Origin of the sequence: Paucisalibacillus globulus DSM 18846 (genome assembly GCF_000482485.1) — a bacterium.
GTDB classification, from domain to species: domain Bacteria; phylum Bacillota; class Bacilli; order Bacillales; family Amphibacillaceae; genus Ornithinibacillus; species Ornithinibacillus globulus.
The window spans coordinates 1-115343 of record NZ_AXVK01000021.1 but is presented as its reverse complement, the minus strand read 5'-3'; the positions used below and the strand labels follow the sequence as shown (position 1 = coordinate 115343).

Annotated in this window: 102 protein-coding genes, 1 pseudogene, 2 riboswitches and 1 other annotated feature (1 of these 106 running past the window's edge); of the genes and pseudogenes, 33 read left to right on the top strand and 70 right to left on the bottom strand. The window is 36.7% G+C overall.

Going from position 1 to position 115343, the window contains the following annotated elements; all coding sequences use genetic code 11:
- Window positions 1-1716: pseudogene (locus K332_RS22030) on the top strand (endonuclease MutS2); it begins 152 nt to the left of the window's first position.
- 13 nt (window positions 1717-1729) lie between these two features.
- Here K332_RS22030 and K332_RS24680 read toward each other — a convergent pair.
- The 4 genes from K332_RS24680 to K332_RS0106755 all read right to left on the bottom strand — a co-directional run bounded on the left by K332_RS24680 (window position 1730) and on the right by K332_RS0106755 (window position 5036).
- Window positions 1730-1852 carry a hypothetical protein gene (locus tag K332_RS24680; protein ID WP_281170906.1) on the bottom strand — a complete coding sequence of 41 codons (123 nt, stop codon included), beginning with the start codon at window positions 1850-1852 and terminating at the stop codon, window positions 1730-1732.
- 296 nt (window positions 1853-2148) lie between these two features.
- The gene (locus K332_RS0106770; RefSeq protein ID WP_026906786.1) at window positions 2149-3828 is read right to left on the bottom strand and encodes a hypothetical protein; all 1680 of its coding nucleotides are present in this window, start codon (window positions 3826-3828) and stop codon (window positions 2149-2151) included.
- A 426-nt stretch (window positions 3829-4254) separates the two neighbouring features.
- Window positions 4255-4845 carry an ATPase gene (locus K332_RS0106760; protein ID WP_026906785.1) on the bottom strand — a complete coding sequence of 197 codons (591 nt, stop codon included), beginning with the start codon at window positions 4843-4845 and terminating at the stop codon, window positions 4255-4257.
- Entirely contained in the window at window positions 4842-5036 is a 195-nt protein-coding gene (locus K332_RS0106755; protein ID WP_026906784.1) for a hypothetical protein, read from the bottom strand. Before K332_RS0106755 ends, K332_RS0106760 begins: the two co-directional genes overlap by 4 nt.
- Before the next feature lie 1005 nt (window positions 5037-6041).
- On the opposite strand from K332_RS0106755, the gene K332_RS0106745 reads away from it, so the two are divergent.
- Window positions 6042-6242 (top strand): YjzC family protein, encoded by a 201-nt coding sequence (locus tag K332_RS0106745; protein WP_026906782.1) that lies wholly within the window; start codon window positions 6042-6044, stop codon window positions 6240-6242.
- 185 nt (window positions 6243-6427) lie between these two features.
- Here the strand turns inward: K332_RS0106745 and K332_RS0106740 are convergent, their stop codons facing one another.
- The 3 genes from K332_RS0106740 to K332_RS22025 form a co-directional block, all read right to left on the bottom strand.
- Window positions 6428-6799 (bottom strand): nucleotide excision repair endonuclease, encoded by a 372-nt coding sequence (locus K332_RS0106740; protein WP_026906781.1) that lies wholly within the window; start codon window positions 6797-6799, stop codon window positions 6428-6430.
- A gap of 47 nt (window positions 6800-6846) precedes the next feature.
- Window positions 6847-7470 (bottom strand): hypothetical protein, encoded by a 624-nt coding sequence (locus K332_RS0106735; protein ID WP_026906780.1) that lies wholly within the window; start codon window positions 7468-7470, stop codon window positions 6847-6849.
- A 91-nt stretch (window positions 7471-7561) separates the two neighbouring features.
- The gene (locus tag K332_RS22025; protein ID WP_036688286.1) at window positions 7562-8863 is read right to left on the bottom strand and encodes a DEAD/DEAH box helicase; all 1302 of its coding nucleotides are present in this window, start codon (window positions 8861-8863) and stop codon (window positions 7562-7564) included.
- A gap of 291 nt (window positions 8864-9154) precedes the next feature.
- Window positions 9155-9264, top strand: a riboswitch (TPP riboswitch).
- 143 nt (window positions 9265-9407) lie between these two features.
- On the opposite strand from K332_RS22025, the gene K332_RS0106725 reads away from it, so the two are divergent.
- The 5 genes from K332_RS0106725 (at window position 9408) to K332_RS0106705 (ending at window position 12877) form a co-directional block, all read left to right on the top strand.
- A complete protein-coding gene (locus K332_RS0106725) occupies window positions 9408-10412 on the top strand; it encodes an ABC transporter substrate-binding protein (protein WP_026906779.1) in 1005 nt (334 codons plus the stop codon).
- Window positions 10413-10445: 33 nt separating this feature from the next.
- Window positions 10446-10733, top strand: coding sequence for a thiamine-binding protein (locus tag K332_RS0106720; RefSeq protein WP_026906778.1), 288 nt, complete (start codon window positions 10446-10448; stop codon window positions 10731-10733).
- Window positions 10730-11497, top strand: coding sequence for an ABC transporter permease (locus tag K332_RS0106715; protein WP_026906777.1), 768 nt, complete (start codon window positions 10730-10732; stop codon window positions 11495-11497). Before K332_RS0106720 ends, K332_RS0106715 begins: the two co-directional genes overlap by 4 nt.
- The gene (locus tag K332_RS0106710; RefSeq protein WP_026906776.1) at window positions 11498-12223 is read left to right on the top strand and encodes an ABC transporter ATP-binding protein; all 726 of its coding nucleotides are present in this window, start codon (window positions 11498-11500) and stop codon (window positions 12221-12223) included.
- Between the two features lie 63 nt (window positions 12224-12286).
- The gene (locus K332_RS0106705) at window positions 12287-12877 is read left to right on the top strand and encodes a YkoF family thiamine/hydroxymethylpyrimidine-binding protein (protein ID WP_036688282.1); all 591 of its coding nucleotides are present in this window, start codon (window positions 12287-12289) and stop codon (window positions 12875-12877) included.
- Between the two features lie 104 nt (window positions 12878-12981).
- On the opposite strand, the gene queF is transcribed toward K332_RS0106705, so the two are convergent.
- From queF to queC, 3 genes are read right to left on the bottom strand one after another with little or no spacing between them, the layout of a single operon-like run.
- Window positions 12982-13470 (bottom strand): preQ(1) synthase, encoded by a 489-nt coding sequence (gene queF / locus K332_RS0106695; protein ID WP_036688279.1) that lies wholly within the window; start codon window positions 13468-13470, stop codon window positions 12982-12984.
- Between the two features lie 38 nt (window positions 13471-13508).
- A complete protein-coding gene (locus K332_RS0106690; RefSeq protein ID WP_026906773.1) occupies window positions 13509-14084 on the bottom strand; it encodes a VUT family protein in 576 nt (191 codons plus the stop codon).
- Entirely contained in the window at window positions 14077-14763 is a 687-nt protein-coding gene (queC, locus tag K332_RS0106685) for a 7-cyano-7-deazaguanine synthase QueC (protein ID WP_281170907.1), read from the bottom strand. Before queC ends, K332_RS0106690 begins: the two co-directional genes overlap by 8 nt.
- Before the next feature lie 620 nt (window positions 14764-15383).
- Between queC and K332_RS0106680 the strand changes: the two genes are divergently transcribed.
- Window positions 15384-15821: a hypothetical protein gene (locus K332_RS0106680; protein WP_026906771.1), complete on the top strand. Its 438-nt coding sequence runs from the start codon at window positions 15384-15386 to the stop codon at window positions 15819-15821.
- Window positions 15822-16182: 361 nt separating this feature from the next.
- Here the strand turns inward: K332_RS0106680 and truA are convergent, their stop codons facing one another.
- The gene (gene truA / locus K332_RS0106675; RefSeq protein WP_026906770.1) at window positions 16183-16920 is read right to left on the bottom strand and encodes a tRNA pseudouridine(38-40) synthase TruA; all 738 of its coding nucleotides are present in this window, start codon (window positions 16918-16920) and stop codon (window positions 16183-16185) included.
- A gap of 193 nt (window positions 16921-17113) precedes the next feature.
- Window positions 17114-17212, top strand: a riboswitch (purine riboswitch).
- 179 nt (window positions 17213-17391) lie between these two features.
- On the opposite strand from truA, the gene K332_RS22020 reads away from it, so the two are divergent.
- Window positions 17392-18471 (top strand): MFS transporter, encoded by a 1080-nt coding sequence (locus K332_RS22020; RefSeq protein ID WP_245604641.1) that lies wholly within the window; start codon window positions 17392-17394, stop codon window positions 18469-18471.
- Window positions 18472-18528: 57 nt separating this feature from the next.
- Here K332_RS22020 and K332_RS0106665 read toward each other — a convergent pair whose 3' ends face one another.
- The 13 genes from K332_RS0106665 to K332_RS22015 all read right to left on the bottom strand — a co-directional run bounded on the left by K332_RS0106665 (window position 18529) and on the right by K332_RS22015 (window position 39081).
- Window positions 18529-22986 carry a coiled-coil domain-containing protein gene (locus K332_RS0106665; RefSeq protein WP_026906769.1) on the bottom strand — a complete coding sequence of 1486 codons (4458 nt, stop codon included), beginning with the start codon at window positions 22984-22986 and terminating at the stop codon, window positions 18529-18531.
- A complete protein-coding gene (locus tag K332_RS0106660; RefSeq protein ID WP_026906768.1) occupies window positions 22964-23710 on the bottom strand; it encodes a DUF6063 family protein in 747 nt (248 codons plus the stop codon). Before K332_RS0106660 ends, K332_RS0106665 begins: the two co-directional genes overlap by 23 nt.
- A complete protein-coding gene (locus tag K332_RS0106655; RefSeq protein WP_026906767.1) occupies window positions 23707-25215 on the bottom strand; it encodes a hypothetical protein in 1509 nt (502 codons plus the stop codon). The genes K332_RS0106660 and K332_RS0106655 overlap by 4 nt, the downstream gene beginning before the upstream one ends.
- Window positions 25212-26285 carry a Wadjet anti-phage system protein JetD domain-containing protein gene (locus K332_RS0106650; protein ID WP_026906766.1) on the bottom strand — a complete coding sequence of 358 codons (1074 nt, stop codon included), beginning with the start codon at window positions 26283-26285 and terminating at the stop codon, window positions 25212-25214. The genes K332_RS0106655 and K332_RS0106650 overlap by 4 nt, the downstream gene beginning before the upstream one ends.
- Before the next feature lie 688 nt (window positions 26286-26973).
- Window positions 26974-28068: a glycerol dehydrogenase gene (locus tag K332_RS0106645; RefSeq protein WP_026906765.1), complete on the bottom strand. Its 1095-nt coding sequence runs from the start codon at window positions 28066-28068 to the stop codon at window positions 26974-26976.
- A 321-nt stretch (window positions 28069-28389) separates the two neighbouring features.
- Window positions 28390-28866 carry a methylated-DNA--[protein]-cysteine S-methyltransferase gene (locus tag K332_RS0106640; RefSeq protein WP_026906764.1) on the bottom strand — a complete coding sequence of 159 codons (477 nt, stop codon included), beginning with the start codon at window positions 28864-28866 and terminating at the stop codon, window positions 28390-28392.
- Window positions 28859-29767, bottom strand: coding sequence for a DNA-3-methyladenine glycosylase 2 (locus K332_RS0106635; RefSeq protein ID WP_026906763.1), 909 nt, complete (start codon window positions 29765-29767; stop codon window positions 28859-28861). Before K332_RS0106635 ends, K332_RS0106640 begins: the two co-directional genes overlap by 8 nt.
- On the bottom strand, window positions 29764-30336 hold the full coding sequence (locus K332_RS0106630; RefSeq protein ID WP_026906762.1) for a bifunctional transcriptional activator/DNA repair enzyme AdaA: 573 nt from the start codon (window positions 30334-30336) through the stop codon (window positions 29764-29766). The genes K332_RS0106635 and K332_RS0106630 overlap by 4 nt, the downstream gene beginning before the upstream one ends.
- Window positions 30337-30648: 312 nt before the next feature.
- A complete protein-coding gene (locus tag K332_RS0106625; RefSeq protein ID WP_026906761.1) occupies window positions 30649-35061 on the bottom strand; it encodes a coiled-coil domain-containing protein in 4413 nt (1470 codons plus the stop codon).
- Window positions 35048-35788 carry a DUF6063 family protein gene (locus K332_RS0106620; protein WP_026906760.1) on the bottom strand — a complete coding sequence of 247 codons (741 nt, stop codon included), beginning with the start codon at window positions 35786-35788 and terminating at the stop codon, window positions 35048-35050. The genes K332_RS0106625 and K332_RS0106620 overlap by 14 nt, the downstream gene beginning before the upstream one ends.
- Window positions 35775-37292 (bottom strand): hypothetical protein, encoded by a 1518-nt coding sequence (locus K332_RS0106615; RefSeq protein ID WP_026906759.1) that lies wholly within the window; start codon window positions 37290-37292, stop codon window positions 35775-35777. Before K332_RS0106615 ends, K332_RS0106620 begins: the two co-directional genes overlap by 14 nt.
- Window positions 37280-38296 (bottom strand): Wadjet anti-phage system protein JetD domain-containing protein, encoded by a 1017-nt coding sequence (locus K332_RS0106610; RefSeq protein WP_026906758.1) that lies wholly within the window; start codon window positions 38294-38296, stop codon window positions 37280-37282. The genes K332_RS0106615 and K332_RS0106610 overlap by 13 nt, the downstream gene beginning before the upstream one ends.
- A 107-nt stretch (window positions 38297-38403) precedes the next feature.
- Window positions 38404-39081, bottom strand: a complete 678-nt coding sequence (locus K332_RS22015) for a CAP domain-containing protein (RefSeq protein ID WP_051359368.1) — start codon at window positions 39079-39081, stop codon at window positions 38404-38406.
- 529 nt (window positions 39082-39610) lie between these two features.
- Between K332_RS22015 and K332_RS0106600 the strand changes: the two genes are divergently transcribed.
- Entirely contained in the window at window positions 39611-39859 is a 249-nt protein-coding gene (locus tag K332_RS0106600) for a hypothetical protein (RefSeq protein ID WP_026906757.1), read from the top strand.
- Window positions 39860-40403: 544 nt separating this feature from the next.
- On the opposite strand, the gene K332_RS0106595 is transcribed toward K332_RS0106600, so the two are convergent.
- Together K332_RS0106595 and K332_RS0106590 are read right to left on the bottom strand one after the other, a co-directional pair.
- Window positions 40404-41522, bottom strand: coding sequence for a DUF4145 domain-containing protein (locus K332_RS0106595; RefSeq protein WP_026906756.1), 1119 nt, complete (start codon window positions 41520-41522; stop codon window positions 40404-40406).
- Between the two features lie 90 nt (window positions 41523-41612).
- Window positions 41613-42242 (bottom strand): hypothetical protein, encoded by a 630-nt coding sequence (locus K332_RS0106590; protein WP_156914155.1) that lies wholly within the window; start codon window positions 42240-42242, stop codon window positions 41613-41615.
- A 217-nt stretch (window positions 42243-42459) separates the two neighbouring features.
- Between K332_RS0106590 and ltaE the strand changes: the two genes are divergently transcribed.
- Window positions 42460-43479 (top strand): low-specificity L-threonine aldolase, encoded by a 1020-nt coding sequence (gene ltaE, locus K332_RS0106585; protein WP_026906754.1) that lies wholly within the window; start codon window positions 42460-42462, stop codon window positions 43477-43479.
- A 205-nt stretch (window positions 43480-43684) separates the two neighbouring features.
- Here the strand turns inward: ltaE and K332_RS0106580 are convergent, their stop codons facing one another.
- A complete protein-coding gene (locus tag K332_RS0106580; protein WP_026906753.1) occupies window positions 43685-44266 on the bottom strand; it encodes a DUF1385 domain-containing protein in 582 nt (193 codons plus the stop codon).
- 127 nt (window positions 44267-44393) lie between these two features.
- On the opposite strand from K332_RS0106580, the gene K332_RS0106575 reads away from it, so the two are divergent.
- On the top strand, window positions 44394-45341 hold the full coding sequence (locus tag K332_RS0106575; RefSeq protein ID WP_026906752.1) for a threonine ammonia-lyase: 948 nt from the start codon (window positions 44394-44396) through the stop codon (window positions 45339-45341).
- A 209-nt stretch (window positions 45342-45550) separates the two neighbouring features.
- Here K332_RS0106575 and K332_RS0106570 read toward each other — a convergent pair whose 3' ends face one another.
- The 7 genes from K332_RS0106570 to K332_RS24675 form a co-directional block, all read right to left on the bottom strand.
- The gene (locus tag K332_RS0106570; RefSeq protein WP_026906751.1) at window positions 45551-45991 is read right to left on the bottom strand and encodes a hypothetical protein; all 441 of its coding nucleotides are present in this window, start codon (window positions 45989-45991) and stop codon (window positions 45551-45553) included.
- A gap of 305 nt (window positions 45992-46296) precedes the next feature.
- A complete protein-coding gene (locus tag K332_RS24170; RefSeq protein ID WP_169727352.1) occupies window positions 46297-46470 on the bottom strand; it encodes a hypothetical protein in 174 nt (57 codons plus the stop codon).
- 49 nt (window positions 46471-46519) lie between these two features.
- Window positions 46520-47227, bottom strand: coding sequence for a Type 1 glutamine amidotransferase-like domain-containing protein (locus K332_RS0106560; protein WP_026906750.1), 708 nt, complete (start codon window positions 47225-47227; stop codon window positions 46520-46522).
- Between the two features lie 75 nt (window positions 47228-47302).
- Window positions 47303-47716 carry a YhfM domain-containing protein gene (locus tag K332_RS0106555; protein ID WP_051359367.1) on the bottom strand — a complete coding sequence of 138 codons (414 nt, stop codon included), beginning with the start codon at window positions 47714-47716 and terminating at the stop codon, window positions 47303-47305.
- A complete protein-coding gene (locus K332_RS0106550; protein WP_026906748.1) occupies window positions 47713-48291 on the bottom strand; it encodes a GNAT family N-acetyltransferase in 579 nt (192 codons plus the stop codon). Before K332_RS0106550 ends, K332_RS0106555 begins: the two co-directional genes overlap by 4 nt.
- A 362-nt stretch (window positions 48292-48653) precedes the next feature.
- Window positions 48654-49121, bottom strand: coding sequence for a hypothetical protein (locus K332_RS0106545; RefSeq protein WP_026906747.1), 468 nt, complete (start codon window positions 49119-49121; stop codon window positions 48654-48656).
- A gap of 187 nt (window positions 49122-49308) precedes the next feature.
- Window positions 49309-49440, bottom strand: coding sequence for a hypothetical protein (locus K332_RS24675; protein ID WP_281170905.1), 132 nt, complete (start codon window positions 49438-49440; stop codon window positions 49309-49311).
- Between the two features lie 417 nt (window positions 49441-49857).
- On the opposite strand from K332_RS24675, the gene K332_RS0106540 reads away from it, so the two are divergent.
- Window positions 49858-50043 carry a hypothetical protein gene (locus tag K332_RS0106540; RefSeq protein WP_026906746.1) on the top strand — a complete coding sequence of 62 codons (186 nt, stop codon included), beginning with the start codon at window positions 49858-49860 and terminating at the stop codon, window positions 50041-50043.
- A gap of 221 nt (window positions 50044-50264) precedes the next feature.
- Window positions 50265-51179, top strand: coding sequence for a class I SAM-dependent methyltransferase (locus tag K332_RS0106535; protein WP_026906745.1), 915 nt, complete (start codon window positions 50265-50267; stop codon window positions 51177-51179).
- A gap of 252 nt (window positions 51180-51431) precedes the next feature.
- Here the strand turns inward: K332_RS0106535 and K332_RS0106530 are convergent, their stop codons facing one another.
- Entirely contained in the window at window positions 51432-51992 is a 561-nt protein-coding gene (locus tag K332_RS0106530; RefSeq protein WP_026906744.1) for a PepSY domain-containing protein, read from the bottom strand.
- 131 nt (window positions 51993-52123) lie between these two features.
- A complete protein-coding gene (locus tag K332_RS0106525; RefSeq protein WP_026906743.1) occupies window positions 52124-52927 on the bottom strand; it encodes a VLRF1 family aeRF1-type release factor in 804 nt (267 codons plus the stop codon).
- Between the two features lie 210 nt (window positions 52928-53137).
- Here K332_RS0106525 and K332_RS0106520 point away from each other — a divergent pair, with 210 nt between their 5' ends.
- A complete protein-coding gene (locus K332_RS0106520) occupies window positions 53138-53923 on the top strand; it encodes a CPBP family intramembrane glutamic endopeptidase (protein WP_036688273.1) in 786 nt (261 codons plus the stop codon).
- A 130-nt stretch (window positions 53924-54053) separates the two neighbouring features.
- On the opposite strand, the gene K332_RS0106515 is transcribed toward K332_RS0106520, so the two are convergent.
- A complete protein-coding gene (locus K332_RS0106515; protein ID WP_026906741.1) occupies window positions 54054-56102 on the bottom strand; it encodes a S9 family peptidase in 2049 nt (682 codons plus the stop codon).
- A gap of 268 nt (window positions 56103-56370) precedes the next feature.
- On the opposite strand from K332_RS0106515, the gene K332_RS22010 reads away from it, so the two are divergent.
- Window positions 56371-57546: an MFS transporter gene (locus K332_RS22010; protein WP_245604637.1), complete on the top strand. Its 1176-nt coding sequence runs from the start codon at window positions 56371-56373 to the stop codon at window positions 57544-57546.
- Window positions 57547-57812: 266 nt separating this feature from the next.
- On the opposite strand, the gene K332_RS22005 is transcribed toward K332_RS22010, so the two are convergent.
- The 6 genes from K332_RS22005 to K332_RS0106480 form a co-directional block, all read right to left on the bottom strand.
- Complete coding sequence (locus K332_RS22005) at window positions 57813-58388, bottom strand: hypothetical protein (protein WP_036688321.1); 576 nt, start codon at window positions 58386-58388, stop codon at window positions 57813-57815.
- Between the two features lie 44 nt (window positions 58389-58432).
- Window positions 58433-58657 carry a helix-turn-helix domain-containing protein gene (locus K332_RS0106500; RefSeq protein WP_026906740.1) on the bottom strand — a complete coding sequence of 75 codons (225 nt, stop codon included), beginning with the start codon at window positions 58655-58657 and terminating at the stop codon, window positions 58433-58435.
- Window positions 58658-58667: 10 nt separating this feature from the next.
- Window positions 58668-59144 carry a DUF2975 domain-containing protein gene (locus tag K332_RS0106495; protein ID WP_026906739.1) on the bottom strand — a complete coding sequence of 159 codons (477 nt, stop codon included), beginning with the start codon at window positions 59142-59144 and terminating at the stop codon, window positions 58668-58670.
- Window positions 59145-59467: 323 nt separating this feature from the next.
- A complete protein-coding gene (locus K332_RS0106490; protein WP_026906738.1) occupies window positions 59468-60088 on the bottom strand; it encodes a hypothetical protein in 621 nt (206 codons plus the stop codon).
- 14 nt (window positions 60089-60102) lie between these two features.
- A complete protein-coding gene (locus K332_RS0106485) occupies window positions 60103-60969 on the bottom strand; it encodes a DUF7587 domain-containing protein (protein WP_026906737.1) in 867 nt (288 codons plus the stop codon).
- A gap of 300 nt (window positions 60970-61269) precedes the next feature.
- Window positions 61270-62007, bottom strand: a complete 738-nt coding sequence (locus K332_RS0106480) for an SDR family NAD(P)-dependent oxidoreductase (RefSeq protein WP_026906736.1) — start codon at window positions 62005-62007, stop codon at window positions 61270-61272.
- 196 nt (window positions 62008-62203) lie between these two features.
- On the opposite strand from K332_RS0106480, the gene K332_RS0106475 reads away from it, so the two are divergent.
- Window positions 62204-62803, top strand: coding sequence for a TetR/AcrR family transcriptional regulator (locus K332_RS0106475; RefSeq protein ID WP_026906735.1), 600 nt, complete (start codon window positions 62204-62206; stop codon window positions 62801-62803).
- Between the two features lie 112 nt (window positions 62804-62915).
- The gene (locus K332_RS0106470; protein ID WP_026906734.1) at window positions 62916-63359 is read left to right on the top strand and encodes a GNAT family N-acetyltransferase; all 444 of its coding nucleotides are present in this window, start codon (window positions 62916-62918) and stop codon (window positions 63357-63359) included.
- A gap of 133 nt (window positions 63360-63492) precedes the next feature.
- Here the strand turns inward: K332_RS0106470 and K332_RS0106465 are convergent, their stop codons facing one another.
- The 10 genes from K332_RS0106465 to K332_RS23205 all read right to left on the bottom strand — a co-directional run bounded on the left by K332_RS0106465 (window position 63493) and on the right by K332_RS23205 (window position 80964).
- Window positions 63493-64578 carry a sugar ABC transporter substrate-binding protein gene (locus tag K332_RS0106465; protein ID WP_026906733.1) on the bottom strand — a complete coding sequence of 362 codons (1086 nt, stop codon included), beginning with the start codon at window positions 64576-64578 and terminating at the stop codon, window positions 63493-63495.
- 13 nt (window positions 64579-64591) lie between these two features.
- Window positions 64592-66142 (bottom strand): response regulator, encoded by a 1551-nt coding sequence (locus K332_RS0106460; RefSeq protein WP_026906732.1) that lies wholly within the window; start codon window positions 66140-66142, stop codon window positions 64592-64594.
- Complete coding sequence (locus tag K332_RS0106455) at window positions 66117-67580, bottom strand: sensor histidine kinase (RefSeq protein ID WP_026906731.1); 1464 nt, start codon at window positions 67578-67580, stop codon at window positions 66117-66119. Before K332_RS0106455 ends, K332_RS0106460 begins: the two co-directional genes overlap by 26 nt.
- Window positions 67577-68554, bottom strand: coding sequence for a sugar ABC transporter substrate-binding protein (locus K332_RS0106450; RefSeq protein ID WP_026906730.1), 978 nt, complete (start codon window positions 68552-68554; stop codon window positions 67577-67579). Before K332_RS0106450 ends, K332_RS0106455 begins: the two co-directional genes overlap by 4 nt.
- A gap of 190 nt (window positions 68555-68744) precedes the next feature.
- Window positions 68745-69920 carry a sugar ABC transporter permease gene (locus K332_RS0106445; RefSeq protein ID WP_026906729.1) on the bottom strand — a complete coding sequence of 392 codons (1176 nt, stop codon included), beginning with the start codon at window positions 69918-69920 and terminating at the stop codon, window positions 68745-68747.
- Between the two features lie 12 nt (window positions 69921-69932).
- A complete protein-coding gene (locus K332_RS0106440) occupies window positions 69933-71456 on the bottom strand; it encodes a sugar ABC transporter ATP-binding protein (RefSeq protein WP_026906728.1) in 1524 nt (507 codons plus the stop codon).
- An 80-nt stretch (window positions 71457-71536) separates the two neighbouring features.
- A complete protein-coding gene (locus K332_RS0106435) occupies window positions 71537-72652 on the bottom strand; it encodes a sugar ABC transporter substrate-binding protein (RefSeq protein WP_026906727.1) in 1116 nt (371 codons plus the stop codon).
- A gap of 180 nt (window positions 72653-72832) precedes the next feature.
- The gene (locus tag K332_RS0106430; RefSeq protein ID WP_026906726.1) at window positions 72833-73594 is read right to left on the bottom strand and encodes a class I SAM-dependent methyltransferase; all 762 of its coding nucleotides are present in this window, start codon (window positions 73592-73594) and stop codon (window positions 72833-72835) included.
- A 253-nt stretch (window positions 73595-73847) separates the two neighbouring features.
- Window positions 73848-76937, bottom strand: a complete 3090-nt coding sequence (gene ileS / locus K332_RS0106425; RefSeq protein WP_026906725.1) for an isoleucine--tRNA ligase — start codon at window positions 76935-76937, stop codon at window positions 73848-73850.
- A 136-nt stretch (window positions 76938-77073) separates the two neighbouring features.
- Window positions 77074-77330, bottom strand: a binding site (T-box leader).
- Between the two features lie 154 nt (window positions 77331-77484).
- Window positions 77485-80964 carry a M20/M25/M40 family metallo-hydrolase gene (locus K332_RS23205; protein ID WP_051359366.1) on the bottom strand — a complete coding sequence of 1160 codons (3480 nt, stop codon included), beginning with the start codon at window positions 80962-80964 and terminating at the stop codon, window positions 77485-77487.
- A 611-nt stretch (window positions 80965-81575) separates the two neighbouring features.
- On the opposite strand from K332_RS23205, the gene K332_RS21995 reads away from it, so the two are divergent.
- The 3 genes from K332_RS21995 to K332_RS0106405 are packed head-to-tail and all read left to right on the top strand — an operon-like array spanning window position 81576 to window position 85234.
- Window positions 81576-82652, top strand: coding sequence for an endospore germination permease (locus tag K332_RS21995; protein ID WP_051359365.1), 1077 nt, complete (start codon window positions 81576-81578; stop codon window positions 82650-82652).
- On the top strand, window positions 82642-84099 hold the full coding sequence (locus K332_RS0106410) for a spore germination protein (protein WP_051359364.1): 1458 nt from the start codon (window positions 82642-82644) through the stop codon (window positions 84097-84099). The genes K332_RS21995 and K332_RS0106410 overlap by 11 nt, the downstream gene beginning before the upstream one ends.
- A gap of 1 nt (window position 84100) precedes the next feature.
- On the top strand, window positions 84101-85234 hold the full coding sequence (locus K332_RS0106405) for a Ger(x)C family spore germination protein (protein WP_026906723.1): 1134 nt from the start codon (window positions 84101-84103) through the stop codon (window positions 85232-85234).
- A gap of 35 nt (window positions 85235-85269) precedes the next feature.
- Here K332_RS0106405 and K332_RS0106400 read toward each other — a convergent pair whose 3' ends face one another.
- Window positions 85270-86148, bottom strand: coding sequence for a metallophosphoesterase (locus K332_RS0106400; RefSeq protein ID WP_245604636.1), 879 nt, complete (start codon window positions 86146-86148; stop codon window positions 85270-85272).
- A 133-nt stretch (window positions 86149-86281) separates the two neighbouring features.
- On the opposite strand from K332_RS0106400, the gene K332_RS0106395 reads away from it, so the two are divergent.
- Both K332_RS0106395 and opuFB read left to right on the top strand, forming a co-directional pair.
- Window positions 86282-87241: an ABC transporter ATP-binding protein gene (locus K332_RS0106395; protein ID WP_026906721.1), complete on the top strand. Its 960-nt coding sequence runs from the start codon at window positions 86282-86284 to the stop codon at window positions 87239-87241.
- Window positions 87234-88751 carry an osmoprotectant update ABC transporter permease/substrate-binding subunit OpuFB gene (gene opuFB, locus K332_RS0106390; RefSeq protein WP_026906720.1) on the top strand — a complete coding sequence of 506 codons (1518 nt, stop codon included), beginning with the start codon at window positions 87234-87236 and terminating at the stop codon, window positions 88749-88751. Before K332_RS0106395 ends, opuFB begins: the two co-directional genes overlap by 8 nt.
- A gap of 137 nt (window positions 88752-88888) precedes the next feature.
- Here opuFB and K332_RS0106385 read toward each other — a convergent pair whose 3' ends face one another.
- The 5 genes from K332_RS0106385 to K332_RS0106360 all read right to left on the bottom strand — a co-directional run bounded on the left by K332_RS0106385 (window position 88889) and on the right by K332_RS0106360 (window position 92990).
- Entirely contained in the window at window positions 88889-89434 is a 546-nt protein-coding gene (locus K332_RS0106385) for an NADPH-dependent FMN reductase (protein ID WP_026906719.1), read from the bottom strand.
- A 229-nt stretch (window positions 89435-89663) separates the two neighbouring features.
- On the bottom strand, window positions 89664-90485 hold the full coding sequence (locus K332_RS0106380) for an LCP family glycopolymer transferase (protein WP_026906718.1): 822 nt from the start codon (window positions 90483-90485) through the stop codon (window positions 89664-89666).
- Between the two features lie 322 nt (window positions 90486-90807).
- On the bottom strand, window positions 90808-91329 hold the full coding sequence (locus K332_RS0106370) for a DinB family protein (protein ID WP_026906717.1): 522 nt from the start codon (window positions 91327-91329) through the stop codon (window positions 90808-90810).
- A gap of 1 nt (window position 91330) precedes the next feature.
- Window positions 91331-92317 (bottom strand): NAD(P)-dependent alcohol dehydrogenase, encoded by a 987-nt coding sequence (locus K332_RS0106365; RefSeq protein WP_026906716.1) that lies wholly within the window; start codon window positions 92315-92317, stop codon window positions 91331-91333.
- A 79-nt stretch (window positions 92318-92396) separates the two neighbouring features.
- Window positions 92397-92990, bottom strand: coding sequence for a Crp/Fnr family transcriptional regulator (locus tag K332_RS0106360; protein ID WP_026906715.1), 594 nt, complete (start codon window positions 92988-92990; stop codon window positions 92397-92399).
- 478 nt (window positions 92991-93468) lie between these two features.
- On the opposite strand from K332_RS0106360, the gene K332_RS0106355 reads away from it, so the two are divergent.
- Window positions 93469-93807: a hypothetical protein gene (locus tag K332_RS0106355; RefSeq protein WP_026906714.1), complete on the top strand. Its 339-nt coding sequence runs from the start codon at window positions 93469-93471 to the stop codon at window positions 93805-93807.
- Between the two features lie 91 nt (window positions 93808-93898).
- Here the strand turns inward: K332_RS0106355 and K332_RS0106350 are convergent, their stop codons facing one another.
- Entirely contained in the window at window positions 93899-95674 is a 1776-nt protein-coding gene (locus K332_RS0106350) for an ABC transporter ATP-binding protein (protein WP_051359363.1), read from the bottom strand.
- A 336-nt stretch (window positions 95675-96010) separates the two neighbouring features.
- On the opposite strand from K332_RS0106350, the gene K332_RS0106345 reads away from it, so the two are divergent.
- The 7 genes from K332_RS0106345 to uvsE all read left to right on the top strand — a co-directional run bounded on the left by K332_RS0106345 (window position 96011) and on the right by uvsE (window position 101840).
- Window positions 96011-96652 carry a trypsin-like serine peptidase gene (locus tag K332_RS0106345; RefSeq protein ID WP_026906712.1) on the top strand — a complete coding sequence of 214 codons (642 nt, stop codon included), beginning with the start codon at window positions 96011-96013 and terminating at the stop codon, window positions 96650-96652.
- Window positions 96653-96706: 54 nt separating this feature from the next.
- Window positions 96707-96841, top strand: a complete 135-nt coding sequence (locus K332_RS24275; protein ID WP_211237406.1) for a class III lanthipeptide — start codon at window positions 96707-96709, stop codon at window positions 96839-96841.
- A gap of 21 nt (window positions 96842-96862) precedes the next feature.
- Complete coding sequence (locus K332_RS23905) at window positions 96863-97000, top strand: hypothetical protein (RefSeq protein WP_156914153.1); 138 nt, start codon at window positions 96863-96865, stop codon at window positions 96998-97000.
- A 53-nt stretch (window positions 97001-97053) separates the two neighbouring features.
- The gene (lanKC, locus tag K332_RS0106330) at window positions 97054-99636 is read left to right on the top strand and encodes a class III lanthionine synthetase LanKC (protein ID WP_026906711.1); all 2583 of its coding nucleotides are present in this window, start codon (window positions 97054-97056) and stop codon (window positions 99634-99636) included.
- 44 nt (window positions 99637-99680) lie between these two features.
- On the top strand, window positions 99681-99800 hold the full coding sequence (locus tag K332_RS23900; protein ID WP_156914152.1) for a class III lanthipeptide: 120 nt from the start codon (window positions 99681-99683) through the stop codon (window positions 99798-99800).
- 116 nt (window positions 99801-99916) lie between these two features.
- Entirely contained in the window at window positions 99917-100336 is a 420-nt protein-coding gene (locus tag K332_RS0106320; protein ID WP_026906710.1) for a DUF5391 family protein, read from the top strand.
- A 550-nt stretch (window positions 100337-100886) separates the two neighbouring features.
- Entirely contained in the window at window positions 100887-101840 is a 954-nt protein-coding gene (uvsE, locus tag K332_RS0106315; RefSeq protein ID WP_026906709.1) for a UV DNA damage repair endonuclease UvsE, read from the top strand.
- Between the two features lie 158 nt (window positions 101841-101998).
- On the opposite strand, the gene K332_RS0106310 is transcribed toward uvsE, so the two are convergent.
- The gene (locus K332_RS0106310; protein WP_026906708.1) at window positions 101999-102964 is read right to left on the bottom strand and encodes a DMT family transporter; all 966 of its coding nucleotides are present in this window, start codon (window positions 102962-102964) and stop codon (window positions 101999-102001) included.
- 145 nt (window positions 102965-103109) lie between these two features.
- Here K332_RS0106310 and K332_RS0106305 point away from each other — a divergent pair, with 145 nt between their 5' ends.
- Window positions 103110-103973, top strand: coding sequence for a LysR family transcriptional regulator (locus tag K332_RS0106305; protein ID WP_026906707.1), 864 nt, complete (start codon window positions 103110-103112; stop codon window positions 103971-103973).
- Window positions 103974-104130: 157 nt separating this feature from the next.
- Here the strand turns inward: K332_RS0106305 and K332_RS0106300 are convergent, their stop codons facing one another.
- Entirely contained in the window at window positions 104131-104985 is an 855-nt protein-coding gene (locus K332_RS0106300) for a hypothetical protein (RefSeq protein WP_026906706.1), read from the bottom strand.
- Window positions 104986-105544: 559 nt separating this feature from the next.
- On the opposite strand from K332_RS0106300, the gene K332_RS0106295 reads away from it, so the two are divergent.
- The gene (locus tag K332_RS0106295; RefSeq protein WP_036688264.1) at window positions 105545-106453 is read left to right on the top strand and encodes an SDR family oxidoreductase; all 909 of its coding nucleotides are present in this window, start codon (window positions 105545-105547) and stop codon (window positions 106451-106453) included.
- Between the two features lie 69 nt (window positions 106454-106522).
- Here K332_RS0106295 and K332_RS0106290 read toward each other — a convergent pair whose 3' ends face one another.
- The 8 genes from K332_RS0106290 to K332_RS0106255 all read right to left on the bottom strand — a co-directional run bounded on the left by K332_RS0106290 (window position 106523) and on the right by K332_RS0106255 (window position 115214).
- Window positions 106523-108619, bottom strand: a complete 2097-nt coding sequence (locus tag K332_RS0106290) for a tetratricopeptide repeat protein (RefSeq protein ID WP_026906704.1) — start codon at window positions 108617-108619, stop codon at window positions 106523-106525.
- 311 nt (window positions 108620-108930) lie between these two features.
- Complete coding sequence (locus tag K332_RS0106285; RefSeq protein WP_026906703.1) at window positions 108931-109125, bottom strand: YwbE family protein; 195 nt, start codon at window positions 109123-109125, stop codon at window positions 108931-108933.
- A gap of 135 nt (window positions 109126-109260) precedes the next feature.
- A complete protein-coding gene (locus K332_RS0106280; RefSeq protein WP_026906702.1) occupies window positions 109261-109875 on the bottom strand; it encodes a response regulator transcription factor in 615 nt (204 codons plus the stop codon).
- 3 nt (window positions 109876-109878) lie between these two features.
- Window positions 109879-110964: a sensor histidine kinase gene (locus tag K332_RS0106275; RefSeq protein ID WP_026906701.1), complete on the bottom strand. Its 1086-nt coding sequence runs from the start codon at window positions 110962-110964 to the stop codon at window positions 109879-109881.
- A gap of 26 nt (window positions 110965-110990) precedes the next feature.
- Window positions 110991-111674: an ABC transporter permease gene (locus K332_RS0106270; RefSeq protein WP_026906700.1), complete on the bottom strand. Its 684-nt coding sequence runs from the start codon at window positions 111672-111674 to the stop codon at window positions 110991-110993.
- Window positions 111671-112402, bottom strand: coding sequence for an ABC transporter permease (locus K332_RS0106265; RefSeq protein ID WP_026906699.1), 732 nt, complete (start codon window positions 112400-112402; stop codon window positions 111671-111673). Before K332_RS0106265 ends, K332_RS0106270 begins: the two co-directional genes overlap by 4 nt.
- The gene (locus tag K332_RS0106260) at window positions 112402-113346 is read right to left on the bottom strand and encodes an ABC transporter ATP-binding protein (protein WP_026906698.1); all 945 of its coding nucleotides are present in this window, start codon (window positions 113344-113346) and stop codon (window positions 112402-112404) included. The genes K332_RS0106265 and K332_RS0106260 overlap by 1 nt, the downstream gene beginning before the upstream one ends.
- 584 nt (window positions 113347-113930) lie before the next feature.
- Window positions 113931-115214, bottom strand: a complete 1284-nt coding sequence (locus K332_RS0106255) for an IS110 family RNA-guided transposase (RefSeq protein WP_026906195.1) — start codon at window positions 115212-115214, stop codon at window positions 113931-113933.
- Window positions 115215-115343 lie beyond the last annotated feature (129 nt).

The following is a 115343-nucleotide window of genomic DNA, read 5'->3' as shown; positions in this document are numbered from 1 at the left end:
GGAAGCACGAGCCATTCTCGATGCAGGAGGAAATATGCCATTCATGGGTGTTTCCAACATGGAACATATCATCTTAAAAGTAGAAAAAGGTATCATTTTAGATCCATCAGAGCTAATTAATATATTGGATTTCTTAAGGGGTTGCCGAAGAATACTAACTTTCATGTCTGGAAAAGAATTTTTTGCGCCGACATTAGCGTCCTATACGAATTCCATGACAGAATTTGCTGGAATTGAGGAGGAAATTAGCTTTTCCATTAAAAATAATCAAATTGACTCTGCCGCAAGTATTGAACTGAAACGTGTTCGTACCCGTATCCAAACCACTGAGCAAAAAATCAAGGAACGATTAAATAAGTTTTTAAACAGCAGCACAAATAGAAACTACATTCAAGAATTCATCATTAGTGTAAAAGATGACCGCTACACAATACCTATCAAAGCATCATACAAAAATCAAGTACAGGGGACCATCGTTGAAACATCTTCCAAAGGTTCAACAGTCTTTGTGGAACCTAGTGTGGTTGGAAAGTTAAGTGATGAATTAGCCGCATTAAAGTCGGAGGAGGCAATATTGGAATACCAGATCCTAGCCACTTTAACGGGGTTAGTAGCAGAAAATATCCAACCTATTAACGTGAACATGGAACTAATTTCCCAGTACGATATGATTTTTGCAAAAGCTAAATATAGTAAACAAGTGGATGGAATTGAGCCGAACATAAATGATCATGGATATATTAAACTAATTAATTGCAAGCATCCATTATTATCTGGCCATGTTGTTCCACTTCAATTTAGTATTGGGGACCTTTATCGTTGCTTAATCATAACTGGCCCTAATGCCGGCGGGAAAACAATTGTACTGAAAACAATTGGCCTTGTTACGCTGGCAACGATATCCGGGTTCCTATTACGGCTTCAAAGGAAACTGAAATTGCAGTATTTAACCATGTTTTTGTCGATATTGGCGACAATCAGAGTTTAGAAAATGCACTTAGCACGTTCTCATCGCACATGAAGAACTTATCGGAGATCCTTCAAAGCGTAAACAACAACACGCTGTTGCTATTCGATGAAATTGGTAGTGGGACAGAACCAAATGAAGGAGCCGCTTTAGCAATCTCGCTTTTAGAAGAGTTTTACCTTAAAGGATGTATTACCGTTGCGACAACACATTATGGAGAAATAAAACGATTCTCAGAAATGCATAGTGATTTTATGAATGCTGCCATGCAATTCAATCAAGAAACATTAGAGCCACTATTTAAGCTTCTTATCGGACAATCCGGAGATAGTAATGCCCTATGGATTTCTAGAAAAGTGAATATACCGGAAAATGTTCTAAATAGAGCAGAAGACTATATGAGAAATAAAGACTATCGTTTAGAAAGCCTACATGAAGGAAAAATCCGAAGACCAAAAGCTACAGTTGAAAAAGTGGAAAATCCTATTGATTATCAAAAAGGAGACCGTGTAAAACTCCTGGATCAGGATGACTTCGGAATTGTATTTAAAGAAAAAGATGAATATCGGAATGTTACGGTGTTTTATCAAAATCAAATGATAGAGGTAAATGAAAAGCGGTTAGTACTTGAGTTAAAGGCTGCGGAGTTATATCCTGAGGGCTATGACTTAGATACTTTATTTATTGATTATAAAACGAGAAAGCTGAATCATGATATAGATAAATTCAATCGGCTTGTACCCATTTAGCCTGTCATTATTTCTATGAATCACGTTCGCTTTCAATTCTTTGATTCATTTCATCTTCAGATAATTTATCAATGAGTTCCCTTAAATAGTTTAATTCAAGCTCCAACAGCCTTACATCTCGTTTATTTTCAATCATTGGGAGGTATCCTTTCCTATTAATAAAAGAATATGAATTAATTCTTAATAGTAAAATGCCAAGTTAGTATTAATCTTATCATAGGATGTTGGGAAATATTGACTAATGGAGAGTGGTCTAAGTATAACTCGGCTACAAGTCTAATATTGTAAGATATTTTTGTAATATGTAGTACACCAGGAGTCAGACCCTTGAAACATGGTCCCTATAATAGCTTGACCTCCAGAATAGCAAACAGTGCCTGCCACCACCCGAATCTAGTCCACTAGGCCGAGTTATGACAGGCACCTCTTATTTTATTCTAGTCCCTCAATAACAATTTCTTTCACAGGTAGAAAGTCTTCACCAGTATCCAGGTATTTTACCGTTACACGATCATCTTCTTGCAAATAAATGACTAACGAATCAGTTTCTGATGAGACGATATAACTTTGTTTGTTATCCAATAAGAACATAACAGTCGTTCCGTTTTCTCCTTGTTCTTTGTAGACCCGGACAACCGTACCGCTTCCTTGTTTTTCCTCAGCATTCGAGCTACCGTCAACAAGACCGCCACCACGTTGAAGCGCTGTTTTGTAAATTCTTAACGCTTCGTTTGGTGTATCTGCATAAGCGGAGACTTCCGGGTTAGCTGCTGAAACGATAAAGTAGTTCTTCAAAAATCCGTTCGAATCCATTACCGGCGTTAACCAACTTGCTTCACCATAGAAATTATACAGAACAGGCATTTCACCAACCCATTCCTTTTCAATGAAATTCTTTTCAATAATTTCCAGTGCACCTTGAGAATCCATGTACGATTCCTCTAAGTTTCCCGTATAATACGTTGATTCTCCTGTGGATGCGTTTGTTAGCGAGTATCCTAGCATGGAATCCACGCCTTCTTTTGGACTCGTAAAGTCCGTAAAGTAATACATTTCTCCAGTTTCATCAAAGATTGGGCTCACATTTGCTTCTGTTCCTTCATCTGAAGGAATTTTCACATCGGATTTACCGAACAGACTATTCCAGAAACCGTTCATATATTTTCCATAATAACTATTTTTTGTACTTACAGCTTCAGGGGAGACCGCCCCATCGATAAAGTCCGGAACCTCATTAAGGTTATATACTTCGGTAGTACCATTTTTCGCATCAACAAGGACAACACCCTTCGCAGCAAAACCATTCCTAGCTGAAATAAAATCACCAAAGGTTCGAATATAGAATGGCTTACCGTCATCGTCAATTTCAAGCTGAACATCCCCATAAAAGATAGTGTTTGGATAATGCGTGCGAATATGACGTTCTATATTTTTATGAAAGTAAGAAGATGGTGTATAAACCATTTCTGCTTCGATAAATTTAGGATTATCAGATGAATCCGTAGCACTTAAGGTGAAATATCCTGGAGTGCTATCGCCGTTCAACCATTTAAAGAATCCAGAAAACTCAACTGGCGCTATATAAACAAATTCGCCATTTACCTTTTGAATTTGTAAATTACCAAGTTCATAATAGCTTGTATTTGGTACTTGTCCAAACGCCTTTCTCATTTTGTTATGTGCAAATTTAGGTGGCACACTTGCTGGTGTCTTCGTTTCATCAAAAGCCTTGATTTCTGTTTGTATATCCATTTCCGCATATTGAAACTTTTCATCCGCATTAAACACAAAGGCTGTTAAGAAATAGATAGCAAGAACAACACTTGCTAGTAATAATATTCCTTTTACCACTCTCTCTTTCCCAGTAGCAGTAAATGTTCCTATTCCAGTAACAATAAGCAATACTGGCCAGATGGACGACAGGTTACGGTCCATGTTAGTAAAATAGTAAAAGCCAAACACAATGACAGTAGTTACTATAATTACTATGATATATGGCCATATGCTAAAGTCCTTCTTTGCTTTCTTATCTTTTTTATCTTTAGCAATTGGTATTACGATGATAGCTGAAGCTAAACCAATGATTAATGAAAATAATAATATACTTCCCATGAAGCAATTCTCCTTTGTGTTATTACAGTCTATCTATACTTACGGATAAGTCTTGTGAAAGGTTTCAATAAAGGACCGCTATTTAGTGCTGGGCATGGACAAAGAAACGGAACAAAAAGGGTCAGACCCTTTTTACCCTATTGAAACGGCTTATAAGCACTATTCTCACGTGATTAAGGAAATGCGGGAGGAAGAGGAGAAACAGACGATAGAAACTTTTGAGAATATGTAGGCTCTGTTGAAATAGAAATTAATGTAGTTTAAGGTGTCGGTGCGCGAACACTGGCATCAGTCTTAGTTATCCACAGTAATGTGGTGGCTAATTAAATACGTATAACAAAAGAGTAACTCACACTACTTAGCGGGCAAGGTGAGTTACTTTATGAACAAATATTATAAAAAAACTGTTTGTTGAATTTGAAATCATTATAATTTGAATTGTTCCCGAACAGGATAAGCCCATATTGGTAAATTACTTGATTCAAAAGTAATCTGACCATCATTTACTTCCAAAACAATTTCCCCATCGTCTTGACTATTGTCGATTAACACAAGGTTATCAATCATAATGGCATTATTATGGAGATGTTCAAAAGAGGTTTTACTTCTTCTAATGATATCCTCAGTTGGAATATCGTGCCCTCCATTTTTTACTCTCATTGCAACTCGTTCAATATTCTGATTCACATTACTAAGAGCAACATAAAACATGGTGATTTTATAACCCATCTCTTTAGCTTTGTGCATTTGTCTAATGGCATTTCCGCCAGCAAGCGTTGTCTCAATAGAGAAATCCTTGCCTTCTTTAATGTATTTATTCACTGATTTTATAACTTCTTTTCCAGCTGTTACCCTTTTTGATTCAGGGTTTTCTGGATCAATTCTTCGTGCGATGGCATCAGGATCAATGTTAATCTCAACACCAATTTTGTCAATAATTAAGTTTCTTATTGTACTTTTTCCGCTTCCATTATTACCAGCAAACACATAGAACATTGGGTTGTGCTTATGCATCATGATTCACCGTCATTATTCAAAGGAACAATTTCGCCATTAGGAAATTCCTTTACCAACTTGCCGTTCTTCTCATACACAATATAAGTGTTATTTACTTTTGCATCTATTCTTGCCCGCTCACCTGTCATCTTAACCCATTTGTCTACCCATGCAAATTTTCGTTTTGGTACATTATTTTGTTCTTCTAACATAAGTAACACCACCTTATTATAAAAATTATATCAGATTACAGCTGCAACTACATCTTTTCAAGTATGACTGTTTCGTTTAAAATTTTTTAACTTCGAATTCCATTATTCCACAAAATCTTGATAACCTTTATCAGTTATAAAATATGGAATTAACAGCTCTCCCCTTAGCTTAAATGGGACAAAAAGAGTCAGAACCTTTTTACCATGCTTTTATTCATCTTTATAGCCCTAATATGGGATTGGATAATTGGATTTTTTACTTTTATAAGTATTGTGTTAAAAATTCTTATAGGCGCATTTGTCCTTTATTGTATAGTTTCATTTATAGCAGGCTTTATTTCAGGAATAAAAGTGAAAAGAGTAAAAGGAAAAAAACAAATAAGATTAGAAAGAAGGAAAAAGAGGAGTAGATGATTATTTTCGATTTCTTGGATGATAAAAATAATAATTCATGAAGCAATAAATTACTCGGGGTCAGACCCAATAGCCCGGAATCTTACCTTCATTCCTTATCATTCTTCCTGCGTATACTTTTTTGACAATTTCATAGGCGCCTTTTGACATTTCTATTGTAATCTTTATTTCTATCCCCTTAAGTATAAAAAGGCAGAAGTCACCCTTCTAAAGTAGTTCTTCTGCCTTTCGTGTTGTTATTCTTATATATTCTATACCACCTATTCATTTTATGAATGTTAATCGGTTCGTTCTTATTTCCTAATCTTTATGAAGATAATAGATATAGACTCTGATGTACTACAAGTGGCACAATTTCTTAGGTGCTTTGACAGAAAGAAACGACAGATAGTCCCTCTTATTTCACATTAACAAACACTGTAATTTCAAATCAGAGTATTCCACCAGTAGGTCTCTCAGTACCAGAATCTATTTAATAACATAGAATTATTATACTTTTATCTACAATCAATTTCTTCCTTCTTGAAAATCTATTATTTATATGATACTCTGAATAGGAACAAATGTTCTTAAGTAAGAGGGGGTGAAAATATGGCTATTGGAGATCGTTATAAAACAGGACAAATTTCTCCTGCAAATGCGTACTATTCTTGGGATGGTTATACAGATGGAACATACTCTCCAAGTCCAACTTATGAAGAGAATAAGATTAAGCTAGAAAATGGAGAGACATTCCCGCCAATCAACTCTTGTGATAAAGGCGCCTATTGGAAAATGACATCATATGCGTAATATTTGTATCTTGAGAGAACAACGAGGATTAAAGGAGACCCCATTGTTACAAACAATTGAGTCTCCCTCCTAACTCTACTTACTAATGATAGGATCATCGAATACCTTGAACGGAAGGAAAAGGGTTCAGACCCCTTCCTATAAAAAGGTCTAAAAAAGCAACAATGTTTACTAAAACGGACTTTTTAATAAAATACTTTGTCAACATTGTATTTCGACCTGAGCTGATTAATGATATATGTTTCGTAAATTTCTCGTTCCATTGGATCTTCTACTAAACAAATATCAATCTTATATACTTCGTCTTTGTGTATTTTAATAGGTGAAAAATTATCCTCAAAATGTTTTTTAATTCTTTGGCGTAGTTTTCGTGCTTTTCCAACAAAAAGAAGCTCTTTATTTATATTAAAAAATAAGAAAATGCCACCTTTATCTCTTGGTATTAGATGAAAATCAATAAACCCATAAATAGGTTTGATTCCTGGTTCATTTTCCTTCAGAGTTTGCTTCCGTTCTGTAATAGTAATATCTGGAGTAGGTATGCTAATTTTTATCAAGTTTAAACATGTCCCTTCTTTGTATAGAAAGAAATACGATATAACAGTTAATTCACGTCCTTGCTTCCTTCTTCTACTCTCTCCACTAGTTTAAAAATGAATCGATAAATTAACCGATAAGCTTGCTCTAATGACATATCCTCATTAAACCCTTGCACATAATTCAAGGCAAAATTTAAGTCCCACATGCCATCCTTTTGATTGAAAATCAATTCAAACCTTGCTTCATCTCCAAGTAATTCTTTACTTAAACTTTCTTTAAGAGATAGCTCAAATTTTTTCTGCAGCTTCAATCCTACCATAACGTCGTATGTACCAAATACATCACTCACTTCAAACGAAACCGCATCGATGCCAGCTAGTTCAAACCAATTCGATTCTAGGTATAGAAATTCATTCTTGTGTTTTTGAAGGTAATCAATCGGTTGTTCTAAAAAAGCGAATGATTCTGTAGAAAGTGTTTCTTCTGTTTCTTTATCACATCTTTCAATGTAAGCATCTAGGAAACGTGTCGTAGGATCTTTTTCTATTAATGTAATGTCATTTGAGATTAATTTATATTTCGTAATAAACTCTTTTTCCTCTTGATATATTTCAACCGAGGTTGCAGCTTGCTGCTCTTCACTCATCAATTCTGATGAAATGTATTGTTTCATTCGTTTATGTAACATTGGTGTGTCCTCCTGAATATGGTGCCTGACCCAGTGCAGTACTGCTATCGTGCATTGTGGGTTAAGCACGCCATTTCGTGTTATTCACTCTTTAGCGAGTACGTTTTCTACCTCTTGTTGTAGTACCTGAATTACCTTTTGGTCGACGATTATTAGGTTTCCTATTTGAAGGAGGCTTCGCCGAATTCCCGCCGGCTTTTCTACGACCTTCAGAGAATTTTGCTTCTTTTGTTTGTTCAGAGCTTACTCTATCATAATCCTCCCGATTGGGAATACTTATTCCTTTAATCACTTGTATGTCAAATTTTTGTTGAATCCCCTTTTCAATCATTCGTAGGAACTCCATATCCTTAGGGGCTACTAAAGTAATGGCCACCCCGTCTCCACCTGCACGCCCGGTACGTCCAATTCGGTGAATATAGCTTTCAACATCATGTGGAATATCATAATTATATACATGTGTTACCCCTTCTACATCAAGGCCTCGTGCAGCAACGTCTGTTGCAACTAAAAATTGCGTTTTCGCATCACGAAATCGTTTCATTGCTTTTTCGCGTTTGGACTGTGTTAAATCACCATGCAATTCGTCTGCTTCATACCCACTCGCAATTAGGACATCGTGTAGTTTTTTAGCACGGACTTTTGTACGACAGAATATAATCGCTAAAAAAGGACGGTGTTCTTGAATTAAATGCAGTAATGTTGCTTGCTTTCTTCTATCCGTTGTTTCAATGACTACTTGTTTAATCACATCAACCGTAACACGTTTTGCTTTCACTTCAATGAATTCTGGCTCTACCATATATTTCTTTGCTAAAGAGCGAATTTCGTTAGGCATTGTTGCAGAGAAAAGCATGGTTTGTCTAGAAGATAGTGTTTCATAAATGATGTCGTCTACCTCTGGAAGAAAACCCATATGTAACATTTCGTCAGCTTCATCTAATACAAGCATCCGAACAGTTGAAAGATTGATTGATCCACGACGAATATGATCTAATAACCGACCGGGTGTTGCAACGACTATATGTGTGGCACCTTTTAACTTTTTTAATTGATGCGCCACATCCTGACCACCGTAGACAGCCAACACATTGATACCTTCTACATTTTCAACCATTCTCTTTATTTCTTTTGAAATTTGCTGCGCTAATTCTCTTGTTGGAGTTAATATAAGTGCTTGAACATCTGATTTTTCCACATCAATTTTTTCAAGAATAGGAAGAACAAAAGCCAACGTCTTTCCTGTTCCCGTTTGTGCTTTTGCAATAACATCCTTCCCCTCTAGTACTGATGGAATCGTCCGTTCTTGGATGGAAGTAGGAGCTACTATTCCTAATGACTGTAATGTATGGTTAATCTCTTTTCGAATTCCAAGTTGTAAAAAGTCAGGCAAGGTTAATCACGTCTCATTTCGTATATTAATGCCAGTTTGTTTTTTTAAAGGCGTGTATACTATAGCATATTGGTTAGTATTTACAGAGAGATTTGGATTATTAAAGGGAATGAAGCATGTAGATGGAGCATGGGGACGGTTCTCATGCTTCACTCAAGCAAATTTTGAAGCACAAGAACCGTCCCTCTGATTCATTATTTTTTCCTAAATTCTTCTCTTCGTAATATTTATTTGCAACCATCTTATAACTGTGGCATACTGTGTGTTGTAATGCCGTATAAAAATTTCATACGTTATATGTGGGGGGGCTAGTGATGCTAGCTGAGATTGTATTCTAGAAATACTGACCCTTTGAACCTGATCTGGTTGGCACCAGCGGAGGGAACATTTCATTAGAATCATTTTTACATAAATGAGATACATTCCTGTGCGCTAAAGAACCAATCTTTAGCGCACTTTTTATTTTGTTTTAGCATGCTGGTGATTCGCCAATCATTTTCAAGGGACCCTACTAATATAGCGAAAAACTAATGGGGGGATTAACTTGAAGAATTTGATTAGTATCATTTTGTTTATCGGTATCATTTTCATAGCAGGCTGTGGTCAAAGCAATGAAAACAAAGGAAATAACAAGGAAAATAACGCTGACCTAACTCCTGTAAAATTTGCACTTGATTGGACACCGAATACGAACCACACTGGGATTTATGTTGCAAAGGAAAAAGGTTATTTTAAAGAACAAGGACTTGATGTTGAAATATTACTACCTGGAGAAGTACGTGTGAATCAACTGCTAGCAGCAGAGAAAGCAGACTTTGGGATTAGTTACCAAGAAGGGCTAACACAGGCACGCTCGGAAGGTCTTCCACTCGTCTCGATCGCTGCAGTGCTGCAACATAATACAGCAGGTTATGCTTCCCCTGTAGGAAAAGGGATTACATCGCCAAAAGACTTTGAAGAGAAAAAGTTTGGTGCCTATGGTTCTGACCTGGAAAAAGCGATGATGAAGACATTGATGGAAAATGACAATGCCAATGTGGAAGAAGTTGATTTCATTACAACTGGGGACTCTGACTTTTTTGTTGCAGTTGAACGAGATGTGGACTTTTCCCTTGTTTTTTACGGGTGGACCGGGATTGAAGCAGAGCTTCGTGGAATTGATTTGAACATGGTGTACCTTGCTGATTTCTCTGATGAACTTGATTATTATACACCGATTATTGCTACAAGTGAAGAAATGATTTCCACCAATCCAGAATTAGTAAAAGCTTTTACACATGCAGCTGTAAAAGGGTATGAATTTGCAATTGAACATCCAGAAGAAGCAGCGCAAATATTAATTGATCAGGTACCAGATCTTGATCCTGGTCTTGTTAAACGCAGTCAAGACTGGCTATCACCTCGGTACCAGGATGATGCAGAACAATTTGGCATCCAAGAACAAGAAAGATGGCAGAAATTTGCTGACTTTCTATTAGAAAATGAAATTATCGATGAAGCAGTAGATGTTGATCATGCATTTACGAATGAGTTTTTGCCAGATAAGTAGGTTAATTGATTACAGAAAAGTAGGAGTGATTGTATGGCAAATGCCTTGCTAAGTATTCAAGTAATTCCCAAGGTCGATGAGAAAGATTTATATTCATTTGTGGACGAAGCAATTGCCGTAATAGAGGCTACAAATGTGAAATACAAAGTACATCCATTGGAAACAACCATGGAGGGAGAATTGTCGGAACTACTACAAATTGTACAGAAAATGAATGAAAAAATGTCAGAGTTAGGTGTACCAAGTGTAATCTCCCAAGTAAAAATTGCTTATCGACAAGAAGGGATCACAATGGATGAGTTAGTGGAGAAATACCAATGAAAACAAGTTTACTGAAAAGAATATGGAGACCATTCCTTGCCATATTAATATTTCTCGGGCTATGGGAAGTAGCGACACGTTTATTTTCCATTGAGGAATGGTTACTCCCAGCCCCTTCCGATATTGTGATGGAGGCTAGAAACGTCATTCCAACATTTTCACCCCATCTAGGGTCAACAGTAACGTTATCTGTTTCTGGTTTTCTAATTGGGACAACAGTTGGTCTAGGAGTGGCAACCATATTACATCTCATGCCAAGAGTTCGAGAAACCTTTTTTCCCTTTATCATTATTTCTCAGAATATGCCCATCATTGTTCTGGCCCCATTACTTGTGATTTGGTTCGGTTTCAATGCTTTACCTAAGTTAATTATCATTACCTTAGCATGTTTCTTTCCGATTGCCGTATCTGCCTTAGGAGGATTTACCCAAACGAATCGGGAGTTAGTCCACTATATGAAAATGATGGGTGCTAATAAAGCTCAGTTATTCTGGAAATTGGAATTGCCACATGCCGTTCCTTCGATATTTTCAGGATTAAAAATAGCAGGAACATACAGCGTAATGGCAGCAGTCGTATCAGAATGGTTGGGTGCACAAAAAGGGATTGGGGTATTTATGACACTTGCTGCCTCTTCTTATCGTACATCACGAGTATTTGTGGCCATTATTGTTGCAATGGTCATAAGTTTAGCCTTTTATGGACTGATTCTATTGTTAGAGAAGTTCTTCATTCGCTGGCAGCAGAAGGGGGAAAATGCGTAGATGTTGGAATTACATAATGTGAGTAAGTCATTTGGACAAAAACAGGTACTTCAGGAAATTTCACTTCACGTAGCGGATGGTGAGTTTGTCTCATTGATTGGTCCCTCTGGAAGTGGAAAAAGTACCCTGTTTAATCTGATTGGAGGCCTTTTAGGACCAGATGCTGGGGACATATATTTGAACGGTGAAGAAATTACAAATAAACGTGGCTTCATTAGTTATATGCCACAGCAGGCTTCCCTTTTTCCATGGAAAACTATTCTAGAAAATGTGTTATTAGGACAGGAATTACAAGGAAAGAAGGATTACACACGGGCTGAAGCTATGTTAGAAAGAGCAGGGCTGGGTGGTGTCATTCATGCGTATCCACATGAGTTATCTGGTGGAATGAAACAACGGGTCGCTTTCATCCGTGCCTTGTTAAGTCCACAATCCCTCATGTTGCTCGATGAACCGTTCTCTGCTCTTGATGAGTTTACTCGAACAGACATGCAAAAGTGGCTCCTGTCCATATGGGAGGATTACGAACAATCGATTCTATTTATTACACATAGCATTGATGAGGCATTATTTTTATCCGACAAAATTATTATCTTATCCGTAAATCCTGCAGAAATTAAAGACGTAATCAAAGTACCATTTAAAAGACCAAGGGATGGCGATCTATTGCTTTCTGAAGAATTTCTTCAATGGAAAAAGAAAATTATTGATGTGATTCAATTTTAAGAAAGGCTTAAAGAGCCCTAAGCTGAACATCTCTGAAAGTATTAAAAATGAGGAGGAATTTCTATGCAAGAACAAGCTTGTGGAAGAAATACTATTGTAAGTGCAAATTTTTCCATTCATCCGATGAGTGATGATTTTATTGACATCATTCTAGGGGCGTTGGAAGAAGTGGATACATCAAACGTTTGGTTGAAAACAGATGATGTTTCAACAAGTGTACGCGGGACATCTGCTCATGTTTTCGATGTAACAAATGCGTTATTTATGCATGCGGCAAAGACTGGGAAACATGTTGCATTTCAAGCAACTTATTCCTGTGGATGTCCTGGAGGGTCTGATGGGGATTCTAACCTTGACGTTGGTGATATCCCAGTAAATAATGAAAAGATAAAAGACTCGAAACAATATGTTGCAGCTAAGTTCTCTCTCTACCCTTTAGGTGGTGGGAATTACATGGATCTTATTTATCAACAAATCGAAGCGATGAAAGAGTTTGTTACCGTATCTTCCTCCCCCTTAGCAACACGATTAGCAGGTGAAGCAATCCAAGTATTCAATGGCTTAGAAAAAGTATTTAATGCGACGGTGGAAGGTGGATCCAGTCATACCGTCATGACCATCTCCATTTCAGCAAATAGTCCATCACATAACTAAAAAAAGGTCAGTCCCCTACTAAGATGTAGGGGCTGACCTTTTTGGACATTCTCATGCTTCACACAATCAAATTTTGAAGCACAAGAACCGCCCCTCTGATTCACTTACCTATTATCCACCTTCTCCGGATAAAGATCATGCTGCATCAACCTCGTACTAGCCATCTCTTCAAACATTGTCCCCGGCTCACCATAATTACAATATGGATCAATCGAAATACCTCCGCGTGGAGTGAATTTTGCCCATACTTCAATATACCTTGGATCCATTAATTCGATTAAATCTTTCATCATAATATTGACGCAATCTTCATGGTACGCCCCATGATTTCTAAAACTAAACATGTATAATTTAAGTGACTTACTTTCTACCATTCTCTTATCAGGAATGTAGGAAATATAGATTGTCGCAAAGTCTGGTTGCCCGGTCATTGGGCAGAGACTCGTAAACTCTGGAATGTTGAATTTCACGAAGTAATTATTTTCCTGGTGTTGGTTCTCGAATGTTTCTAGTACACTTGGATCGTAATCATACTCATATTTCGTATTCTGATTTCCCAATAAGGTAAGGTCTTTTGTATCGCTTGCTTTCATGTTTATTCTCCTCCAATTATTTTCATATATCGTACTGCCTATACGGCTTGTGTCTTTGTATGATTAAAATCAGATATATTCGGCTCATAGATTCCCAATTTCATAACGAAATGTCTTATTCCTCCTGCAACAATCAATTGCATAAGCACTTTCGCCACCCATTGCCCTGCTACTGCATAAGGAACCAAATCCCATGAGACATAGCCAAGACCTAATGGCCCTATTCCAATGATGACAAATACTGCAGAATCAAGAAATCCAGAGACAATGCCTGAAACCATCACACGCTTGATAAAAGGAAATTTGAAACGTGTGTATATTTCAGTATCTGTCGTTTCCGAAATAATGAAGCTAAGGGTCGAGGCAAATACAACCCATAATGCATCTCCCAGAAGATGACTCGTAACCGCCGACACTGCAAGTGCTGCAGCAATCCACATATATGTTTTGGTCCGGCCATATTTATTCTGCACCATATCCCGCATGACCAGTGTCAATCCAATAAGTAACGTCCCATACGGAATAATAAATAACCCAAGATTAAGTGGGGCGAATTTAGCTGTAATCACATTGGCAAGAACAATAGATAATAAGTATATGAGAATCCTATACATATGCTCGCCCCCCTGTTAGGTAAGCATCAAGCCCTTGCTTTCTTATTTTGCAGGAAGGACATTCCCCACACCCGTCCCCAATAATCCCGTTATAACAGGTCGTTGTATGCTTTGTAATATATTCTAGTTTTCCCATTTCATCTGCCATTTCCCATGTCTCTGCTTTGTTTTTCCACATTAATGGCGTATGTATTTCGAAATTATGATCCATGGCAAGGTTTAACGTCAGATTTAATGATTGGATGAAATTGTTTCGACAATCCGGATAGCCACTAAAATCCGTTTCACTTACGCCAGTGATGATATGCCTTGCACCGATACCTTTTGCGAAAACAGCGGCGAATGATAGAAAAAGATGATTTCTTCCTGGAACAAATGTATTGGGCACTTCCCCGGATTCATCGATTTCCATATCCTTTCTAGTCATCGCATTATCGGTCAGTTGGTTAAGCAAATTCATATCCAGAACGGTATGTTTTATCCCTAAATCCTCGGCAATCTTCTTAGCTGAATCAAGCTCTGACACGTTCCTTTGCCCATACAAAAAAGTGACGGCTTCAACGTGTTCAAATGTCTCTAATGCCCATAGGAGACATGTCGTCGAATCTTGCCCGCCACTAAATACAACTACTGCTTTTTCCATGTTAAATTCCTCCCTAGTTTTGTTTAAAGAGGGGATGGTTACGAACCCTCTGAGTTATAGTATAGCGTACTTTTTGTGATTGGGATAGGTTGGTAAAAGAAGCGTAATTACCGTTTTATAATGAAGATGAGGTTAAAGATGGTTGAGAAGCAAAAATAAGAAAGCAGACAACAGTCATATCAAACTTTTTCGTTGCGAGGTGGTATTTTATAATTAGCACTAAAAAACACACTTACCTACATTCATGATTGCGAATAACAGATAAAGTAGATATTAAACTAGCAGGGTTTCCTAATAAAGAATGAAGAGACCTTTTTAAGCGTTTTTTAGAATAGTGAGTTACATAATGCGATACATGGTATAGTTAAATTATGTTTGTGAAGAAACGTGCTTCAATAAAAGAAGCAGAATTGTTAAAAAGGATAATAAATTAAAATACAAGTTAAAGAGTTTGCTGCAGTTCTTCCTGATTATGATCCATATGGAGAAACACGAGTTAATCATTCTGATGGAAAGCCATTCTTATTTGTGCATCTCAACCGAATACTGGAGCTGCGGCTTGTATAATAGATGTATTTGAAAATGAGACAGTTACGAACCTAAGAATGTATAGTAAAAATTATAGTTCAAAACAAATTTAAAAGGAGAATATGATTATGAAAATCCGATTCTTTGAAAGAAATGAATTTCTAATTAAAAAAGCAATTGGCCCTGGAATTTATAATATTAAAATAGGGTTGTCTGGAGAAAATAAAGTAGAATACAAGTCTTTGTATATAGGACAATCCTATTCCATGATGACTAGATGCTCTACTCATCTTTATGAACTTCATAAGAATCCTTCATATTTTGGATTGAAAGGTGATGATTTGTCAATCGATAACCTTGAATTAATTGTTGAAATCTATGAATTGATTGATGAAGTTGAGGGGTTAAGCTCTGGTGATAGAAATATATTGTTGCGGAAGAAAGAGTTAGAAGCGATTAAAAAGCTGAAGCCACTTTCACAACTTGAAACTAGCGACCGGCTAAATCCAAAACGTGCGGATATTGTAAGGGATTATTTAGATGAATTATTAAAACGAAATGTATAATGGTCTAAAAAAATAATTAGTAACAAATACGCTTGAAAGTTATCATCTACTTAAATTAAACGGGTGCAATACTTCAAAATAATAGCTCACTCCCAAAATTATTATTATCATCATTTCCAGATGGTTGAATAAAATTTTTAAAAAAGTAATTCTGATTAATTGAATGAAAATCGCTATTATATCAATACAAAATAACAAGCAAAACCTTTTTTTTGATTTCGCCTGTTAGTTTTGTTATTTAGGACTTTGCACCTCATCATGGAACTGTTTATATGTGTTTCCTGCTTTTTTAAAATTAAGTTAATATCCACTACTCCACTAGACATGGAGGCAGACCCAATATCGGTAAAAAAATATGATGTTAAAAACCAACCTTCTCCAAATACAACCCTTCAGCATCTGCCATACGACCTGTTTGAATTCGCTCTTTCGATTCAAGAATACTTGGTATGGCTGCAGCATCTTTTTCGCCTAACCCAACTTCAATTAATGTTCCAACAATTTTTCTTACCATATTGTAAAGGAAGCCATCACCTTGCAATTTAATTTCGATAAAGCCCTCATTTTCTTTTATATCAATGGAATATATTTCACGTACCATGGACTTTTTCTTCGACTTAGCATTGGAATAGGAAGTAAAGTCATGCTTACCTAAAAAATATTGCGATGCTTGTCTCATTTTTTCAATATCAAGTTGTTCCTCCACATGCATACTGTACTTTCGCATGAAGGGATGGGTGTATTGCTCGTTCCAAATCTTATACAAATAGGTTTTATCTTTTGCATTATAGCGTGCATGAAAACGATCAGGCACTAACGCCACATCCACAATGCTAATATCATTAGGTAGATATCTGTTCAAATATTGCATCACTTCTTCTTCTGTTGCATTTTTACGCATTTTAAAGTTAGCAATTTGAGCAAGGGCATGGACGCCTGCATCCGTTCTTCCAGATCCAATGATTTCAATCTTCTCTCCTGCCAGCTCCGTTAAGACATTTTCAATTTTTCCTTGAATGGTATTGTCACTATTACCAAGTCGTTGCCAACCCTTGTAACGTCCACCATCATACTGAATGGTTAATTTGTAATTGTTCATTGTTTTGTTTTCTCCTTGTTATAAACTTTATATTTACGGTACAGATTACCTGTTAACTTTCCTCAATATATTACCTCTACTATCTTACTCCATATGGTTAGCCTTGTCTAAGGCAATAGGGACCTAAAGGGAAGAAACATTATCAGGAAAAATAACACTTGAAAAATCATCTGATAGCTAGTACACTATTTTAAGTGCTAAAAATAAATATACCTGTATAACCTCGGAATATGGCTCGAGGGTCTCTACCAGGAACCTTAAAATCCTGATTACAGAAAATGAACATGATTCATTTTTTGTAATCAGGATTTTTTTGTTTTCAAAAATCATCTTATTATTCACATCATGAGAAAGGAAGTAAAACACAATATGAATCTAAAAGTTTTTATACTCTCATTATCCACTGTTTCCGTTGGGCTTGTTGAATTAATCGTTGGTGGAATACTACCAACAATCGCAACTGATTAAAACATTTCCATAAGCTCTGCTGGACAATTAATCACGGTTTTTGCACTTATTTATGCCATTTCCGGCCCCGTTTTACTAGTGTTAACTAGTAAGATAGAGCGTAAAAAGTTATATCTTATCTCCTTATTTATCTTTTTCATTAGTAATATCATGACTTATTTCAGTCCGAATTTTACCTTTATAATGATTGCAAGGGTCTTGAGTGCGATGAGTACAGCACTTATCGTCGTATTATCGTTAACCATTGCTGCAAAGATTGTTGCACCAAAACATCAAGCGAAGGCAGTGGGGCTTATTTATATGGGAATTAGCTCGTCATTAGTTATGGGTGTACCACTTGGAATTATGATTTCCGATGCTTTTGGCTGGCGCGTTATTTTTCTTGGAATTGCTATTTTATCGATAGGTTCGTTTGTGCTTATTTCTATCTTCTTTGAACGAATCCAGGGAGAAAACACGACGCCACTTTCACAACAATTAAAGGCTGTGGCGAGCTTTAAAATAGGCAGTGCACATTTAGCAACGATGTTTTTGCTAGCGGGACATTATACGATTTATGCATACTTTACTCCGTTTTTAGAAACAGAACTTCATCTAAATTCCAGTTGGATCAGTATTTGTTATCTATTATTTGGGATTGCAGCAGTAAGTGGTGGAGCTTTCGGGGGAATTCTATCCGATTCGATTGGAGCTAAGAAGAGCATCATCGTTGTTATCAGTTTGTTTGCAGTCGTGCTGTTCCTATTACCATTTACTACATTTTCACTTATTGTGTTCATACCAGTTATGATGGTTTGGGGAGCGTTAAGTTGGAGTCTATCTCCACCACAACAAAGTTACCTGATTCAAACAGATCCTGCTACATCTGACATTCAGCAAAGCTTTAATAATTCAGCACTACAAATAGGTATTTCACTTGGTTCAGCATTTGGCGGTATCGTATTAAACGAAACCGGATCAGTATCACATATGTCCTGGTTTGGAGGAGCCATCGTTATCCTTTCCTTACTATGTGCAATCTTTTCTTTAACAAGAAAACCGAAAGAAAGAACGAATACTGTTTTAGCTTCAGAAGCACAATAAAAGCACCATGGGGACAGGTTCCTCGGCTGAACCGAGGAACTGTCCCCATGAATTTTTTTAACTTTCTACACCTTGGTGTATTCGAAATGCTGGTACTATTGTGTCTGTAATTATTTCTTTTCCTTTTTCACGTAGGAAGTCGAGTTTATAATAGGCTTCGAATCGTTGACTAATTTCTGTTTTCACCAATTCTGGTGGTGTAACGATAATGAATTGGAACTTCAGTTTATCTGCAACGGCGAAGATTGGATCAAGAACATGGGCTGATGCGGCTTGTCCGAATGGATTATCCACCACTAATGGTACCCAGCTTTGATTTGTTTCACTTTTCACCGATAATAACATCATCATCATTACCATCCGAGCGGATAGCTTTTGACCGCCGCTTCCATCTGATTTCGTCATCGAACCTTGGTTAATGGTTTGCCAAGTGGAGTAATGCTCCCTTAATGGTTTCCCGTACATAAAGGCATTATCCGTCCGCATATTATAGACAAGAAGCTCTGGATAACGATTTCTTAGAGATACAAAAAGAATCTTCTCATCGCTAACGAGTCGTTTGATTTCTTGATCTAACGCACGATTATTATCATCAATTAAATCAAATTGCTTCGTGATTTGATTAATGCTTGCGACGAAATGCTGTCCTAATAGGGCTTCGATTTCTTCTGCTCGCTTCGGTAAAATATCCTCTTTCAATTGAACAAGTGGGAACGTGCCACGCTCATTTTTCAGCTTCATTTTCGCAATCATGGAACGAATCGCATCGGCTATACTCATCACTTTCATGCTAGCGCGACTAGCCCAGAAGTTCTGCGCCTTCTCTGCCCTTTCCTTGTCTCGTTCTAATTGCTCTAACCCACTTTGTGAGAATCGCTTCATATTATTTACAACGCTCCCGACATGGTCATAATGCCTTGTATCCATATGATCCAATGTCGTCAATACTTCATTTTTAAAACGAATCTCCCAATCCTTGCCTTCAATCGTCTGTTTTAAATTTCTTAAGGATTGGTCAATCTTCGCATGCTTCTCCTGGCCTTCTCCCTCTAATGCTTGATGCTGTTCACACCAATTAAGAATACCGGACTTTCCTTGACTCTTAATTTTTTCAACATCTTCCTCTGTAAAGGCTGCCGCTTCCTCCTTCAAAATAACCGAGAGCGTCAACATATCACCCTCATAACCGGTAATATTCGCAACCGACTCTTTCTGGCATTTTTCCAAATGCTTCATTTCATCTTTCGTTTTCTTCATTTGGTCCTTAATTTCAACCTCTTTTATTTGTAAATCCAGCTCTTCCCAAGGTTCCGCTTGTTTATCATATTTCGCTAGCTTTTTCACTGACTTATCGCGCTGAACCATTGCGTGTTGAACCGATGTCTCGGCAACAGTGACTGCTGTTCCTTGCTCCCGCTCTTCTTTTTCTGCTGCCTTTAACTCCTTACTTGCACTCTGCAGCATCATTTCTAAAATGGCGTTCGGTTCGTCTGGAACACGAGCGTCTTTCCACTCTTCGTTGAGGGCATTCAATTTCTTCTCCAGTTTCTTCTGTTGCTTCTGTTCACTTTCTATTTTCGCTTGGGTTACGAGTAGTTCTTGTGCTTGCTCCTCTTTTGATTTCTGCAAGTTTCTTAACTCATCGATACTCCCCATGATATCTTCTAAAATATGTGCAGATAAAGGTGGTACCTCTTCGGAGAGCTCGCCTTTTTCATCACTCGGAAACGCAACATCTTCCATATAGAAGGATATCTCCTTAATGGATTGCTCAATCTGTAGCTTCCATTCCAAATACGTTTGATTCCATTCACTTTGCCGCTCTACAAATCCATCGTATTCTCGGCTGATTTCCTCTTGGGCCTTTTCTATTGTTTCCTTTAGTTGCTCTTTCTCGTGTTTAACTCGCTTATTTTCTTGATAAAGCTCCTTCTCCTTGGAGAACTCTTCTAATCGAGTAACATTAGACGTTAGCTTTTCCATTTTCTGCTTTGTCTTTTCCAAATCCTCTTTTAGCTGCAATTGGATTTCTTTTTCGTTCGCTTGCTTCGTGATGACTTCTTGTAATTCTGTTCGTTTAGAAAGAAGCGCACTATTTTCGGCATCCAATGTTTTTTCCATATCACTGGAAAGGTCACCCGATACAAATCGATCAATTTCTTTTAACACCCGTCGATACGTAGTTTCTGTTTTTTCCAATTCGGATAACGTATTTTTCTTCTCTTCAATTGATTTCGCGATTTGGATTTTCCAATTAGAAAATTGATGTTTATCTGTTAACAGCTCTCTCTCTGTTCCATTCAGAATCACAAACGATGAGTTACTTGAATCGTTCTTCATTTGCTCACGTAAGAAAATCGGTACCGGACTATTAAAAATACGACCTGTAAGTAACTGCTGATTGATTTTTTCCCATTGCTGTCCATTAACAACCAAACCGTATGGAAGAAGAGGATAGGCTACCAGGTGATTCGCCAGTTCTTCAGGACTTAAGGATTGAAGAAATTGACTTCCATAAAAGACATCGATTCCTGTCTTCTCATCCATCCATTCCTTTAATTCTTTTACATCCTTATTGGCAATCCAGAAATGTTCATCATTCAAGGAATAATCCAGCTGGGTTTCCCACAATTCCTTCTTTATGCCTTCTACTTGTTCTAAAGCAAGTTTCAATAGGTCTTCCATCTCGAGGGCATATTTGGATAAAAGGGAATGGGTAAACGGTTCTGCCACCGAATCTAGTAACCCCTGAAGCTTGGATGCTAGTTTAGCTTCTTTATCTTTTTGAACTTCATTTAAACGCGTTAGTTCTTCCAATTTTTCTTCCAAATACTGAATAGACTGGGACAATATCCCTCGTGTTGCTGCAAGATTAGTTTGTCGTTCATCCGATGCTTCGTATTTCTCCTCAATTTCTACTAATCTTGCTTTTTTGTCATCAATTTGTTTTGAAAAGCTTGCGATTAATCCCGGTAAATCGTACGTTAATCGGTCGCCAAATTCCTCCGTAAAGGCAGCTTCTTTTGACTCGTACGCATTCATTTCCGTATAGAGTCTATCAATTTCTGTACCAATTCTTGCAATCTCCCCGGTCTTTTGCTTATCCTGTTTTGCAAGCTCTAAAGTTCTCTTTTTCAAAAACCTTTGATAGCCAACATATTGCTTAACAGATTCTCTTATTGCCTCATAAGAAATCGCCCATTGTTTTTCGGCCTCTTCCTTGATTTCAGCCATTTTTTGATTAATTTCGCCTAGTCCACTGTTTTCTTCTAGCTTCTGAATGGCCGCGGAAAGCGAGTGAATTGTTTGTTCAACATCCTTCCACTCTTTTAATAAAAGTTCAAAGGCTAACTGGTCTTTACGCGCTTGCTTTTCTTTTACATCCTCTTGTAGATTATCGTGTTTCTTCCGTTCTTCCGCTAATTTCTTTTCCCAGTCCAACACGTCACGATGGGCCAACGCATAGTCTAAATTGTCTTTTTGATACCGTAAATCATCTTGTTTTTCTACTAATTTCTCCATCTCTTTCTCTAAGGAATCACGTGTATCCTCTTCTTGGCTTTTCAAATGCTCCAAAGCACCTAAAAGCTGTCTGCCGTCTTTTGTACTTGTCTGAACAATATCTTTATGCAGCACACCTTTTGCTAGATGTTCTTCAAACGGCACAATATCTTCCAAGAACTCTTTATGTGCTTGTTCTCTTTTTAATAACACGGGTAAATCCTTCGCAATACTTGCCTGACTTTTAAAGATTTCAACTAAGTCATTCTTCTGATGTTCTGTCCGGTGTAACACCTGGCTTATCGTAGGTACAATTCGCTTTTGGAAAAGTGAATGATCATCTTCCGCTCCCTCGAAGTATTTCCCTACGCCACCTTCATCTTTATTAATGTCTTTTAAAATATCCCAGTCTTTCCGATTAATCGCGTATGTATCTAGAATACGATAATGCTTCTTCGTATCCTTGTACACATCAAAACCATTCCATCTCAAATAATCTTTCAAACTCTCCGGCTCGGCAATCTCTTCATCCTCATAAAGAGGAATATGCTCTAAAGCTGCCTCTTCCTGCCGCTCAAACTCCCGCGTGTAAAACGTAATATTGGGAATGATTTTTGCTTCTTGTTCCAGCGTTTTATTTTCGGTATCCTCTTCCTCATTCATGGAAACACGTTGTTCAGCAGAGAACATGCCGCCTGTTATGAGATGATTACTGTCCCCACCATCTAATTCCCATTGAATTAGCACATGAAAAGTATATGGAATGAATTGTTCCTTTTGATTAAAGAAGAACTGTTGATAATACCGATTATTTTGCTTTCCCCAGGCTGTACCTGGTTTAACAATTTGGAAAATAGCTTGTAGGAATACCCCTTTTCCGCCACCATTCATCATGGAAATCAGGCCATTAACGGATGTCTCCTCATTGTGAAAATTAAACGTGGTATCTTTATATTGTTTTTGCATGCCATCATATTTCAGGCCAACAATTCTAATCTTGTGTATCTTCGGCATGCGTATCCTCCTCTTGTGACACTAATTTTTTCATTAATTCATAGCGGTCATAATCATGATATAAATAGTCGATCCGCTCATACAGCTCTTGTTTCGGAATTGCTTTAGGAATATCATCACGGTCAAGAATGACTAGGAGGCCCTCTGTTTCGAGTAGTCGCATACTACTTGCAATCAGCCCGATTCTTGTCCGCTTATTTCCTTTTTTAATACCGAAATCGTCTCGATCAACTTCCATATACTTCCACGTGGTAACGACATCTTTCATATCGATTCGTTCTTTATCACCAAAGTCCGGATTGGTTTTCAAGATTGTCTCCCAATTCACGATTAGGTCATTCACTTGTCGTTCTAAAGAATAATAGCTAATCCCTTCCCGCTTCGCCCGAACTTTAGCCGCCTGATTCTGATCAATACTTGCTAGAAATGACATTAACACCACGCTCATCAGGTGAAAATGCTTTTTCGTTTCCACTTGCTTATGTCTGTCCCTCATATGGGTAAAATTAGTCGCGAAGACAGAACCCGTTGGTTGAACCACTAAATGAACCCGTTTCGGGGCTTCAATAATATATGTACCCGATTCGTCCGCGAGTAATAGAACGGTTTGTCTTACTTCTGGTTCAAAATAAACTTGAAAATGTTCACTCGTTTCGTCAATCACTTTTTCTTTTAATAATGAAAAATAAACGGCCGACGCCTTTTTAATTACTTCTGCGTTCATTCCATTTCCCCCTCTACACAAATCTTAAATGGTGTGATTTTCATCTCATACCAGAGGAAAGGCTCGGCACGATGATCAAATTCTGTATAAATCTTTAAGCCTTCCAGCTGCTGAAACTGCGGATATTCCTGCATCAGTTTATACAACAGAATTTCCCGTTCATCATTAAGGTTCTCTTCCTTCCGATGCATCACTTGCACCTTCAATGGCTTCTTATCAAACATCATCCATAAATCAATCGTTTCCGACTCCTCAAACCATAAATCCTGCACCTCTAACGGTAGCTCCTTTAAATTGGTTAAGGAAAACTCTTGATGTGTTTGTAAATATTGGAATACATAGCTCCAGGCCTTCACCACGGAATCCCAGTTCGTGATACGCTGATGGATGGTACCTTCTTTCTCCTCCTCTTCTTCAGGTCCATCTATTTCCTCTTTTTCATTAAATTCTTGCTCACCCCAGATCCAATCGAGGGGTAAAATAAATTCATTCTTCGGTGAAAATAACGGAGATAGAATGGTTTCTACGTCAGAAAAGGACGTCATGCCTTCTTTTAAAAACCAGTTTTCATATATATGCTCCTTGAATGACACCAAACTACTTTCCCAAAACAAGGACGGATTTTCTACTTTTAATTTAATTTCGTACGAGATATTCTGAATCACAAGTTTAGCAAATCGATCATGCAATGATCTCGAATGACCGATTTTCTCCTGAAGCAACACCAATTCCCGATGAATAGCATCATCCTCCGCATTTTGGCGTTTTGTTCGTTCAATCATACTTGTAATCGTCCGAAAGTGATTCTTTTCTTCTTCAAATTGCTTTTCAATATCCATCCGATTGTCAGCTCTTTGCCGCTCTGCTTCGATTAAAAGGATTTTGGGATTATTGATCATTTCCTGCCCGAAGGTGAATTCATTGGCCATTAAGCGGTTAACCCGTGAAATGAGGTGGTCGAGGTTGCGTGTCGCCTTGCGAAAATTACCATTTTTAATTAACTGGATACTATAAAGTTGTTCAATTGTAATGGAAAATTCTTCAGCCATTTCCCTACTCATAAAAATCATTTCCTGCGCTACATCCGTCAGCTTATAAACGATGGAACTACCAATTTCCAAATTAGTATATAGTTCATCCATCGACACGTAACGGAACACTTGAGTCTCCCAAGCCTCTCTTACTTCATCATAATAGAAAGCTTCAAAAGGTTGACTGTATTCCTCTTTCCCTGAATACAGGAGCCCACTCGTAATCCGTTCAATTTGTTTCTCATCTGCGAGTAACTTCATTTGTTTAATTGTATCTTCTACCATATATTTTATATCAGATTTACGCCGCTGGTCGTCATCATTTAACTCACGATAAAAAATAGTCAGGAGCACTTGCATGAGGATGGATTGGAGATATGGTTTTAACTCGCCAACTTCCATTCCCCGCCCTAGCTCAAACAGTGGGTTGAGTCGCCTGATTCGTCCTGCAAAGCCTTCCCATGATTCGTTCACAATAAGCGCCTCCATGTTTCAATTGTTAAAACTTCTTGGGGAATTCGTTTATTTTCTTGCCATAATTGTTGTAGAAGCTCTTGCTCCTCTTCTGTAAACCACTGGAAGAAAGCATCACGGTAGATCGTGTTTTGTGTTTGTCTTTTGTTTTGGTCATTTCGTTGTTCAAAAAACTGGAGCATTTTCCGATAGATTTTTAATGCTGGCTGGATACTTGTACCTGGGAACTTCCCCATTAGCCGGAAGATAATCCCATACCCTTCCGCATCAAGATCGCCAGCGTAATAAAAAAGATAGTTTTTTGGTGGAAATAACTGAAAGAAAAAAGAAAAGCTTCGTTCAATTTTCATTCCTTCTCCGTAAATAATAAGCTCTGGTTCATAATCAAGCATATTCTCTTCTAATAGCCTAATGGAAGTATGGAAGAATGCTAGATTTTCCACTATGAGAACCCGCTGAATATCTTTAATTTCTCTACCCTGTTTCAGCCAGAATACGAAAGGTTCACCGTATTTCACCATTTTCAACTTCTCTTCCGGAATGCCGATTCGGGTTAAAAAGCCCTTTCCCTCTGGAAATAGGTCGCTATCTTGTAGGAACTTTTCATGACCAAAGAGCTCTAGACTTCTTTCTTCAACCGAAACCACTTCACGTTCCTCAGCCGTTTGCAAAAATAGATATAATTTTTCAATTCGTTCCCATTCTTCTTTTGTTTGATATTCAGGATGACGCTCATAATAGGAAAAATCCAACTTGTCACTTAACCTCATCATCTTGAGCCGGTCCCACTTTGTTTCTTGGGCTTTAGTATTTACCCAATAATACAGAGGAAGAGCCGGTGACTTGCCATTATATTGTTTATTTTGAATCGGGGATAGTACCCCTTCCAAGTGCAATTTCTCCATCGCTTCGTAAAACAATTGATACCCATTCATTTCAAAATAATTATCCAAAAGCCTCCGTAATTGAAGCTCCAAATCATTCACATTAATCTTCTTTTTTTGTTTCGGGTGTTGAATATCCGAAATAAACCCACGCACCCTCGTCTCTACTATATCGATTGAACTCACCTACTTCATCTTCATCCCATCATCCAAATAATCACAACTATTCCATGGGCCATCCTTATATTATAAACCAAAAAAAGCCATGGGGACAGGTTCACCGGCTTTAAATAGCTATAAAAAGTTAGTTAAAAATTCCCAAATAAGTTTTCTGTTAAAGTAAAGACTATTCTAAGAAACGCAGGGGTCTTTACAGAGTATTCAACAGTATTTAGTTTAAATGATAATTTTGGTTTTATTGTTTCTGTTGAAGTCGGTAACAATCATGTAAAAAGAATTACCTATGACGGTACTAGTTATATCTCTTTCGGAGGAGCAACATACGAAGAGCTGGTTGAAATCTTTGAAGGTGATAAACAAGAAGCTAAAAAACAGTATGAATATGGTCAAAATGAAAGAAAGAAGATTGAAAAGGCGGTAAAGGCAGCAGCAAATGCTCTTTATGGAGCTAGTACATCGCAAGCTAATGGTTTATATAATCAAATCATTAATAGTAATTATTTTGCAAAAGACTATTATAAGGATAGCAAGTACATTCTTATATGACCAAGTAGAATATCTCCCTCTAATGAAATATGGGGACGAATCCAAGGCTTCATAATATTGAAGCAGCGTTTCCGTCCCCACATTTCATTCTAACTATTTAGACATTCGAGATCGTTTTTTATTTGTTTATCAATTGCTTCAAATCTAGCTATGCTAATTGACTAATTTGATCTACAGCTAAGATTGCATCAGCGACATCTTCAGGTGTAATGTCTGGTGATAAATTAGACATCGTTTCTCCTTCCTGAGTGGAAGAAGTTCCTACTTTTAATAGATCTTCATAAGATACTTTATCTAAATGCATCTCTTTTAATGTTGTTGGTAAATCCAATGAACGGTAAAAACGAATATATTTTACGATTTCTTCTGTTGATCGATTTTCTAATACGAGTTGAGTTAACGTACCATATGTTACTTTTTCACCGTGGGTTAGATGATGGATATCCCCATCTAATACAGTGAAACCATTATGGATAGCATGTGCTGCTGCTAAACCGCCACTTTCAAATCCAAGCCCAGAAAGCAATGTGTTTGCTTCAACTACCGCTTCCACATGACCAGTTACAAGTCCTTTCTGAACAGCCTTATAGGCAGCATTTCCATATGCAAATAGCGTTTCTTCACATTTTTCAGCTATTGCTCTAGCCGCAATGCTTGGTTTTCCACCAGCCATGGCTTTTCCATTGTTTTCAAATGTAGCTCTAGCTTCCACCCAAGTTGCCATTGCATCTGCAATACCTGAAGCAAATAATTTAGCTGGTGCATTTGCAACGACTTCTGTATCAACTAATACGAGATCAGGATTCTTCTTGTAAAATTTATACGATTCAAACACACCATCATCACTATAGATAACAGATAGGGCACTTGTAGGAGCATCCGTTGAAGCAGTACTTGGTACGATGATTACCCCAACATTAAGTTCATCCGCAATTGCTTTTACAGTATCGAGTGTCTTTCCTCCGCCAACACCAATTACAACATCTACGGAATTAACTCTGCCTTCCTCTGCAATTCGATTCACCTCATTTAAAGAAGATTCACCATTGAATGTTACATAATGGAAATCAATTGCAGTAGAAGAAAAGCTTTCTTCAATTTTTTCTTTTGTAATTTCCCAAACAATGCTATCAGCAACAACTAATGGCTTATTACCATAAGGTTTTACATACTCACCAATCTGTTTTAATGAACCTTTTCCTTGAACATACTTTCCGGGGGAAACAAAGACGATATTTGCCATAATATGAATCACTCCTTAAGTTATTATAAAGTGAAACTTCAATCAGTAGGGGTTTTTGCATTTCCCTACTGATTGTTAGTTGAACGAATCGGGCTTTTACTGGCTGTTGATCCCCCACTTACAATTCTTGAAGTGGGGGTCTTACAGCTAGTTAACCTGCGATAAATTTATTATATCATCTTTCGATAATTTTGTGAAACACTTCACATATTTGTCATAATAAGATTGCTTTACATTTTGGACTATTATTTTTTCCACTACTGACATAGAGCTATTTGGCTTAGAACGATTACAGGATTCATGGTGTAGCAAATTCATCACCTATTTAAATTCCCTCTCATGCTGAAGCAACCATTCCTTCCTCCACAGCCCACCAGCATAACCAGTCAACTTCCCATTAGAACCAATTATCCGATGGCATGGAATAACAATACTCAACTTATTTTTCCCATTCGCACTACCCACCGCACGAATAGCTTTTTCATTTCCGATAGTAATTGCAATATCTTTATACGAGCCCGTTTCAGCATAGGGTATCTGCGTTAAAGCATTCCACACCGTTTCTTGAAAGGCTGTCCCCTCCGTGACGTAAGGGAATGAAAATGTACTCCGCTCTCCTTTAAAATACTCATCTAATTGAAGACAGCAAAGCTCCAAAACTTTCGGAGTATCACCTTGCTTTACATACTCTTGTTTCTCCTTTTCCGTAAACAGAATAGAAACAATGGCTTCCTCTGTCCCGACTATTTCTACAATCCCAATGGGTGATTGATAATCTACCTTATGTTGTTTACTCATACAAAGACCTCCACAGATAAAAGGTTGTGTATGCTTCCCAACCTTTCCAGTTTACTGCTATCTTTTCGATTTCTTCTATAGTAGGTTTACGTTCGAGACCCAGTTGTTGCTTCAGTGCATTATGAAGGCCAACATCCGCAATAGGGAATGCATCAGGGTAATGTAAACACTTCATCATCACATAGTCCGCAGTCCATGCACCTACACCTCTAATAGAAAGTAACGCTTGATGGACGTAATGATATTCTTTTAAGTCCAGCAATGTTTCTTTTGAAAATTGTCCACTAGTCAGTGCTTCAGCGACTCCAATAACATACTCTGCTTTTCTTGTACTGAACTGAAGCCTTTTCAAATCCTCTATTTCCAATTCAGCTATTTTCTCATGCGTTGGGAATAGCCAATAAGTCTGACCATCGTAGGTAAGGGACTCCCCATACTGTTCAACAAGTCGTTTCTTTAACGAGTAAGCAAATGTTAAATTAATTTGCTGCCCTAAGATTGCCCATGTTAACGCTTCGAATAAATCAGGTATACAAATAATTCGTAACCCATAGTAGGCATTAGCTAGTTGGTCAAGTATTGTATCTTTTCGGGCCATTTCATAAAACTCTCCCAGATTTTGACCAAGATCAAACCATTCCCAAATATATTCAGCAACTATTTCCCCAGTAGTTTCAGATGGGATACCGATTGGGAATTCTACTTGAATCGAATGGGATTCACTCCCTATTTTTGTTAAAATTAATTCGTCATTTATTTTAATCAGTTTATATAAATAGCCATCCTTAATCTGATGCAATATCTCCCCTTCCGACCTTTCTAAGAAGATAAGGCACTCGTCAAAATCGAATTCTTTTGGAGGAAAAATCTCCATGCTTTTCCCATGATTTATCCATTTCATTCTACTGCCTCCTTACTCATTCGAGCCCGATATTCACTAGGGGAACAATGTTTACTCCGACGAAATACTTTATAAAAATTGGAAGGACTTTGAAATCCTACCTCAAAGCAGATTTCTAGATTCGTATGGTTTGTTGTTTTAAGAAGATGTGAAGCTTTATCAACACGTATTTTTTCCAAATAGCTACGCGGTGTTTCACCAGTTTCCTGTTTAAAAATCCGTTCAAGATGGAAAGGACTTAACCCAACATGATCAGAAATATCCTTCAATTGTAATCTTTGTCTAGAATGATTTACCAGAAAGCTGATAATTTCTCTTACTAACGCTATATGTGGGGAATGTTCCACTTCCGGCTGACACCTCTTACATGCACGGTACCCGGCATTCTCCACTTCCTTCCTATCAGGATAAAATTCCACATTTATTTTCTTCGGTTTTCTAGATTTACAAGATGGCCTACAGTAAATTTTAGTAGTTTTGACAGCCGTAAAGAATAGACCATCATAAGTATGATCACAAGTAACAAACTTATCCCACATCTCATCAAATGAAAGATTAATAACTGTCATTGGCTGTACCTACTTTCTTTGTTAATCCAAGTAAAGACTATATTACTGTTTGTTATATCCTATTTTAACAAGAGGAAACCATAGATTCATCCTCATTCTTACTTTTATGGTCTTGAAAACCATTCATTTGCCTTATCCAATATCAATAATTGTTACGATCACCATCATCCTAAATAAAAAGAAGTAACCGCCCCTTGACAAGGTTGTACGATTACTTCTTTTTGATTTAACAACTTAACCTGCCAATCGCTCTTTATGTTGGTGAGTAATTGTGGTACTTGGTAGATAAGATTGACTAGTAAATACCCGGTCTCAAAACAATTCCATCTGTTCCACTTCCCCCAACCGCTCAAGCCCTTCTGGTTCATGGTCTTGGAAATACGCATGATGGAGCCATTTCTCTTTTGTCATCACTTTCTTCCCGGACTCTTGTGATGACCGTAGGCGGCAGCTATAGATGACCGGGAAGTAATCCTGTAAGAACTTTCCTTCTGCATGTGCAGTAAGCGCAATAATCTGGAAACCCAGCTGTTCCGCAACGAAAAATACTGGGTTTAACACATGATCACTAGATGCTTTCCCAAATGGGTTATCTAGTATAACTGCACGGTGACGTTTCATATTTGCCTGTAGATGCTGCTTCTTCTCCGCCACATAATTTAATATACCTAAGAAAAGCGTCATATTCTTACTCCACTTTTCTCCTCCTGACCAAACATTACTCTGTTCCCAGGAATAGGATCTCGATGTTACGTGATTATCGTTGGTTACTTTTCGACAGTTGACTTTCATCACTTCATTATTCATGACGACTTGCAGTAATGATTTAGTCTGAAGCCACATCTCTACATCATTTCTAACCTTTCCTTCATCCTGCATGCCTTGGTCATTGAGAAATCGCTCTGACTCTAGCTGCTGTAGAATCCATTCGATATAATCTCTTATTCTAGTCTTACCCACCTCTTCATCCCACTCCGGTATCGAAAATGAAAAGATTGGTTTCCAATCATCAATAACCTTCACTTTCGTTTTATTAGGAATCTGTCTTAATTCCTCTACAATCGTATGCAGATGGGAATGAATTTGATTAATAAACAACTGTAGGTCTTCATCACTTTTTCTAATATGCTCATTGGCATACTTCGAAATACGTTCAATACTGGTCAACATATTATTCTTAAAGGAAACTACATCTTCATATGTCTGTTTATACTCCACTCCATTTATCGCCATTTGTTGGAGCTTAATATCTGAAATCTCTTTTCTACAAAAATCTCGGACATATTCTTTCTCCGCTTGTACCCGAGTCGCTTCCTCATCCATCTCTTGTTTCCTTTTTTTCATTTCCTCAATAGCAGCTTCCACATACTTCTTGCGTTGATAATTATAAGCTAGCTGCTGTTCTTCCGTCAGGCCGATTTCCGACAGGTCTGGTGCATTGAAGTGATGACTCTCCATATGCTTTTCAAGCTCACGTTCTGCCTTGGAGATACTTTCAAGCTGAGTATTAATTCGTTCTATCTGCTTATTAATATACTCTTTTCTTTCCGATAGCTTTGCACTTTCCTTTTGTAAAGATTGATAGATTTCATCAAGGGGATGCTCAAATGAAATAAGCTCTCGGCCAGGATAATTCTTCTTAAACTGTTCTAGTTTTAATTCATATTTTCCCTTTTGATTTTCCTTTTCAGAAAGTGCTTGTTTCACCTCTTGATTCAGGGCAATCAATTCTCCGTTCAACTTTTTTATTTTAATCAATAGAGTTTCCATCCATTGATCCCCGTCACTCGGAAATGCTTGTTCTTCATCTAAGTCGCTCTGTTGATTTCGAATCTCTTCCATTAAAGTTTGCAACTTTTTCAGTGTTTGCTCAGCAGCTTCCTGTTTAGCAAGCCATTCCCCTTGTGTAACCGTGACTTTATCCTTTTTTCGATTCAAATCATGAATTTTATTCTTGATGCTTTGTTTACTTTCTCCAGAATATATCGGATTGAGTGACGCTACCCTCAGATAATCATCCTCACGCTTTAAGATTACCATTTCGTTATTTAAAACCGTTATGCGTTGCTGTAAATCACCTTTTTCCTCATCAAATCCTTGTAATTCATTCTCCTTCTTAGACTCGTCCTTTTCTAGCAACTGTAGACTTGCAGACAAGCTGTCCTCTTTCTTTCCCTCTAATTCAACTTCTTTCTCATAGGAAAGATAGGTTAGTCCTTCCTTTATCTTAGCTTGTAATCCTTGCATTTCGTTCGAATAATTTTGTGTTTTATTTCTATTAGATTCTATAATCGAACGTGATTCAGTTATTTTCGTTTTGATCGCTTTTATTCGCAGAACGACATCTTCTAAGCGATTCTTCCATTCCGACAGCTCTGTGCTAAGAGAAGAGTATAATTCATATGGATACATTTCTAAAAACTGTTGAAATGCTTTCCATCCATCCTGCCAGTCTGTAAGCTCCCTTTCCTTCTGCTCCCGGAGTCCTGTTATCGCGTGGGCATCACTTCTTAACTGGACCTTCCAATCTGTAAAGTACTCTGTTTCTAGATTTTGATGCCAATGCTTTGGTGCAACCCAGGCCTGCCCCTGGCTTTCGTCTACTTGAAGTGCCTCTTCTGTCGTCAAAACACTTATCGGAAACTGTAAACGATCGGATATGTGGTTTAGCTTATCCAACAGTTGTTGCTTGGATTTATTCGTTGTGACCAGTGTCAAAGGCCAAAGCGGAAAGTGTTTGCGCTTATTTCGTTCTCCATCGTTTAGGTCCCGCAAATACTCAACACCTGTTACAATATACCCGAGCTGATTTTTCCATGAAGCGAGCTGTTCTGCAAGAAAGGTATCAGCAAAAAAGATATCCTGAGTACCGTAATCATCTACAAACCGATAAGCAAGGCGTTCCTTGAACAGGAGACTATTCCGTTCTTTTTTCAGTTTTTCCAGTTGTTCAAGTATTCTAGTTTCAATCGTTTGCTGTGCTGTATAAATATCCTCTAAACTGGCCCATTGTTGACGTAAGCCTGCTAGGCGAGTAATAACATTCCCTTGCACATTATCTAACTCGGTCAGTTTGAATGATACGTTGTTCTTGTTCGTCTCTATTTCTGCATGTTCTTGAAGCAGATTATCCATTTGCTCTTCCGCTTCCTCAATCTGTAGGTTCAGTTGTCTCACTTCCTGGTTCAAGCGTACTACTTCCTGATCAAGATAATTACTACGCTCCTGCCATTTCTTTAATTCAATAGAGACCTGTTCCTGTTGTGGATTAGCAAGAAGCTGTTGTTGGAGCTTTTCCATATCTTCCGTTCGAGCCTGTATCCGCTCCTTGATTGCAGATAGCTGTTGTTTTGCTTTATTTACGCGTTCAACCAAACCAGATTTACTTCTAGTCAGTTGTTCGACGTGTTCCAAGATAGGATTAAGTTGATACGTAAGTCCTTGTTTTTCTTCATCTATTTTTTCAATCTCTTCTAGGTAGCTTCCTAATAAGGACTGCTTTGCTTCCTCTAATGACTCCTGTAGGTCGATTAATTCTTCATCTTTCTCTAATTCTGCAAGTTTTTCCTCTGAAAACGCTAGTTTTTCTTGCTCTTCCTTCATCTCTTCTTTATACTTAGCAAGCTTTAGCGAATAATAATTCGTTTGATGGGTATCTCGTTCTTCTATTTTATCTAATTGATGAGCATGCTTAGTATTGTATGCTGATTCCTTTTCTTCTAATGTAGCTTTTTCGATTGCAATCTCATATGAAGCTGATTTAACCTTATGCGTGTCATGCTCCGCTTCCCAGTCCGTCAACATCCGTGAGCCCTCGGCTAAATCACCTGTCATTTGCTGCTTTTGAGAAAGGGTTAGATTCCAAACTCCTTTTGCTTGTTGCTTTGCTTTCGTGTATGCTTTCTGCTTATGATGGAGCTTTTCAAAGGTCATCACGTAGTTCTCTAACTTTTCTTGAATACGCTTGTTCTCTTCGATAGTTTGTTTTAATTTTTTATAATTCTTAAAGCTCTGGTGCTGCTTTTCAAACATATCCGCAAACATCGCTTTATCATGGCCGACAATCGCGTCTTCTACAGTAGGAATTAATAATCGATCAAATAACTGATTCGTACTCTTACAATCGTCAAAAAAAGCTTCAACTCCGCCCTCTGTACTATTGATTTTCACAATACTTTCCCATTCACCAGAGATGATATGGTACTGCTTTTCGATAAAAGCTTTGTATCCCTTAATCGTGTCAAATGTATGAGCAAAAAAGGAAGACCTCTCTTTCATTCCGCTGTAGTAATCCTGCATTTCCCCACGTTCTGCTGGACGGTTTCCCTCTTTGCCTTCTTTAACAAAAGGTATTCCTTCAATTCCATTCGCATCCCCTGCATCGTATTCATAGACATAGCGGATAGAATCTAGCCCATGCTTTGTTAGAAAAAGCGTCACAGCTGTCACAACATAGCGTCTCGGTTTATCATGGGTAATCCATTCAATAGCAATATGAGCTGGAGCATTTTCTAGTAAAAGGGTATTTTTTATTTTACGATCAGCTAAATCGACATGAGGCAGAACAGCTTGTAAGGCTGTTTGAATTAGAACAGTTTTCCCGCCACCATTTTCTAAAAGTATACCTCCATTGTGACCTTCAAATAAAAACAATTCATCGTTATAGCGTTTATTCCCTTCCTCATAGACAACATTCGTTAGCCTAATTTTACTAATCGCTGGCATGCTCTTGCCCCCTTTCAAAACCATAAATAAATTCAAATATTCCTTTGTTATACTCTATCTCCATAAAGAAGCGCTGAACAATGGTCTTTGCCTTTTCTGTAATCGTAATTTCATCATTACCAATTTCTTGAATTAAGTCTTGATCCAGCAGGAATCTTTTCACTGTATCGATAAAGCTTAATCGACTGATTGTATTACCAGCCTGCTTCTTCGCCGTTTCCTTCACATCATCCATATCATCCCACTTCTCAATAATTAAGCCCCAATTATAGGAAAACTCCTTTTCAAGTTCCTTCAGTTCTTCCCCGTCATGAGATTTCAGTTGCTCTATCCGATCTTGAATAGACGTCACCCATTCATCTAATCTGAGAAACTGTCTCGTCGGTGCTTGACTATGGTAAGAATCATAGAATGTTCCAAATAAAATAATACTAGCAAAATATAATAGATAAATATCACCATTGGTAGCTCCAGATCGTAAGTAATTCCGCTTAATCCAATCATTACTAACATGAAAAGGAGACAATCTCGTCTCAGGAATTAGAAACATCTGCTCACTCGTTGTAACAATGACACAATCTACCTCTCTCCCAAAGGCCTCCAGTAATCCCCGGATAGCCTCGTCAGCTCGGTATTGTTGGACAGCCTCGAAATCTGCCACGCCATCACGAGCAAGCTGTGTATATAGTTGAAAAGCTTTCATTACCTTTGATTCAGGATAGTGCATCATCTTCATCCTCCAAACGAATCTTCATTTCTTGTATGGAATAGCGTTTTATTCGATTAATTATTCCGTTATCTTCTGTGATTAATAAGGTCCGGTCACCAAGTAGCCGAAACGCTTCACTTAATAAAGTTTTCCCTTCTTCTTCTCCTTCTATTTCACCTTGAATAATAGGGGAACGCTGATGCATAATCATCCAAAAGTCATAAAAAGACCGGTTTTTATAAAGCATGGATTGCCCTATCTCTTCCAAGTAATCCATAAAGCTAGATAATGTATGGACCTCGTTTGTTTCAACTGCATCCAGATAGAATTGCATGATTATCTTATATTGTTGCATGACACTTTTTCGATAAGGGTTATCCTTCTCCCCTTGGTCCACTTCCACAAAATCTTGCTGTCTATTTGTCTCGTGTTCCTCCGTTATATTCTGTTCGGCAAATAAGGTTAACGGAGACCATACCCTATTTTCTTCTACTTTCAGAAATGGATGCAGTACCCCTACCATGGACTCCAGTGGTAACGGGTTAGATACAACAGGGGATACAAGGTCTTGGTCGAAGTTAAATGCCTGTATTCCTGTATAGTAAAGAGATTCCTGTGCTGTAACTAGAGTTGTATTTTTCAATGCTAATGTTTGCTCTAGTAATCGAGAGTGCTCATAGTGGACTGATTCCAGTTCGCTAGTAATTTGAACAACTAGTTGATAGGTTTTCACTTCTTTCTTGTGCACATCCTTGGAAAAAAGTCTCTCCCGTGTTTCTTTGACAAATAAACGAAGTTCTTTAAACTCTTCATCCTCTCGCGTGAGCCTTCCATAGATATCTTCTAGTAACTGCTTGTACCTCTCAAAAGTCTCTTCTGAAACGATACTACGCTGAATTTCATGCTTAAGCTTAATCATTCGCTCCTGCAAATTCTCCACGTCAATATGCATTTCATTGATTTGTCTAAGTGCCCCTTTAAACTCTCCTTTATCCAATTGTTTACGAAGCATCAATTGATTAATAGATAATTGAAATTCACTATAAAATTCCTTCGTAGCAAAAACAAGTTCAAGCCCATCTTCGTCGAGTGTGTAATATTGTGTATTAGTTTTCATATCAAAATTGTTTGCTTTTAAAATAGAATAGTCAATGTGCTCATCTAAGGAAGTTTCCCAATTAAAGAAAGAGTAACTACGCTTTCTCCCGGTTGTCGGACGAAAAGTCTGGATAATGGCTCTTGCCAACCGTTCATAATCTATTGGCTCTAGCTTATATTGTCCATTTGTTAACTGCTGTAAAAAGGCAGCTAATTCTTTGACACCCGTCTTATAGTGTCGCATTAATTTTTGTTCAAAAAAGAATAGTAATGTCAATAAGCCAAGCCCCTTCATATCAATAGGAGCATTGGATTGATCTATTTCCCTTTTACGGTCCAAATCAAATAAGGGATCAAAGAGAGCAAGCCTCCGCATTCTTTCCCGGTAACCACTTGTAATATCCTGTAAATCTAACTGGTCCAATTTGACTTCCTCCAAATCTCTTGCAGCTCTCTAGTTTTTAATGTCTCTTGTGGATGATAGAAACCGTTTTTAAGTAGTGAATGAATTTGCTGCTGTTGCTCCAATTTAAAGAAGGATAAAAATCGGTCCTGTGCTTCTTTATTTTCCTTCTGATATTCTTTCCCTTTTGCCATTTCTTTCTCTAAACAAACGAGATAAAAAGGCAAAGCTAGTCTAATAGAATGTTTTTTAAATAAGGAATACCAAATCGAGATCCCTTCTCTATCCAAGTCACCAAAATAATAAAATTGGTGGTTAGCCTCTACTGGATATTGTAAAGGGAATTGTTCCATACATTTAATAACAGCTTTACCTGCCCCATAGATAAGGGTCGCAAATACAGTTTCAGGAAGTGCCGGAAGCAGCCCTTGATATGTTGTTTTGTTTTCGACGATGAGATGATATTGTGTGGGAGCCATTACCTTATCAGGATTAATTGCAAACATTAGAGGTTCAGAAACAGGAATAATGTTCAACCTATCAAAAAGACCTACTCTTTCTAGCAGTTCTTTTCCACCTTTTTCCGTAATCCATTTCTCATCACCTACTAATTCAAAGCTTCTTTCAGGTGCTGGTACTGGCTCTATTGGAAGATACTCTGTTTTTATATAGTTATCTAGCTTTATTATATAGTCTCGATCCCTGTCCCATATAGAAGGATCCTGATTGTAGTAATAATCTAAATTAAGAAGAGGATGTAAATTCAATCGATATTGCTGAAGTTGTTTATGGTGGCTTTCCGCTAAGAGACTTTTATTAATGCGGTATAGAAATGCTAATGAAGGTACTCTTGACGTCCTACCTTTAGATTTAACCATGTTTAAAATACCAGCAGCCTCCAACTCCAGAATCGCTTCAGCGAAGTCCTCATATGTTTGTAAAACTTCCTTCATAATATCCTCAAGTTCATCCAAACGAATTGTTTTTCTAGAAAATACAGCTAATTGCTTTTTAATAGATTTCAATTGTTACACTCCCAAAATTACACAGTAAGTATAAGTATATTGTACTAAATTCTTGTTGGAATCGCAGTAGATTATTATTACTTTTCAAAAAAGCCATGGGGACAGGTTCACTGGCCGTGCTGTCTGCACCGGCCGAGGTACCTGTCCCCATGGCTTTTTCCGACAACTTCTGGAGTTGCATAACCATAGGCAATATTCTCACCTGCTGCTGTATAACTTACACCAAACTGACTCATCATATCAAAAGGCGAACCGTATGTTGGACTTTGATGATCAAAGTAACCCAGGTCTACCATATCTCGAGATTTGTACCAAGCGACTTCACTTAATTTAGAATCCATTTTCAATTCTGGTAATCCGTTATTTACTCTCTCAATATTTGTTAATCGAATTACTTCATTTTCATAAGCACTAATCCCTGGATAAGCGACCGAATTTTGTTTTGGCTTCGTCGTTTCCTTCTTCTCTTCTGTCTTTGGCTTTTCTTGGGTTGTATTTGCTTGTTTCTTTTGTTCTACCGTTTTTTGCTCTTCTTCTTTAGGATTCGACTCAGCTATACGACGTTTTTCCTCTTCTTCTTTCTTCAATTTTTCTTTTTCCAGCTTCTCTTTAGCAATTCTTTCTTGTTCTAGTTTTTCTTGCTCCAAACGCAAACTCTCTTCTTCTTTGCGTTTTTGTTCTTCTATCTCTTGAAATACCTTAATCTCATTCGTACCAACTTTTACTTTATCTTGATGAATTTCTTTTATATTATGTTGGGAAACTGGTATTTCATCTTGAGCCACAGCTTCTTTTCCAATAACAGCAAAAATGGTTTCATAATGAGATGCAAGAAATAATTATTCAACAAAAAAGTTACCCTATATTGATTAAGCCAAACCCAATAGTTAGTTCTGAATTCATCAATATCAAATTGTACTTTATAGCAGTTCCTACTATTAAGGATGTGTTTTCGTCCTTTATACTTTCGTTCTTTTTTTAAATTTCATCTGTTGGTCTTACTTCAGGATAATCCCTAAAGTTTCACTATAGGATAGCCTATTCTCGCAAATTCACTTATCTAATTACACATTGTCTCCGAACTGTGTGTCTAATAACAGACAATATCCATAATTTAAAACTTTATTCATCAATATAGTATAAATGGGCTAACTTAAATGAAAATATGACAAATACAGCTAAGCCCAAATCCTTATTGTTTTTCTATCAGCTAGTATTTTTTTCTTATTTTTCCATTTCCTAAAGAGACTTTAATTTATTTGTTGTAATATCTATTTATAAAGAAAAATACTGTTTCAAACTGGGGGCAGATACATGAAAAAAAAGGTCAGTATTCTATTAGCAATTATTTCTCTAATGATACTTCTCTACTTACTTTTTTATATTGAAAACAATAGAATACAAGACTTTGTTACGGTTATACTATACCTTTTTGTCTTATTTGTCATAGGTAAACAACAATTCAAGAAAAAAGGTAGTAAAGAATTAAGATTAGTGTTTTATGGTTTTCTTTCCTTTGGTTTTATAGCCTATCTACTTAAATTTCTTACTTATATTCTTTAAATAGCAAATAACTGGTCTGTATTTGGGAAGAATTATCTAATGAAAAATAAATTTATAAAATTGCATTATCTGCTGTCATAGTATTTTCAACTTTTTCTATTAGTACAAATGTAAATGCAAGTGATCATGTTAGTCTAATAGACAATAATGTTGAAGGCAGAGAAGCATTAGTTATTCAACGTGTTAATCTCCCTTCTTCTCTTCATTCCTAATAAACCTTTTCTAGAAAAATATCAAACTCTATATCAATGTCACTATTTGACTCAAGACCGATACAGTCATAACATATATTCTCATCAAAAATGACTGTTCCTACAGCCCAAAGTTCTCCTCTACGTTACTAAAAGATAGAACAGCGACTACAATAGCAGTTACCACTTTTGTTGATAATTTCATTTTGGATACCTCGTTTATCTTAAAAATTATGTCTTATCATAGCATAGATGATAGATTTAGAATGTAAATTTTCAGAATATGTCGAAAAAGAGCCGTGGGGACAGGTTCCTTGGCTAGGCCAAGGACCTGTCCCCACGGCTTTCATGACTTACTTCCTCTTCAACTGCTCAAATAATTTCTCTACTGTCCCAATTCCTACATTACTATACTTAGCTAATGTAACTAGTTCCTGTGGTAACTGTCCTACCTGTTCCACCCCAAATTCATTTAGTTGTCTTATTAAGCTTGGTATACCATCAAATTCATCCTTATTCAGTGAAGTTTGCGCTATTTTTTCTGTTACAATGATATAGTCATCTTTGTAAAATAAAAATAATTCTCCAGGTCTTTTTAACTTAATTTCACGGCGCTTTTTCTCTTCTTCAACAAAGACTTTTAGTTCAGCAAATAAATTCTTATCATTTGTTTCATTGTAGCGTTTGACATATTTATGCAAGCCTTCTAGATGCTCAGGTAATTCACTCATAATACGTGCTTGCTGTTCCCCACCAAGGCGGATTAAGAATAACTCCGACTTTTCGAATCGTTGTGGTAATAAAAAAGCATCCCGTAAAAAGTGTGGGACATGAATTGTTTCATTGCCATATTTAATCGTTCGAATAGTCGTTAATCCAGGAGTTATGGTCTCCTTTTCTTCCGTACTCCCTTCTTCCTGAATCGTAGCAGCGACATCCAATTCTTCAGGAGTTTGTTTTAGAAACGTTTCAAAGGAATTTTTCAGTATTTTTTCCATATTCTCAAATCGTATTTGCAACTCAGCCATATCATAGGATTCTTGATTTGTTGGCTCTGGATCTTGATAGTCTGGGATAATCATTTCAATTGGTCCATATACTTCCACATACCAAGATACAATGGCGTGTAGTGCCTCCCATGATAGTAATGCTTCTGAATAGCGAAATTGTCTCACATCGTGTGCAGCCTGATTCCCATTCTTTCTAACGACATGAAGGGCATCCCTTATTTCCGGTGTTACTATTCCATGTTCCTCTAAACTATCTAGTTTTTCTAGTAAAGAAGTATATAAGTCGAATGAAATATTTTCGGTTACTAATACTTTATCTACAATAGCCTCAATGAATGTACGTGAATGTGTCAACATGGTACGTGGACTCGTAAAAATACTATTTTCTAATTCACGTGCAATGGTTGCTAATTCTTTTGATAGTGGTTCTAAAAAATGATAAAAATAGGTTTGTCTAGTCATGATGTTTTCTCCAATCATAGCGTTACGTTCTATTTTACTAGAAATGTAGTTTGGATTCACCTGGTAAAAACAGTTTGTCAGAGTTCTTTTCTACAAAAACTTCTCCAGTAATTTTACCAATCCAAAGAGTAGCAACGGAACACTAAATCCTACGATAATAATGCCAATGACAATCCATTGAAAGATCCCCCCAATTTTTCTTCCTATGACATCATTTATGTATTTAAATTCTTCCGTTCCTTGCATAATATAAAGACACGCTTCATCAAAAGTAATGGAAGGATTCTTCTGGTGAATTGCTTTTAAAAATTGTGTTTGATTATCTGCTTCTCCAAATAAGCCAACTTTTATGGCTACAATTTCTGATCCATCTCCACGATAAAAGGCAAAATAGAAATTCTGTTTTCTATCTTCTCCACTACCAACCTCTCGTGTTTCTCTTGTTACCTTGGCAATTTCACTATAATCAATGGAGTGTTTAGAAAAAGTGTATCGATAGATTAGAAAATGGTTATACATCAAAACTTTGGTATTAAATCCCTTTAGTAAAAGAAGTGATAGAAATAGAACTCCAAATAAACTAATATAAAGTGTCTCTCGCGTTACTTGCCCATCATCAAGAATGGAAGCAATGATAAAGAATAGAAATATTGCACCAACTAATACTACTAATTTCCATGTACCTTTCCTATTTTGCTGAAACCTGTATTCCTCCTCCAATTGTTCATCTCCCTTTCCTTTTAAAAAGTAAAGTAGTTCCCCCAATTCCCATTTACCAAAACTTTCTTATTTTAATAGTATAATATACTATCATTTTGTTCTCCATCATTCTTAGAGAATAGAATGATGAATCACAGAACATTATGTTAATATTAAACTACGAGATTAAATTTGCTAGATAATAATAAATACAAGCAATCAGAAAGGTGGTAATAGAATGATTGATCTAAGAAGTGACACCGTAACAAAACCAACAGAGGCCATGCGCAGGGCAGCGTATGAGGCTGAAGTAGGAGACGACGTATATGGGGAAGATCCAACCGTTACTAGATTAGAAGAAAAGGCTGCTGAACTACTTGGTAAAGAGAAGGCACTTTTTGTAACAAGTGGAACCCAAGGAAACCAGATTGCTGCCTTGACCCACTGTAGACCTGGTGATGAAGTTATTTTGGAAGCTAGTTCACATATTTACATCCATGAGGTTGGTGGATTTTCCACATTAGCGAATGTCCAAATAAGGCCGATTCCTGGTATAAATGGTGCGATGGATCCAGTCGAAGTTAAAAATACGATTCGTTCTGAGAATATCCATTACCCAACCACTTCTTTAGTCTGCATAGAAAACACTCATAACTTGGCAGGTGGTGCCGTACTACCTTTAAGCAATATGCAGGCAATCTATCAAGTAGCGAAAGTAAATAATCTTCAAGTCCATCTGGATGGGGCAAGATTATTTAATGCGCAGGTGGCTTCGGGTATATCGGTGAAAGAATATGCCAAAAATGCTGATACTGTTCAATTTTGCCTATCAAAGGGACTTGGTGCGCCAGTGGGCTCTATCATTGCTGGAACGGAAGCGTTTATTAAACGTGCTAGAAAATGGCGTAAGATGCTAGGTGGAGGACTAAGGCAAGTTGGAATAATTGCTGCCCCAGGTTTAGTTGCATTAGAAGAGAACATTGAACAATTAGCTGAGGATCATGCGCATGCCAGGATATTTGCTGAAGGTTTAGCTACTATTGATGGAATTAGAGTTGAAAACAAAGTAGAAACCAACATTATTATCGTCAACGTAAAAGAAACCGAACATACACCTGAAACATTCGTAGATGCGCTAAAATCAAAAGGCATTTTAGCAGGTGTGTTTGGATTAGATACGGTTCGTTTTGTTACGCATTATGATGTATCAAGAGAGGATATTGATAAAGCATTAATCGCAATACAAGCAATCGTGTAAAACGTGCTGTCACTCTCCGCCTTTATCAACATTTTAGGGAGTGACAGCACCTTTATTTATCCCCATGATCCTCTTTCTCTTCTAATTTCTTAATAGCCTCAATGGCCACCACTAAGTGTTTTTCGCTAGGTTTGGTAGTAAAAAGAAGGTATTGTGCGCCCTTACCAATGAGTAATATGAAATTCCAAATAAATTTGGGTTCAAACTACCATAACTCATATCCAATACTCCATGATACTAGTAGTACCCATTTTGCACCACCAAAAAAAAGAAATAGAATACAAAAACAGATAAAGATGGATATAACTAAGTTTGTACCACAATCTCTATGTGTCCGCGGTTGTTTTTTCACCATTTCTAATGTTAAATCAGAATCCATCTCATAAGCATTTGCCACCATATGCTCTGCTGCATGATACTTACCGATAGGAGTTATTTTTATCATAAGACCAGCAAGAATTAGAAAGATAAATAACATTTCCAAGGTATTTATGGGGAAAACAAATAATGAAGTTGAAGTTGATTCTTTGATTACGTATAAATTGAATAAGAACAAAGGAACTACAACAATTAAAAATCTCTTCCAATAGTCAATGACTATTTCGATTAACAATGAAAAAGAACGAACAAAAGGTATCTTCAATAGAATATTCGTTATACCTCTATTTCCCTTTCTTAAACTTATTTCAGTTATGATCTTGCTATCCTTAAATCGAGTCAATGACTCATACTTTTCGCTGGTAAAACTAACCGAATTAAATCCAGCCCTTCCCCCATATATTTCCACAGTATATCCTCCTTAGGAACTATGCCCTCAATCCTACTTTTAAATATATCTGAAATATGAAATAATACAACCAAAAGAACCATGTGGACAGGTACCTTTCCCGTGGCCTAACTAAGGAGTGTTTCCCATAATTATCATTCACGATATAATCCAAGCAAGAGAAAATATTTCTGACATTATTCATGAAACTCCTATTTTGCATTCCTCCCAACTCAGTGAAATTTGCGGGAATAAGATGTATTTTAAAGCGGAGCATTTGCAGAAGACGGGCTCATTTAAAATTCGTGGGGCAACCAATCGGGTAAAGCGGGCAGTCAAAGAAAAGGCAACCTTTATTACTGCCGCTTCCAGTGGAAATCACGGGCAGGCTGTTGCTTACATAGCGAATCGATTAGGTGTTCCAGCCACCATCGTCGTTCCCATTGATGCGAATGAAAGCAAGCTAAACGCAATAAAAGCTTACGGTGGGCATATTGAAAAATGTGGAACCACTTCAGCAGAACGGCTACCACGTGCCAAAGAATTGGCTAAAAAACATAATGGCGTCTTTATCCCGCCTTATGACGATCCATTTGTCATGGCTGGCCAAGGTACAATTGGGTTGGAAATATTGGAGCAATTGGAAGACACAGATGTCATTGTCGTTCCAATTGGTGGTGGCGGATTAATCTCAGGGTTCTTAACCGCAATTAAGCAAAAGAAACCAAGAGTTAAGGTAATCGGAGTTGAACCAGAGTCAGCAAATGATACCTATCTCTCGTTACAGAAAGGAAAAATAACCAGCATACCGGCAACAACTACGATTGCAGATGGGCTCAGAACTAGTCAGCCTGGTAATTTAACTTTTCCCATCGTTCATAAATACTTGGATGATCTTGTTCTTGTTTCTGAGGAAGAAATTAAGTTGGCACAGACTTTTGTTTTGGAACGAATGAAACAGCTTATTGAGCCATCCAGCGCAGTAACTGTTGCTGCGGCTATGAGTAGGAAATTAGGTGTCCAGGATAAGAATGTGGTCTGTGTGCTTTCAGGGGGAAATGTGGATATTAGGACTTTAGGGGGTTTCATTAATTAAATGTGTTTTTTTTGGAGTCTCCTCTATTCATTTTTAAGTAAAAACAAACACTAAAAACTTGTGGAAACTTTAACCACAAGTTTTTTCCTTGTTCCCCCTCCATCTTCACCGAGGAACTAGCCCTTTATTCTTCAACAATCACGTCCGTTTGCGGAAGGTATACGTATGCCTTGTTAAACTAACGCCACCTGGCTCTGGAACTATGCCTTTTATTTGATGCTTGTAATTGCAAAAGTTATCCCTTCTTCCAGACAGTCACTTTCTAAATTCGAAACATCCACTCCACCACCACCGCCTTCTACAGTATCTCCTTCGAGGAAGATTCCATGGTCTGGAATGTTAACACCATGTAAATCATTTTCTGAATAGGAAGTAGTACCCTTTGGCCAAATAGGTACATTACTATCATTCAAATCATCTTTGATGGTGCTCTTAATATACAAGCATTTCGTTTCATTATCATATTCTAGAACACCTTTAAGCTCTTCTTCCATCCCGTATTCTAAATCGTGAGTCAAAACAACGGGATCTCCATCGGAAATTTTAAATATCTCATTCCCCGCATCTCCACTACACCCGTTTATAACAATTAAACAAATTATTACAACCACACTACCAGTTAGCCGCTTCACTTTATGCCCCCATTTCATATAGGTTTATTTTCCCCCTCAAAATAGCCCGTTTGCGGAAGTTAAGTAAAATGAAATCAATTAATTTAGTATTTATTATTCAATATACGTAATGCACTTTAACTTTAATCATACAAAGTTCAAGCTGCCGGTTGTTGTTACTTGTTTTGTCAATCAGTGGATATCCCATACACAACCAATTTAACATAGGGTTCTACAAAAATGGAGACATCAATTCATATACAAATTGGTGTCTCCATTTTTGTTGTTATTTTAAGTTTTTTCCCGGTCAACCGAACCCATAGTAATATTAAGCTTTATAATTATTAACTTCCCATTTTACGGCGTGTCATACTCGGTTTCTTCGCAAGTTGGCTTTGCATATGCTTTGCTGAACCTTTGCCATGCACTTGGTTTGTATTGTTTGCTTGCGCTTGTTTTTTGCGTTCTAGCTGCTGTTGTACAATTTCTCTTGTACTAAGCTTCTTTTTCTCAGACATGGGATTTGTCTCCTTTTTGTTCGTCTTTCTCTTATTATAATAATTTTTGTTACTTAAAGCTATCTTTATTTGATTGAAGGTTAAGGTGCATATATTCTAATTTAATATTATCAAAATATACTTTATAAGCCATCGCATCAGGTCTTGAACTAATGACTTCTCTTAATTCCTGATCAATAAAATGAAGTGCTATCCCATCATCAGTCGCAATACCAGACTTAATTTTACCTTTGGCTATAAGTTCTTGGTATGACGGTCTTCGATTTACTTCCCCATCGTAGTGAGGACAATTACTACCTTTTAGCAAACCCAAACATGTTAATGGTTCCAACCTGTCACCATATGAGTCAGTAACTCCTTCTTCAAACCAAAAAATTGCACCTGCACTTATACCAACCAATACTATTCCACTCTCCCAAGCCTTCTTTAAAATAGTATCTAATCCCCATTCTTTCCATAAGACTAGTAAATTCCTGGTGTTTCCACCACCAACATAAATAATATCTTTTTCTAATATGAAGCCCTCTAAATCCCTTGTTGGTGGTTTGAATAATGATAGGTGGGAAGGCAGACAATTCTCTTGTTCAAAGAACTTATAATATCTATGAATGTAATTATCTGAGTCACCGCTTGCAGTAGGAATAAAACAAACCTTTGGGAGTTTTTTTATGGACTGATTAAGAATATATCTATCTAGCAAAGGATTATCGGGTTCCATAGAGAATCCTCCACCACCTAGGGCAATTATTTGTCTCATAACTTTACATCCTTTCGAATTAGCTCAATTTCTTTTTGATAGCACCCGCGTATTTTGGGAGTTAAAAGTATGCAATTATTTCATTAATGTTTCCCCAGTTAAAATGTCAAAAAGGTCTGCCGAATCTTGCTTTGTTAATTTCACATAATTACCTCTGTCCGTAACTATTTCTAGATTTTCACCATTTGGGCTAATCCATAGTAAATAGGATGCTATTTTGTCTTCGTTTCCATAGCTATTCTTCCTTGGAAATTGAAATTGGTAGTCTGCATAGCCTGCCATTTCTACTTTTGTATTTTCCCAATCCGCATTTTTAACAATATCAATCGCTTTTTCCACCTGTTTTTTTTGAGTAACTTCTCTAAAATCTTCAAAAATGTTTTCTTCACCAGTTCGTTTCTGAACAGTTATTTTTTGGTCATCATTAAAACAACCCGAAGTAAGTAAAAGAACTGTTAGTATTGAAAAAAATAGTATTATATTTTTCAATCTAATTTCCCCCTTAAATATCCGTACCAATCCCTTTTTAATATAGAAAAGGAATAATGATCATAATATTTACCCCTAAATAAATGCTTATCTCTATATACTCCTTCATTTATAAATCCAAGTTTTTCTAATAACTTCATAGAGTTGACATTATCTAATGCAACATATGCGTTGATTCTATTTAATTTCATATGATTAAATCCACTTTCAATTGCGCTAATTAATGCCTCCTTCATGTAACCTTGTCCCCAATATTCGTGCCATAAATCATAACCTATTTCTGCAATATTGTTCATTCTGTCCCAATTATCATATCCACAAGTTCCAATTCGTTCTTGATTAGCACCCTTTTTAACAATTACCCACCGATTGTATCCCTTTTCTTCTGGATCTGTATTCCATACAACAAACTCTATTGCATCATTTCTACTTACAAACAATTCTTCATCATATAAAAATTCACATACCCTTACGTCACTAAAATGCCTATAAATAAAATCAACATCCCCATTATTTACATTTCGCAATAGCAACCTATCTGTTTCTAAATCCGGGAAGTTTTTATGTTCCATCATTTTGACGACTCCTAATCATTTATTAATTTACCCTACCAGTTTAATAGGAGGACTTAATGTTCATAATCTTCAATCTAAATTTTAACATAAAATAACGATATTAATCCTCAATTTTCATATAATTAGAATTGGGGTACCAATTAAGAAGAACAATAAAAAGGTTCCGCCACATCCACTGACGAAACCTTTGTTTACGTATTAGTCTATTTCATTTCTAATATTTCTTCAGAGTAAGCTTCAATCATTACTCCTACTACGCGTTAATTCATACTTCTATCTCCCATATCTTCAAGTAGCTCTGCTTCGAAAACCATTTTAGCCGAGGTACCTGTCCTCTAGCCTTGTAAGGTGACTGACAATCTTTATCTTCTCAACAGTCTTAGCAATTGCAGACCATCTGAGGGATGACCGTAGTATGCCCCCATCCAACGGGGATAGGTTATAGGAATGATTGTTACAAGGAACTGCAGTAAATTAAATATTGTCGCACTCCAAAGAAATGAACGCAAATCTCCTTGAGTTACCAACAAAGCTACAACTCCGAGAATAACCATAAGTAATAATGACATTATCGGTCCACCTGCCAACGCAACAGCTCTCTGTCGTTTAGTTAGTTTTCCTTCCCAACAAACGAAACCAATAAAAGACCAATAGATATGAAAATGAAGTCTTCCTAATCTGAAACTTTCTTTATTTTCCTTATTTCTATTTCCCAAAAATACATGAGCATTAGATTTTGAAGTCCAGACAACACCTAAACCATGTCCAATTTCATGTAATAAGACAGAAATTGGGATAACCAAAATATAAAAAAGTAGAAATAATATCATGCCTTACTCCTTTATTATTTTTCTTTTATTACCTATCTTTAACTCTCCTACTCTGTTAATTCAATAACTCTACAGCTTGTTACTAACATAATATTACAAGTATTTTTGCAAATAAACAAAACAAGACGATCCAGCTGACTACCGCCTTGTTTAACTCTTGTACCCATTACTAAAATTGAAGCAATTCCTATTCACCGGTTTTATCCTCTCTTTTAATATACGTCGTTATTCCTGATACAATCAGTATTCCTATGAAGCCTCCTGCAATAACACCAAGCAAAAGTTGCCAATCTATTTCTTCGTTTCTCCATAAACTCATTGCAACTATTGCTATAAAAACTCAAACAATATACCCTACACTAATTTTTAAAGTTTTTTTCACTATTTCTCCCCTCCAAAAAATTAATTGGGTTAATATTTTATTTATGAATAAGGTTTCTATTACGTTTCAATTTTCAATTACTTCTTCTTCCACTAACCTGCTGATACATTAATAACTCTACACCCTATACTAACACAATATTCCAAATATATTATTCACCAAATAGAAAAAGACGACCCCATTTGAGGACCATCTTATTAAACTCTTGCACCCTGTCAGCTAAATACTTAAACCATTGACGGCTTAACTGGAATTGCTGGAGAGGAAAATATTAATTTAACAGCATACGGAACAGATGGAACCGTATCTTTTAAAAATTTTAAGGTTCTATTAGCTGGAAAAACTGGGCAACCAATGAAACCACTGGATTTAGATCGTCCAAATAAAGATTCGTGGATTATGAGACACATTATTGATGCAATTCATGATAAACCTGCGAAAATATACGACTTTTCAACAGGATATGAAGCGCAAGTTGTCTTAGAGGCCATTAGAAAAGGTGAAAATAAATTAGTAGATTTACGCCCGGAATATAATTAGCATTATAATAATTGTTATCAAGGAAAAATAGCCACTGTACATTCCCGTTTTCTTCAATTTAATCCTTTTATTGAATTGGACTTTGTGTAAATTTTTATATAACATCCCAAAAACACCTTGACAAAATAATTTACTTATGCTATAATTTACAGTTAATATAATGTGGTGTATAATGAGATTCTCCTGGCCAGGGGAATCTTTTTTTATGGGAGGAAAATGGTATGAAACAAAACGAGTCCAGTTTAACTTCCTTGGTTTCGGCTTTCAGTCGAGCTTATCACAGTAAATATGACAAACCATTAATTTTTAATGACTTTATTGCAAACAAATTAATATCTGAAGAAGAGTTTTCAGCCATCAGCAAGAATATGATTAATGGTATTCAGTTTTTCAACCCAGATATTGGGGAGGAATTTAAAGATGATCAAGAAGAAATTTTAAAATGGATCACACAAGTACAACTTTCTCCAATATCTTTAGCACGCTCTTCCTATTGTGAAAAGGTATTACTTAACGAAATTAAGTTAGGAGTAAAACAGTACGTCATACTCGGAGCTGGATTAGACACGTTTAGTTTCCGATACCCAGATTTAACAAACAGCTTAGATATTTTTGAAATTGATCATCCAGCTACACAAGAATTTAAAAAGAAAAAGCTAGCGGAGGCTAATCTTATTTTCCCGAACAATCTTCATTTTGTATCTAAAGATTTCACTACTAAGATTTCTCATCAAGAGTTAGTAGATGTAGGGTTGGGTAACAAAAAAACATTCTTTAGTCTTTTAGGGGTTTCATATTATTTAACGAAAGAGGAAAATGCGAATTTGATTAGTAATCTATTTGATAACGTCCCAGCAGGTAGCTCTATTGTTTTTGATTACGCAGATGAAAATCTCTTTGAAGAAAAAGGAATGTTTAATAGAGTTGATAATATGGTCAAACTAGCTTCAGCAAGTGGCGAACCAATGAAATCGAGTTTCGCTTATAATCACGTAGAGAATATGATAGAAAAGTCAGGGTTACTAATTTATGAGCATTTATCACCCACAATGATAAATGAGCTTTTCTTTACGAATAGGACGGATTATTTGTCTGCATTCGAGACTATTCATTTTATTCACGCTGTAAAGCAATAATTTTCTGCATAAAATGATTAAATCCTTAATTTTTTATATGGGTCAGAATTGTAATACCAAATAACAAATAAAATAGCACCCTATCTTTGCACGGTGACAGTACAATTGTCCATGCTGTTAAGGGTGCTTTTTTTATCCCATATGCAATATTTCTCTACGAAAACATAACTACAAAATTATTGGAATACCGTTTTAATAACAAGTTCAATAAAAAGGTTCCGCCAAAACCTCTAACGGAACCTTTTACACTTATTAATCTATTTCCAGTTCTAATACTTCTCCAGTCACCGCATCAATTGTAATTTCTGCTTCGCCGCGATCTGTCCTTAATTCTAAGTCATACTCATATCGACCATCATCTTCATCTAGCTCAATCTCAATAACCTTTCCACCAACTTCAGCTACAGCAATTCCCTTTGCCTCTTCTACCGACATGATGTTTTCAAGGTTCTGGTTATTGTTATTTTCAAAACGATCATCATCGTCATCCCAATCTACATGTAACACTTCACCTGTAGATGCATCAATATATACATCAAGATCAGGGTTTTCAATATCGACTTCATAATAAACATACCCATGTTCTCTTTCTAGCTCAATACTTTCAACATATCCATCATGTTCAGATAGCGCAATCTCTCTCGCTTCTTCCGGTGAGATTAGCCCTTCCTTCTTCTTTACTACCTCTGTTTTTGCATTAGCTCCATCGTTCTTCGTCGTATTTACATTATCATTCATGTTAGCTGCTGCAATTGTTGTACCACCTAATAATAAACCAACTGTCAAAATACCTGTAATTAATTTCTTATTCATTTCTATTTCCTCCCTCAAATTTGTTATCTTTACTATATCCAATAAGAATTAGAGAACAACGAGAGGAAGATTAGAATTTGATGAGAATTTATGTTTAATGTTTTTAGGCCGAGGAACCCATCCCCATGGTTTTAAGCCATAACAACATCAATTACTTTTGTTTCTTCATGGTCTAACATATTTTTGCAAACAATGTCTGTTACGGGTTTATTCATGTTCGCCATTAGGTCTTGTGCTTCTTTTTTGTCTCCAACTAGATAGATAGAATCCCACTGCTTGTCTTTGGCTAGCTTGTCTAGCTTCGATGCGAAGGTTTTATACAAGCGGGAACGATTTGCTTCAAAACGCTGTTCTAGCTTATCGGTTCTCATATTGTATCCACTGAATTCTACCGCTTCCAGTTCATCCTGTGGACCCGATAGTTCTTTCCATTTTTCTGTTATAAGATCTAATGCAAATTGTTTAGTATTTGATACACTTCCAAGTACGGAGTCAATTATTTTAATCCTTTCTTTTTGGATTAAGATGATCCCTGTTTTTGGAAACTGATGATACATTTCACTTAATTGATCCACTTTTGCTGTTTCTTGCCAGTAAAAGCATGTTTCCACCGGCATCTGAAAGCGCTCAGCAAACCAAACTTCTTCATCGGCAGTAGCAAAAATGACGATACTCTTGGATAGGTTTAACTCATTTTCTTGAATATACTGTTGAACTTTTTCATTGATTTTATTAAAATTCTTTTTCTCTTCTTGATCACCATCAGCATTCAGGTAGCTCTCGAAATTATTCAATCCATTTTTCAAATGAATTTTCCAATCTCCCACCTGCTGCTCTGGATTGGATGGATCTGTATTTAAGTACATACTAAACACACGGTGAGGTTTTTCCCGATATACACTTTCTAACCTTGCAATCACTTTTTTCATGTCCATGAACGGTATCTTCTCCTTTTTTAATCTATCAAACTAGTATTCTATAACCTAAAATAGATTGTGTTAAACATAAGATGACTTTACCTACTACCACTTTAGTCTTAAACACAATCCAACTAATCACTGAGATAGTTTCAGCCCCTAGACTGAATGATTGAAAAACAACTAATTATATAATTTAACCATCATAGATAAGGGGCGAATTATTTGATGAGGCAAGTACTAAAAAAACCACTTAAACGTTTTGTTGTTTTGTCTTATATTATATTTTTTGTACTTTTTCTAGCTATTGGTTTAAGTATGTTATTAGGAGCACCTGAAAGTATAATATTTACTTTACAAGTCATTGCTGCATGGTCCTCAACCTTTTCATTTATCTTTTTATTTAGAAGAATCTATCCAGGTATACGATTAACGGATTTTATTAAACAGCAGTTTGCTCCTAGGCTTAGATTTTCTGTTCTTAGCATCATCGTCCTCATTCAAGTTGGAATTATCGCTGTCACCGCCTTACTAATAACCATGAATACTGGTATCCAGGGTCCGGCATTCTCATACACCGGTCTTGGAATAATGGTGTTGGCATTTCTAGATAATTTAGTAAGGGGGCCTTTAGGTGAAGAGTTAGGCTGGAGAGGATATGCATTGAATGAACTTCAAAAGAAATACTCTCCTTTGAAATCTGCTCTAATAGTAGGAGTATTATGGGGGTTCTGGCACACGCCTCTTTGGTTTGCTACAGGTTATACTGGTATGGAATTAATTACGTATATTTTGCTCTTTATGATTGGAATTTTATCTTTTTCAATTATCGTGACATTATTCTACAATTTAAATAAGAACCTAATCATACCAATTGTTATTCACCAATTATTTAACTTTTCTCTTGTAATGGTTAAGGGAGATTTACTAAATATATTAGGGTATGTTATGCTTTCCTATCTTGTTGTCGCGATACTTTTAATATGTATCAACCCGAAGAAAATACTTTATTAAAATAATGTACATTGGTACTGGTGCCTGTCACTTCCCGAAATATGTCGAATGGAAAAAATCGTGATGGTACTCTGCTATTTAGCTGTTATAAGATTAAAAACCCCTGATTACCAGGGGTCTGATGTATTTATTACTCCGTGATACCAAGCTTGTCGAAAATGAAAGCATAGCATGCAGCGGCTTCCTTTAAATGATTGAAACGGCCTGATGCACCAAAATGTCCTGCGCCCATGTTCGTTTTAAGAACAAGGGTGTTGTTATCTGTCTTTACTGCTCGCAAGCGTGCAACCCACTTGGCTGGTTCCCAATAAGCTACTCGTGGATCGTTCAAACCAGTTGTGACATATAGATGCGGATAATCCTTCGCTTCTACATTGTCATACGGGCTATAGGATTTCATATGAAAGTAATCTTCACGATTTTGAGGATTTCCCCATTCATCCCATTCTAAAGTCGTAAGGGGAATGGTAGTGTCAAGCATCGTCGTAACAACATCGACGAACGGCACCGCCGGAACAATAACCTGAAACAACTCACCTGCCATGTTTGCCACTGCTCCCACAAGTAAACCTCCAGCACTGGCACCTCGGGCCACCATTTGGTTTGCCGTTGTATAACCGTGATTAATAAGGTACTCCGCTGCAGCAATGAAATCAGTGAATGTATTTCGTTTATGCTCCATTTTTCCTTTCTCATACCAATTCCGTCCCATTTCGGAACCGCCACGAACTTGTGCTGTGACAAACACAATTCCTTTATCTAGAAGTGGGAGACGATAGGGATCAAAGTAAGGATTACTGTTTGAACCATACGAGCCATACCCATATAGAATTAACGGCGCCGGCCCATCATCAAAAGCACCATTCCGATAGACAACTGTCATTGGCACTTTAGCCCCATCTTCTGCCTCTACCCATAATTGCTCTTGTCGATATAGACTACGGTCATAATTTCCGCTTACTCGAGCTACTTGCAAACAGTCTTTCTCACCGTTAAGTAAATTTAGCCCGTATGTAGTTTTAGGTGTAAGCAATGACTCGCACTTTATTAATACTTCAGCAGTCTCATAGCTTTGACCTGATAATACTGAAACGGTGTAAATTGGTTCATCCCAATTGACTTGCTTCATCTCACCATCCTGTATTACCCAAATTTGAGTCAACCCTTTCTCTCTACCTGCTACAACCAGTGCACCTTGAAATGGGTACATGGCTTGAAGATAACGCTCCTCGCTATACTCCACAACCTCCATTCGTGCTTGTAGGTCATTCAGGGAACAACGTAGCAATCTAAAGTTTGGTGCCCCTTCATTTGTTAATATGAGGAGATTTTCTCCCCAATGTTCAACATCATATTTAATTCCGTTGCGCCTTGCATCGACTAGTTGCAATGAAGATAAGGGGGAATCTGCATCTAGCAGGCGAATCTCACTCGTAGTTGTTGAATCTGATTGAACAAAAATGAATTTTCCACTTTGTGATTTTGTGATAAATAATGTAAATGTTGCATCATTTTCTTCATAAACTAGCTCATTATGATCTACGCTACTCCCCATACGATGCCGCCATAACCGGTAAGGACGTTGATTGTCATCCACGGTAATGTAAAAAATATAGTCACCGCAACGACTCCATTCCACACTACCGTATAAATAGACATTAGGAATTCTATCAGGAAGAAGTTCCCCTGTTTCCAAGTTCTTCACATGAATCGTATATCGGTCCGATCCATCCCGATTTTCCAAATACGCAAGAGAAGTGTGATCGGTACTCATACGCCTAACGGTCACGCTTAAGTAATCACCTTCTTCAGCCAATTCATTCAGATCAAGCACCACTTCCTCTTCAACCTCAGGCAGTAGTGCACGACTTTCCTCCTTCTTCCTTGCATAGATAGGATATTGTTTGTTTTTATCCATACGGGAATAGTAGAAGAATGGTCCATGTTTTATCGGTACTTGTACTTCTGATTCAGGAACACGATCAACCATGCTTTGATATATTCTTTCAGTTTGTTCCTCAAGCGGAAGCATCATTTCATCGTAATACCTATTTTCTTCCTCTAAGTAATGGATGACATCCGGATTATTACGATCCCTTAGCCAATAATAGTCATCTTCTCGCACATCACCGTGCAATTCATGTGTATGGGCCATGCGTTTAGCTATAGGTGGTTTCATAAGTATCTCTCCTCTCTGTGTATTATTTTCGTGACATATCACGATAAATCCTCCTTTCTCATGAATAATTTGTAATTTTTAATGACAAGAAATGATTGTATATTACATAATTTTCATTCCAAATCTTGGTCGCTTTGTTTCGAAAAAAATATTTCAGTAACAAAATTACAGCAGCAGATTTTGACACTGAAGAAAAAATATGTAAAAGGGAAAAATAGCTCGTCTTATTTCTCATCCTCATGCATAGATTTTTCTCGAGGTGAAAAAAATGAGACAAACAGCAATAGACAAAATGCACATCTTTATCGTCATGTTCTTTATGAGTCTTGTCATGAGTATTCAAGCACCTATATTTGCACCTTATGCAGCAAAACTAGGGGCATCCAGTGTATTAATTGGGATTATTCTAAGTGTGGCATCGTTTACCAACTTGACGGGGAATTTGATTGCGGGGCCATTGGTTGATCGGTTTGGGAAAAAAGTGTTTATTACCCTACCAATTTTCGTTTCGGGTGGTTTGTTTATTGCCCATGCACTTGCGTCAGATTCTACTAGCTTACTAGTACTTCGTGCGTTAAATGGCTTTTCCTTAGCTTTCTTAATTCCTTCAGCACTGGCCTTGCTATCAGGCTACGCGAAAAACAGTCAACAACAAGGGAAAAATATGGCCATCAACGGCATACTTGGTACCATTGCTAGTATCATCGCACCGGTCGTTGGTGGATTACTCGGCTCATCCATTGGATTTGCGAATACCTATTATGTAATTGGATCTGCACTTCTTCTAATAGGTATATATACTACTCATTTCTTAAAGGAAAAAGAAAATATTATCGTGATAACTTCTCAAAGAAAGCCTTTAAGCTTGATACAAGTATTGCAGAATCCTAATTTACAAATGGTTTATCTGACGGGATTTGCCTTGATGTATATCCATGGCGTGGTTATTTATGAAGTTCCTTATTTAGCGGTTGAAGAGGGTCTATCTACTGCTACTACTGGGGTTTTATTTAGCTTTCTTGGTGTAGGAACATTTTTCTCCTTATCGCTACTTTTTATTAACCGATTCGATCCGATGAAACGTCTAGTTATCGGCTTATTTGGAATGTGTATGAGTTTGTTCGCGATATTCACACAACTAGTAGGACTATCTATCATGCTATTTTTATTAGGTTTCTTTTTTGGCATTATGATGCCTGCGATGGCAACTGCGTTAACCGATGCCATTTCTAGTGATGGTCATGGACGTGCTTTCGGCGTGATGTCTGCCGTATATTCGGTCGGGATGATTGCAAGTTCATTTATTACCGGTATTGTTCGTGATGTGCTTTCTCCTTACTTCTTAGCTTTCCTAATTGGAATGCTTGTGCTAATAGTAATTGGTTATTCCAGAATTCAAACTGGTAGAACGAACGCATTACGTACACCTTATGATGGGGTCTAAGTTTATTTTCCGCGCAAATAAAAAACGCCTATTATAAAATAGGCGTTCACGCGTTTATATTGTGGCGGTAGGACCATGTGGTTCACATGCACATGTACTGCATTATCCTCCGACTTACACAATTCAGCTCATCGCTTGTTTAGTATAGCATGATTTCTAGTTAGGTACTAGTTGTATTTTACTTCCAGAAATCTATTATTTTACACTTACAACATCAAACAAGGAATCCACTCTGGACTAAATTCAAAATGGATTTCTTTTAATTTTTAGCCCGAAACTACCGGTAATGAAGCCTGTATTCTCCTAGCAACATCTCCATGCTGATATTCTCTTAATCTACCTTCATAAACCAATTTAAAATCCGCCGAACTGAGCAAATCACTCGGTTGAACTAAACAAACATCTTTATCAAAATTAATTGTATTACTTTCTTTTAATACAGATGCTACAAATTGAGAACAGAAGAATGCGTTCTTTCTTTTAATCGGCTTTTTTACTATTACACCAAATAATCCAATCAAATTATAGCGATATAATTCCTTATTCGCGGCTATTAGTTGAATAAATTGCTTCATCTTTTGAAGATCTTCGTCTGTTACATTTAATGAATAGATTGCACAATCAGCTTGTCTAAATAAGACAGATTCTATATCTTCCCTTACAAACCCTCCAATAAAAGGGTTTTTCGGTGTCTTTCTTCCAAAACTGTATACTTCGTTTAAATCAACATCAAAGGAAATAGAGGCATGATTATAGGGTTTCTTTGTATAGGACTTAATTAGTCTTGTAAATGCTGTTCCTGTATCAGTTAAAAGGAGATAGATTTTCTTTTCTTCTGCCATTGTCCCCACCTCAGATTCTTTTTAGTATGAAGTCGTCGTTTAACCTATTCACCTTGGATGTCTTCGTCACTTCGGTATTCTAAAAGATCCCCAGGCTGACAATTTAGTGCCTTGCAAATTCCTTCTAGCGTAGATAATCGAACTGCTTTTGCTTTTCCATTTTTCAAGATAGATAGATTCGCCATCGTAATCCCGACTTTCTCTGAAAGTTCCGTTACGCTCATTTTTCGTTTTGCCAACATTACATCTATATTTATAATAATTGCCATTGTTTTCACCTCAGACCGTTAAATCGTTTTCTGATTTTATAGTAATTGCTTCTTGTAATAGTCTTTGGAGAACCGCAGCAAAGACTGCAATTACCAAGGAAGCAAAAATTGGAATCGCTCCGATTATAATAAGACCTGGGGCATCGTCTAGCTCTGCAACAAGATAAACAAATGGGATGATTACAACGTACACAAAACTGAATATAATTGCACTATACTTTATTTTGGTTAAAGCATCAACAGAAATTTGTGAAAAAGCTTGATTTCTATCAATATAATTTAATAGTTTAAAAGCCTGATAAAATGCCATATAAAATGGAATTGCGGACATATACGTTCCAATAATTATCGGATATAAGATATGATCAAAATCTGGATTTACTGGATTATTACCTAACCAAATTCCCCCAACAACAGCCAATAAAAGAACAGGGATACCAACTATAATAAGAGCCATTTTCAAAAATAGCGTAGATCCACGTTTCATAAAAACCACCTCATAAATTACTAAACTATACATTTATTTTAACAACATTTTTATCGAATTGCAATAAATTTTTGTTATAACTCAAGATGCGGTGCCTGTCACTTCCCGAATTATGTCGAATGCAAATATGGTTCGGGAAGTGACAGGCACCAGAAAAAAGAATCCATCTTGAACAACGTCAAAAATGGATTCTTTGGTTATTTTCCCATATTATTGAGCTGTAAATCAACCATCAACAATTAGAGAGTTACCAGTAATGAAGCTTGATTCCCCATTGCATTTACTTTTACCATGTCTTCGTCTTTCGTACTTCGCTACTTCGTCTATCCAGCAATCTGTGCAAATACTCTTTCATATGCATCATAGATTTTATCTGCTTCAACTGACATTTTGAATTCATATTTATACTTACTAAATTGTAATATCATCTCATAGAAAGAAATAAGTACAATCACTATCGACTTTGGAATCCTTTCCCAGGAGCTGATTTCATTTGTTACACGCTTTAATTCCAGGTATATTTTTTCAAACTGTTCTTCATTCATCCCTTTACCTTGCTCCAACTGTACAAAAAAACCATTATTTTCATTGATTGCTGTAACTAGATTTTGAAAGGTTTCATTCTGGTCGCCCTTTTGGATATCCTCGCTTGAAAGAAGCTTTTCTCTTACTGTCTTAAATTGTTCTGCCGCTTCTATTATCTGAACTTTTTCCTTGTCTTTATAGTTATCGGAAAACAAATAGAGCTCAGCATAAATTTCTATTATGGTTTGAACTGCTTCCTCTGGAATATAGTCTTCCTTTTTCCACTCTCTACTTAACTCCTCGAAAGCTTGCATACATTTCTCAAATTCATTGTAGTCTAAGCCGTTTCCCATACGAAGTTCCGTAAGCATGTTTATTTCTGACTCGATAAATTCCTCTATCAATAATGCTTGATCCATTGCTTTACACACTCCTATTTTGATTCACCCGGACTGATATCACCTAAAAATTCAGAAGGTCTACCAAGTAGGGTGATGGCTTCTTTCGGGATGGAATACTCAACCAACAATTCCTGGGATTTATTCGCATAATTCCTTACCCGCTGCCAAGGCTTTCCCGCTTTACTTACTAAGTACTTGTCTTGAACTTCCGGATCAGTTAAATCATAATACGTATTTGTTACCTTATTCAAATCAATTTGTACAATTCTTAGATCCTGAGAACTATTTCCATCCATAATATTCCTTGTTGCATTTTCGAACGCTACTTGAAAGCTTTTTGTTGTTGAGATATATTTTGATCCTTTAAAATCAGGACGACTTCCATTGTTAACATGTCCTGCTATCGTGATTTCTTCTCTCTCTGGTGCTTTTGCAAAAATGCCCTTTTCTGGTTCTTCGTCTTCTCGTATTACGCGGTATACGATATTATCCTTGGTTTCAAGCTGAATATCCTTTATTTCCTCTAAATATTCTTCTGCCTGATCGAATGTATCATCGAGATTGCTTATTATTTCCTCTTCACTTGCATCTTCAATAAATAAAGCTATCGAATCATCAATCGATTCAAAAAGGTCACCTATAAATCCAAATAACTCATCAAACGCTTCTTTGACACCGTCTATCGTATTATCAATGCTCTCCCACAAGCTATCAAACCAATTGGTGACTCCTTCTAAAAACCCTTCGTCAACATTATTTTCCACCAAGTCTGAGGAAGCTAATACAGTATAGCTCGAAAAGGATGATTCTTCTCCATAAGTCTGTTGTGGTTGAATAAATGGAGTTAGCAAAAATGCAATTAGCATGCTTAGTAATAACGGATATTTCAACCCTTTCAAATGATTCGCCTCCCGTATCAATAAATCTGAAATAGTCTTTTTTGGATATATGATATATAAGTTTTTAGTAGAATTATGTACAGAATGGTTAATGTAAGTGAAGTCCTTTTGCTGATAGGCACTTGTATCTATTATTATCCATCTATCAAACAGGAGGAAGTGTATTTGGAATCATTTTCTTTACTTAAAAAGAGTGTAGTTGTGGTAAAAAAGTAGGAAGGGTGTTTTATACTTTCCTCATAAAAAAAATCCATCTCGAAAACTACGTTCAAGATGGATTACTTATTTTTTATTAGACGACTATTGGGCTGTGTACCCGCCGTCAACAATTAGAGAATTACCAGTCATGAAGCTAGAGTCATCGCTAGCCATGAATAGAACAGCTTTTGCCATTTCTTCTGGTTTACCTAGACGTTTCATTGGAGTTGCGTTTGTTAGGAATTGTCTATCTGTTTCACCTAGGATTGGTGTTTCAATAAATCCTGGACATAGTGCGTTGACGCGAATATTGCGCTCTGCATATTCTAAGCCAAGTGAACGACTTAAGTTAATCACACCCGCTTTTGCTGCGTTATATGCTGCACTTCCAGGTGATCCAACCCAACCATACATAGAAGCAGTATTAACAATTACACCGCCACCAGTTTTCAAGAATTCTTTGATAGCAGCTTGAGCAACTAAGAATACGCCATCTAAGTCCACTTCTACTGTTTTTCTCCACTCTGTATAGGTTAATTCTTCTGTTGGTTTAACAGCACCAATTCCAGCATTATTAAATAGAACATCTACTTTTCCAAATGTAGATAAAGTTGTATCATAAATGTTTTTCACATCTGCTTCACTAGTTACATCCGCCTTCACAAATACAGCTTCATAACCTTCTGCTTTTAATTCAGCTTCAAAAGCAGCACCTTTTTCTTCATTAAAATCTACTAATACTAATTTAGCCCCTTCAGCAGCAAATAAACGTGCTGTTGCAGCCCCAATACCAGATACTCCACCAGTGATGACTGCTACTTTGTCTTGTAATTTACCCATTTGTCTATTCCCCCTGTTATAATATATAGGATAACCTATTAATTTTGAAAAGGTTTACATTCTTATTTTAGTATCTTTTCAGAGGTATTCCAATCATTAATAGATTCAGCAATGTCTACGTAATAGACATATTCATTACTAATGTCTATCGCAAATACGTTAATTTCACAAAATGTTTATAATTGGAGGGATCTACATGGTGGAAAGTCTCACAACTCCACGAAAGAATCGTACAAAAGAACATTTACAACTAGCTCTCATTGACCTAATTAAAGAAAAAGGCTTCCAAGCTGTCACTGTGAAAGATATTGTAGAGCATTCCAAATATAACCGAAGTACCTTCTATATCCATTACCATGATAAATTCTATTTAGCCGAAGATTTACTAGATAGTATGCTAAAAGGATTGGAGGACGCTGTAGCAATACCATATGAAATAATTAGAAAGGTGAATACAGGTAAGCTAAACGCACGATCCTTTGAGATCATTTCCTATATTTACGAGAATCGTAACTTTTTCGAATTGATTACCTATCAAGACACCATTCCGGGATTACATACAAAATTCCCACAAACTATCTTAAAAATTTACCAGGAAAAGTTCCAATTCAAAACAATTAATAACATGCCAGTTGACATGGATTACTTCACACGCTATACCGCTTACGGTTTTTATGGTCTATTGTCCCATTGGATTAATACAGGATTCAAGGCTACACAGAAGGAATTTATTGAAGAAGTTATAAAATTGACCAGGACACATATGGCCGCCGTTCGGTATGTTGGGGAGATTTAAAGACCATGGGGACGGGTTCCTTGGCCTGATTTTGCAGTGCATCTTAAGAGTAAGAATCTCATAATTGGAAAGCACTGATAAATGTAGCGAACAATCGGAGGAGAGATAATACATGGTTAAGATATATTTTAAAGATATTGATTCTTCTAATGAAGATATCGTTAGAAAAATAAAAATAAAAAGAGGACAAGAAAACTATATTGAAACGGTAGATGAATGCTTGAGTGAAGCTAAAATATACCCTGAATGGCATCCAGTAGCAATCTATGAAGATGAGAATATGGTTGGATTTGCTATGTACGGAGCTTTTGGTCCCAATAAAGATACTTGGATTGACAGAATCATGATTGATGAAAAATACCAAGGAAAGGGCCTTGGTAGAATCGCAATGCAGAAGCTTATTGATATCGTCTCAAAAGAATATGGAGTAAGCGTTATTTATTTAAGTATTGTTGAGGAAAATGAAGCAGCTTATCGCTTATATAAAAGCTTAGGATTTGATTATATAAACGAAAAAGATCCTAATGGGGAGCTTATATTTAAATATACGATTTAAGGCCACGGTGATAAATCTTTTCGCTGGGAGAATAACCGCAAAAGGTCTTCGGTGGGGCGAGTAATCGCAGTCCCAGTCCCAGGTTCCTCGGCCTCGCTTTCTGCGCCGGCCGAGGAACCTGTCCCCATGGCTCTTAATTACCATAGACTTCTTCACTTGAGTGAAATTCGTCTGCGATTATTGTGTCTTCGATATTATTGATATTTACTTCAACTGGAGAAAGGAGGACAGATGGTACTTCGATTTTCCCGTTATTTATTTTACGATCTACTTCGATTGTTTCTCCCTTTGCAAGTTCTACGGATAGTTCTGCAGCTCTTTTGGCTAGCTCTCGGATTGGCTTATATGCGGTCATTGTCTGCGTTCCTTGAACAATTCGTTGTATGGCTGCAAGGTCTGCATCTTGACCTGCAACTGGTATGATTCCAGCCAGTCCTTTTTCCTCTAATGCTTTAATTGCCCCTCCAGCTGTACCATCATTCCCAGCTATCACGGCATCAATCTGGTTATTATTTTTTTCCAGGGCCTCTAACATGTTTTTGTACGCATTGTCTGGAGTCCAATCTTCTGTCCATTGATCATATACTACTTTAATGTCTCCACTATCGATAAATGGTTGCAAGACATTAAATACACCTTTCTTTAAAAGGATTGCATTATTATCGGTTACAGATCCACCGATATAGACATAATTCCCTTTTGGCACGAGATTTGTAATGGACTTCGCTTGTATCTCCCCTACCATTTCATTGTCAAACGAAATATACAGGTCTACATTCGCGTTAGTTATGATACGATCATAGGAAACAACCTTCACTCCAGCTGAATGTGCCTTTTCCACAATTGCGGCAGCCGTTTCCGTATAGTATGGTACTACCACTAATAGATCCACACCGTTACTAATCATCGTTTCTACTTGTGCAATTTGTAATGCCGCATCCTCATCCGCTATCATAATGTCTACTTCTACACCTAATGCCTCTAGCTCTTTCGTAAAAAGCTCTTTATCCTTCAACCAGCGCTCTTCTTCTAATGTGTCCATCGAAAATCCAATTTTCAGATTGTCATTAGGGGCACTTTCTGTATTAGATTCAGTAAATAGATTAGGTGATGTCTCTTCTTTTATATTAGTACCCTGTTCCACCTCACAGGCCACTAATTGAATAATAAGAAAGAAGAACACTAATATTCTAGTAATCTTTTGAAAATGCTTTTCCAAAGAATATCCCCCTTTAATACTTTCTCATTCTTTTCCATTTTCCTAGAATAGCGTTTTGATATTCTTTTGGGGAGACATGAACGGTTCGCTTAAAGACTTTACTAAAATAGTTTGGTTCATGATACCCTACTTCTATTGCAATCTCTTTAATACTCTTTTTCGGATCTCGCATTAAATTCTTTGCTTTTTCAATACGACACTTGGTCAAAAAATCAATATAATTTATTCCTAACTTTTCTTTAAATAATTTACTGATATAAATTGGACTCAAACCCATTCTCTTTCCCAGTGTCTCCAGCGATATTTCCTCATGAGAATGCTCCATAATATATCGTTTGATTTGCTCGACATTATCCGCTTCTAACCGCTGATAATACGCATCATATCTATCCCTCATTTGATCAATTAACTTTCCTGTTTCATTACGGAGTTGTAGATAATCATTTGGCTGATACGTAAATAATGGTGTATCCGCTTCTATTCCTACATCATTCAACACATGTGATACTACCCATAAAATTTCTAAAATCCTTTGCTGTACTTGGATAGGATTTTCACCTTGATGTTCAAACAATTCAAGTAAACCGATGATAACTGTTCGCACTAAATCCCACTGCCCAAGCCTAATTTGATCCGGAATTTCTTCCTTTATTTGCTTCACCTTTTGCTCCAGGGACCTGTCTCCCTCCACCAAGATTTCCGCATAAAAACGATATCGTGATGGGGCAGTTTTTCCCATCATGGCAATTAAAGATTCTTGATAGGATTTCTTCACATCCGCCAATGTTGGATAAACATTTCCAATACCAATATACCAACCTTCATCCGTTATCTTCTTCACCGATAGGATTTCTTTTGAAAGAGAAATTGCTTGCGAACGAAATGAAACAGCTGAGTTTCTAAATACGATAATTGGCAATTGACTACTGGAAAGAGCACCAACTAAACAATTTCCAGACCTTCTAACTCTCTCCTTGACCATAGAATAGCTCGTAGTGGATCCCTTAATCATGACATTTACCACAAACATTTCCTTCGCCGTATTAATTTCTAAAATCTGTGCTAGAATATTAGAACTAACTTCATGAATATGCTCGAATAATAACTGGGTAACAAGATCGGTTTCTATCACTGTCCTCGTTTGTTGAAGTACGGATTGTTGGAGCTCTGTCTTCGCACGCGATTTCCTCTCGAACACAATCTCTTTTAATACTTTTCCGACCGTTTCTATGATATCACTAGCCTTACTTGGTTTTAACAAGTAATCAGAAGCACCTAATTTAATTGCCTTTCGCATATAGTCAAATGTGTCATAGGCTGTTACCATGATGAATTTAGCATCGGGACATTCTTTCATAATTTGCGCTAAAGCTTCAAGACCGTTTATTCCAGGCATTTTAATATCCATTAGAATCAGTTCAGGCTTTGATGTTTTAGCCCTCTCAATTGCCGCGCTTCCATTTCTTGCCTCCAACAAGACTAGACTAGGAAATGACTGATGTAAAATAGCCTTCATGCCTTCCCGTTCTATTTGTTCATCATCCACGATTAAGACCTGTATCATGCTCTTTCCCCCTTAGCTTCGGTAGATTTAAGACAACTTTTGTATAACTTCCCAGGACACTTTCAATTCGGACCGTATCCTCAACACCATAAAATAGTCTTAAACGTTTTACGACATTACTAAAGCCAATACCAGTAGAATGTCCTTCTGTTGGTTCATACTGTTCTTGAAGGACTTGTTCAATCTTCTTAGGATCCATTCCCACACCATCATCTTCTATTTCAATTGTCACCTGATTCATTCCATTGTAAATACGAACCCAAATTTTCCCTCCATCTTCTCGTGGTTCTATTGCATGGATAATAGCATTTTCTATAAGTGGCTGTAGTGTAAGTGGTGGAATTAACTGCTTTAAGCAAGATTCATCAATACCAATCTCAAAATCTAGTCTATCTGTTAGTCTTGCTTTTTGGATTTCCACATACTGCTTAAGCACATCAACCTCTTCCTTAAGTGTGACGGAACGATCCATCTGTTTCAGGTTATACCGTAATATTCCAGCTATATGAACGAGCAAATCACTTGTCTCCTGCGCCCCTTCTAAATATGCCTTCTTCGATATCGTATTAAGAGTATTAAATAAAAAATGCGGATTGATTTGATTTTGCAAACTACGAAACTGGCTTTCTTGTAAAAGGATTTGATTCTGCTGAAGTTCATGCTCAAGCCTTGCCTTATGCTTTGTTTCGATAAATAATTTATTAATATTTTTTCTCATATGATCAAATGTTTTGGCGAGGAAAGCTATTTCATCATTTGTATCCACCTTCACTTGACGGTCAAATCTCCCTTTTGAAAGCTCATTAGCTGCTTTAGTAAGTTCAAGTACTGGCTTCGTTATACTTCTTGAAAATAAATAGGAAGCTATTAATAAAATGAATGCAATTAAGAGAATGATCCATATCCCCAGTTCTTTCAATTCCGATGATTGGTTAATCATGCCGATATAGAATTTATCATATGTTTTCAATTCCTTTTCAATTAATGTTAGCGTCATATCCGAGATGTGGTTCGAAATACTCGTCGCCTCGGCAAATTCCTTCGTCGATGCCTCCAGCTCATTTTCTGAATAAAACAAGATGAAACGGTCCGTTGATTCAATAAAGCTATCTACCAAATGAATATAGTTCGTTAACGTAAAGTCGTTATCTATATTTCTTAGCTGATGTACGTCATTCTTTGCTTGTTGTACGAAGCGTTTACTCATTTCTATTTCTTCAAAATTATCTAAGGAAGGATTTAACATGTAATCATTTAAAGCATTAATCACCCGCTGGCTAGCTGTAGTCACTTCATTCATACTTAAATAGCGCTCAAGTATACCATTATATTGATTTAATGTTTTATTATTGTAATAAGTAAGTACTATCCAAATTGCCGACATGATAACAAGTAAAATTGCTGATACAGTCCATATCTTTTTCTGTATTTTACTCATTTCTCGCCATCTGCCTTCACAATATGAATTTCTGTTAAATATCCGTCTGCGTGCAATGGTACTGTCTCACCATTCAGCCATTTTAACATCGCTGCGACACTTTCTTTTCCCATCTGTTCAGGTGATTGTTTAACAAGACCATCTAATAGTCCTTTCTCTAGTAAGGGGATAGATTCAGGACCATCATCAAATGAATAAATATAAAAAGGTTCGGTTTGATAACGCTTACCAATTTCTCGAACCATCGCACCGACAATATTAGCGTTTACCGCAATAAACGCGTCTGTTTCAGGTACCATATTTAAAATATTCTGTGTTGCACCAACGACATCTTCCCTTGCATACGATGTTTTTGCATGATGCATTTTAATTTCAGGATATAAATAGAATATATCTTCAATACCAGTTAATCGCTGCTCTTGATAATATTCAACATCTTGATTGTACATTAATACAACATCACCTTTTTCACCCATATCTGCGATGAGCTGCTTAGCAATTAACTGTCCTGCTTCATATTGATTGGACCCAACATACGTTCTTCTAAGGCTCTCTTCTATCGGTACATCATTAGCTATTGTTATGATTGGAATCCCATAAAAGGAAGCTTTAACTCTTGTTAATTCCTTAAATTCCTCTGAATCTAACCCCTGTACAATGATTCCATCTACCTTTGATTGAATGGCAATCTCAAGGTTTTTTAAAAAGTCTTCATGATGATTTCCATAATTCCCCCATACTTCTAGACTTACCCCAAACTTTTCCGCTTCTTCCTGTGCAGCTTTTCCAACTTGATTCCAGAAAGGGGTGTCAATATCCTGTGTAATCAGTACTAGTCGGTATTGTGATTCACGTTCCTTTATTGGCTTTGGTAATTCCCAATCGGATTCAAAGACACTTACGGCGGAGGTAAAAGTGAAGTAACATAGAATAATAAAAATAAAGGCTAGTATAAAAAGCGTCGTCTTTTTCAAGTAGATGTGTCTCCTTTCCCAACTACTCGCTTTCATACAGTCGTTCAGAATCTACTGAATGATTACATTATATGTACCTATTACTATATCACCTACATATTTAATTCAACAATTCTATTTTATGAAAGTTGATTGAGGTTTATAAAATAGTAAAGGAAAGGACATCATGCCCTTTCCAATGGTTTAAAGTCTAACTCCCTCTTTTTCTTGTCATCACATCAAAGATAACGGCAAGTGCTAATACACCACCACGTATCATATATTGATAGGAAATACCTACACCTAGTAAGTTCATTCCATTGGTTAACGTTGCCATAACAATCGCACCAATAATAGCACCAGTTACTCTTCCAACCCCACCTGCCGAGGATACTCCTCCTACATAGGCTGCAGCAATGGCATCTAGCTCAAATAACGTTCCGGCAGTAGGTGTTGCAGATTGTAAACGTGAGGTAAACAAGATCCCAGATAACGCTGCAAGTAATCCCATGGAACCAAATACTAGGAGTGTAATCTTTTTCACATTGATTCCACTTAAATGGGCAGCTTCTGGATTACTTCCCACAGCATAAATATGTCTTCCTACCACTGTTTTGGTTGTAATAAAGTGGTAGACAATGACGACAAGTAGAATAATTACTAGTGTCCAAGATAACCCATTATATCCTGCTAAAATCCAAGTTATATAGCCTACGATAGCGGATACAAATACTAGTTGAATCATAAATATTGGTTTCGACACCACTTCAAAATTATACCGAAGCATTTTCTTACGCTTGGATATGGAACTATAGATAAAAAACAAAATACCTAGTAGCCCTACTAATAAAGATAGTAGATGTAATCCACCAATTTGAGTGATAGATGGAATATAGCCATTTCCGATAGCATTAAACGTATCATCCTGGATAATAAGCGTACCTGAGTCTCCAGTTACTTGTAATAATGCTCCCCTAAATATCAGCCAGCCAGCTAATGTTGCGACAAACGATGGAATTCCTAAATTAGCAACAAGGAAACCAGTTGTCAGGCCGATAATTGTTCCAATGATTAAAATGATTGGGATGACAGCATATACTGGAAGTCCAGCATTCATTAATAAAATAGCAGCAATAGCTCCTAAGAATCCTGCAAGAAATCCAATGGATAAATCGATATGTCGAATAACAATAACAATCATAACTCCGACTGCAAGCACAGCGATATATCCGGCAGAATCTAGTAAATTACTAATATTTCTTGAGGATAAAAATAAACCATCCGTTAAAATCGTAAATGTTAACATAATAACAAATAGCGCAATGTACATTCCATAGTCTCGAATATTTTTTTTCAGTAAGGATTGTAATTCAGCAAAAAAACGCATTGGTTCCACCCCCTATTTCGTTGCAAGATGCATAATGTTTTCTTGACTGGCATCTTCAGCCAATATTTCACCTTTGATTTCACCTTCAGCCATCACATAGATACGATCACTCATGCCTAAAACTTCCCCAAGTTCAGAAGATATCATGATAATACTCATCCCTTCGTCAATAAGGCTATTCATGATCGAATAAATTTCAAACTTTGCCCCAACATCAATACCGCGTGTAGGCTCATCCAAAATAAGTATATTAGGCTTCACAAACAACCATTTACCAAGTGAAACTTTTTGTTGATTTCCACCGCTTAAATTACCGACTAGCTGATTAATGGAAGATGCTTTAATCGTTAAATCTTTCTTATATTCATCCGCAACCTTAATCTCTTCGTTCTCGTTAATAACACCACTTAATTCTGCGATTGCCTTTAAATTTCCAATGGATATATTATTTTTAATATCCTGGGTTAAAAACAATCCATCTCCTTTACGGTCCTCGGTTACATAAGCGATCCCCGCTTTAATGGCATCACTTGTATGCTTGAAATTTTTCCGAGTTCCATTCACCTTTAATTCTCCTTGTAATTTATAGGACTTAGGATTTCCAAAAATACTTTGGGCAAGCTCTGTTCTTCCCGCTCCCATTAACCCAGCAATTCCTATTATTTCACCTTTATTAACATGAAATTGAATATCTTTAAGAATTAGTTTACCTAGCTGTGAATCATAAGCAGACCAATTCGAAACTTCCAATATTTTATCACCAAAGGTTTTCTTATCACGCTTTGGATAGATGTCACTAATTTCACGGCCAACCATATTTTTAATAATGGTATTCTCACTAATTTCACCTTTTGATGCAGCTAATGTACAAATTGTATTTCCATCACGAAGTACAGTTGCACTGTCCGAAATAGCAATCACTTCTTTTAGCTTGTGTGAAATCATAATACTCGTAATACCTTGTTTCTTTAATTCACGTAAAAGTTTTAATAAATTCTCACTATCATCTTCATTTAATGCTGCAGTTGGCTCATCCAAGATTAGAAGCTTTACCTCTTTACTTAGAGCCTTTGCAATTTCAATGAGCTGTTGTTGTCCAACACCTAAATCTTTTACCAATATTTCCGGATTAACCTTTAAATTCACTTTTTCAAGTATGCTTTTTGAGGCCTGGATGGTATCATTCCAATTAACTACACCTCTACTTTGTATTTCATTTCCTATAAATAAATTTTCATATACCGATAGATCCGGAAATAATGCTAGTTCTTGATATATAATCGCGATACCTGCATCGACACTATCGTTTATTTTTGAAAACTGTTGAATGGAACCTTCGAAAATAATATTCCCTTCATACGTTCCATAAGGATAAACACCACTTAAGACTTTCATGAGGGTCGATTTACCAGCCCCATTCTCCCCAACTAAACAATGAATTTCACCTTTTTTCACTTTAAAATTCACATTATTAAGGGCCTTAACACCTGAAAAATCCTTCGTAATCTGATCCATCTCTAGAATGTATTCACTCATCGCTCCCACCCTTTTAAACACAAGTTAGAATGGTGAAATAGTAATAGGCAAACCTATTACTATTTCACAGAATTCATCTATTATTCCAGTCCTGTAAATTCATCTGCCTCGTAGTAACTAGATTCGATTAGCTCTGATTCTACATTTTCTTTATTTACAACAATAACGTCTGTTTGTTTTGCTTTCACATCCACTGCGCCATTATTATAGGAACCAGTTGTTTCAGGTGTGTTTCCTTCTAGAACTTCGATTGCCATTCCCATTGCGTCTTTCACTAACGTACGTACATCTTTAAATACCGTCATGGTTTGCTTACCATCAATAATATATTGGATAGATGCCTTTTCTGCATCCTGACCTGTAATAACAAAGCTTGTAATAGCTGATTCTGTTGAGAATACATCTGCAATCGCACGGGAAGTTCCATCATTTGGTGCTAGAATTGCGACATCACCTTTTAGATCATCACTTACTGCTGTTAAATGTGTTTCCGCTTTATTCTTTGATTCACTTGGATCCCAGTTTGTTGTCACCTGACTTAAAATCGCATTCATTTCGTCACGAGTAAGCTCAGGCTTATCTTTTAATGCTTCCGCTTCGGATGAATTAGCAATTACAAATGTTCCATCAGCGATTTTTGGCTGAAGGACATTCCATGCTCCTTCAAAGAAAAGGAATGCATTATTATCAGAAGCAGCACCAGTATATAAGTATAGTGGAACCCCTGAACCACTTGCATTATCAATCAGATATTGACCTTGTGCTTCACCAACAGCGACACTATCAAAAGTTACATAGTAATCTACTGCATCTGTATCTGTAATTAAACGGTCATACGCAATAACCGTTATTCCTTCCTTCTTAGCAGCCTCAACTGTGGCACCCGCTGCGGCACCATCATGCGGTGCAATAATTAGAACTTCAATTCCTTTGCTAATTAACGTTTCTACATTTTCTTTTTCCTTAGCAGAAGAACCTTGGCTAAATAATATTTCAGTTGTATACTCTGAATCATCTAATTCTGCCTTGAAACGCTCTTCATCTTGTACCCATCTAGGTTCATCTTTGGTTGGTAAAACAATACCAACACTGATTGCTCCGCCTTTACCACTACTGCTACTATTACAAGCAGCCAACACAAAAACTAACATGATAGCAACGAACCCCATCGTCAATAACTTAAAAACTTTCTTCAACCTACTCTCCCCTTTTCATAATTCAATTCAATACATGTTTCATTATATCGAGGTATATCCCCAATGAAAGCGTTAACAAAGGGTACTTTTTTAATATTAACTGTGTTTTTTTAACAATAAAAGGCCATGGGGACAGGTTCCTTGGCTTGAAGCCAAGGAACCTGTCCCCATGGATCATTTTTATTTTCTCAATTTAAAAACTATAAAATCAGCACAATTTAAGTCTTCCTTAAGCTCTGGGTATTGTTTTAACATTTCCTTTGATGGCTTAGGTTCCACCATATCTTCTATCACAAACCCCGCCTGTTTTATGACCTTAAAGTAACTTGTTAAGCTGCGATGATACCAGACAATTGGCTTATCTGCGGCAAACGAAAATCGTTGATCATACACTCCTTCGTAAAAATAACGGTCAACCTTCCAATACTCTTTTTCTCCACGTTCATTTCGTACCCAACCACTATTAGGCGTTATAAAACAAGGGTGTAGAATTGAAAACACAAAACTTCCACCCGGTTTCAAAAGACGGTACATCTCCCGAAATGCAGCATCATAATCCTCTAAATCTTGGATTACCATATTAGAAATTATCCAATCAAACTGCTCCCCATCCAGAAAACTTAAATTCTCGCAATTTCCATGATGATAGTCAATTCCCAAATCACTTGGTGTTCGTTTATCGGCAATTTCTAGCATTTTCTCTGAGTAATCAACCGCCGCAACCTCGGCCCCTTTCTCCGCAAGAACCCTACTTAAGTAGCCTTCTCCACAGCCTGCATCTAATACTTGTTTTCCATCCACTTCATCCATTAACGAAAAAATGGTTGGATTCAAGTTAATGATTCTACTTCTGTCCCCGTATTTTGTATAAGTTGCTGTAAATGATTCAGCATGTAAATTCCAACGCTTAATCGCTTCATCCGTTGAGACTGTTCGTTTCAATTAATTCCCTCTTTTCATACCATAATGGGTAACGTTACCTTTCCTGTGCACACCATTATTTTCCTACATTAAGAAAAATAATAATAGACTTATAATTAAAAATTTTGTATCATATAGATAGAGGCATAGCTACTTTAGAACGTGATAAAAAGCCAGAAATCATTTTGATTTCTGGCTTTTACTTATTTCTAAAATCAAGCCATGGGGACAGGTTCCTCGGCTCGAAGCCAAGGAACCTGTCCCCATGGTCTTATTATTCAATAACTATCCCAACGCTATTATCATAAACGTCTACATACTTCATATTTGGTTTGCTGCCAAAATTCATCCCACTTACCAAAAGATTTCTTTCTAAGAGTTCTTGATGCTCCTCGATCACTGTCTTCGTAAAATCACTAACATCAAATGTTACTATTACACGTTTTTCAACAGGTAGATTTAATTCCTTACGATAAATCTGTACAGCACGGATCAGCTCTCTGGCAAGGCCTTCTTTGTGTAAATCCTCATCCACTGCGGTATTCAGAAATATGGAATAGGTTTCATTTTCTGCTAGTTCTATTCCTACCCTCGGATTAGTGCTTATCAACAGATCTTCTTTCTCTACTCTTAGACTTTCACCAGTATCAGTCTCACAAGCAAAATAACCATTTTCTACAACACTTTTTCGTTCCTCATTCGAAAGTGCTTGTAATGCACGTTGTACTTCTCCGATATTTTTCCCAAGCTTTGGTCCTGCTGTTGGGAAGTTTAATCTTAGTTCATAAGCCAATGACTCCCCTGCATGTTCCTCAACACGAAGCCGCTTCACATTGATTTCTTCCATAACAATATCACTATATTCTATTACAAATTCTGTGCTTTCTTTTCTCCCAACAATCATTAACTCCGAAAGCGGCTGCTTTGTTTTGATATTAGCTGCATTTCGAGTACTGCGAGCAAGCTCCACAACTTGCAGCACCCCATTCATTTCCTTTTCCAATGTGTTATTGATTAGTCCTTCATCCGCTACAGGAAAATCTACTAAATGAACACTTTCCCCTGTTAAATTACGATGGATATCATCAGCAATGAATGGTGTAAATGGTGCTAGTAATCTACTAAGTGTTACCAGTACATCATACAATGTATGATAGGCGGCAAGCTTATCCTCATTCATCCCCTCACTCCAAAAGCGACTCCGCGTGCGGCGGATATACCAATTACTAACCTCATCTACCAATATAGCAAGTTCCCTAGCAGCAGGATTAAACTGATAATCCTCTAAAGTTTGGGTAACATTTTTCGTAACCGTATGAACTCGTGATAAGATCCAATTATCTAATTGTGATTTCTTACCCGATTGATGCTTTTTAGGATGGAACTGGTCAATTTCCGCATACATCGTAAAGAAAGAATGGATATTGGCCAGTGTATCCACCAACTTGGACTTCGCTTGACCAACAATGCTTGCTGAGAATCGTTTATTATTCCACGGGGCACTGTCCACAAGTAATGACCACCGTAAAGCATCGGCACCATATTTTTCCACCAACACCATTGGATCAATCACATTGCCTTTACTCTTAGACATTTTCTGCCCATCTTCATCTAAAATATGTCCTAGCGATAGTACACGTTTATACGAAGACTTTCCTGTAAATAAAGAAGAAACAGTTAGTAGGCTATAAAACCATCCACGCGTTTGATCCACACCTTCAACAACAACATCGGCAGGAAACTGTTTTTCAAAAAGTTCTTTGTTTTCAAATGGGTAATGATATTGCGCAAAGGGCATAGAACCACTGTCAAACCAAACATCAATAACTTCTTTTGTCCGCTTCATGTCTCCCTGACAACTCGGGCAAACTAATGTTACCTCATCCACATATGGCTTATGCAACTCCAAATTATGAGGGACCGACCCCTTGGCCTGATTTATTAAGTCCTGAATACTTTTTGGTGTGAACTGATGGTCACAGCTTTCACAAATCCAAACGTTTAACGGTGTCCCCCAATAGCGATTACGACCGATATTCCAATCTACCATATTTTCCAAGAAGTTACCGAATCTACCATGCTTCATATGTTCCGGATGCCATTGGACTGTTTCATTATTTTGGATGATCGTATCCTTCATTTCGGTTGTCTTAATAAACCATCCTTCCATCGCATAATAGATAAGTGCTGAATCACATCGCCAGCAGTGTGGGTAGCTATGTTCATATTTTTCCTTTGAAAATAACAATTCCTTTTCCGCCAGCATTTTAAGGATCTTCACATCACTATCCTTTGCAAACTCACCAGCAAGAGGTATTATCTCCGCAGTATAGCAACCGGCTTGATCAATAACATTTACAAAATCAAGACCATTTTCTAAAACTGCTTTATAGTCATCTTCTCCATAGGAAGGTGCAAGATGAACAATACCTGTTCCACTTGTATCGGTTACAAAATCAGCAGCAATGACCTCATGTCCTTTGTTTAAAGTTACGAAATTAAAAGGAGGTTCATAAGATTGACCAATGAATTCACTACCCTTATGCTTTCTAAGCACCTCATAAGTTCCTTCAAATACTTTCTCTACTAGATTTTCAGCAACGAAGTATATCGCATCGTCTTGACGGACCTTTACATAATCAAGATCCCTATTAACTGCTAGGGCAACATTTCCTGGAAGTGTCCAAGGTGTCGTTGTCCATCCTAGAAAATATTCATTGTCCGTATTTCTCAACTTAAACTTTGCCGTCACTGATAAATCTTTTACATCCTTATAGCCTTGAGCTACCTCATGTGAACTTAAGGACGTTTGACAACTTGGGCAATATGGCGTTACTCGGTGACCTTTTGTTAGTAAACCTTTTTCGTGTATTGTCGATAAGATATACCAAACACTTTCGATGTAGTTATTTTCCAGCGTAATATACGGATTATCCATATCCACCCAATATCCAATTGCCTCTGTAAAATGACGCCATTCCCTTTCATAGTCAAACACGCTTTTCTTACATTCTTCTATAAACTTTTCTACACCGTATGCCTCAATATCCTTTTTCCCTGAAATTCCAATCTTCTTCTCCACACCAAGCTCTACCGGAAGTCCATGTGTATCCCATCCTGCTTTCCGAATTACTTGATATCCTTGCATCGTTTTATAGCGCCCTATGAAATCTTTAATAACCCTTCCTAAGACATGCCCAGCATGGGGTAAGCCATTTGCAGTCGGTGGTCCTTCATAGAAAACAAATGATTGGTTTCCTTCACGATTGTCAATTGACTTTTGAAAAGTGTTTTCCTCTTTCCAAATAGTTTTTAGTCTGTTTTCACGTTGTAATGGGGATTCTTTGCTGTCTACTCTTTTCATTACCATACACTCCTTTTTTGTTAGAAGTCCGGTTGGTATAGACCTTTGTCGCCGCAAATTAAATTGATTGGATTGGTTGCTCGAGGATTTCGGGTTATCTTGATTGTTTCCAAAAAACACAAAAAACCCGTCCCATAATAGGGACGAGTTTTACCCGTGTTACCACCCTGATTCTGGAAGTTGTCATTCTTTGACAATAATCCAGCACACATTCAACGTACCATCATACGCGACCCTTTTAACGGCGGATACCCGTGAAAGCTTAAATAAGTAAATTTCAGCTTTCCTTCTCGGAGAGGATTTTCGGAACATGGACTAAAACATTGGCTTTCACCAAACACCAACTCTCTGTAGTTCAGAACCATGCCTACTCGTTCTCGTCAACGAATTTAACCGGCTTTATATTAGAATAAAGAATAACGGAGAAAGCACTGTTTGTCAATGGGAAAATGATGCCATAGGGACAAACAGCCATGGGGACAGGTTCACCGGCCCTATTTCTACCATATTCAGGCCAAGGAACCTGTCCCCCTGGCGCTTTTATGGACTAAGATGCTTCTCTCAGCCGACTTCTCTCTTCCTCATGACCTAGGAAGTCTTGAATAGCAGAGTTAAGTAAATCACCGGAAAATTGAATTCTTTCTGGACTAATTTTATCAAACGTATCCTCTGGTGAATGATACCATGGTTCTAATGTATTGTTTCCAGGTCCCATATTTAATGCAGCAGCATCAATCCCTACATTATGAAATGGAACATGATCTGATGACCCTCTTCTAATTAGAACAACTAAGTCACTGTCAATGTTTAGACTTTCCGCTGCACCTTCTATATGGTTCCATACCAGGTTTGGATTTCCATCTACTGTATTAACCATAAGTTTGTTAGCAGGTTCCCATATGGACCCTAACATTTCCAGTTGAAAATTAATAACACTGTTTTCAATTTCTGTGTCGGATAGTTGATCTACATAATACCTGGAACCAACTAAGCCAATCTCTTCCGCACCAAAAGCAATAAATCGAATCTCTTTATCCGTAATAATGTTATTCATATTTCTAGCTAACTCTAGCATTGCTGCCGTACCTGAGGCATCGTCATTAGCCCCCGGTGACCCTGGAACACTATCATAATGTGCAGTGACATAGATAATTTCTGGGTTTTCAATTCCTCGAGGTTTCTTAACTGCAATCACATTCTCAGATGTCTTTCCACCACGAATATCAAATTCCTGTTTAGACACCTCATAACCTAATCTTTCAAACTCATTTTTAATATAGTCAGCAGCTTGCTTCTCTGCGTCACTTCCAGCTACACGTGGCCCAATGTCCACACTCAAGTAGTGGATATGCTCCATTGCGCGCTCTGATTCAAAATCTACTGACCATAAATCTATCATTTCTTGTGTATAAGATTCCAAGATTCGATATGCTTTGCCAGAAATTAATTCATTTTCTAATTGTTGGTCTAGCAATGACCTAAAGCTACTCAGCTGCTTAATTACTTTTTCCGAATCTCTTAGTCTTTCATAAAGGTGAATCGTAGTTAGATGAGATTTCAAATTACGTGGTGCTACTTCACCATTAAATTCCCCTTCATTTTCAAAACGCTCGACAAGTGCTTTTATTCCAAGTGCATTTACACCCACAGGTAAATAATCGATGACAACTCTTGCCTCATTGTAATTGGTTCCATCACCTTCTGGATTGTAACCATTCTCATAATTACCCGCCATATCTACCGAGAACCATTTAATAGTAGTTGTTTCGTCAATTGTTAACGTTTCAGCGCCATCTCTCGTTCCAGCTACTAGAATTGTATCAGACTCCAGTGTTGGTCGTGAGCCATCAAGTGTATAGTAAACTGTTGCTGGTTCACTCATTTCAAATTTGACTTCAACAGGATCATTGTATGTTCCTTCTCCTGGTTCAAGTGTCGTTTCTGGATTTACATCATCATTCGCATTCTCAAGTGCTACCTCAAAAAGACCAATTAAACCATTCGCAAACTCCATTGCTTCCGCATGACCTTCTTCAAAGTCTGGTTGGAATCCGACACCAACCCAACGATTCCTATCTTCATCCCATAAATCAGCACCAACCTCGAAATTCCATGCGTAAATATCATGGTTATACCATAATGCATCAGCAGAGTTACCACCTGCAGAATACAATACATCCGGAATAGGTCCTGTTCTACCAGGTAAAATAACAGTTCCACGATAATTTTTTATTTCCTGTAAAATATGCTCCGATGCTTGCCAATAATAGGCCTCTTCACCTGCTGTTGGACGTGGCAATGGGTTACGATTTTCATCATATGCACCAGGGGACCACATAAAATATCCACCATAGGCATGAACATTCATCGCATATTTTATATTTTGATTCTCTTCTGCTAACCAAAGTAAATTTAAAGCTTCTGGTTCTGATTCAGGCTCTGGCCCAGCATAAGTACCGGATAAACAATTAGTTGATCCACCAATCCATCCATCATAAACAGATCCCACTGCATGGTTTCTGTTTAGATCAACGCCCCATGAATTTCGATATCCAGGATCAGATGCTTCCGGTCCACAGTAATTCACTAAATTTTTCCGTTGAGAATTATAATCGTAGAAGGAATAATGTCCACCGTCTGGATTTACTGTTGGGACGATGAAAATATCTAGATTGTCTACCAATTCTTTTGTAGACTCATCTGTATAATAATTTCGTAGTAAACGTTCTGCCGCTTCAACAGATACTAGTGGTGTAACCCATTCCCGTGCATGTTCCTGTGAATACCCTAGAATACCGGGTTTAGACCCATCACGTTCTTTCCCGATACGGATTGCCTTCACCTGATATGGCTCTCTTGAAATTTCTGCAGATGCATTTAATCCATCTGTTAAAGTTATGTTAGATTCAGCTTGTACAACGCCATTCCCACCTGAATTACGATAGTTTGTTGCAATTACTAAATCGTCTGCAGCAGCATTAATTGCATCAATAACCTCATTTGCTGTACTAGTTGGCTGTGAAGAACCATCTGTGCCAAGGACAATGGTAATATGATTATCTTCAACCAATACCTCTAATTCATGATTTCCTTGATCTGGTGCTTGGATATCAACAGTAATATCGTTTCCACCTTCATGTCCCCAAGCTTTAGAAGTTAATACTAATGCCGCATCAACTATTGAACCAAAGGTTGCTTGAGCATGTCTTCTATACCCATTTGTTTTATACGGAAGTTCAACGATTTCTGCCAACTCAGGAAATTCCTCTGCCAGTTGTTCAATTCGTTCGGTAATTTCTGTCGGTGTCATATAATGAGTAACAAAATTGCTAAAGTAGTCGTCACCAACAGGAGTACCATCTTCAATCCATTCCGTTAATGTAGTTTCTGTCATTCCACCTTGATTCGTTGTAATGACAACATTTTCTGGTACTGAATCAACTTTTGTTAATACATAATGGTATAAATACACCCCAGCGTCAATTTTCCTTGTCATGACGGCATTCTGTTCTTCACCATTAGCATCTGTCCATTGTGCATTCATGCCTACATTAGCACCTGCACTGGATTTAGCCTCCATGTATAAAAATGTCCCTGACTGATTAGTGAAGTAGTCTGCACGAAAAACTTTAATATTATCTCCTGCACTAAATAATTTCTGTTCTTGTTGCATCGTTTGCTCACGTTGTTTTAGGATTTTCTCTACATCTTTTGCCGTTTGAATCGTTGTTATCTCGTAGCCTTGTTGTTCAAGCTTGTCCATCTCATCTGTGGTGACAACTGCATGCACTTCTAGTACTCCATTTCGGTCACTCACATAGCCCGTTAAATCATACCCACTTTTCACAAGACTATCTAATGCATCTTGATCAGGTATAATTACTTCCACAAGCATTGTTTCCTGTGCTTCCTTTTCAACCTCGATTGATTTTGCCGAGGATGAATCAATCGAAAAAGAAGTAAAGGCAAGTCCAACAATACCCACAACGACTAGAAAGTACCACGCCAACCTTTTAACATTCTTCATGTTACTCCCTCCTTATTTTTATTTGTCCTTTCAGGAAAGAGTATATCATTATTATCAGAAAGTTGTTATAATTCCGACACAAAACAGTTCTAAAGAAGGAGGGAAATATTGGTAACTATAACATTATATCGCACTAAGGTATTAAAGCCTTTTTCCATATAATGTTAAAGAACTAGGAGGATATAAAGGAAGAGTGAGAATTTCACCATGGCTTTATACAGGGGACAATTTGGCATTTTCAATCGAAAAAAGGGACTTGGGTTGTTATTTTACCTCAATAAGAAAATCACTAGCAAATGTCTCGCAATCTTTTATCTCTTCAAAAGCGACCTACGAATCGTTCAAACCAGTTGTAACATACATTATGGATAGTCTGTTATATCTAAATTGCCAATAGAGCTAAATAGAAATAATCCTCTTGATTTTGTGTCTTGCTCATTCTTCCCATTCCAGGGTGATAAGGAGAATAGTAGTGTCAAGCATCGACGAATGACAATGCCTCTTTTTCTGGGACAATGGGCAGGATAAGACCACATTCCTTTCCATGTATACTAATAATGTTTAATCCGCACAATATACATAAATGACATTTTACACTGGAGTGTACAACGGTGAATCAAATTAATGTTCCGCAGTTATTTTTTATTTTTCTTTTAAGTACTGGTTTAAGCAATCATGTTCTAATTGTTCCTTTAATTATTGATGCTGCAGGCCGTGATTCTTGGATAAGTGTAATAATTGGTTATTTGATAAGCATTCCTTTTCTGCTATTATTGCTTTCTGTTACAAAGCAACTGAAAAACACCTCTGTTTTTGCATGGCTAGAAACTACTTATAATAATACAGTTCGGAACATAATTGCGTTGTTACTATTTGTATTTTTAACGTTAACCGGTTTTATTACTGTAAAGGAAACTGTTTCCTGGACACATGATACATACTTGTTGAATACACCAATGCTGGTAGTTGCATTCTCCATTCTTGGAACATCTTTATATATTTCTGGGAGGATAAATGTTATTGCCATATGTGCCGGCATAATCTTTCCCTTTGTAGTTGCTTTTGGATTATTTGTAGCGGTTGGTACTATCCCAGATAAAAACTATTCTCTTATCCTACCAGTACTTGTTGAAAATGACTGGATAGATATTTTGAAAGGTTCACTCTTTATTTTTGGTTCAACTGCAGAGGTATTTATATTGATAATGCTTCAGCACCATATCATTAAAAAAGTCACATTCCGTCATTTATTATTACTTACTTCCTTTTTATTCATATTAACTATTGGGCCACTACTAGGCAGTATGGCAATTTTCGGGCCAGAAGAGGCCGGGAATATTAAATATCCTGCATTTCTTCAATGGAGAATATTAAGTATCGGTCAATACTTTAACCATTTGGACTTTTTATCTATCTATCAATGGCTCTCAGGTTCTTTTATTCGTTTAGCACTGATTCTGTACTTAATTAAAGAAACATTCAAACTTAAGAAACCCATCATAATGCAGATAATGGTTTGTATTTTGTATTTAGTACTCATTCTGGCTCCAATATCTGATGAGCAGTTTTTTATCTTTTTAAGAAAATATTTTTATGTGGGAACGAGTATTTTTGCAATTTTATTTGTTGTATTCATGTTGCTTTTATCAAAGAAATCCAGAAATAAGGTGTCAGCAGATGAAAATTAACAAAACAGAATCCACTATAACGTATTTTAATGATCTTTTCCACCATTCTTCTGATGTAAAGGTTATAAGAAATCAGGTAGTAAACGAAAGGAAACAGGAAGAATTAATTCTGGTGTATTGCGAAGGGTTAGTAAACAATGATTTATTACTGAATAGTATTCTTCCAGAGATACAAAGAACCTATACAACGAACGGCGTTAAGGGACTTAAGGATTTGAATTGTTCGGAAGCAACCAAATTTGTTAAGGATGACCCGTCAGTTAATACAGCTATTCTAGAGAAAGTATTTGATGGATTTACAGCCATTCTAATAAACGAAATCATATATTATTTCAATACAGCTGCTCCTCCTAAAAGATCTCCTGAAGAATCAACAACGGAGGTTTCTGTAAAAGGACCAAGGGATGCTTTTATCGAGGATATCACCTCCAATATTGCATTAGTTCGTAAAAGATTAAAAACACAAACCATGGTTACGAAATCATTCACAGTTGGAAAAAGAAGTAATACGAAAGTTAGTCTTGTCTATATGACTGACATTCAAAATAAAGAAATTATCAATGAAGTTACTAAACGAATAAAGGACATTGATATTGATGTATTAACTAGTGATAATCAAATTATTGAACTACTTTCGGATACTCGATATTCATTATTTCCATTACTAGAAAGTGTTTCCCGCCCGGATGGAGTTGTGGGTTGTTTGGCAAGAGGAAGGTTTGCTATTTTTATTGATAATGTACCTAATGTCGTCATAGGACCAGTTAACTTTAGCTTAATCCTGAATACATCTGAGGATGAGCATATGCCATTTTTTTATGCTTCATTTGGGATGTTTCTTCGGATTATTGGATTAGTGATGGCTATTTTTCTCCCCGCTTTTTGGGTTGCATTGTCAGCATACAATGTAGACCAGATACCTTTTTCCTTACTTGCTACAATTGGTGCTTCCCGGTTAGGTATTCCATTTAACATTCCTTTTGAATTATTATTAATGATCACGCTTTTTGAGCTTTTTCGTGAAGCAGGTGTAAGGTTGCCAAAAGCTGTTGGTCAAACTGTTGCAGTAGTGGGTGGATTAGTAGTCGGTGACGCTGCAATTCGAGCTGGTTTAACTTCCCCTACCATGTTGGTAATCTCAGCGATTACGGCTGTTGCAACTTTTACATTAGGTAACCAATCTTTATTTGGAACAGTAACTATTCTAAGAGTATTTTCTATTCTTTGTGCCAGTGTATTGGGCATGTATGGTTTCTTTCTTAGTTTATTTCTGACAATAGGGTACCTTGCTAAACTCGAATCATTTAATATTCCATATTTAAGTCCTGTGTCGCCGTATACTAAAGGAGATTTCTCTAAATCATTATTAAAACTCCCTGTAGTAAAACAAAATAAACGTGCAAAAATATTAAAAACACAGGATGAGGACAGGCAGGGGGAGAAATGAGTTGAGAGATTACATAGTAATATGGTTAGGTATTATTCTATTAACAATGCTTTCTGGCTGTTGGGACGAAAAGGAAATAGGTGAGGTTAATTATGCAACAGCAATTGGTGTTGATTATATAGATGACAACTATGTGCTTTATGTACAAATGCTGGATTTTACCAATGTGGCTAAACAGGAGACGCAGAAGGTATCTGAGGATGCTCCATTATTCGTTGGAAATAGCTCTGGAGCAACTCTTAATGAAGCAGTAAATAATTTATACAAAACATCGCAACTACCATTTAATTGGGGTCATGTAGGAACCATTGTATTCTCTGAAACAGTCTTAGAAAAGGGAATTGAGAAAATCCAACAGGCAATTAAGCGAAATGGGGAATTTCGATATACGCCTTGGATCTATGGGACAAAGAAACCCGTTGAAGAATTATTTTCTGTGAACGGCTTTTTTCATTTACCTCCGGTGTACACCATATTATATAAGCCAGAGGATACTTATAAGGTCTATTCTTATATTAAACCTTTACGTATGCATAATTTAATTTCTATCTACAAATCTCCGGGGGGGACAGCTGTCTTGCCATCGATTTCAATAGACACTAGTTCCTGGCAGAGACTTGGATCTGATGAAAAGCCTAAGGAGACGTTACGAATTAATGGAAGCTTCCAAATTAGTGAAGGGAAGTATCAAGACTGGATGTCCTATGAGGAACTGACAGGGCTCAGATGGATCCAAACAAAAACAAAAATTACACCAGTAAAAATTATCGATGATGAAAAGATAATAGGAGCAGTCGAGATCACTGACCCTACATCAGAGATTAAAGCAGTAGGAAAAGATGAGAATGCAACATTCCAAATACATATAAAAGCAAAAGGGAAGCTAGCTGATTTACAGGATGATACGCTAAATCAGGATCAAATAGAAAATCTTGTAAAAAAACAAATTAAGGAAGAAATTATAAAAACGTACCAAAAAGGCTTGGAAAAAGAAATTGATATATATAATTTAAAAAATATACTATTTCGAAACGGAATGAAACCAGAAAAGTTGAAAGAAATTCAACTTTCCGATGAAAGTCTAAGTAAAATCACAGTTGATTTCTATCTTGAAAGTAGAGGCTTATATGAGTGATAAGGCCATGGGGACAGTTCACAGGTTCCTTGGCCTTATTCCCCTTTCACCTCAATTAAACTAATCTGACTTTGATTTAAAAACCGAACTGGATAACCAGTGGTCCCAAGGCCACTATCTATATACAAATAGTTTCCAGACTCGGTTTCAAATATTCCTTTATCCAATTTTGGAAAAAAGCTATTATCAGGCCCAACTACTGCCCCTATTAATGGTAGCCTCACCTGCCCGCCATGGGTATGTCCACTTAATATCAAGTCAGCTGGAATTGCATCATATTTGGTCACAACATTAGGTGAGTGCGATAATAATATGGTGTAATTTTCTTCATCTACACCTTCAAATGCTAGTCCAAGATCTTCATGGTCAGTCGATGCATTATCTATACCTACCAGATTGACAACCGTATCGCCTATTGTGATTTGGGTATTTAGATTACTGAGAATTGTAACACCTCTATTTTCAAGTCCCGTCAAAAATAGTTCTACATGATCATTTCCCAACTCATGATTACCAGTTACATAGAACACATTCTGGTTAATTTTCAATATCCTTTCGATCAATGAATAAACATTTGAAAAATCAACTGTGCTTCTACTTATCAAATCACCAGTTAAAACAACAATGTCCGCATTCACATCGTTGACCATTTGAATCAACTTTTTGTTTTTATCATGAAATATTTTATTATGTACGTCCGTTAATTGTAGTATAGAAAACCTTGAACCAGGTGAAGTTTTCTTTGTTTGGAACTGAACTTTATTTACTTTGAATATATTTGTATCATAATAGGCTTTCATTAGAGTACACAGGGATAAAGCGCCTAAACTCCAAAGAAATCTGTTATATTTTTTCCTTTCTCTTATCAAATTCGGCATGCATTTTCCACCCATCGCATATTTTCTTCTTTTCATTCATTATACCTCTCTTTATCATTTCCAGTATATCCCTGTGGTTCCTACTAACCTGTGAAGCCCATATACTTTTTAAAAAATACCTAAATATGAAATAATACAACTAATCCATGACATAAGAGGAGCGTGTTTCATGATTTCGTTTCATAATATAACGAAGAAATACACAGACGGGACAACCGCAGTAGATTCGATAAGCTTTACCATAAATAAAGGTGAATTCTTTGTTCTGATTGGTCCTAGTGGTAGTGGCAAGACAACAACCCTTAAAATGATAAATCGACTCATCCCCTTAACTGATGGAACAATCACAATAGACGGGAAAAGAATAAGTGATTATAACATTCATGAACTACGCTGGAACATGGGGTATGTCCTTCAGCAAATCGCTCTCTTCCCACATATGACCATTGAAGAGAATATTGCAATTGTACCCGAGTTGAAAAAGTGGCCCAAAGAAAATATTCATCGTCGTGTTAGTGAGCTACTAGAGATGGTTGGTCTAGATCCTAATACATACCGAAATCGTAAGCCGAGTGAACTTTCTGGTGGTGAACAGCAGCGGGTTGGCGTTGTTCGTGCGCTAGCAGCAGATCCAGATATTGTTCTTATGGATGAGCCCTTTAGTGCATTAGACCCGATTAGTCGTGAAAAGTTGCAGGAAGATTTGCTTCATTTACAAAAGACTATTAAGAAAACTATTGTGTTTGTAACTCATGATATGAACGAAGCGATGAAACTCGCGGATCGGATTTGCCTCATGAATGATGGCCAGATTATTCAGCTAGGAACACCTGATGAAATTATTAATCAACCAGAAAATGATTTTGTAAGAGAATTCGTTGGGACACAAGTAAAAATCGGTACTGATTTTCATCTAGAAAATTTGATGACATCTTTCACCGATGATAACCCCAACTTAGATAAGGCTATTCCTCATTCTGCATCACTTGAAGAAGTTATAGCGCAATTAGCCAAACAAGATAAAGTTTTGATTAAAAAGAACGGGACCGTGATAGGCTCCCTAAACAGACAAATACTCATTCAGCATCTTGCAAAGACAGTAAAGCAAGGAGGGCATGAGAATGTCTAATTTCATAAATGTATTCCAGGACAGACAAGAGGAATTGACACAAGCACTCCTTGAACATATCCAGATTTCCTTTATTGCTTTATTTTTTGCTGTTATTATCTCTGTACCACTGGGCATTTATTTGACGAAAAAGGAACGAATTGCGGAAAGTATTATTGGTATCTCCGCAGTGATGCAGACCATTCCTTCCTTAGCTTTATTAGGTCTGATGATACCGTTATTCGGCATTGGAAAGGTACCCGCAATCATTGCACTTGTCATTTATGCCTTACTTCCAATTCTTCGTAATACCTATACTGGGATTAAAGAAGTTGACCCTTCCCTAATCGAAGCAGCTATGGCTATGGGAATGAATACGCCAAAACGATTATTAAAGGTAGAACTTCCATTAGCAATGCCTGTTATGATGGCCGGAATTCGTACTGCCATGGTGCTGATTGTTGGTACTGCAACACTTGCTGCTTTGATTGGAGCAGGAGGATTAGGGGATATTATATTACTTGGAATTGATCGAAATAATATGACATTAATCATTTTAGGTGCAATCCCTGCCGCATTATTAGCTATCTTATTTGATGTCCTGTTACGTGGGCTACAAAGACTTTCGTATAAAACATCACTAACGATGATTGGAATCGTCATTATACTAGCAGTCGGTATTACCATAGTACCTAATTTGTTCAAGGGCGAAGAAGAAACGGTCGTCATTGGTGGAAAGTTAGGTTCTGAACCAGAAATTTTAATAACAATGTACAAGATTTTAATTGAGGATGAGACGAACCTACATGTCGAACTAGAACCTAGCCTTGGAAAAACCTCCTTCGTGTTTAATGCTTTACGGGAGGGTAGTATTGATATCTATCCAGAATTCACAGGAACTGCCGTAACGCAATTTTTAAATGAAACTGCTGTAAGTACGGATAGACAAGCAGTTTATGAACAAGCGCGGGATGGATTATTAAATGATTTCGATTTAGTTCTATTAGAACCGATGCAGTTTAACAATACGTATGCACTAGCCGTATCAGAAGATTTTGCGGAGGGATATAATCTAGAAGCAATTTCGGATTTACAAGGAATCGAAGAGGATGTTAAAGCCGGATTCACGTTAGAATTTTCCGATCGTGAGGATGGGTACATTGGTATTCAAGAAATCTACCAATTGGAATTCCCTCATATGGTAACTATGGAACCGAAGCTACGTTATTCCGCGGTTGAACAAGGTGATATTAATTTATTAGACGCCTATTCTACAGATAGTGAACTACGAAGATATAATTTAACCGTTCTAAAAGATGACCAAGAACTTTTTCCACCATACCAGGGAGCACCTCTACTCAGGAAGGAAACATTAGAAACATATCCTGAATTAGAGGAAATTCTAAACCAACTAGCTGGTAAAATTTCCGATGACCAAATGCGTGAGATGAACTATCAAGTTGCTGTGGAGGGAAAAAATGTTAAAGACGTAGCATTGGAATATTTGAAAGATGTGGGATTAGTGGATTAATTATAGGGGACAGATTTGTTTTTAGAAAAACTCGCATTCGCTCAGTCCCAAGCGAATATATTAGTTTTTCTTATGTCGGCGGAAAGTTTTTATACTTTCCTAACTACCAGCCAAGGAACCTGTCCCCTTGGTTCTTTCTAGTTGAATTTCTTAATTAAATCAACAAACGTATTAACAAAGCCTTGCAGGAATTCAATTGTTCCTTCATTGGTAATTTTCCCACTACCGTCCACCAGGTCTTGTGAATTAGCAAGATATACTTCCGGTTGTTGAACGATTGGCATGTTCAAAAATGCAAGAGTTTGACGGAGATGGTGGTTTGCTCCAAATCCACTTAATCCACTAATTGATTGGCTAATAACCGCTGCTGGTTTACCGTCCCATACATTCTGTCCCCATGGACGTGATGCTACATCCAGTGCATTTTTTAATGCAGCAGGAACACTGCGGTTATGTTCCGGGGTAACAAAAAGAACCGCATCTACACTTTTTACTTTATCGCGAAAAGTCGTATATTCCGCAGGAGAGTTTTCATCATAATCCTGATTATATAACGGCAAATTAGCGATTTCTATAAATTCCGTCTCAAATCCATCAGGGAATAATGGTGCCACATTATCCGCAATTTGTTGAGAAAAAGAGTTGTTTCTAATACTACCTACGACAATACCTACTTTTGCCAAACTAATCATTCCTTTGCTATTTGATGTTATTTAAAGTTCTTTCTAGTTTTAGCAATTTAGTATGGAATTATTAATTAAAGTAGTCTTTTTTAAAATATATTTTCTAATTACACTAGCATCATCATTCCGCAAATAAACTACATCGAGAAAAAGTATCAATTCTCCAAATGAATTTCAAGTAGATTCGTTATGTGCACTTAAAGCTTTCACTGCTTCCATATCCCGTTTTCTAAATCTCTGTATCGGATTCCTCCATCATTTGATGCACCTTCTCAATTTCCTCATCTGGAAGAATTAAATAGTTAACATCATCAATCTCCATTTCATTGCCATTTAGCGTATACTCCGTGATATGTTTCTGTACATCAGTATAGTTTTGCAACAAATACTCCATGCTATTAAAATCCAAGTTGGTTGTTATATTGTCAACTAAAAATTTGGCAAATGTTTCTAATTTATTAATAGTAATTGTAGAAGTTCCTTTGAGAATAATTGCCTCGAGTATTTGATCCTGCAACCCGGTCGAGTCTATTTCATCCCCCTGATAACTATAGAGCATCTCAACATACCTGTACGCTTGTGAACCACTTAAATGAAGTTCACCGGGTGTTAACTTTAAGTCTGCCTCTTCTACTTCTATCTCCAGCTCATTGTCAATCGTAATTCCACCAAGTCCATCGATTAAGCCTTTTACTCCAGAAAGGTTAAGTTGAACATAATAATCTAGTTCCAGATCTAATAGATTTTCAACGGACTCAATCGCCATAGCTGGGCCACCATAAGCGTATGCATTATTAATTTTATCCTCCATATCTTTACCAACCATTACAGCACGCGTATCCCGCGGAATAGTGATTAAATTCATGGATTCCGTCTTTGGATTAAGTGTTAAAACAAGGAGTGATTCCGCTCTCCCTGTACCACCGTATTGTTTATTTATACCTAGAAGTAGAACATGGATTAGTTCCTTCTTAATCAATTTCTCCTCTGATTCAATTTGATCAATGGAAGGCACAGGTTGATAGATTTGTTCATTAATCGTTCCCTTCACTCCATTGTAAATGCTAAGTACATCCCCCCTACATAAGCAAATAACAGAAGGACAATGCCTAGAAGTATCTTTGACCAAATACATATTGATTTTTTATTAGATTGCTGAGATTTAGTCATAGCAATTACCTCACCGAATATTTGAAAATTCAAAAATAAGTTATTCTTTATTATAACATTATCAATCTTTGATTTCTCACATTTTTAATAAGCATGCTGTTAATGGTTGGGCGCAGATTCAGGGAATCCTCTAAAGTAAAAACAAAAAGTGCTGAGGCAGGCCTCAGCACGCATGCATTCATCTTAACTTGGTGTTACCACACTTATTCCTTGAGGAGCATAGAAGTATTATTCCCCATGATTTCTTTAATCTGCTCCATATGCCGTTGTTCATGCAATGGTACTGCTTCTACCCATTGGTTTAAAGGCAATAATCCAAATGCTGGGTGAACTACTGACTTTTCGTATAATGATGAAGAATCTTCCAGACTATTAACGGTTGCCAATAATTTTTTTCTAGAATTATTCAACATCTCTACTATTTCCTTAACCTCAAAAGGACCTCCACCAGGTTCTACAACTTTAGGTGCTGGAAATTTCTTTTTACGATTTAGCATGGGGCTAATATTTTTCTGTTCAGTCTTCGTATCTTTATCTTCCTTAACGCCCCACTGCACGGCTTTTACTGTCGCCAACTCTACTAAAGCTAGGTGATGGTATATCTGGCCAATACTCCAACGATCCTCACTTGGCTTTGCATTAAATGCTTCATCACTTAACCCTCTAACTAACTCTACAAGCTCTTCACGTGTTTCCTCAAAACTCTTCGTAATAATGCTGCTCATTTTAATCCCCCTCGTATGGCATTGAAATAATCACTTTCCCCTGTGAATGCCCCTCCTCAAAATACTTTATCGCATCAGGAACTTCACTTAATGCATAACTTTTATCAATTACTGGCTTTACTTTACCTGCTTCAAGCAACTCACGCATCCATACTAAATCTTCTCTTTTTGGCTGATGCATAAATGTATGGAATTTTTTCTTCCCTGTAATAGAAAGCAATGGTCCGAAAAACATCGTCTCAATCATTTTACTAGTTGAACCTCCTCCGATATGAACAAAGATTCCATTCGGAGTAAGAATTTGCTTATAAGTTGAAATAGATTCCGATCCGTTTACTCCAATGATACAATCATACAACTGATCCCGGCTTGTTACTTTTTCCTTTTTATAGTCTATAACATGGTCTGCGCCAAGCTCAGATGCAATAGCTACATTTCTACTACTAACTACCGCTGTCACCTCTGCACCAAAACTTTTAGCAATTTGTATGGCAAAGGTACCTACTCCGCCAGAAGCACCTTGAATCAGCACCTTCTGCCCAGCCTCAATCTTTGCTTGATTCCGTATTGCTTGTAATGCTGTTATCCCCGCCATGGGAACCGCAGCCGCTTCTGCAAATGATAGATTACTAGGTTTATGTGTTATTGCATTCACCGGAACAGCAGCGTATTCAGCAAAAGCACCCCATCCACTACTTGATAAGTCTCCATACACTTCATCACCAATTTGAAACTCAGTTACATTCTCCCCTACTTCTTGAACAGCACCTGCAAAATCACTACCAGGGATTGGGAATTTTGGTTTCTTGAGACCATATGCAATTCTTGCAAGAAATGGTTTACCTCTGAGTAAAACTATATTTCCATAATTGACAGAAGATGCATGAATACGTACTAATACTTCATCTGGTTTAAGCTTTGGCCTTGCTACAACTCGCAACTCTAATGTTTCTGGTCCACCATATTTACCTGAGATAATTGCTTTCATCTATATCCTCCTAAGCCCTTTTTATACAAGTTTAATTGGAAAAATTATGATTGGCATTGACTTAAGTTAAGATGAAATCTTATATGGAAGTGGTATGTTGCATTCTTTTTTTAATTCGGCTTAGTGACTCTGGAGTGATACCTAAGTAACTTGCAAGTTGATGTTGGGGGACACGGGTTAAAAGATCTGGTCGGCTTTGCGTGATGGATTTGTACCTTTCTTCTGGGGATGAACTAATAAAGTTGGCTAATTCATTCCGTGTCTGGCCATAATAATTTTCCATCATTCGACGAGTCATTGTTTCTAGTCCTGAATATTGCTGATACATATCCAGTTCTGATTCCATATCACCAACTACTAATATGCAATCTTCCATACATGTCAGGGAGTATTTAGAGGTTTGATCCTGTTTAGCAAAGTTAGCTAGCAAGATCACATGGTCTTCTGTGAAAAAACTGGTTGTGATTTCTTTCCCCCTCTCATCAATGTGATATTGCCGTACACAACCTGCTAATATGAAGTAACATATCGTTGAGTCTAACGTATATCCTTGTCTTGTAAGGTAGGTGCCTTTGGCTATTTCACGGACATCCAGTGCTTTGATAATAGATCGTTGCTCCGCTTCTGTAAGGTTAGTGTATGCCGCCATATACTGGAATAGCTTTTCTCTCATGGCTAATCTCCTTTTTTATATGAATTACCTTTTTTTAGCATACCACGTTTCATCATAATATTTTGTAAATTTATTTATTATTCTATGGATTGGTTTATTTCATTGAATAGCTAATTGATGAGACTTCCTCATTCCTTGACGTTTTCGAACATAAACACCTGTTCTGAAACACCAGTAAAAGAAGTAATGTCTACAAATAATGTTTTAGAATCAGTTCAAATTAAATAAGTTTCAAGTATGGTTCCAATCTACTATTTTTCAAAAGAAAAGAGGATTCAATACGATGATTCTAGAAATAATAAAAGCCAAATATGAATGAAACGATGGATCACTTTCTTCAAAACAAGCAGCATAAGAAAGGATGGATGGGGGAAAAATGTTAAAAAAGTTTTTTTTATGTTTAGTGTTGTTGCTCTGTATATTTTCAGCCGGTTGTAGCACGTTCAATAATACTTCTAAGGATGGGTGGACAGACAGCTTGAGTAGTGTACAGAAAGTGGCAGAACTAGTACCTGGAGAACAAAACCCTGTTATTATCATGGAAGATAAAAAGGAAGTTGCCGAATTTATCCAGAAACTTCAAATGGAAAAGTGGCAAATGGACGAAATTCCATCATCAAAAAAGAAGATGAAGGAGTATATCTTGTATCAACAGGAAACGATTAATTTTGGGGAATCAAATAAAGACAAAGAGTTAAAACAGGTAGCTTCGTTAATTACTTATCATGATTTACCTTATATAGAACTAAAATGGAGTAAGTTTAACTTGGTGTTTAAGGCTCCTGAGGAAGTTGTGGAGTACCTTTCTAATCATTAGCACCATCTCAATTCAAAATTATATGAGTAGATAATCAATAAGGAAAAAGCAATCTTATTGCAATGAATGCTTTTTCCTTTTATTTTTGTAATTAGACATTACTCTCCGTTAATTCTTCTGTACGAATAGTTTGTTGCTCATACAACTCTTTATAAAGAGGATGTATTTTTAATAAGTCTTCATGTACACCTTTTCCAGTGATATGTCCATTTTCAATGACAATAAGTTGATTAGCATTTCTAACAGTAGATAATCTATGTGCAATAATTAGGGTTGTTCTATCTTTCATTAATTGTTCTAACGCATCCTGAACTAACTTTTCAGAATTACTATCAAGATGAGCTGTCGCTTCATCTAAAAGCAATATTTCCGGATTTCTAATCATTGCTCTTGCAATTGCAATACGCTGTTTTTGACCACCGGAAAGTCGCACACCCCGTTCTCCAACTTCGGTATTATATTTTTCCGGTAGGGAATCAATAAACTCCTCCAAGTTGGCGTTCGAAATAGCTTTTTTAACTTGTTCCTCTGTATAGTAATCAAGTCCGTAAACTAAATTGGATAGTATGGTACCATCCATTACCGGTGACTCCTGCGAGACATAGGCTATTTTCTTTCTCCATTCATTTAGGGGAATTCTATTAATCGCCATTCCCTTATAGGTGATTTCTCCCTTTTCTGGTTGATAAAACCGTTCTAATAAAGAAAAGATAGTTGTCTTTCCTGCCCCACTAGGTCCGACAAATGCAGTGACTTCACCAACTCCTACCTGAAACTTTATATCCTCTAAGACCTTTTTACCATTTTTGTAATAGAAGGAAATATTGTGAAATTCTATAGTATCATGGTGATTATCAGGGATTCTCTGACCTAACTGTGTTGAAGCTTCTTCCGATTGCAGAGAATGGATTTCACCTATACGTTCTGTCGCACCCTGCGCCTTCTTAAATTCAGTGAAGAAACGTGTCATGGTTGATATTGGGACTGATATCTGGAATAAGTAAAAGATGATTGCCACCAAGGTTCCCGCCGATAAAGTCCCTGCTGAAACACGAATACTTCCATATCCAAATATCAATAATAAAGTAACCAACATTAGACTCATGGATAAAGGTTGTATGATAGCGTTTATTTTACCTTCTTTAATCCCATAACGAAATAAGCTTTTTATTCGAATGTGGCCCGTTTCTTTTTCGTGTTTCTCTGCCAATGACGATTTAACCAATCGTATATCAGTTAATACACGGCCTAATTCACCTTGGAATGAGGCAGTTTCATCTTGAAGAGAACGTGATATAGTATACATCTTCCTACCAAAGGGTGTAATTACAATCATAATAACCGGAATAATAACAAAAATTAATAATGTCATTTTAGTATCTAGCACTAATAGAAAAATAATCGATCCAACAATCGAAATAAAACCCGAGAAAAAAGGGATTAGCTGAGAAACCATAAACTCTTTAATGATTAATATATCATTCGTAATTCTGCTCATTAAACTTCCAGAGGAATTGCTATCAAAAAATGGAATAGGCAATTCCAAAATCTTATTCCAGGTTTTACTTCTTAAAGATAATGCTATTTGTTCTCCTATACGTGTCAACATATATAAAGAAAAAGAAGATATAATCAGTTGCAATAAGAATACTGCCCCAATTAATAAAATAGTCGTTATATCCAAAGTAGCTAAAGAAGACATATTATCGATAAAATTCATGGTTAAGTACGGAACCGCTAATGAAAACCCTGCTTGAAGAATAATCAGTGTTGTAGCTAACCAAAGTAACCACTTATTAGGAAAATACTCCCTGATTTTATTACGGAACTTCTTAATTCCTAAGTCCCTATTTTTTAGTAATTTCATTTCTCTTTCCTCCTTTTATCCTAATTTAACACTTGAAAAAAATGGCAATATTGTATTATCCTTCCACTGTTGACAATTTTAGGTTAATGTTTGATAATTGATTTGCCAATAAGTTAAGAAAATTATTAACCTTCCGTTTTCACCTCTTACGAATAATTGTACTTACCATTTTTTTGGTGTAAGAAAAGTTATAAATCCTTCCTACCTGCATAAGAAAAACGAACACATTCGAAAAAACCAGCTAATGCAAGTTTTCTAATTTGACCGGAGGCTGATATTATTCCTACCAATTACTTTTCAACTAAAACTAATAATCTATATAACTGTTTAGGTAAAGTGGAGTTTTGGATTAATGGTAAAAAATCAATTGGAAGTGGTAGTTTAGTAAAGTCTAATCACTTACCAATCGTAGCTACTGCCGCCCACTGTCTATTTGATTGGGAAGAACAAAAGTTTTATGAGAATATAGCATTTTTACCTTACTATAATAATTTTACTTCTAGACTTTCTCCTTTAATGGCAATTGTTCCAAAAGGCTGGGCGGAACAAGGAATAGTTGACTATGATACTGGCTTCATTATTTTAAATAATTGGAACCAGGGAATTGACTACAATCAGCTTTCAATCACACTCAGGTTTAATCTTCCAAGAGAATTAGATTACACCATCATAGGTTTTCAGAATAAATTATTCCCATCTAAACTACCTTTCATTTGTAAAGGGCCGGCAGAAAAAGATATTTATAAATACTCAACAATGCAGGGTGTCTATTCAAAGGGTAAAAGCGGTGTTTCTGGTGGACCGTGGTTTACTTACTATGAAGGTGAATATATACAGAATTCCGTATCCAGTCTAAGTTTTAAGTCGGTTAAAAATATGATTTGGGGCCCTTACTGGGGGGATGTACTAGAACAAGCGTATCTAACTAGCATGTGTCAGGATACTATTTCGTCCGATATTGTTATCCATAAATACTAATTTGTACATCCTAGTAAATTCATATATATAAAGCAATAAAAGGAGGGATGATGGATGAATAACATGGAAAAGGTTCTTAAACTACAAAAGATGGAACAATCTTTCTTCGGTGGTCTAACGTCGAACCTAAGTTTCGTTTGTAAGAAAGAAAGTACATTAAGCCTATTCTTGTGTGTACCAGAGAATTAAATTGTTGAGGAGGGAAACATTTTGAGTAAAGTTTTAAGTCTACAAGCGATGGATTTAAAAAAGTCTGCTTCTCCAGACGGGTTATTTTTCTCAACAAATAGTATGTTTGTTTGCTGTTCAAATACCATAGCAAGTACAATGAGCATGTTTGTTTGTTAACCTTTAACAGTCTGATTCATTGTTGGCTTTTCAAGATATTGGAGTGAAATGTAATGGATATGCGTTATATAAGATACATTGAACCTAAAAAAAAATATTATGAACAACCTAAGAATAAAGGGCAAGATTCTATTTATAGGATAGAAAAACCTAAGGATTGGGAAATGAAAAGTGATGATCACTGGACATTCTATTTTAAACCTTATACAAAAATGCCTATACAAGGTTGGAAAATCCATATTAGTTCAACTTCTAAGTGTGCTCAAAAAACGCTAGATTTAGTTTCCGATTTCCTATTTAAAAAGTCCGTTCCTTTTAAACATGTTTTAAATGCTTGGGAATTAATGTACAAAAATTCCAAGTATGGACACAGAGGAAGTTCGGGAAAGTTTATTACGGTATATCCATTAAACGATAAACAATTTCTAATTTTACTTAAGGAATTGCATCAGTTAACAAGGGAATTACCTAAAGGCCCCTATATCCTCAGTGATAAAAGATGGTTCGATGGAAATGTGTACTTTCGTTATGGTGCATTTGGAGAAATGTATATTACAGAGGGGGCAGCTAAAATACCTGCCATCCAAACACCAAACAATGAGTATATACCTGATTCTAGAGAGGCTCATTATGTAATCCCATACTTCGTAAAAGAGCCTGATGAAATTCAAGAAATGACAAAGTCCCAGGAAACGACGGATAGTGAAACTTCAGAGATTGATTTATATGACATTTCTTCAGCATTACACTTTAGTAATGGTGGTGGTGTTTATCTAGCCAAACACTTAACTACAAATGAAGAAGTTGTATTAAAAGAAGGCAGACCAAGTTCTGGACTTGATGGTCAAGGAAGAGATGCAGTTGAGAGACTAAATCAAGAGGAATTAATATTAAATAGATTAAAAGGGTTAAAGCATGTTGTTCAATTGAAGGGGAGTTTTAAAGCCTGGGAACATAGCTTTCTTGTGGAAGAATATATCGAAGGTACCCCACTTACATCATGGCTAGCAGCTTACTACCCATTTTCACAAAACCAAGATTCTGAACAATACGCGATTAATGTAATTCACATATTAAAGCAGGTAAAGAAAGCTGTTGAAGAGATTCATTCTCGGGGTATTGGAATGGGAGACTTACAGCCTGCAAATATAATGGTCACCGAATCTAATGAGGTGAAGCTTATTGACTTCGAAGCTGCAAGCGATCTTTCCGATTCAAAACACTCAGGATTAATGACATTGGGATTTCCAGGTGATACTGATTTGACAAGGGTGCAAGCTGACTGGTTTGCTTTCTTGAGAATTGCTAGATATGTATTTCTTCCTATCGGCCCTATTCAAGATATAGCGGAAGATATTTTGGTCAAGCATGATCAATGGATTGCATATATGTTTGGAGATCAAGCTACTTCCCTTATTAAGGAAATTGAAGCTGAATGTATTAAACGGAATGCTAGACCTATGAAAAGTATTATTTCTGCGCCGCCAAAGACTTTAAGAAAAGATGATATACCCGACCTTATTCATAAGATTCGAGGTGGAATGATGGAAGATCTCGAAGAGGCAAGAATCCTATTAAAAGGAGATATTCGTCAACACGAATTCCCTTATGGTGATCTGAATGTATTAACTGGTGGCTTCGGTGTCATATTAGCTCTTTCCAGAACAGGCAAGTTGCCGCATATAGCAAGTAGTTGGGCCCAACAATTTAGTAAAGATGAATACTTGAAAGATATGGAAAGTGGCCTGTTCATAGGGAAGGCAGGAATAGCTGGCGTTTTGTATGAAATAGGTGAGGTTAGAAAAGCTAGAGAGATTTACAACTCGATTCCAGAAACATTGGAAACAGAAGATATTTCTCTCGTATCTGGGCTAGCAGGGATTGGATTAGCACTTCTATCAGCTTCAATAGTAATAGACTCGAATTACATGACTAAAGTCTATAATATAGCGAATCGTTTGGAAATCTTACTAGAGAAGGATATTACAGTAAGAACAAGAGATGTCGATGCTATTCCAATTGGACTTTTAGACGGTTGGTCAGGTGTATCATTATTTTTCAGTGTCCTATATAAGGTTACTAATGATAAACATTGGTTATCCCTTTCGTTAGCAACCATTCAAAAAGACATTGATAAATGTGTACTGGAAGATTCGGGCCTCTATCAGGTGAAAGATGATGCAAGATTTGTTCCCTATCTTGCTGGGGGGAGTGCCGGAATCGGGCTAGCAATGATGATGATTCGGAAAATCCAAAATAGTTCTGTATGGGAAAATGAGCTCCAGTCCATCGCATTATTAACGAAATCTAAATGTTTTTACAGTCCTGGTTTATTTAGGGGCTTAAGTGGGTTTATTGTTTTAGGCAATGCAATGGATAGTGAGTTTGGCGACAAAAAAAGTACCTATTTAGAACATACAATACAAACACTTAATCTTTACCTATTGCAAGATGGTGATCATTATTATCTTCCTGGAGACTATTGTTATAGATTATCGGGTGACTTATTCTCGGGTGCTTCCGGATTGTTATTAGCACTTGCAGATGCTGGTACAAGAAATTGGTTTTCATGGCTTCCCATACCCCATGTTAACAAGATTTTATGTGAGACTAATGGAGCAGTGCCGACTTTATAGATTTAAATATGCTTCTTAGTATACCTTGAAAGGGGGTAAGAAACATGAACAAAGTTCTTTCTTTGCAAACAATGGAGTCAACAAAAGACATTGAGCTTCGTGCAGGTTCTTCTGTAAGTGTTAACTGTAAAGTTATCAGTACTATTAGTTTCTTCCTTTGCTAACACATAGTATCAAAAGACCTATGCGACTTGCATAGGTCTTTTGATTAATAAAGGTTATAAACACTTTTATCTCCGGTTGATAAAATTAATATAGAAGCTACCAAAGGAGTGATTTCATGATGCAAAAAAATAAAAAGCAAAAAATAATTATAACCACGCTAGTTTCACTTATATTATATTGTCTAGTAGTTATTTTAAGTTCCCTATCTCCACTAGCAGACCTAGGGAAGAATGCTAATCAATTTGGTGATGTTGGTATGTGGGCTACGATTATCCTAGGTTTACTTTTTTATTTAGTTCCTTTGCTCCTGTATCTATTGGGGATTCAAACGATACGATACGTAATGGCTGTATTCTGTGGGTTTGGTATTATCATGGCATTATCCTTAGTGACGTTTATTCCAATCATTTCTAAGATTATGCCCGAGATTAGCATTGCTTCATCAATAGGTGTGACGATAGCAAGTATCCTTTTTCTCGCTATAAATATCATTTGGTATTTTGTTGTTTTTTCCCGTACTCGTATAACGATGTAACGCGATATACCTAATAGGTTCCTATTTCTCCAGCTCCTTCTAAAAATGTCACTCCCAAGAATTTGCCGAGTTATGAATTTCTGGGAGTGATAGTATCTTTAGTATCTAAGTTTATAACTATATTTATTATTAATTCTCCCCTAAAATTCCAAGGTATTGCCAATTCTATCATATAAAAGATACATCTATAACAAAAAATGAATAGAGTACTCATAGAATGCCCACAAACACACCTTTTCTTTATCCACATCTACATCCTTAGTATCAACAAAAACTTGTTTTTTTAAAGTTACATCGACAAAAGCCAATTTTTTTCAGGAAGTGACAGCACCCTAACCAGGGAAACAAAAAATCCATTTTCAAGATTGTAACCTATTCATACATAAAATCGCATAGAAATTATCCGCTAACAAACTATAAGTGTATTCACGTTTTAAAAAAGTTGTATTAGTTCCTATTAAATGATTGTATAAGTTTTTCTTATACCGGTGGGAAACATTGTTATATTTTTTCTATCTGCTTGAATAAACCAATTTAAGGAGAGACCTAGATGAAGATTCGGTTTGGTTATGTAGCAAATGCACTTGGTTTATGGGATGCAAGTCCTTCCAAAACATTAAATTTTGCGCGATATTCAAAGCTTCCCGAGGAGAAACGCTTGGATAATCTTATATACGTAACTGCCCAGAATTTGTATCATACGAAAAGAATACTTTGCTACAATATCGCCCACGAGATAGCGTTATACCGCTTCTCGAGTATGCTTGTCCCGTTGGCTACTCATCCTGAGGTTAGCTGGGATTATATTACACCGTTCAAAGAGGAATGGAAGGAACTAGGAAGGTTAGTAAAAAAATACAACCTCCGGACAAGCTTCCACCCTGGGCAATATACGCTTTTTACCAGTCCTCGAACAGAAGTTACCATGAATGCAGTGAAGGATATGGAGTATCATTACCGGATGCTTGAAGCGATGGATATCCTTGATACATCCATCATGAACATTCATATTGGAGGTGCTTATGGGGATAAAGAACACACATTAGAACGATTCCATACTAATTTAAAAGAGCTACCAAATGACATCAAATACTATATGACACTTGAAAATGATGATAAAACCTATAATGTGAAGGAAACACTGGAGACCTGCGAGAAGGAAAAAGTCCCAATGATTCTCGATTATCATCACTACATAGCAAATAAAGATGCCGTCGAAATTGGGGAATTTATAGAGCGGATTTTTAATACATGGAACCATCGGGAATTAATCCCTAAAGTACATATCTCTTCTCCAAAGTCAGCATCTGCCTTTCGGTCCCATGCCGATTATGTTGATGTAGAATTTGTACTACCATTTTTAGAAGTGGCAAAAGAATTAAATCATAACTTCGACATCATGATCGAAGCAAAACAAAAAAACCTTGCCATGCACCAACTAGTAGAAGACATAGCCAAAATCAGAGGAGTAAAACGAATATCCGGAGCTAGTGTGGAAATTTGATTTGAAGTGGGGTGCCTGTCACTTCCCGTTTTTTGTTGGATATTGTCGATTGCACAACTGTACCTTACCTTTTGTATGAAATATATTAAACTTTCTACTTCAATTTGACTTAATCACATTCGACAAAAACCGAGTTTTTTCGGGAAGTGACAGGCACCCTAACCAATCTGTTCACGTAATTGTTGTTGTGTGGGTTGTTTGTGTTCTTTCTTTTGTAGTCTTACAAAAATATTATTAGCTAGTAAAGATACAATGATTAAGACTGTTCCAAGAATATCAAATTTCGTTACGTCGTAGCCTTGATAAATTGAAATTAAAAGTGTTGTAACGGGCACAAAGTTAATAAATAACAGGGCATTTATAGGTGATAATATACTTACACCGACGTTCCACCCAAGTAGTGCAATAAGACCAGGAAAGATGATCATAAACAATAAATGCGGTCCAGTGGCAACCATTACTTCTGTTGTTGGGGTAAATACATATCCACCTAATGTTGCTCCAACTACAACCACTCCTGCTGTTACCGTCCCAAATAGGCAGGTTAACGTTGAATATCTCAAGATGGACCAACCTCTAAACTTATCTCCACCCATTGTGTAAATAACCCAACCAACAACTGCAATAAATATAAGAACGGTTGGAATGAAATCATCCGTTGCACTCAAGAATGCCCCCATATTACCTTTTGTAATGACTAATATCGCACCAATTAATGACACGGTTACACATAGTAATGTGAATGAATACGGACGTCTTCTTACTATCAACCAAAATATTACAATCGATATCATTGGCATTAACGACTCCATAATGGAAGCAACCATGACACCTTGTTCACCCAATAAATCTTCTCCCCAGAAGATTAAAAGATTGTAGACCGTAAATGCCATTGTTCCTAAGAACCATAGTTGTAGACCTTTTCCTTCCAGTCGAAATGAATCTTTTCCTTCTTTCCAAAAAAGCACCACCACCAAAATAACCGTGACAGCCCCGTAACGAATTAACGTAAAATAAAATGGATCAATATATTGAAAGGCTGCATGTGCAACAGGAAACATTGCTCCCCATGAAACTGCAGCAATAAAGCATAAAAAAGCTCCCCATAATACATTATTTTTCAATTTACATCTGCTCCCTCTGAATTGATAGCAGATTCATTATCTAGCATTCTTGATATCTTGTAAAATGAATAATAATGATAGTTTTCCATCACTTTTGATGATACCATATAATTATAGATTGATTGTCATGAAAGGAGGACCTATTGTGGAGTTTAAAGACCTTGAAATCTTTCAATTGGTTGCAGATAAAGGAACCATTACAGCAGCTGCAAAAGAGTTGAATTACGTGCAATCCAATATAACATCTAGAATTCGCAAGTTAGAAGCTGAAATGAAAACACCATTGTTTAATCGCCACCGTAGAGGTATGAGTTTGACCCCAGAAGGTAAAAAGCTATTAACCTATAGCGAAAAAATATTATCCTTAAAGAAAGAAATGAAACAGGCGGTTCAAACAAATGAAGAACCTTCCGGTAAATTAGATATTGGTACAGTTGAAACTGTGATTTATTTACCTAACATATTATCAAGCTATATAAAAAAATATAAAGATGTTGATCTTTCTCTCTATACTGGAGTGACTCGCACCTTAGAACAGGACGTGTTAAATCATAAGTTGGATGGTGCTTTCATAACAGAATCGGACTTTCATCCTGACCTTGTGTCTCATGAAGTATTTCAAGAGGAACTCGTATTAATTTCTGATAGTCGAATTACTAGCTTAGAGGAGTTAATAGAGGAACCAGTATTATGTTTTAGCAAGGGTTGCGGATACCGTGCTCGTCTCGCGGAATGGTATAGAGATAGGAATTTAACCCCAAAAAAGATAATGGAGTTTGGAACATTAGAAACAATTCTGCGCAGTACGATTATGGGACTCGGCGTTACATTCGTTCCAAAGTCAGTAGTTAGTCATTTAGAGTATGATGAAACTATCAAATTTCATAGTTTACCAGAACAATATAGTAAGGTTAAAACGGTCTTTGTACGAAGAGCAGATACATACCTAACTCCAACCATTGAAAAATTCATCGAATCAATCGAATCCAATAAACAAATTTCACTTTAACCACTAATGATTTGGAATGGAACGGTAAAATAACTTTATAATTTTACTAAGGTTACTGCTTCGTATTCGTACATTCTTCAATAAAAATAAGAGCACTCATACATGATAGTAGTACAACATGTATGAGTGCTCTATAGTTTCCTTCTTGAGTTAACACCTAAATTCGAACTAATACGCCATTAGGTTTTGGTAATTCCTGTTCTCTTATCTCATTCATCTTACAAAAATGCCCTAAAAAGTCCTGTGCTAGCTTCTTTTCCGCTGGATCACTTTTCAGTTCAATAATATCATGCAATATTTGCGCCATCCATACATTATCAAAATAACGATATTTGCCTGTATTCCATGTTGTTTTGTGAGGAAATTTTTCATTTACATAATATTTCCAGAAAAGCATTTGTTCCGATTCTTGTTCTGTTAGTTGAAGTCTATATTCTGAATGTGCAGGAATATATCCATCTTCACAAACCTTTCCGATATAATTTTCTTTCACCATATAGACACCCAAGATGCGTCTATCTTTTTCTGGTGTATCAGGATCTACTGCTGTTAAAAGACAAGCACTATTTTGGTGCAAGCGAATGGGTTTGTTTGGCTTTCCTTTATTATTACCACTTTTTATTGTCCCTGAAAATACCTTCCACTCTGAAAAAGCACTAATCTGTTCATCCGTGTCACACCAAAATACCATTTGTGACTGGGGATGAAGCTTATGATTTTTCATAAGTCTTTCACGTTCTATACGAAGTTGCTGTTCTTTACGAAGTAGTTTCTTTTCTTCTTCCTTTTTCCATTCCTGTTCCTTTTGTTCCATTACCCTTTTTTCTATAACTTTTTCAAGTGAACTAGCAGCACTTTTATCATCCAGTTTTAAATGCTCTATAAATACATCAGGGAAAACAAACTTTTTACTTTCCGAAGCGAAGTGTATTTCAATAATTGAATCATTAAGTCCAACAATGTTCCCCGTCCCAAAACGCTCATGTGTAACTTTCTTATTGATTAGATTCATAATTCTAATCCTCCTTATTAGTATAAAACTTGGTATCTTTTGTTTATAGATCACCTAATTGTCCTGAGCCCGAGGTTTATTGTATTGTCTTCCTGTAGCATGCAATGATGACGTTTAGTATTTGAACTAAGGGCGCCTTTTCCTATCCTTATTCTTCTGTTGAAAAAGGATATTAAAAAAACGTATCCATAATTCTTTCAGCAATAAACACATCGGAATTTGAAATACGACCTTTAAAAATATTATAAAACAATTATAACATTTAACCATATAAAACACAAATTTCTTATTGACAGAGTATTTTACTGTAATGTATAATAAAAAGTTTATTTAACTTATTCAAGAGTGTTGGGGAGCCTTTTTTTGTGGTGCCTGTCACTTCCCGAAATAACTCGAAATTTGTCGATTTACCAATTAAATAAACCTTTTCGAATGTAGTCTACACACCTTCAATTTTTATACCATTATTGCTATACACGATATTAGCCCATACAACATAAACTATCTCCATATGAGGATTAGGCATATCTGATTTTTTATGGAGAGAGGATGCACAAACATGGATCAAGATTATCCAGTATACCCATATCTAGGAGTTATCAAAAAGGTAGTCGAACAACCGATTGCTTTCCCACCACAACACCAAGAACAGGCACCGGGCTTGGAATGGCCAATGGTGCCAAGACCTATATTTGATTATGCAGGTTTTACAGGGAGCGGAAAGTTGAAAGGGAAAGTGGCAATCATCACGGGAGGAGATAGTGGAATCGGGCGTGCAGTTGCAGTAGCTTTTGCCAAAGAAGGGGCAGACTTGACTATTGTCTATCTTAATGAGGAGTTTGATGCAAAAGAAACAAAGCAATATGTAGAACTATTTAATATTAATTGTCTACTAATTCAAGGAGATTTACGTGACCCAGCAACTTCAGAACAGGCAGTACACCGTACGATAGAAAAATATGGACGTTTAGATATAGTAGTGAATAATGCTGCCGTACAGCCTTACACAAAAGATATTATGGATGTATCGAACGAACAACTGGAAGACACATTTCGAACCAATGTATATCCACTGTTTTACATGGTAAAAGCCTCCCTCCCCTACTTAAAAAAAGGAAGTTCCATTATCAACACCGCCTCGAGGGTTGCTTATGAAGGAGATAAAAATGTTATTGATTATTCCGCTTCAAAAGGTGCCGTCGTTTCCTTTACTCGATCCATGGCACTTTCACTTGTAGACAAAGGAATCCGGGTAAATGGCGTTGCACCAGGACCTGCTTGGACTCCATTAACCGTAAGCACATATCCCGCAAATCATGTAGCTACACTTGGGACTGATATTCCTATAGGGCGTGCCGCACAACCTTTTGAAATTGCACCAGCATTTGTATACCTTGCAACAGATACGTCACTCTATGTCACAGGTCAAGTTGTGCATGTTAATGGAGGGATTATTCGCAACTCTTAGTATAGAAAGAGCCATGGGGACAGGTACCTCGGCCCTTCTAATGGAGCCGAGGTACCTGTCCCCATGGCCTTAACTTATTGTATTCATTAATTCATATTGGCGTAGTTTCAGTTCGAATAGGGTGAGTGGGTCTCGATAGATTTCGGGTTTGGATTGCATTGTATGTAATGTAGTGTGGTGGTTTCCAATGTTCTCTTGTGCTTCCTCTATTTCACGGTTTAATACATCTACGGAACCTGAGAAAAATCTATTAATATCCCATTCTATTGACCCTTCAAATAATTCTAGTTGTTGATTGAAAGGATTCATGATTTCCCCTGCGATTTGACTATAATCTGCATTTTCGATGTAGCTTTTATATCTAGTATGAAGTATATCCTTATTTTTCGAAATCGATCCTAATAGTTTTCCTGCACCCTTTAATAACAACTGTGATGGGTTATTTCGCAATAAAATATTAACATTCCCATTACGTAGCATTCCCCTTGATATTCGTTCCAAGTCTCGTTGCCAATCATCTAATACTTTAAAGTCACCTTCTAATTCAAGCTTTTCTTTATTAAATTGTTCCTTTATACTTTCGCCCAATTCATTACAAGTTGTCTGGCTTTCTTGAAGCTCCCTTTTGCTTTCTTCCATCCATTCTTGAATCGTATGTTTTAAGTCATACTTGACGAAGTTTTGCATATATGCAGCAATTCTCCTATTCATTTCTTCATTTAACTCTATATGAATTTTAGAATAATCACTATCTTCCTGAACTAAATCTGAACAACTACGAAGAACCTTAGGTAATTTACTCATTACCTGTTGAACCAAATCATTCTTTATACTACTAAACGAACTTATTATGATATTCGCCTTTTCTTTTTCCGTATTCCCCAACTGTTCTTGAATATCATGCAGTCTACTTAGTAACTCTTCATTCCAAGTAATTTCTTCTTGTACTGCATTTTCCATTTGTATCCTTTGTTCTAAAAGAAATTCAATTGAAACTTTAATTAAGTTCCGGATTCTTGATGGACTCGCCACTTCAATATTGTATTCCTCTAACATTGGCCTAGTAAATTCAGAAAAGTCCTCTAACAAGCCTTCACTTTCCGCCCATATTTTAATAGACTCATAGAGTTCCATTCCATCCTTCCTACCATTTGAATTTGGTGTTGTATTTTCAAAATGGTGTTCCGCTTCACTAATTAATGCCGTATCAAGCGTAGACGGGAACATCTCACTCCAGGCAAGTACTGCCGTTGAAGAAATTAAAGAATCTGATTCAGAAGAAATGTTTAACCAGTTCATTAAATGATTCTGCATTAACGTTGAAATGTCCCTTATTAGAAATCTTCCGCTAATAAGTTCAAAGTACGTTTCTTTAAATAAACTCGGTAGCTTCTTCCACATATAAGAAGGATCTATCGATTGATTCAATAGAAGTTGGTTAACCGTTTCTAGCCATTCTATATAAAAGTCAGATTGCTTATAGCTGTTCCATAATACTTCTGTCAGACTTTCAAAATGGAATTTATCAATTTGAAGTAAAGCTACTAATATCTCATTAAAATAACTTGGATCATAAGTAAATGTTAGACCATGCTCAGCATAGCCTGAGAAAACATCAAACCAAGCAAGCGATTTTGTTCGCATTGCCTCATCAACAGCTAGTTCAATCGCGCTATTCCAATCTTTAATATCCTCAAAATACGTTTGCGCTATCTCCGTTACACGAGAGTAATCCGGATTTAACTTAACCGCACTCTTAATTGTGTTAACTGCCTTTTCTTGATTACCTTGTTGTATGTATAATGAAAATAGCTGTAGCAATACTTCTGAACTCAACACAATCAATGGCGTATCAACTTCCTTGTAGAATTTTTCAGCATGTTCTAATAAGCCCATTTCTAAATGAGCATCTGCAATATTTTTCTGTGCCCATGGAAAAAACTCCTCATCTAATGGATGTTGCCATTTATAAATTGCCGCTTCAAAATCATTATTTAAGAAATAAACTTCCCCCTGTGCAAAGCGAATAGAGGATAGGTCTGGACGTTCCTTTTGCATTTCTTCCTTGTACATTTCACCCAATATCTTGATTGGATGCCCTTGTTTATTTTCAGCTATGATCGTTTGATAATAGGTTTTATTTATTAGCTCATTCTCAGTTGTCACGATAATCCCCCACATCATTATTTATATTTTATTCCTTCATTCTAAGTTACTAATGTACACCTATATTATTATTCATCTCATTCTCGTACCATGCACATATAAAGTGTTACCATTAGAAAGTTCACCGTTACTATATTCGAATAATGCCTCAAATTTATGGGGATAAAGGGAAAGTTTAACTATTTGTAATAAATGATGAATTTCCCTGGAGTTCTGTCCTAAAAGAAAAACTAACACATTCGCTTATATTTTTTTGCGATTTGTGTTAGTTTTTCTTCATACGTCATTCGTAACGAACTATTTTAAATTGATTAATCCTCTATTGTCTTCACTCTTCCAACTGTACCATCTTCCAGCATGACCTTGATGCCATGTGGATGGGTATTCGAATTTGTTAATATTTTTGAAACTACACCCTCCGTTAATTTCCCTGAACGTTGATCCTGTTTCTTCACAACTTTTACCCGAAGTCCTTGTTTTATATTTTCTCTTTTTGTCCCTGCCATTTTCTTTAACTCCTTTTATTTAAAAACTTTCGCTAATAAGAAAAATAACGCAGATCCCATATTCCAACGTCGATATCTACATAGAATCCGCTCTAAAATCAGCTAATTCGGCCGAGGGACCTGTCCCTGTGGCTCTTAAGACTTGTTCTTTCTTTGCCAATAATAAATGGCTAGTTGTGTTCGGTCGCGAATTTCTAATTTGTCTAAAATGATAGATAGTGTATTTCGGACGGTTCCTACACTTAGGAATAGGTGTTCAGCTATTTCTTTATTCGATAATCCTTGAGCAATTAACTCAACGATATCAGTCTCTCTTACGGTTAAACCTTCCAGTGCTGCATTATCTGGTTCCATGAGTTTCTTTAATACATCTACATCTAATATGATTGAACCAGTTTTTAACGCCCTGATTTGTTGGGCCATATTTTCTATTGTTGCCGATTTTAGTAAATACCCCTCAGCCCCAGCTTTTAATGCGAGTCTAATATTCCTTTCATCCTGAAACGTTGTTAACATCATTATTTGGATATGTGGCCATTGTTCCTTTATCCTCTTTGTACTTTCAATCCCATCCATTATAGGCATTTGTATATCCATTAAAATGATATCTGGTTGTTCATTGTAACATAGCTCAATTGCTATTTTTCCATTTAACGCTGTATGAATAACTTCCAAATCGTCTTCCTTCCCGAGTAATAGTTGTAAACTTTGGCAAACTAATTCGTCATCATCAACAATTAAAAGTTTCATCCATTAACTCTCCTTTTCTAAAGGAATGACACAAACAAGTATAAATCCATTTTCTCTATTACTTATAGCTAAGCTTCCTCCCATTGAGCGAGATCGCATTTGCAAACTCCTTAAACCGCTTCCTGACAGACTATTCTTTTTAACTGTACCATTATCTTGAATCGACAGTCGTACAATAGATTCTGTCACCTGTAAATCTATCTCAACCTTTGTAGCATTACTATGTCTAGCAACATTCGTTAAAGCTTCTTTTAAACATGATTCCAGTAATCCCCATATATAAGCTGGAACCGTTAGCATATTACCAGATTTTTGATACTTAATCTCCACTTGATAAAAACTTTGCATTATTTTTTCTAATCTCTCCACACCAATCTGTGTAATAGGAGTCATGTTATGGACCGTTTCCCTTAAATTTTTCGTACTACGCTCTAGACGATTTTTAACTTCTTGTAGTAATGTTTCGGCTTCTTTCGGATCTTGAACATATTCATAAGCTTGTAATGCAAGCGACGCTCCTGTTAGATCATGCCCTAAATGATCATGAAGCTCCCTTGATATCCGATATCTTTCCATGAGCTCCGCCTCTTGTGAAACCAATTGATTTGCTTCCAACAAATCCGTTTTTATTTTTTCTAATTCATACCTCGCTCTTCGTTGTTCATCTACGTCTAAACGATACTCCTCTTGATTCTTTATTGCAATATAGGAAAAAACACCAAAGAACAATGCCTGAAAAAAGAACCAAAATAAAATAGAGGAAGATACAGAAGTAAAGAATAAAACACTAAATAAAACTAGAGAAAATAATGCTTTTCCTTTCCTAGCTAGTTCAAAAATTGGCAATGCTAATCCATAATAACTAATTGCTGTATAAGGAAAATATAAAGAACAAATAAAAACATCTATGAAAACAAACCAAATTGGTAGGGGAAACCGCCACCGTAAACTTGTCGTAATAAGCAATAGGAGGATAAGGATAAAAGAACTACTCATGGAATCACCAATGATCCATAAATGAATGAGAACACCAACCATTAGAAAGCGCCATGCATTTACAAAAACATACGGTTCCATAAGCTTCTTCATCCATCTTGCCCCCTGTTCATTCCCAACTAAATTTTCCTCGTGCTTCCAATTACAACGAATACTATTGTATATAGCCATAGTACTCCATTTATTATTAGAAAATCGAGGATTTCCTCACCAAATACGACCCAATTTAATCCTTGACCTAACCAATAGGTTGGTAATATAACTGCCATGCGTTTAAGTAAATCAGGAAACATTTCGACTGGAATTATTAATCCCCCAAGAACAACAACAATAAAGATTAGTGACATATAAATAAGGAAAGCTACATCTTTCTTACGGTATATTGAAATCCACGCTAATGCAATAGCTAATGAGGCAAAACTAAACGACACATATAGTAGGAAAAGCCATCCCGGCTGATAAAGCTCTTGCCCGAATAGGACACCACCATAGACAACAATGGCACATTGTAAGATAAGAATAACCGAATAAGCTAATAGATTTTGACTTAAATAGTTAAAATGACTAATAGGTGCTACTGCTAAACGTTTCACTACACCTTTTTCCCGGTCCTCCAAAATAATCGCCGCTAATCGTATACCAATAAATAAAATAATTATCCCGAAATATTGATAGCCATAAGGAAGGAAAGGCCACTCCTCACCTCTAGGCAAAAAAATACAAGCTACAGGAAATAGGGTGAGGAAGACTAGATTAGCAATGTTACTGAAGCTCCTTTTTAGAGCAAATTTAAAAACCGTCACCCTATTCTCCTCCTCCCTAACAAAAGCATCACCATAAATAAAATGGCAATTACTCCTAAGAGAATATTCGCTTGAAACCATGCACTACTAGTGTTTGTTAAGCTCATATCGCGAATTGCACCCATCGATAATGTCAGCGGATTTCCATAAGATCCTAGAAAATCAAAAATAGCATTTCTGGGCAACGGAAAAAATAATCCTGCTAATACTACAAAGCCAACCCCGTACAATTCACTTAACCGTTCAGCTATTTTATAATTTTTAACTGAAAACGTGAAGATCAGGCAAACGATAATAGATAAAATCGCCATTAAGGAAATTATATATATCATCCAAAACCAATTTTTCCATATTACACCTAAAACAAATTGTGAGTAAACCATTAATAAAATCCCTAAAAGAATGGAATACAACGCACCACACAGCATAATCGAAAAAGCATACATCGTTTGATTAAATGGCAATGCATACATTCTCATTTTATTTTCTGTAAATAAATCATGGTAAATCAAATACATAACAATCGAACCGCCAAACAACTGAAAAACAAGGACCATAATCATTGCATTTTCATTAATATAGGGTACTCCGTTTTCTGTTACAACTCCAGAAAGAATAAATGAAAAAAAAGTAATTAAAATAATCGGTACGACAAGCAACAGTATTAGCACAATATAGTTGCGAATCATACGTAACGCTGTGAATTTAATCGTTGAAAGAACTCGCATTATGCTTCCTCCTTATCCCTTAGTTCCTTTCCAGTTAAGGTTAGAAAGACATCTTCTAAATTTGGTTTATCTGCTTGGATACCAAGAACTCCTGCATGCTCCTTCACCAGTGTGATAATACGATCTAAATTGCCAGAATCAAATGCTGAAATAATCGTTATTTGATTCCCAGACACAACAACTTTCTTTACTCCAGCAATATTCTCTAGTTCATTCACTGGAACTTTGTCTGAATCGGTTACATCGATTTTCACTTTTTCTTCATGCTGAACCATCTGTATTAATTCATCCACCGTACCTTGTTTGATTATTTGACCTTGGTCCATGATCACCACTCTTGATGCGATTGCTTGAACCTCCTCCATATAATGGGTCGTGTATAAAATCGTAGTACCATTCTCTCTTAGCTTCTTCACCGCTTCTAAAATATAGTTTCTTGACTGAGGATCAATACCGACAGTTGGCTCATCCATAATCAGAAGTTTCGGACGATGTGTCAATGCACAGGCAATATTTAATCTCCGCTTCATTCCACCGGAAAATTTATTTGGTGTCTTATTACCCTTATCTCCCAATCCAACAAATTCTAGGGCTTCTTCCACTCTTTTTTTCTTTTCTTCTCCTCTAAGCCCATAAACACCTGCAAAAAACTGTAAATTCTCCTTAGCGGTCAATTCTTCAAATACTGTAATCCCCTGTGTAACAAGACCAATTCTCTCCTTATTTTGATTGGAGAAAGGATTCTTTGACTGCCCAAAAATCTCTATCTTTCCCCGTTCAAAAGATGTTATTCCAGTTAATGTTTGAATTAAGGTTGTTTTACCCGCCCCATTAGGACCAAGCAAACCAATAATCTCCCCTTCATAGATGTCCAAGTCTATATAATCTAAGACCAAATGTGCTCCATATCTTTTTACAACACCCTGTATAGAGGCTATCGTCATTTCCGTTCATCCTTCCTCTTCTTATTAACTCAATTATCACAATATCTATTCTCTAACGATAGTTACATTTGTCATTAGAAAAACTCACATTCGTTCGTCTTTTAACAAATGTTGTAGTTTTTCTTATGTCGGCGGAAAGTTTTTTATACTCCCTCTATATACTAACGTTTTCTCTTGTTTTCTTCGTTTTTCTTAGAATTTCATTTTAATTAAAAGAGATTATTAACTTTTTTATTTAAACTTACCAAAGAATATATAGCGATTATGCGAAAAAAGGTGTACGTAATAAGCCATTCTTTTCTTTTTCAAAAAAATGGAAATCTATTGTGTTATGATCGCACAATTAATCCCACAATACTCATAGCGACAAACCCTCCCACATCTCACTGCGTCAAATTGCGCATACATTCCTTCGTTCGGTCTATCCATGAAGTGGGGTCGGCAATGCTTTCCTCCAGGGTCATTGCCCGCTAGTATAAATATTTGCCGACTGCTCCGTGCTTCAGATGTTGTTATTTACCCTATATAAATTTAAATGAAATTTGAAAAACTTTTAAAATCAGGAGTAACGCGTTAATTTTTAGTTAAGCTGCATTCTGCAAGCTAAAATGCGGTATATCATTCATCATTTTTTCCGGACTAAATGCCACTTGCTTTTTTCCTACGGTAAACAAAATTCGAATCAACTTGCAACACAATGCAATTAATGATTGTTTCTTCTTCAAAGGATTTTCTTTTCTTGTTGTAAAATATTCATGTAATGCCTTAAATGCGGGGTTGTGATTCACTAATGGCAGAATGACCTTATACAACAGAGCACGTAGTTTTGGTCGCCCTCTTTTGGTGATTATCGTTCTGCCTTTCCATTTTCCAGAAGTGGCCAGCTTTAAATTCAATCCTGCTAATTTAACAATTTGTTCCGGATGACTATAGTTATTTAGATCGCCTACTTCTGCCAAAAATGCAGCGACTGTAATGTCCCCTACACCTTTTATGTCTACCATTTCCTTTACACCAGGAATCGTTCTAGTAAGTCCCTCAATCATTTCCCACATTTCACGAATCTTTTCATGAAGAAGGACATATTGAGCCATTAGGGTTTTGATTTTGAACCTTGCCATCGTTTTACCTTCTAGAATTCCGATAGAATGACGAGCTATTTCTTTTAATTGTCGTACCTTTTTCAATCCAACTCCTCTTTTAACCTCTTTACGGATTTCTTGAAGAATGGTTATTTCATCTGTTTCTACTATTTCATCAGGAAACAAACCCATCTTTAAAACTTGCAAGGATGATTGGCCTTCCCAGTTCGCAAAGACAGTTGTATATTCTGGAAAATACCTGTCTATCCATTGGTGGACGCGTCCTTGTACTGCTTGAAGATCTTTCATTAATTGATCATACATATTCATGCCTTCTCGAAGTTCTGCGTAAATTCCTTCTGGTAAATTCGGTTCAGAATAACGGCCATCTTGGACTAAACGTGAAATAACCCTGGCATCTTTTACGTCATTTTTGGTAGGAGAATTATCATCCAGCTCTTTTGATTTTTTCACATGAGCTGGATTTACGACAACAACCCTTTGGTGTTTCTCTTTTAACCAGTAAGCAAGTGGTAACCAATAATGGCCAGTAGGCTCCATACCAATAGTTCTATTACTCTTATAGTGTTCTGTGGATAATTCATCCATCCACAACATAAAACGTTGAAAACCTTCAAAATTATTTTCAAAGTATATAGCTTTCCCAAATTGAATCCCTCGATTATCTTGGGCACGGGCAACATGCCTCTCTTTAGCAATGTCAACCCCAACAATCAAAGTTTCTTCCGTTAGTTGATTAATCTTTTCATTTTGTTTATAATTCATGATAGTCCTCCTTGGTTTATTTAAGGGTCCATTTTTGCTGAACAGCTGTGGACACCTCGTATCATACCAAGGGGGCTTTTTTTGTACAACCTTCATTTTGCTTTATTACAGGAATGCTTTCCTAACTAC

Bases quoted from the DNA above. Each gene is read 5' to 3' on its own strand.
- K332_RS0106480 (WP_026906736.1), bottom strand. From the start codon at position 62,007: ATGGGTAAATTACAAGACAAAGTAGCAGTCATCACTGGTGGAGTATCT.
- K332_RS0106720 (WP_026906778.1), top strand. From the start codon at position 10,446: ATGGCAAATGCCTTGCTAAGTATTCAAGTAATTCCCAAGGTCGATGAG.
- truA (WP_026906770.1), bottom strand. From the start codon at position 16,920: ATGAACAATTACAAATTAACCATTCAGTATGATGGTGGACGTTACAAG.
- K332_RS0106275 (WP_026906701.1), bottom strand. From the start codon at position 110,964: ATGAAGAAGCTTATGGAACCGTATGTTTTTGTAAATGCATGGCGCTTT.
- K332_RS0106755 (WP_026906784.1), bottom strand. From the start codon at position 5,036: ATGTTAGAAGAACAAAATAATGTACCAAAACGAAAATTTGCATGGGTA.
- queF (WP_036688279.1), bottom strand. From the start codon at position 13,470: ATGAAAGCAAGCGATACAAAAGACCTTACCTTATTGGGAAATCAGAAT.
- K332_RS0106500 (WP_026906740.1), bottom strand. From the start codon at position 58,657: ATGGCAATTATTATAAATATAGATGTAATGTTGGCAAAACGAAAAATG.
- K332_RS0106560 (WP_026906750.1), bottom strand. From the start codon at position 47,227: ATGAGACAAATAATTGCCCTAGGTGGTGGAGGATTCTCTATGGAACCC.
- K332_RS0106745 (WP_026906782.1), top strand. From the start codon at position 6,042: ATGGCTATTGGAGATCGTTATAAAACAGGACAAATTTCTCCTGCAAAT.
- K332_RS22005 (WP_036688321.1), bottom strand. From the start codon at position 58,388: ATGGCAGAAGAAAAGAAAATCTATCTCCTTTTAACTGATACAGGAACA.
- ltaE (WP_026906754.1), top strand. From the start codon at position 42,460: ATGATTGATCTAAGAAGTGACACCGTAACAAAACCAACAGAGGCCATG.
- K332_RS0106410 (WP_051359364.1), top strand. From the start codon at position 82,642: ATGAAAATTAACAAAACAGAATCCACTATAACGTATTTTAATGATCTT.
- K332_RS0106515 (WP_026906741.1), bottom strand. From the start codon at position 56,102: ATGAAACCACCTATAGCTAAACGCATGGCCCATACACATGAATTGCAC.
- K332_RS0106395 (WP_026906721.1), top strand. From the start codon at position 86,282: ATGATTTCGTTTCATAATATAACGAAGAAATACACAGACGGGACAACC.
- K332_RS0106620 (WP_026906760.1), bottom strand. From the start codon at position 35,788: ATGCACTATCCTGAATCAAAGGTAATGAAAGCTTTTCAACTATATACA.
- uvsE (WP_026906709.1), top strand. From the start codon at position 100,887: ATGAAGATTCGGTTTGGTTATGTAGCAAATGCACTTGGTTTATGGGAT.
- K332_RS0106495 (WP_026906739.1), bottom strand. From the start codon at position 59,144: ATGAAACGTGGATCTACGCTATTTTTGAAAATGGCTCTTATTATAGTT.
- K332_RS0106545 (WP_026906747.1), bottom strand. From the start codon at position 49,121: ATGATATTATTTCTACTTTTTTATATTTTGGTTATCCCAATTTCTGTC.
- K332_RS24275 (WP_211237406.1), top strand. From the start codon at position 96,707: ATGAATAACATGGAAAAGGTTCTTAAACTACAAAAGATGGAACAATCT.
- K332_RS0106400 (WP_245604636.1), bottom strand. From the start codon at position 86,148: ATGAAAAGAAGAAAATATGCGATGGGTGGAAAATGCATGCCGAATTTG.
- K332_RS0106680 (WP_026906771.1), top strand. From the start codon at position 15,384: ATGAAAATCCGATTCTTTGAAAGAAATGAATTTCTAATTAAAAAAGCA.
- K332_RS0106475 (WP_026906735.1), top strand. From the start codon at position 62,204: ATGGTGGAAAGTCTCACAACTCCACGAAAGAATCGTACAAAAGAACAT.
- K332_RS24680 (WP_281170906.1), bottom strand. From the start codon at position 1,852: ATGATTGAAAATAAACGAGATGTAAGGCTGTTGGAGCTTGAATTAAAC.
- K332_RS0106690 (WP_026906773.1), bottom strand. From the start codon at position 14,084: ATGTATAGGATTCTCATATACTTATTATCTATTGTTCTTGCCAATGTG.
- K332_RS0106600 (WP_026906757.1), top strand. From the start codon at position 39,611: ATGAAAAAAAAGGTCAGTATTCTATTAGCAATTATTTCTCTAATGATA.
- K332_RS0106320 (WP_026906710.1), top strand. From the start codon at position 99,917: ATGATGCAAAAAAATAAAAAGCAAAAAATAATTATAACCACGCTAGTT.
- K332_RS0106635 (WP_026906763.1), bottom strand. From the start codon at position 29,767: ATGAAATGGATAAATCATGGGAAAAGCATGGAGATTTTTCCTCCAAAA.
- K332_RS0106470 (WP_026906734.1), top strand. From the start codon at position 62,916: ATGGTTAAGATATATTTTAAAGATATTGATTCTTCTAATGAAGATATC.
- K332_RS0106550 (WP_026906748.1), bottom strand. From the start codon at position 48,291: ATGATGGAACATAAAAACTTCCCGGATTTAGAAACAGATAGGTTGCTA.
- K332_RS24170 (WP_169727352.1), bottom strand. From the start codon at position 46,470: ATGTCTGAGAAAAAGAAGCTTAGTACAAGAGAAATTGTACAACAGCAG.
- K332_RS0106365 (WP_026906716.1), bottom strand. From the start codon at position 92,317: ATGAAAGCAATTATCTCAGGTAAATATGGTGGACCAGAAACATTAGAG.
- K332_RS23900 (WP_156914152.1), top strand. From the start codon at position 99,681: ATGAACAAAGTTCTTTCTTTGCAAACAATGGAGTCAACAAAAGACATT.
- K332_RS0106370 (WP_026906717.1), bottom strand. From the start codon at position 91,329: ATGAGCAGCATTATTACGAAGAGTTTTGAGGAAACACGTGAAGAGCTT.
- K332_RS0106255 (WP_026906195.1), bottom strand. From the start codon at position 115,214: ATGAATTATAAACAAAATGAAAAGATTAATCAACTAACGGAAGAAACT.
- K332_RS0106525 (WP_026906743.1), bottom strand. From the start codon at position 52,927: ATGGACATGAAAAAAGTGATTGCAAGGTTAGAAAGTGTATATCGGGAA.
- K332_RS0106440 (WP_026906728.1), bottom strand. From the start codon at position 71,456: ATGAGTGAATACATTCTAGAGATGGATCAGATTACGAAGGATTTTTCA.
- K332_RS0106300 (WP_026906706.1), bottom strand. From the start codon at position 104,985: ATGAATCTAATCAATAAGAAAGTTACACATGAGCGTTTTGGGACGGGG.
- K332_RS0106630 (WP_026906762.1), bottom strand. From the start codon at position 30,336: ATGACAGTTATTAATCTTTCATTTGATGAGATGTGGGATAAGTTTGTT.
- K332_RS0106280 (WP_026906702.1), bottom strand. From the start codon at position 109,875: ATGAAACTTTTAATTGTTGATGATGACGAATTAGTTTGCCAAAGTTTA.
- K332_RS0106460 (WP_026906732.1), bottom strand. From the start codon at position 66,142: ATGATACAGGTCTTAATCGTGGATGATGAACAAATAGAACGGGAAGGC.
- K332_RS0106285 (WP_026906703.1), bottom strand. From the start codon at position 109,125: ATGGCAGGGACAAAAAGAGAAAATATAAAACAAGGACTTCGGGTAAAA.
- K332_RS0106715 (WP_026906777.1), top strand. From the start codon at position 10,730: ATGAAAACAAGTTTACTGAAAAGAATATGGAGACCATTCCTTGCCATA.
- lanKC (WP_026906711.1), top strand. From the start codon at position 97,054: ATGGATATGCGTTATATAAGATACATTGAACCTAAAAAAAAATATTAT.
- K332_RS0106535 (WP_026906745.1), top strand. From the start codon at position 50,265: ATGAAACAAAACGAGTCCAGTTTAACTTCCTTGGTTTCGGCTTTCAGT.
- K332_RS0106520 (WP_036688273.1), top strand. From the start codon at position 53,138: ATGAGGCAAGTACTAAAAAAACCACTTAAACGTTTTGTTGTTTTGTCT.
- K332_RS0106595 (WP_026906756.1), bottom strand. From the start codon at position 41,522: ATGACTAGACAAACCTATTTTTATCATTTTTTAGAACCACTATCAAAA.
- K332_RS0106770 (WP_026906786.1), bottom strand. From the start codon at position 3,828: ATGGGAAGTATATTATTATTTTCATTAATCATTGGTTTAGCTTCAGCT.
- K332_RS0106540 (WP_026906746.1), top strand. From the start codon at position 49,858: ATGAAACCACTGGATTTAGATCGTCCAAATAAAGATTCGTGGATTATG.
- K332_RS0106625 (WP_026906761.1), bottom strand. From the start codon at position 35,061: ATGCCAGCGATTAGTAAAATTAGGCTAACGAATGTTGTCTATGAGGAA.
- K332_RS0106360 (WP_026906715.1), bottom strand. From the start codon at position 92,990: ATGAGAGAAAAGCTATTCCAGTATATGGCGGCATACACTAACCTTACA.
- K332_RS0106295 (WP_036688264.1), top strand. From the start codon at position 105,545: ATGGATCAAGATTATCCAGTATACCCATATCTAGGAGTTATCAAAAAG.
- K332_RS0106645 (WP_026906765.1), bottom strand. From the start codon at position 28,068: ATGGCAAATATCGTCTTTGTTTCCCCCGGAAAGTATGTTCAAGGAAAA.
- K332_RS0106350 (WP_051359363.1), bottom strand. From the start codon at position 95,674: ATGAAATTACTAAAAAATAGGGACTTAGGAATTAAGAAGTTCCGTAAT.
- ileS (WP_026906725.1), bottom strand. From the start codon at position 76,937: ATGAAAAGAGTAGACAGCAAAGAATCCCCATTACAACGTGAAAACAGA.
- K332_RS0106665 (WP_026906769.1), bottom strand. From the start codon at position 22,986: ATGCCGAAGATACACAAGATTAGAATTGTTGGCCTGAAATATGATGGC.
- K332_RS0106445 (WP_026906729.1), bottom strand. From the start codon at position 69,920: ATGCGTTTTTTTGCTGAATTACAATCCTTACTGAAAAAAAATATTCGA.
- K332_RS0106710 (WP_026906776.1), top strand. From the start codon at position 11,498: ATGTTGGAATTACATAATGTGAGTAAGTCATTTGGACAAAAACAGGTA.
- K332_RS0106660 (WP_026906768.1), bottom strand. From the start codon at position 23,710: ATGAACGCAGAAGTAATTAAAAAGGCGTCGGCCGTTTATTTTTCATTA.
- K332_RS0106530 (WP_026906744.1), bottom strand. From the start codon at position 51,992: ATGAATAAGAAATTAATTACAGGTATTTTGACAGTTGGTTTATTATTA.
- K332_RS0106455 (WP_026906731.1), bottom strand. From the start codon at position 67,580: ATGAGTAAAATACAGAAAAAGATATGGACTGTATCAGCAATTTTACTT.
- K332_RS0106760 (WP_026906785.1), bottom strand. From the start codon at position 4,845: ATGATGCATAAGCACAACCCAATGTTCTATGTGTTTGCTGGTAATAAT.
- K332_RS0106265 (WP_026906699.1), bottom strand. From the start codon at position 112,402: ATGCGAGTTCTTTCAACGATTAAATTCACAGCGTTACGTATGATTCGC.
- K332_RS0106490 (WP_026906738.1), bottom strand. From the start codon at position 60,088: ATGGATCAAGCATTATTGATAGAGGAATTTATCGAGTCAGAAATAAAC.
- opuFB (WP_026906720.1), top strand. From the start codon at position 87,234: ATGTCTAATTTCATAAATGTATTCCAGGACAGACAAGAGGAATTGACA.
- K332_RS0106640 (WP_026906764.1), bottom strand. From the start codon at position 28,866: ATGAGTAAACAACATAAGGTAGATTATCAATCACCCATTGGGATTGTA.
- K332_RS24675 (WP_281170905.1), bottom strand. From the start codon at position 49,440: ATGAGTTTATGGAGAAACGAAGAAATAGATTGGCAACTTTTGCTTGGT.
- K332_RS0106570 (WP_026906751.1), bottom strand. From the start codon at position 45,991: ATGAAATGGGGGCATAAAGTGAAGCGGCTAACTGGTAGTGTGGTTGTA.
- K332_RS23205 (WP_051359366.1), bottom strand. From the start codon at position 80,964: ATGAAGAATGTTAAAAGGTTGGCGTGGTACTTTCTAGTCGTTGTGGGT.
- K332_RS0106705 (WP_036688282.1), top strand. From the start codon at position 12,287: ATGCAAGAACAAGCTTGTGGAAGAAATACTATTGTAAGTGCAAATTTT.
- K332_RS0106260 (WP_026906698.1), bottom strand. From the start codon at position 113,346: ATGACGATAGCCTCTATACAGGGTGTTGTAAAAAGATATGGAGCACAT.
- K332_RS22010 (WP_245604637.1), top strand. From the start codon at position 56,371: ATGAGACAAACAGCAATAGACAAAATGCACATCTTTATCGTCATGTTC.
- K332_RS0106735 (WP_026906780.1), bottom strand. From the start codon at position 7,470: ATGTTACATAAACGAATGAAACAATACATTTCATCAGAATTGATGAGT.